Annotated in this window: 80 protein-coding genes and 3 tRNA genes (1 of these 83 only partly in view); 47 read left to right on the plus strand and 36 right to left on the minus strand. The window is 41.1% G+C overall.

The genetic code is table 11. The features are described from left to right. The 6 genes from dedD to IEY03_RS14070 all read left to right on the plus strand — a co-directional run. A protein-coding gene (gene dedD, locus IEY03_RS14045) for a cell division protein DedD (RefSeq protein WP_188842801.1) crosses the window boundary here: on the plus strand, positions 1-281 show its 3' end. 376 nt of this gene lie to the left of the window's left edge; the window shows 281 of its 657 coding nt (coding positions 377-657); its start codon lies beyond the left edge, outside the window; the stop codon is at positions 279-281. A gap of 192 nt (positions 282-473) precedes the next feature. After that, entirely contained in the window at positions 474-962 is a 489-nt protein-coding gene (locus tag IEY03_RS14050) for a CvpA family protein (protein ID WP_188842803.1), read from the plus strand. Positions 963-997: 35 nt separating this feature from the next. Further along, positions 998-2,512 carry an amidophosphoribosyltransferase gene (gene purF / locus IEY03_RS14055; RefSeq protein WP_188842805.1) on the plus strand — a complete coding sequence of 505 codons (1,515 nt, stop codon included), beginning with the start codon at positions 998-1,000 and terminating at the stop codon, positions 2,510-2,512. 532 nt (positions 2,513-3,044) lie between these two features. Then, entirely contained in the window at positions 3,045-3,650 is a 606-nt protein-coding gene (locus IEY03_RS14060) for a DUF998 domain-containing protein (protein ID WP_188842807.1), read from the plus strand. Positions 3,651-4,049: 399 nt separating this feature from the next. Beyond that, positions 4,050-4,502, plus strand: a complete 453-nt coding sequence (locus tag IEY03_RS14065; protein ID WP_229778341.1) for a hypothetical protein — start codon at positions 4,050-4,052, stop codon at positions 4,500-4,502. 72 nt (positions 4,503-4,574) lie between these two features. After that, positions 4,575-5,255: a hypothetical protein gene (locus IEY03_RS14070; RefSeq protein WP_188842808.1), complete on the plus strand. Its 681-nt coding sequence runs from the start codon at positions 4,575-4,577 to the stop codon at positions 5,253-5,255. Between the two features lie 412 nt (positions 5,256-5,667). Here the strand turns inward: IEY03_RS14070 and mnmC1 are convergent, their stop codons facing one another. Beyond that, entirely contained in the window at positions 5,668-7,659 is a 1,992-nt protein-coding gene (gene mnmC1, locus IEY03_RS14075) for an FAD-dependent 5-carboxymethylaminomethyl-2-thiouridine(34) oxidoreductase MnmC1 (RefSeq protein WP_188842810.1), read from the minus strand. Positions 7,660-7,790: 131 nt separating this feature from the next. Between mnmC1 and fabB the strand changes: the two genes are divergently transcribed. Then, positions 7,791-9,002, plus strand: coding sequence for a beta-ketoacyl-ACP synthase I (fabB, locus tag IEY03_RS14080; protein WP_188842812.1), 1,212 nt, complete (start codon positions 7,791-7,793; stop codon positions 9,000-9,002). A 113-nt stretch (positions 9,003-9,115) separates the two neighbouring features. On the opposite strand, the gene IEY03_RS14085 is transcribed toward fabB, so the two are convergent. Beyond that, positions 9,116-9,712 (minus strand): Yip1 family protein, encoded by a 597-nt coding sequence (locus IEY03_RS14085; RefSeq protein WP_188842814.1) that lies wholly within the window; start codon positions 9,710-9,712, stop codon positions 9,116-9,118. Positions 9,713-10,044: 332 nt separating this feature from the next. Between IEY03_RS14085 and miaE the strand changes: the two genes are divergently transcribed. After that, the gene (miaE, locus tag IEY03_RS14090; protein WP_188842816.1) at positions 10,045-10,839 is read left to right on the plus strand and encodes a tRNA isopentenyl-2-thiomethyl-A-37 hydroxylase MiaE; all 795 of its coding nucleotides are present in this window, start codon (positions 10,045-10,047) and stop codon (positions 10,837-10,839) included. 191 nt (positions 10,840-11,030) lie between these two features. Here the strand turns inward: miaE and IEY03_RS14095 are convergent, their stop codons facing one another. After that, on the minus strand, positions 11,031-11,750 hold the full coding sequence (locus IEY03_RS14095; protein WP_188842818.1) for a UDP-2,3-diacylglucosamine diphosphatase: 720 nt from the start codon (positions 11,748-11,750) through the stop codon (positions 11,031-11,033). After that, complete coding sequence (locus tag IEY03_RS14100; RefSeq protein ID WP_188842820.1) at positions 11,750-12,241, minus strand: peptidylprolyl isomerase; 492 nt, start codon at positions 12,239-12,241, stop codon at positions 11,750-11,752. The genes IEY03_RS14095 and IEY03_RS14100 overlap by 1 nt, the downstream gene beginning before the upstream one ends. A 142-nt stretch (positions 12,242-12,383) precedes the next feature. Between IEY03_RS14100 and cysS the strand changes: the two genes are divergently transcribed. Further along, on the plus strand, positions 12,384-13,763 hold the full coding sequence (gene cysS / locus IEY03_RS14105; protein WP_188842822.1) for a cysteine--tRNA ligase: 1,380 nt from the start codon (positions 12,384-12,386) through the stop codon (positions 13,761-13,763). Positions 13,764-13,791: 28 nt separating this feature from the next. On the opposite strand, the gene IEY03_RS14110 is transcribed toward cysS, so the two are convergent. The 10 genes from IEY03_RS14110 to IEY03_RS14155 form a co-directional block, all read right to left on the minus strand. Continuing rightward, the gene (locus tag IEY03_RS14110; RefSeq protein ID WP_188842824.1) at positions 13,792-15,036 is read right to left on the minus strand and encodes a CDP-glycerol glycerophosphotransferase family protein; all 1,245 of its coding nucleotides are present in this window, start codon (positions 15,034-15,036) and stop codon (positions 13,792-13,794) included. Positions 15,037-15,070: 34 nt separating this feature from the next. Beyond that, on the minus strand, positions 15,071-15,490 hold the full coding sequence (locus IEY03_RS14115) for an FAD synthase family protein (protein WP_188842826.1): 420 nt from the start codon (positions 15,488-15,490) through the stop codon (positions 15,071-15,073). Positions 15,491-15,533: 43 nt separating this feature from the next. Further along, positions 15,534-16,883, minus strand: coding sequence for a sugar phosphate nucleotidyltransferase (locus IEY03_RS14120; RefSeq protein WP_188842828.1), 1,350 nt, complete (start codon positions 16,881-16,883; stop codon positions 15,534-15,536). Positions 16,884-16,892: 9 nt separating this feature from the next. Next, positions 16,893-18,875: a WecB/TagA/CpsF family glycosyltransferase gene (locus IEY03_RS14125; RefSeq protein WP_188842830.1), complete on the minus strand. Its 1,983-nt coding sequence runs from the start codon at positions 18,873-18,875 to the stop codon at positions 16,893-16,895. 209 nt (positions 18,876-19,084) lie between these two features. After that, on the minus strand, positions 19,085-20,125 hold the full coding sequence (locus IEY03_RS14130) for a glycosyltransferase family 2 protein (RefSeq protein ID WP_188842831.1): 1,041 nt from the start codon (positions 20,123-20,125) through the stop codon (positions 19,085-19,087). After that, positions 20,122-21,441: an oligosaccharide flippase family protein gene (locus IEY03_RS14135; RefSeq protein ID WP_188842833.1), complete on the minus strand. Its 1,320-nt coding sequence runs from the start codon at positions 21,439-21,441 to the stop codon at positions 20,122-20,124. Before IEY03_RS14135 ends, IEY03_RS14130 begins: the two co-directional genes overlap by 4 nt. A gap of 522 nt (positions 21,442-21,963) precedes the next feature. Further along, complete coding sequence (locus IEY03_RS14140) at positions 21,964-23,247, minus strand: O-antigen ligase domain-containing protein (protein ID WP_188842835.1); 1,284 nt, start codon at positions 23,245-23,247, stop codon at positions 21,964-21,966. Then, entirely contained in the window at positions 23,187-24,752 is a 1,566-nt protein-coding gene (locus IEY03_RS14145) for a GumC domain-containing protein (RefSeq protein ID WP_229778342.1), read from the minus strand. The genes IEY03_RS14140 and IEY03_RS14145 overlap by 61 nt, the downstream gene beginning before the upstream one ends. An 11-nt stretch (positions 24,753-24,763) precedes the next feature. Next, positions 24,764-26,035 (minus strand): polysaccharide biosynthesis/export family protein, encoded by a 1,272-nt coding sequence (locus IEY03_RS14150; RefSeq protein WP_188842837.1) that lies wholly within the window; start codon positions 26,033-26,035, stop codon positions 24,764-24,766. A 41-nt stretch (positions 26,036-26,076) separates the two neighbouring features. Next, positions 26,077-26,442 (minus strand): STAS domain-containing protein, encoded by a 366-nt coding sequence (locus tag IEY03_RS14155; protein ID WP_188842839.1) that lies wholly within the window; start codon positions 26,440-26,442, stop codon positions 26,077-26,079. Between the two features lie 713 nt (positions 26,443-27,155). Between IEY03_RS14155 and IEY03_RS14160 the strand changes: the two genes are divergently transcribed. Next, positions 27,156-27,302: a hypothetical protein gene (locus IEY03_RS14160; RefSeq protein ID WP_188842841.1), complete on the plus strand. Its 147-nt coding sequence runs from the start codon at positions 27,156-27,158 to the stop codon at positions 27,300-27,302. 184 nt (positions 27,303-27,486) lie between these two features. Here the strand turns inward: IEY03_RS14160 and IEY03_RS14165 are convergent, their stop codons facing one another. After that, on the minus strand, positions 27,487-27,879 hold the full coding sequence (locus IEY03_RS14165; protein ID WP_188842843.1) for an ATP-binding protein: 393 nt from the start codon (positions 27,877-27,879) through the stop codon (positions 27,487-27,489). Positions 27,880-27,889: 10 nt separating this feature from the next. Further along, positions 27,890-29,203 (minus strand): SpoIIE family protein phosphatase, encoded by a 1,314-nt coding sequence (locus tag IEY03_RS14170; RefSeq protein WP_188842845.1) that lies wholly within the window; start codon positions 29,201-29,203, stop codon positions 27,890-27,892. 270 nt (positions 29,204-29,473) lie between these two features. On the opposite strand from IEY03_RS14170, the gene IEY03_RS14175 reads away from it, so the two are divergent. Further along, positions 29,474-32,971 (plus strand): PAS domain S-box protein, encoded by a 3,498-nt coding sequence (locus IEY03_RS14175; RefSeq protein ID WP_188842847.1) that lies wholly within the window; start codon positions 29,474-29,476, stop codon positions 32,969-32,971. 31 nt (positions 32,972-33,002) lie between these two features. Then, positions 33,003-34,457, plus strand: coding sequence for a sigma-54-dependent transcriptional regulator (locus IEY03_RS14180; protein WP_188842849.1), 1,455 nt, complete (start codon positions 33,003-33,005; stop codon positions 34,455-34,457). A gap of 83 nt (positions 34,458-34,540) precedes the next feature. On the opposite strand, the gene folD is transcribed toward IEY03_RS14180, so the two are convergent. After that, positions 34,541-35,395, minus strand: a complete 855-nt coding sequence (gene folD / locus IEY03_RS14185) for a bifunctional methylenetetrahydrofolate dehydrogenase/methenyltetrahydrofolate cyclohydrolase FolD (RefSeq protein ID WP_188842851.1) — start codon at positions 35,393-35,395, stop codon at positions 34,541-34,543. Between the two features lie 255 nt (positions 35,396-35,650). Between folD and IEY03_RS14190 the strand changes: the two genes are divergently transcribed. From IEY03_RS14190 to IEY03_RS14235, 10 genes are all read left to right on the plus strand, one after another. Then, positions 35,651-35,727, plus strand: a tRNA-Pro gene (locus IEY03_RS14190). Positions 35,728-35,821: 94 nt separating this feature from the next. Next, positions 35,822-35,898, plus strand: a tRNA-Arg gene (locus IEY03_RS14195). A gap of 8 nt (positions 35,899-35,906) precedes the next feature. After that, a tRNA-His gene (locus IEY03_RS14200) sits at positions 35,907-35,982 on the plus strand. Positions 35,983-36,326: 344 nt separating this feature from the next. Then, on the plus strand, positions 36,327-37,631 hold the full coding sequence (gene tig / locus IEY03_RS14205; protein WP_188842853.1) for a trigger factor: 1,305 nt from the start codon (positions 36,327-36,329) through the stop codon (positions 37,629-37,631). A 90-nt stretch (positions 37,632-37,721) separates the two neighbouring features. After that, complete coding sequence (gene clpP / locus IEY03_RS14210) at positions 37,722-38,333, plus strand: ATP-dependent Clp endopeptidase proteolytic subunit ClpP (protein ID WP_188842855.1); 612 nt, start codon at positions 37,722-37,724, stop codon at positions 38,331-38,333. A 134-nt stretch (positions 38,334-38,467) separates the two neighbouring features. Continuing rightward, positions 38,468-39,748, plus strand: a complete 1,281-nt coding sequence (gene clpX / locus IEY03_RS14215; protein WP_188842856.1) for an ATP-dependent protease ATP-binding subunit ClpX — start codon at positions 38,468-38,470, stop codon at positions 39,746-39,748. Positions 39,749-39,878: 130 nt separating this feature from the next. Continuing rightward, positions 39,879-42,230 carry an endopeptidase La gene (gene lon / locus IEY03_RS14220; RefSeq protein WP_188842957.1) on the plus strand — a complete coding sequence of 784 codons (2,352 nt, stop codon included), beginning with the start codon at positions 39,879-39,881 and terminating at the stop codon, positions 42,228-42,230. A gap of 262 nt (positions 42,231-42,492) precedes the next feature. Continuing rightward, a complete protein-coding gene (gene hupB, locus IEY03_RS14225) occupies positions 42,493-42,765 on the plus strand; it encodes a nucleoid-associated protein HU-beta (protein WP_188842858.1) in 273 nt (90 codons plus the stop codon). Between the two features lie 212 nt (positions 42,766-42,977). Further along, positions 42,978-44,852 (plus strand): SurA N-terminal domain-containing protein, encoded by a 1,875-nt coding sequence (locus IEY03_RS14230; RefSeq protein ID WP_188842860.1) that lies wholly within the window; start codon positions 42,978-42,980, stop codon positions 44,850-44,852. A gap of 161 nt (positions 44,853-45,013) precedes the next feature. Then, positions 45,014-45,892 (plus strand): AraC family transcriptional regulator, encoded by an 879-nt coding sequence (locus IEY03_RS14235; RefSeq protein WP_188842862.1) that lies wholly within the window; start codon positions 45,014-45,016, stop codon positions 45,890-45,892. An 89-nt stretch (positions 45,893-45,981) separates the two neighbouring features. Here IEY03_RS14235 and fabV read toward each other — a convergent pair whose 3' ends face one another. From fabV to pspF, 7 genes are all read right to left on the minus strand, one after another. Then, positions 45,982-47,184, minus strand: a complete 1,203-nt coding sequence (gene fabV, locus IEY03_RS14240) for an enoyl-ACP reductase FabV (protein WP_188842864.1) — start codon at positions 47,182-47,184, stop codon at positions 45,982-45,984. A 105-nt stretch (positions 47,185-47,289) separates the two neighbouring features. Next, entirely contained in the window at positions 47,290-48,075 is a 786-nt protein-coding gene (locus tag IEY03_RS14245) for a peptide ABC transporter ATP-binding protein (protein WP_188842866.1), read from the minus strand. After that, positions 48,056-49,066 (minus strand): oligopeptide/dipeptide ABC transporter ATP-binding protein, encoded by a 1,011-nt coding sequence (locus tag IEY03_RS14250; protein WP_188842868.1) that lies wholly within the window; start codon positions 49,064-49,066, stop codon positions 48,056-48,058. The genes IEY03_RS14245 and IEY03_RS14250 overlap by 20 nt, the downstream gene beginning before the upstream one ends. A 3-nt stretch (positions 49,067-49,069) precedes the next feature. Next, positions 49,070-49,960 (minus strand): ABC transporter permease subunit, encoded by an 891-nt coding sequence (locus IEY03_RS14255; RefSeq protein WP_188842869.1) that lies wholly within the window; start codon positions 49,958-49,960, stop codon positions 49,070-49,072. Continuing rightward, positions 49,947-50,978 (minus strand): ABC transporter permease, encoded by a 1,032-nt coding sequence (locus IEY03_RS14260; RefSeq protein ID WP_188842871.1) that lies wholly within the window; start codon positions 50,976-50,978, stop codon positions 49,947-49,949. Before IEY03_RS14260 ends, IEY03_RS14255 begins: the two co-directional genes overlap by 14 nt. A 2-nt stretch (positions 50,979-50,980) precedes the next feature. Then, positions 50,981-52,573 (minus strand): ABC transporter substrate-binding protein, encoded by a 1,593-nt coding sequence (locus IEY03_RS14265; RefSeq protein WP_229778343.1) that lies wholly within the window; start codon positions 52,571-52,573, stop codon positions 50,981-50,983. A 181-nt stretch (positions 52,574-52,754) separates the two neighbouring features. Beyond that, positions 52,755-53,858 (minus strand): phage shock protein operon transcriptional activator, encoded by a 1,104-nt coding sequence (pspF, locus tag IEY03_RS14270; protein WP_188842875.1) that lies wholly within the window; start codon positions 53,856-53,858, stop codon positions 52,755-52,757. A gap of 179 nt (positions 53,859-54,037) precedes the next feature. Between pspF and pspA the strand changes: the two genes are divergently transcribed. From pspA to IEY03_RS14300, 6 genes are all read left to right on the plus strand, one after another. Then, entirely contained in the window at positions 54,038-54,721 is a 684-nt protein-coding gene (gene pspA / locus IEY03_RS14275; RefSeq protein WP_188842877.1) for a phage shock protein PspA, read from the plus strand. Positions 54,722-54,741: 20 nt separating this feature from the next. Beyond that, positions 54,742-54,981, plus strand: a complete 240-nt coding sequence (gene pspB, locus IEY03_RS14280) for an envelope stress response membrane protein PspB (protein ID WP_188842879.1) — start codon at positions 54,742-54,744, stop codon at positions 54,979-54,981. Beyond that, entirely contained in the window at positions 54,968-55,363 is a 396-nt protein-coding gene (pspC, locus tag IEY03_RS14285) for an envelope stress response membrane protein PspC (protein WP_188842881.1), read from the plus strand. The genes pspB and pspC overlap by 14 nt, the downstream gene beginning before the upstream one ends. A 46-nt stretch (positions 55,364-55,409) precedes the next feature. Further along, positions 55,410-56,867 (plus strand): YcjX family GTP-binding protein, encoded by a 1,458-nt coding sequence (locus tag IEY03_RS14290; protein WP_188842883.1) that lies wholly within the window; start codon positions 55,410-55,412, stop codon positions 56,865-56,867. A 15-nt stretch (positions 56,868-56,882) separates the two neighbouring features. Further along, positions 56,883-58,010: a TIGR01620 family protein gene (locus tag IEY03_RS14295; protein WP_188842885.1), complete on the plus strand. Its 1,128-nt coding sequence runs from the start codon at positions 56,883-56,885 to the stop codon at positions 58,008-58,010. Between the two features lie 138 nt (positions 58,011-58,148). Further along, complete coding sequence (locus IEY03_RS14300) at positions 58,149-58,481, plus strand: ComEA family DNA-binding protein (RefSeq protein ID WP_188842887.1); 333 nt, start codon at positions 58,149-58,151, stop codon at positions 58,479-58,481. Between the two features lie 242 nt (positions 58,482-58,723). On the opposite strand, the gene IEY03_RS14305 is transcribed toward IEY03_RS14300, so the two are convergent. After that, positions 58,724-59,461 (minus strand): YciK family oxidoreductase, encoded by a 738-nt coding sequence (locus IEY03_RS14305; protein ID WP_188842889.1) that lies wholly within the window; start codon positions 59,459-59,461, stop codon positions 58,724-58,726. Positions 59,462-59,718: 257 nt separating this feature from the next. On the opposite strand from IEY03_RS14305, the gene IEY03_RS14310 reads away from it, so the two are divergent. The 3 genes from IEY03_RS14310 (at position 59,719) to IEY03_RS14320 (ending at position 64,392) form a co-directional block, all read left to right on the plus strand. After that, on the plus strand, positions 59,719-62,217 hold the full coding sequence (locus tag IEY03_RS14310; protein ID WP_188842891.1) for a VolA/Pla-1 family phospholipase: 2,499 nt from the start codon (positions 59,719-59,721) through the stop codon (positions 62,215-62,217). Positions 62,218-62,332: 115 nt separating this feature from the next. After that, the gene (sohB, locus tag IEY03_RS14315; RefSeq protein WP_188842893.1) at positions 62,333-63,343 is read left to right on the plus strand and encodes a protease SohB; all 1,011 of its coding nucleotides are present in this window, start codon (positions 62,333-62,335) and stop codon (positions 63,341-63,343) included. A gap of 8 nt (positions 63,344-63,351) precedes the next feature. After that, positions 63,352-64,392, plus strand: coding sequence for a helix-turn-helix domain-containing protein (locus IEY03_RS14320; RefSeq protein ID WP_188842895.1), 1,041 nt, complete (start codon positions 63,352-63,354; stop codon positions 64,390-64,392). 190 nt (positions 64,393-64,582) lie between these two features. Here the strand turns inward: IEY03_RS14320 and IEY03_RS14325 are convergent, their stop codons facing one another. The 4 genes from IEY03_RS14325 to IEY03_RS14340 all read right to left on the minus strand — a co-directional run bounded on the left by IEY03_RS14325 (position 64,583) and on the right by IEY03_RS14340 (position 70,521). Next, positions 64,583-65,806, minus strand: a complete 1,224-nt coding sequence (locus IEY03_RS14325) for an SO2930 family diheme c-type cytochrome (RefSeq protein WP_188842897.1) — start codon at positions 65,804-65,806, stop codon at positions 64,583-64,585. 62 nt (positions 65,807-65,868) lie between these two features. Next, complete coding sequence (locus tag IEY03_RS14330) at positions 65,869-68,514, minus strand: parallel beta-helix domain-containing protein (protein WP_188842899.1); 2,646 nt, start codon at positions 68,512-68,514, stop codon at positions 65,869-65,871. Positions 68,515-68,730: 216 nt separating this feature from the next. After that, positions 68,731-69,798 carry a DUF3083 family protein gene (locus IEY03_RS14335; protein WP_188842901.1) on the minus strand — a complete coding sequence of 356 codons (1,068 nt, stop codon included), beginning with the start codon at positions 69,796-69,798 and terminating at the stop codon, positions 68,731-68,733. 165 nt (positions 69,799-69,963) lie between these two features. Beyond that, positions 69,964-70,521, minus strand: a complete 558-nt coding sequence (locus tag IEY03_RS14340) for an arylesterase (protein ID WP_229778348.1) — start codon at positions 70,519-70,521, stop codon at positions 69,964-69,966. A gap of 61 nt (positions 70,522-70,582) precedes the next feature. Between IEY03_RS14340 and IEY03_RS14345 the strand changes: the two genes are divergently transcribed. The 9 genes from IEY03_RS14345 to IEY03_RS14385 all read left to right on the plus strand — a co-directional run bounded on the left by IEY03_RS14345 (position 70,583) and on the right by IEY03_RS14385 (position 82,729). Next, positions 70,583-71,326: an ABC transporter ATP-binding protein gene (locus tag IEY03_RS14345; protein WP_188842906.1), complete on the plus strand. Its 744-nt coding sequence runs from the start codon at positions 70,583-70,585 to the stop codon at positions 71,324-71,326. Next, positions 71,326-73,809 carry an ABC transporter permease gene (locus IEY03_RS14350; protein ID WP_188842908.1) on the plus strand — a complete coding sequence of 828 codons (2,484 nt, stop codon included), beginning with the start codon at positions 71,326-71,328 and terminating at the stop codon, positions 73,807-73,809. Before IEY03_RS14345 ends, IEY03_RS14350 begins: the two co-directional genes overlap by 1 nt. 337 nt (positions 73,810-74,146) lie before the next feature. Further along, positions 74,147-74,746 (plus strand): recombination mediator RecR, encoded by a 600-nt coding sequence (recR, locus tag IEY03_RS14355; RefSeq protein ID WP_188842910.1) that lies wholly within the window; start codon positions 74,147-74,149, stop codon positions 74,744-74,746. 207 nt (positions 74,747-74,953) lie between these two features. Further along, positions 74,954-76,867, plus strand: coding sequence for a molecular chaperone HtpG (htpG, locus tag IEY03_RS14360; protein ID WP_188842912.1), 1,914 nt, complete (start codon positions 74,954-74,956; stop codon positions 76,865-76,867). A gap of 58 nt (positions 76,868-76,925) precedes the next feature. Beyond that, positions 76,926-77,792 carry a tetratricopeptide repeat protein gene (locus IEY03_RS14365; RefSeq protein WP_188842914.1) on the plus strand — a complete coding sequence of 289 codons (867 nt, stop codon included), beginning with the start codon at positions 76,926-76,928 and terminating at the stop codon, positions 77,790-77,792. Between the two features lie 135 nt (positions 77,793-77,927). Continuing rightward, a complete protein-coding gene (adk, locus tag IEY03_RS14370; RefSeq protein ID WP_188842916.1) occupies positions 77,928-78,572 on the plus strand; it encodes an adenylate kinase in 645 nt (214 codons plus the stop codon). A gap of 543 nt (positions 78,573-79,115) precedes the next feature. Further along, entirely contained in the window at positions 79,116-80,420 is a 1,305-nt protein-coding gene (locus tag IEY03_RS14375; RefSeq protein ID WP_188842917.1) for an inosine/guanosine kinase, read from the plus strand. A 323-nt stretch (positions 80,421-80,743) separates the two neighbouring features. Continuing rightward, a complete protein-coding gene (nadE, locus tag IEY03_RS14380) occupies positions 80,744-81,574 on the plus strand; it encodes an NAD(+) synthase (protein WP_188842919.1) in 831 nt (276 codons plus the stop codon). A gap of 153 nt (positions 81,575-81,727) precedes the next feature. Further along, a complete protein-coding gene (locus IEY03_RS14385) occupies positions 81,728-82,729 on the plus strand; it encodes a WD40 repeat domain-containing protein (protein ID WP_229778344.1) in 1,002 nt (333 codons plus the stop codon). A gap of 39 nt (positions 82,730-82,768) precedes the next feature. Here IEY03_RS14385 and IEY03_RS14390 read toward each other — a convergent pair whose 3' ends face one another. Next, positions 82,769-83,326 (minus strand): DUF6942 family protein, encoded by a 558-nt coding sequence (locus IEY03_RS14390; RefSeq protein ID WP_188842921.1) that lies wholly within the window; start codon positions 83,324-83,326, stop codon positions 82,769-82,771. A gap of 107 nt (positions 83,327-83,433) precedes the next feature. Here IEY03_RS14390 and IEY03_RS14395 point away from each other — a divergent pair, with 107 nt between their 5' ends. After that, a complete protein-coding gene (locus IEY03_RS14395; protein WP_188842923.1) occupies positions 83,434-84,888 on the plus strand; it encodes an alpha/beta hydrolase in 1,455 nt (484 codons plus the stop codon). Here IEY03_RS14395 and IEY03_RS14400 read toward each other — a convergent pair. Then, entirely contained in the window at positions 84,866-87,043 is a 2,178-nt protein-coding gene (locus IEY03_RS14400) for a diguanylate cyclase (protein ID WP_229778345.1), read from the minus strand. The two genes, IEY03_RS14395 and IEY03_RS14400, sit on opposite strands and share 23 nt — an antisense overlap. A gap of 355 nt (positions 87,044-87,398) precedes the next feature. On the opposite strand from IEY03_RS14400, the gene IEY03_RS14405 reads away from it, so the two are divergent. The 4 genes from IEY03_RS14405 to IEY03_RS14420 all read left to right on the plus strand — a co-directional run bounded on the left by IEY03_RS14405 (position 87,399) and on the right by IEY03_RS14420 (position 92,076). Next, positions 87,399-87,665 carry a DUF4212 domain-containing protein gene (locus IEY03_RS14405; protein ID WP_188842927.1) on the plus strand — a complete coding sequence of 89 codons (267 nt, stop codon included), beginning with the start codon at positions 87,399-87,401 and terminating at the stop codon, positions 87,663-87,665. An 11-nt stretch (positions 87,666-87,676) separates the two neighbouring features. Further along, positions 87,677-89,395: a sodium:solute symporter family protein gene (locus IEY03_RS14410; RefSeq protein ID WP_188842929.1), complete on the plus strand. Its 1,719-nt coding sequence runs from the start codon at positions 87,677-87,679 to the stop codon at positions 89,393-89,395. Positions 89,396-89,527: 132 nt separating this feature from the next. Then, positions 89,528-91,375, plus strand: coding sequence for a DUF294 nucleotidyltransferase-like domain-containing protein (locus IEY03_RS14415; RefSeq protein WP_188842931.1), 1,848 nt, complete (start codon positions 89,528-89,530; stop codon positions 91,373-91,375). Beyond that, complete coding sequence (locus tag IEY03_RS14420) at positions 91,375-92,076, plus strand: exonuclease domain-containing protein (RefSeq protein WP_229778346.1); 702 nt, start codon at positions 91,375-91,377, stop codon at positions 92,074-92,076. Before IEY03_RS14415 ends, IEY03_RS14420 begins: the two co-directional genes overlap by 1 nt. A 107-nt stretch (positions 92,077-92,183) precedes the next feature. Here IEY03_RS14420 and IEY03_RS14425 read toward each other — a convergent pair whose 3' ends face one another. From IEY03_RS14425 to dapA, 5 genes are all read right to left on the minus strand, one after another. Beyond that, positions 92,184-93,269: a ketoacyl-ACP synthase III gene (locus IEY03_RS14425; RefSeq protein WP_188842932.1), complete on the minus strand. Its 1,086-nt coding sequence runs from the start codon at positions 93,267-93,269 to the stop codon at positions 92,184-92,186. A gap of 148 nt (positions 93,270-93,417) precedes the next feature. Then, entirely contained in the window at positions 93,418-94,110 is a 693-nt protein-coding gene (locus tag IEY03_RS14430; RefSeq protein ID WP_188842935.1) for a GntR family transcriptional regulator, read from the minus strand. Between the two features lie 107 nt (positions 94,111-94,217). Next, positions 94,218-95,786, minus strand: coding sequence for an aldehyde dehydrogenase (NADP(+)) (locus IEY03_RS14435; protein ID WP_229778347.1), 1,569 nt, complete (start codon positions 95,784-95,786; stop codon positions 94,218-94,220). A gap of 10 nt (positions 95,787-95,796) precedes the next feature. After that, the gene (locus tag IEY03_RS14440) at positions 95,797-96,798 is read right to left on the minus strand and encodes a 4-hydroxyproline epimerase (protein WP_188842939.1); all 1,002 of its coding nucleotides are present in this window, start codon (positions 96,796-96,798) and stop codon (positions 95,797-95,799) included. Between the two features lie 57 nt (positions 96,799-96,855). Next, the gene (gene dapA / locus IEY03_RS14445) at positions 96,856-97,764 is read right to left on the minus strand and encodes a 4-hydroxy-tetrahydrodipicolinate synthase (RefSeq protein ID WP_188842941.1); all 909 of its coding nucleotides are present in this window, start codon (positions 97,762-97,764) and stop codon (positions 96,856-96,858) included. Positions 97,765-98,165: 401 nt separating this feature from the next. Between dapA and IEY03_RS14450 the strand changes: the two genes are divergently transcribed. Beyond that, positions 98,166-99,437: an NAD(P)/FAD-dependent oxidoreductase gene (locus IEY03_RS14450; protein WP_188842943.1), complete on the plus strand. Its 1,272-nt coding sequence runs from the start codon at positions 98,166-98,168 to the stop codon at positions 99,435-99,437. Between the two features lie 134 nt (positions 99,438-99,571). Next, on the plus strand, positions 99,572-100,126 hold the full coding sequence (gene gmhB / locus IEY03_RS14455) for a D-glycero-beta-D-manno-heptose 1,7-bisphosphate 7-phosphatase (protein ID WP_188842945.1): 555 nt from the start codon (positions 99,572-99,574) through the stop codon (positions 100,124-100,126). Positions 100,127-100,745: the final 619 nt, after the last annotated feature.

Genomic DNA, 100,745 nt, shown 5'->3' on the forward strand with positions numbered 1-100,745 from the left:
AACCTCAAACTCAAACGCAAAAAAGCATCATTAAATCTGGCTATACACTGCAACTAGGTGGCTTTAATAACGCCAAAAATGTTGAAGCGTTAATCGCCCAATTACGGTTATCGGGTTATACCGCCTATACGCTGCCAACCAAACCGGTTGAAGGCAAATTGACCCGAGTGTTTGTAGGGCCAGAGGTATCCAAACAAAAACTTGAATCCCGCCAAGCGGCAATCACAAAATTAACTGGGTTAAAAGGCAAGATAGTTATTTACGATCCTATGGATAAATAGTGGTTGATGATTCTAGGTTGTGATTTTTATTGTCTGATTCGGTAGGATTTTATTCGTCCTACCGCCAATTTGTTTATAGTGCAAATTGATTGTTCTTATTCATGTATGATTAATTTGGTCGATAGGGGTGAGAAAAGTCTTCACCTCTGTTAGAATCGCGCCGTCTTAATGGTTACCCGGATCCCCATCTCAATGGTTTGGATTGATTACGCAATTATTATTGTTATTAGCTTATCTACCCTCATTAGTTTAGTGCGTGGGTTTGCTAAAGAAGCCATGTCATTAGTGGTATGGTTTGCGGCTTTTTTTATCGCCAGTCAGTTTTATCTCGACCTCGCCGTTCATTTATCGCAAATGCAAGATGAAATGGTGCGCAACGGCGTTGCTATCGCTATTCTTTTTATCGCAACGCTTATTATTGGTGCCTTAGTTAATTACCTTCTTGGTCAACTCGTTGCTAAAACCGGTTTATCAGGTACAGATAGAGTACTTGGTGTGTGTTTTGGTGCTATTCGCGGGGCGTTAATCGTCAGCGCGTTACTATTTTTCATGGATGCATTTACCGGTTTCCCTTCAACCAGTTGGTGGAAGGAATCAGTACTCGTACCCGAATTTGGTGTGGTTATTCAGTGGTTTTTTGACTACTTGGAAAACACATCAAGCTTTGTACCCAAAATCTAAAACTATAAAACACCTTACAGTGAGGAACCTTACCCATGTGTGGTATCGTCGGAATAGTAGGCAAGTCTTCAGTTAATCAAACCATTTATGATGCATTGACCGTACTGCAACATCGTGGTCAAGATGCTGCTGGTATCGTAACCGTTGATGTAAATGCGTTTCGCTTACGTAAAGCAAATGGTTTGGTGAAAGATGTATTTGAACCAAAGCATATGCAACGTTTGCAAGGTAATGCCGGTATAGGTCACGTTCGTTACCCTACAGCGGGCAGCTCTAGTGCATCGGAGGCTCAACCGTTTTACGTTAACTCACCGTTTGGTATTTCATTGGCTCACAATGGCAATTTAACCAATACTACTGAATTAGCTGCAAGCTTGTTAAGCAAGCGTCGCCATATCAATACCACTTCAGATTCTGAAATTTTATTGAACCTATTGGCCGATGAGTTACAAGAAACTCGTAGCTTAACGTTATCAGCAGACGAAGTGTTTGATGCCGTGAGTAAAGTACACGCACAAACGCGGGGTGCTTATGCCGTTACAGCCATGATCATAGGTCAAGGCTTAGTGGCATTTCGCGATCCTTTTGGTATTCGTCCATTAGTATTGGGTAAGCACGAAACGGCATCAGGCACTGAATACATGGTGGCCTCTGAAAGTGTTGCTTTAGATGCGGTCGGATTTGAAGTCATGCGTGATGTGGCACCAGGTGAAGCGATTTACGTGACACTTGATGGCCAGTTATTTACTCGCCAATGTGCTGTTGACCCAAGTTACTCGCCTTGTATTTTTGAATTTGTTTACTTCGCTCGTCCTGATTCAACTATCGATAATATTTCGGTATATGGCAGCCGCGTAAACATGGGTACTAAGTTAGGTGAAAAAATTAAGAAAGAATGGGATGAACACGATATTGACGTGGTTATTCCTATTCCAGAAACTTCTTGTGACGTTGCGCTTGAGATTGCTCGCTCTATGGATTTACCATATCGCCAAGGTTTTGTTAAAAACCGTTATATTGGCCGTACGTTCATTATGCCTGGACAACAAGAGCGTAAGAAGTCTGTGCGTCGTAAACTGAATGCAATTAGTGCCGAGTTCAAAGGCAAGAATGTATTACTGGTTGATGATTCTATTGTACGTGGTACAACGTCGGAACAGATTATCGAAATGGCACGTGATGCCGGCGCTAAGAAAGTGTATTTTGCTTCAGCAGCACCAGAAATTCGCTTCCCGAATGTGTATGGCATTGATATGCCAACAACTAACGAGCTTATTGCCCATGGTCGTGATGCTGATGAAATTGCAAAAATCATTGGTGCTGACGGGATTATCTTCCAGGATTTAACAGACTTAGTTGATGCTGTGAGAATGGAAAACCCTGAAATTAAGCGTTTTGAAACATCGGTATTTGATGGTCACTACATCACAAACGATGTAGACCAAGCGTATTTAGACCACATTATGCAATTACGTAATGACGATGCGAAAGCTAATCGTAATAAAGATATCGGCACTAACTTAGAAATGCACAATGAGTGTCATCCATAAGGACAATCGTTAACCGATTGAGTGCTAAAAGCCTGCAGAAATGCAGGCTTTTTTGTTTCCATGTCCTGACAAATATAGGTTTATCTATCATTGTTGAATAAAAACGAGTTATTTTGTCAGTCGTTTTTTTCCCAAGGTTCGTTTGGAAAATGGCACTTCGTTCTTAGCAAAGAATGTATCTAGAGGTGTACTTTATAAGTTCAGCATGGCATTGACTCACCGACTCGCAGCACTCTTTTGAAATAAAAAAGTCCTTGTGCCTCAACCGACCCATCCCTGGGTCGGATGATCGGCTCGCAAATCACCATAATGAACTGTGCCACTCTTTCTCAACCAGCAGGTTTTAAAGATTGAGTCGAATAAGATTATTTTAAAATACTGACTTGGTTTTGCCCCATGACGTGATAGCCACCTTAAAAGGTGTAATCAGAACAAACAATTAGCCGAAAGGTTTACAAAATACCACTACCGTTAAAAAGAAAATTCCTATAGCATAAATACTAAACGTTAGTTTACAAAAAGGATTTTGGTAGTGCTTGAAAGTATTGCGATCTATTCAGGGTTAATTGCAACAATCTGGATCTTCATCGGTGTTTATGTAGCAAGTCGATTTTATGCTGGCTACAGCCATTCTAAGCAATTTTGTAGTGAGTTAGGTGCAACTGGTAGCCCAACTGAAAAATTGTCTCCTTTGATTAATAATTATCCTCTTGGTTTTCTATTTTGCTTTTTCGGTTGGTATCTGGCACAACTCTCAAATGTTTCAACTTTAGTGAATGTTGCGGGTTGGTTGGTTATAGCTCATGGTGTTGGTACTTGGGTCGCAGGTTATTTCCCAATGGACGCAGATCCATTTACTAAGAATCCAACTTTTAATTGTAAGGTGCATTCTTGGGCTGGTTTTATCATGTTGCTTTCGTTAGTTGTTGCACCAATATTAATTGCCATAAGTCCAACAACTGAAATTATCCCATTATATTTCCGTATTTTTTCACTGGTTTCTGTTGTCGCTGCTGTTTATTCTCTTTTTGCTATGGCTAAAGCAGTAAAATCCCAAAGCAACCCTGGCATCCATCAGCGTATTTCATATGGTTTTCAGCTAATTTGGCTAAGTGCTTTTTCACTAGTGTTGGTGTAATTGTAAGTATCAAGCTGTTAAACAAGGACAAAAAACAGTTGGTTTTGCTCCTTCGTCGCTAATTTTAACCAACTATTTTTCCTATTAGCAGTGCGTTGAGGCTGTAGAATTACTCTTTGTTAAGAAAATACAGCCTATTTTATGGGTTCCAAATGCATTACCAAGTGTCTTAAAAGCGCTTAGAATTGATTTCAGGAGCTCGTTTTCTAATTGAATTTGGCTGTTAGAGTTATTCTACAGTCTCGTAATGCATTTAGGTAGATTGAGCAATGGAAGCTAGACCTAATAAATCCGAAGAGTTATTCCTCAGTCTTGGGTACAACCGATTTTACGACTTGTACGATGAGATCATGATAGATTGTTTCTGGGAAAAAAGAGGACTGCTATAGGTTTGGCAAAGTGTCGAGCATCTTTGCGGTTTATGCCGAGCTTTTGGCTTATGAGCCATTCAAGCATGTACTTGAAGCGCTAAAGACGCAGCGTCCTCCGATGGAATCTGAGATTGGAGGCCCTCTGTTTAAGTTCGTGCGTAACATACTCGATCATTTTCCCGTATTTGAAACATGGGATGAGGTGTGGGTGAGTAAAGAGCTAGTTAATTGGCAGAGAGAACGTCTGACGCTTGACCGCTTTCTAAAGAAGTATGCAGGCCACGATGAAGTGAAGTATCGCTTCTGGGAAGCAGATAAAAAACGCATGACTTATATGAGTATTCGTTTTCCCGAAAAATACGACGACAACAAGATATATCTTAAGGATATGATCGAAGAAAAAGACGGAGTGAAATTTTCACTCATAATGATGCGCCAGATACTTAATACACAAGTAGAGTCAGTTGGTGAAAATGCATAACAAACAAAGGCAGTGGACGCCAAAAAGCGGCGCTCGCTGCTTTGGGCGTTATATTTCCTAGGAGTCTTCAAGTTGAAAATATTACTTTCACTATTCGGATTTACACTTTTTGGTTTTAGTGTTTTCTTTGGTTGGGATTTATTAGATGCAGAAAAAATATCTGGTGGTGAATTTGTTACGGTTGTTATCGCATTTGCGGTCTTAGGTCTAATTATTTCTTTCGCATCTGAAGTACAAGAGTTCTCCGTTGCCGGAAATATTGTAAAGTTAAAAGAAGTAAGAAAAGAAGCAGATAAATCTATTGAAGACCTTAAAAAAGCAAGAGTTGGAAATTTTATATTTCTCCTAAAGTTAGCTGCCCGTTTTCCAGGCGGGTTTGGTAGTGGCGGTACAGTAGATGAGCGATTAGATGATTTTTGGCTTTTATATAAACAAATTAAAGAATCCAACAACGAGCATGAACTTAAATTAAATATAAAAGAAGTTACAAGAGTCTTACTTTCTGGGCAGCTAGATAGTATCCGTAAAAATAGTGATTTAGTTGAAGAAAAATACTCTAGAGAAGCATTACCTGAGCCTGACGAATTACTTTTGGTTGCTCTTGAGTCTGAATCTATCAATAAAGCAGCAAGCAGAAACGTCTGTGGTGGTGATGTAGATAGAATTAAGAAAGCTATAGTTGTTGGTCTAGATGAATACAAAAAACTTTATAAATTGCATGCCAAATGTAGTGAAACTCACGAATTAGAATGAATGTTTTAACTCGGAAATGTCCAGTTCCGAGTTAGCTCTTGTGTTACTACACCATCAATGAAGCTTAATCGAAGAGACAAAAATTCAGGTGCTGATGAGCCAGCGAGTATCCAAAACATGGATGTTTTGGTTAAGCCCACACGGACGTGCTTGCGGCGTCTCGCTGGAGCATTTGCACTTGAAGCCAATTGTAATCAATTTGACGTCTTTGAATATTTAATTGGGTCTGCTTACACTTTGATAAAAAGACACATTCTGAGCCAATTTTGTCTAGTTCCGAGTTAACTCTTGTGTTGCCCAGCCATCAGTGACGCTGCTAGCGGCGTCTCACGGGATCATTTGTACATGGTGTCATCTTCCAACCAAATTTTGTCCAAATAAGCATCAGCTTTTTAAGCCTATAGCATTCAATTTATATCGCTTTGCCTTTGAGTAACTTTCGCATCCACATTCGATTAGGGCTTAGCAGTGTTTGTGTTTCAAGATTGATAGGCATAACCTCGCCACACAAGTTTGCAGCAAGACATTCAGCGACTAGGGGCGCTGAGCTTAATCCTCTCGACCCAAAACCACCTAATACAAGCAGTCCATCATGGATTGGTGCTGATGTATTTTGCCAGTATCGCTGCCATAAACTGGGTTTATCATTACTGGTTAATTGGACTTGATAACGTTGGTTTAATGTTTCCATGTCGGTGGCAAAGCCCATTACTGGGAAATGATCACGACTGACCATTCTCACACCCACTCTGGCATCATTTTCACTGATATCAATGTCTTGTGGCCAGTCGGCATTAGCGAAGCTTTGGCGCATTTTTTGGCCGTTTTCATATTGCTCTTTTGGACAAAATGCTAGATTTTCTGACGTTTTAACATAGCTTGCGCCAACACAGTGCAGCTGTTCGTGGGCTGGTGTGAGGTAACCATTGGCACAAATGACCGTTTTGAGCTGTGCTAATTGACCTTGAGAGGGCACATGACTTACTTGCCCTCTGAATCCGCTTAATGGGATTTGGTCTGTTTGGGTAAACTGGGTTAAGGTTTCACCATTAGCCAGTACCAATTGTTTGTGCTGGGCAATGGCGTTGGCATTTTGCTGGGTATATAACTCCCAGCCTTGTTCACCCTTGATAATCTGCTTAATTTTACAATTCAATTTAAGGGTAATATTACTCAGAGTTGCTGCGAGTTCAAGCGATGCCTTAGCGAACTCATGGGGGCAAATCCAGCCACCTAATGGATAGAATAAGCCGTTTTGATTAATATCAACCCCAGCAATTTGGCTTGCCTGCGCCTGTGAGACGGGCTGGGCGATGTCGCAAGGCCATGATTGACCATCGATAATTTTGGTTAATCTGGCTTTAGTGCGGTCATCAAAGCCTGTGTGTAATACACCACAAAAATCGTGGCTTGTGGTGAACCCTTGACTAATGAGGCGTTGAACGCGTTGGCGACTATACAAAAAAGCATGCTGGTAAAACTGGCTGAGGGCATTATTTTCTGGGGTTAATAACGGGTAAATTGCTCCTTGGCGATTTCCTGAAGCCCCCTGTGCCAGCATGTCATCTTGGCAATACAATACGACATCTCTACCTCTTAGCGCTAACGATAGTGCAAGTGATGCACTGGCTATTCCGCCGCCGATGATGCCAATTGTGTCAGCAATCAATGGTGGCGTTAATAAGCCTTGATAAGCATAATTTGCTTGCTGCTGATTTCTTAGCGTTTGGCGTTCCTGGCATGCAATGACATCAACCACATTCGAATGAGTCTGGTGTTGCTCTAATAACTGAAATCCACTGTGCTTGATGATAGCTTTTAACTCGTTGGCTAAAGGCTGCACGGCTTGTTGGTCAATGTCATAAATACTCAGGGCCGCATTATCGCTGCTGAGTCGTCCAAGTTGCCACATTGCTGCGGATGAGTAAAAGTGATCCCTGAGTATTGGCTGCAGCGTACTACTGGCAACAAACCAATGTTGAACAGTATGACGGTGGTTTGCAATAGCCTTTAGCTGTTCAATCGGCGAGCCAAAGTAGCAGTCGATGGTGATGTTGTTTTGTAGGTCAAGTCGCTGGCAACCCTCTATAGGCGCAACAGCGATACCTTTAACGAACTGGGTAAGCGTTTGTATTAGCTTGGCCACAAAATGCGTAAATTCACTCTGTTGTGCTTGAGTGTGTCCGGTGAATAAACTGATATGAAAACGTGTGGCGCTAGGTGCAGATAAATTCTGCTGCTGAGTCAATGCACAGATTAAATCATTAAGGTGTTCAGGTTGCATTAATCCTATGTGGCCAATATGGACTAGGTTATTGGTTGCAACCATTTTTTCTGTCAGCAGAAGCTGCTGGAGGTATTGTTTATAATGATTTACGATGAATAAATTGGTGCTTTTACTCAAAATAATTTACTCAAACAGGAATAATTGGCATTATTTTACCTGTGTTTATGGAAAGCTGACCACTTAAAAGCACTAAAACAGATATTATTGCCGCAATTAAGTGCCGACATCTACCAAATGGATATCAAATAATGAAAAGAGTCGTGATCACCGGTCTAGGTGTAGTTTCAAGTATCGGTAACAACAAGCAAGAAGTTCTAGATTCACTTAAAGCTGGGCGTAGTGGTATTACTCACTCAGATCAGTTTGAAGAAATGAAGTTACGTAGCCACGTTTGGGGGGATATTAAAATCAACCCTGCGGATCACATTGACCGTAAAGCATTACGCTTTATGGGCGATGCAGCGGCTTATGCTTATATCGCAATGGAAGAAGCGATTGCCGATGCTAACTTAACCGAAGAACAATACTCAGACTTCCGTGTTGGTTTGGTTGTGGGTACTGGTGGGGCGTCATCTTCTAATCAAGTAGTGGCTGCTGATACATTACGTGAAAAAGGCGTAAAACGTGTTGGCCCCTATATTGTGCCACGTATTATGGCGAGTACAGCCAGTGCATGTTTAGCCACGCCTTTTAAAATCAAAGGTGTTAACTACTCAATTAGTTCAGCCTGCGCTACTTCAGCGCATTGTATTGGACATGCTGTTGAGCTTATTCAAATGGGTAAGCAAGATATGGTATTTGCGGGTGGTGCAGAAGAAGTTGATTGGACGTTAACCATGGGCTTTGATGCTATGGGCGCGTTATCAACTAAGTATAATGACAATCCAACCAAAGCATCGCGTACCTACGATGCAGACCGTGATGGTTTTGTTATCTCTGGCGGCGGCGGGATCGTTGTTGTTGAAGAGTTAGAGCACGCTTTGGCGCGTGGTGCAAAGATTTATGCTGAAGTGGTTGGCTATGGTGCATCTTCTGATGGATACGACATGGTCGCACCATCAGGTGAAGGTGCTGTTCGTTGTATGCAAATGGCATTAGCAGATGTAGATACACCGATTGACTACGTTAACTCACACGGTACCTCAACACCTGTTGGTGACGTGCGTGAACTAGAAGCATTACGTACTGTCTTTAAAGACAAGATTCCGCCTGTAGCATCAACTAAGTCGCTGACAGGACATGCTTTAGGTGCTGCAGGTGTTCATGAAGCGATTTACAGTATGTTAATGATGGAAAATAGCTTTATCGCTCCAAGCATCAACATAGATAATCTTGATGAACAAGCTAAAGACATTCCTGTTGTTCGTGAGCTTCGCCAAACAGAGTTAACCACCATTATGAGCAACAGCTTTGGTTTTGGTGGAACAAACGCAACATTAATTCTTCGTAAATATAAGTAATTAATGATTTAGTTTGTTGCTAATGAGCTAATAAAAAAACCAGTCTGATGACTGGTTTTTTATTGGGATTAATCTAACAAAACAATTTCAAAATCTATTATGTCAGTTGATGGCTATTGCATCATAGGCCCAAAGCCTAAGCTCCATAAAATGACACTCGATGCCATTAAGGCAACTAATAACACTAAACCTGCGGTGACCACAGAGCTAGCATAAATGAAGCCTTTTTCTTCTGGAATATTCATGATGATAGGTACGCCAGCATAAAGTAAATAGACTGAGTAAGCTAAGCCGACGAGTCCGACGACCATGATAAACCACAAAACTGGATACAGTGCAGCTAAACCCACCATAAATAATGGTGTTGCTGTATATGCAGCTAATTCTACGGCTTGAGTATAAGTTGGGCTGGCATCAAATGTCTTACCCATCCAATAAGCTAAATAAGCTAATGCCATCACTCCAGCAATTAAACCGAAGTACATGCCAACCGACATAAACATCGCACTTTCACTGGTTAAAAACAGTGGCTCACCGGCTCCTGGATTCCAACCAATATGCGCTGTCGCAAAATATGAACAAATAGCAGGTATGAGGGCAATTAGCAGTACATGACTTAAGCTACTTTTTAATGCCTCATGGTTTTTTTCAATCGTTTGCCACTCTTGTTTAGGATGAGTGTAAAGCCCCATTAAGTGATTTAGTATCATTATAGTTATCCTTGTTCAGCACATTACTACAAGTTCGCCAAACTACAGACGAACTGACTACAGCTCTTTACAATCGCCTTAATCAGTCCAACACATACTTAGCGCTACAAAATTGAGTAGTAAAGTTGCTAAGTAATGACCTCATTCCCAATTTGAAGTCTATCCACTTAAGGTGATTGATGCGCATGTTAATGTTTAGTTAAATTTAACAGCGCCTAGACTATTTATTGAACATAAAAAGCGTTTCGTCAAGCGGTATTGTGTTTTTGTCTTCAGAAAAAAACACTTGCTAGGTAATATGTCCATATAGATTGAAAAGGATAATGTTACTCATGCAGCAATTACTTGCCCCCATTAATGCATTTTTAGGCTGTGAAACGCCAGAGTCTTGGATACAAGCGGCTAAAAAACCAGAGCAACTACACGTATTGCTCATCGATCATTGCAATTGTGAGTTAAAAGCTGCACAAACTGCGATGATGATGATCCGTAAATACGCGATTGAGAAAAGTAGTGCGGATATTTTAAAGTTATGGGCAAAACCCTATGAAGATTTTGTTTATAGTCAGACCCGAGATGCAAAGGCGTTTTTAAATCGGGATGTTAAGAAAAACGATATTACTGCAGACCTTGTTGCCAGTCAGCATTTAGCGGTAAGTGCAGATTTACTCTCCAAAATGATACGCCTGATCAAAGAAGAGTTTCATCATTTTGAACAGGTTTTGCAGATTATGGCCAGTAGAGGTATTGCCTATACCAATATGCGCGCAGGGCAATATGCCAAGCAGTTGATTAGCCATGTGCGCACCCATGAACCATTAACCATTATTGATAAATTGATTGTCGGGGCATTTATTGAAGCCCGATCATGTGAGCGATTTGCCAAGCTGGCACCGCATTTAGATGATGAGTTAGCTAAGTTTTATACGTCTTTATTACGTTCAGAAGCGCGTCATTATCAAGACTATCTGTCTTTGGCTGAAGAGGTGGCTGGGGGGAATATCACTGAACGGGTCGAATTTTTTAGAATTAAAGAAGCCGAGTTAATCCTAGCTGAAGATAATGATTTTCGATTTCACAGTGGCATGCCAACCGTAGAGGTGTTGCTGCATAAAACCACTAAGTAACCGCAGCTCTATATAATAAATGCACATCAAGCAATTTTTTACATGCTAACTGCGTCAAATTTACTTGCAATAGACTCGCTATTGACGCGTAAATTGGCTTTCTGGAGTGTATTTTATTTGTCGAATAGATTATCGATTAACGTGTTTAAGAGGTTTGCATGAATGGTAATGAAGGCCGATTTAAGTAGGGGTTAATTTGCGTCAAAGGGTAATTGCAGTAAATTACAACCCTCAGGACTGACCATTAGCACGCTACCTTGAGTATACCAATCACCGACAACCACTCTTTTTAAACCATAGGGCAATTGGTGAATAGCCGGACGATGCGTGTGACCGTGGATCATTAACGAACATCCTGTCTGCGTCAACAGGCTATCAACGGCACTTGGCTCGACATCCATTATCTCGTATTGTTTTTGTTTGTTACCAAGCTGACTTTTCTGTCTGATCTTGGCGGCAATGTTTAAACGAGTTTGTTTAGGTAAATGTGAATAAACCCAACGAACCAAAGCAATACTTCGAAAACGTCTAAATTTTTGGTAACCCACATCTAGAGTACATAAGCTATCGCCATGTAATATGACTGTTGATTCACCATATAGTTGAGTGACAAAGATGTCAGGTAACAATGTCATACCTGCTTGCTTGCAGTAAGCTTTCCCTAACATGAAATCACGATTTCCCTGTGTAAAAAACACCGGGATCTGTTCAGCCACGCGGGCTAATGCGCTAGCAATCTCTAGGGTAAAAGGCTCGGCAATATCATCACCCATCCAGACTTCAAACAAGTCGCCAATAATGTAAAGGGTTTCTACATTATCTAAGCCTTGCTGTAAAAACTGTAAGAATGCTTGGGTGATGTCGGGGCGATCAGCACTTAAGTGCAAATCACCCACAAAAGCAGTCAGCATTACTTAACTGATACGCTTTGAATAATAACGGCTTCTAATGGTACATCTTGATGCATACCACGGTTGCCAGTGGCTACGCCTTTGATTTTCTCTACCACGTCCATGCCTTCTACCACTTCGCCAAATACACAGTAACCCCAGCCTTGGCTAGTTTCTGATTTGAAATCTAAGAAAGTATTATCATTTACGTTAATGAAAAACTGCGCGGTTGCAGAATGCGGATCAGAAGTACGTGCCATAGCAACAGTACCTTTGCGGTTAGATAAACCGTTGTTTGCTTCATTTTTGATCGCTTCATTACAACGCTTTTGACCCATATCTTCAGTAAAACCACCGCCTTGAAGCATGAAACCATCAATAACACGGTGAAAAATCGTGCCATCGAAAAATCCATCTTCAACGTACTTCATAAAGTTAGCTGCTGTGATAGGTGCTTTTTCAGCATCTAATTGCAAAGTAATGTCACCGAAATTGGTATGTAAAGTAATCATGTTTTCTCACCTAGATAAAATAATTTGCGCGATTCTAACTTATCTTGATTGACTCATAAAGTGCAGTGTTCAAAACCGTGTGCAACATGGTAGACTCGGTGCAAGCAATATTCCCACTAAACTTGTATACAAGAGAACTTCGATGTTAAAGATCTACAACAGTATAAGCCGTGAAAAACAAGAGTTTAAACCGATTAACCCAGGTAAAATTGGGATGTATGTGTGTGGCGTAACGATTTATGATTTATGCCATATCGGTCATGGCCGTACTTTCGTATCTTTTGACATGATAGTGCGCTATCTACGTTACATTGGTTATGAGGTTAATTTTCAACGTAATATTACTGACGTTGACGACAAAATTATTAAACGTGCCAATGAAAATAACGAGTCTTGCGATGCGTTAACAGAGCGTTTAACCGCTGAAATGCATAAAGATTTTGATGCACTAAACATGGTTCGCCCTGACTTTGAACCCAAAGCAACTCTGCACATGCCAGAAATTATTGATATGGTGCAGCGTTTATTAGACCGCGGACATGCTTATGTTGCGCCAGACGGTGATGTGCTGTTCAGTGTGGCTTCTTATAAAGATTATGGCCGACTATCAGGGCAAAACCTTGACCAACTTCAAGCTGGTGCCCGCGTAGAAGTGGATCAAGGCAAGCAAAATCCGATGGACTTTGTGTTGTGGAAAATGTCTAAACCGGGTGAGCCTACTTGGGAATCACCTTGGGGCCCAGGTCGTCCTGGTTGGCACATTGAATGTTCTGCAATGAATAGCAAGCATTTAGGGACCCATTTTGATATTCATGGTGGTGGCAGCGATTTACAATTCCCGCACCATGAAAACGAGATCGCTCAGTCTTGTTGTGCCCATGACACGCCTTATGTGAACTATTGGATGCACTCAGGCATGGTGATGGTTGACCGTGAAAAGATGTCTAAGTCGTTAGGTAACTTCTTCACTATTCGTGATGTGCTTGAGCATTATGATCCAGAAACCGTGCGTTATTTCTTATTGTCAGGCCATTATCGTAGTCAGCTAAATTATTCTGAAGATAATTTAAAACAAGCTCGTGCGGCATTAGAGCGTTTATATACCGCGCTAAAGGATTTAGACTTAACCGTTGAGGCAGCACCTGCCACCGAGTACATCGCTAAGTTTAAATCAGCTATGGATGATGACTTTAATACCCCTGAAGCCTACTCAGTGCTGTTTGACATGGTGCGTGAAATTAATCGTCTTAAGTTAACGGAAATGTCCGCCGCTTCGGCATTGGGTGTTAGCCTTCAACAGTTAACCTCAGTATTAGGCATTGTAAGTCAAACTCCGGACGCTTTTTTCAAAGGTGAAGGTAGTGATGATGAAGTGGCTGAAATTGAAGCCTTGATTGTTGAGCGTAACCGCGCCCGTACTGAAAAAGATTGGCCAGCAGCGGACGTTGCACGTGATCGCTTAAACGAATTAGGTGTTGTGTTAGAAGATGGCCCAAGTGGCACAACCTGGCGTAAAAAATAATTAATTGCTGCAAAACAAGCCTGCTCATTTATGCGGGCTTTTTTGTGGCTTCAATTTGTTTATCTTGAACAAATGCATCTAAGCAATCGAAAGCACAGCGGCTTTTATATTGCCAAAAGGTATTCATCAAACGATTTCTTGTTGACCCTCGCAGCCAATTTATTGCTTCACGTTGCGTTAAGTCTTCTTGCTTATCTGCAAATTCATTCAAATAATCTTGTAAATCCTTAAAGGTGATTAAATCTATTCCCGCTTTTGGTAATTTAGCCACATAGGGATATTCACTGCGGCATTCTGCTTGATAGTGGGCTTTATCAAATAAGAAAAAAGCGATTTCACATGAATATTGCAGGGCATCAATATAGAGAGATGAATAGTCTGTAATTAACAAATCAATTTTTTCAAGGATACCGTAAATATCATCCCAAAAAGTGACATTAATAATATTCGGATATTGGCTCAGCTCAGTCGCAAGATGGGCTTCATTGGGATGTAATCTTAACAACAAACATTGGTTCGACTTTTGTAATTGTACTGACAAACGTTCAAAGTCGATAGCTTGAGTATAAATGTTGGTTGCGGTATTTAAATGGCTGTCGCGCCAAGACGGCGCATACAGGATCACTTGCCGTGTATTGGGTGGTAGCTTAAGTTGCAACCAATCTTTGCTCTTGTAACGCTGATAATAGTCAGTGCGGGGATTACCACAGGTTAAAAACTGCTCATCGCTAATTCTAAAACCACTGCTAAACAGTTTTTTAACCTTATCACTGGGGGCGAGCATTAAATTTGGGCGGACATGTTGTTGATGGTACAGAACTTTAGCCATTAACTTTTGGCTAAGGCTTTCGGGGTGATAAACCTGAAATAGCGGGCCATTGCTGATATCAAATTCGATTTGTTTTAATGGTGAACCGTGCCATAGATTAATTTTAACTGCGCCTTTAGCAAGATATTGATTAACATCACCAATATAGCTGTTATACACATAAAATTTAGCGGTTGCAGCATGCCAAACACCTAACAGCGACCATCTTAAATAAGCTTCAAGCCCTTGGGTTTGTAAACGCTTTACTACCTGTTTATCAGCGGATATCCAAATGGCGCGTAGAGTTTGTTGCTGCTGCCAGTGTAAAAATAAGTATTTACTGTTATCGGCAAATTTATCTTTATAACAGCCCATCACCGCTTTGTGGCTTCTAGGAGTAAAGCCAGAAAGGGTATAAATAAGCTGTGTGATAGCAAAGCGAATGAACAGTAAAATTGCATTCATGGCGGTTATCCTAGTTAGATGAGTAAACCGTGAATTAAGCCGTTTGCGGGCTTATTATCGTGGCAGTAGGAGTAGCTAAATTATTTTTGATATCAGTGGTCGATATTTGTTGGGTTCGCTCTAAATATAAGACGCTACAAATATCATTTAACTCATCAAACTTGCCGGCCCAATCGTCGCCAATGGCAAATACATCGGCATTGAGGCGAATAATATCGCTACGCTTTTGTCGCCAATCTGTTTCAGCAATCACCATATCAACGTATTTACAGGCTTCAACAATTTCGATTCTCTGCTGATAATTAAAAAATGCGGCTTTGCCTTTTAAGGCATTAAACTCATCGGTTGATACACCCACAATTAATCTATCACCTAAATTTTTCAAGCGTTTGAACAATCTCACATGGCCGAAATGAAATAAATCGAATGTACCGTAGGTTATGATGGTTTTCATATCTGTATCCTCAAGTTTATAGCTTGTATGGGGCGTTAACTCGTTAAATTAATTGCCATAATCGTTTGACGTATCCGAGTTGACTTAACAGCTGAAACTCCATTTCAACCAATTCGACTTCTTCTTCTGGGGCATCTTTATCAAGTAACAGTTGTACTGGGCCAAATACCCCGTATTGAGCATGTTGATTATGTGTTGAGCTTGCGCCAAACAAGAGGAGTTCTCCCTTAATGACATTCCACAACTGGGGCAGTTTGGCTAGTAAGGGTGCATTTATGGCTATTTCGTAAAGCTCAATGTTTGATTGTTGATTGCTATATGCGTTAAAACGTTTAATAGGGTGTTTAGGCTGCAATATGAAAGCAGCAATTAACGATAATAAAACCAAGGGTAGGCAAACTAAAAGTAGCAACATAGCCGTGATTTGAGTTGATAGTGATGTTTTAGTCATGGTTTTAGCAACAGTGGCTGAAACCAAGTTTTGATCTTGTACCTGAACCCAAGTGCTTTTGGTTATATCAATAATATAATCTTGAGAAACAATTTTATTTACCAGGGATAAATTCTTTCCAATAAAGGTATTGGGTAAAATAATACTGTTACTTAATTCGCTGTTTTCAATATAACAATGTTGACCAATAATAATTGAACCACTACATGTGACTTGTTTATCGACAAAGCAATTTGAACCAATCATACCGCGAAGGTTTTGTTTAAAGAATGTTGGGGTTTTGGAATTGGGTTCAATAAGTACGTCTAATGTATTGATATCATTAATTATACGTCGACCCTTTAAAGAGAACTCTTCTGCTCTATTCGATATATATCGATTAGCAAACACATAACTTTCAAGGGTATCTAAATAAAAGGTTTTACCATGTAATACCTGATATATAGGTATTTTTCGTTCAATTTTTGACGAAGCTAAAGGCCAATTAAGATTTTGACAGTAGGATTTACCCGCCGGAAGCATAATTAATCCAGGGTTTTTATCTTCCATTGATGCTGAAACGAATGTTTGTGGAAATTGAGATGCAAATTCAATAAATTCTGCGATACAAGGGCTTCGAATGATATCGCCACGGACAATTAGTTGTGGTTGATTAATATCTAACTGCATACGTTGCAGCACGGTATCGACATCTTCTTCTGGTTTACTTAAAAAATAATCTACTGTTAAGTTCCATTTAGCTCCACTGCGAATGTGAGCTTCAATTTCACTCGCCTTATTGGCAATGACAATCTTCGCATGGGTAATACCAGCACAAGATAAGTCTTCTAAGGTGTATTCAATTAACGCCTTATTCGCCACCGGTAGCAGTGCTGCACAGTACTGACGATTCAGTGGTGCTAACTCTGTGGCTGAGCGATTAGCAAAAATAATAGCTTGCATGGTCTTCTCCTAATACGCACCACGGGCAAATAACACCGCTGGTATGGTTTTAAACAACAATTGAATATCTTTAGCCAGTGATTGTTGGTAGATATAATCAACATCCAATTCAACTTGTTCATCAAATGGAATATTTGATCTTCCAGTGACTTGCCAAATACATGTGATGCCGGGCTTCACCATTAATCTACGTCTATCTGACAATTGATACAGATTCACTTCACTAGGTAATGCAGGACGCGGGCCAACTAATGACATATCGCCTTTTAACACGTTCCAAAGTTGTGGTAATTCATCAATAGAGAGCGTGCGGATCCACTTGCCAACGTAGGTAATTCGCGGATCTTGTTTCATTTTAAACAGCACACCACCGCGCATTTCATTTTCACTTTGCAGCTGGGCTAGACGGGCTTCGGCATCCTTAAACATCGAGCGAAATTTCCACATAGTAAAAGGTTGATTGTCTTGCCCAGCACGGGTTTGGCTGAATAACACCGCACCTTTGGATTCGAAACGAATTGCCAATGCTGTGAGTAAAAATAGTGGTGAAAGTAATATCAGCAGGACACTTGAACCAAAGATATCAAGTAGTCTTTTGGCGATTTGATTCAGTTTGATTTTAAGGAAAAACCATTGATATTTTTTGTGATTAACCTGTGGTGCGTGTTTTCCTAACATTGAGAAGTTTTGCTCAACTGCCGCGGCAAAATTTGCATTTTGAAACTTGGCAGATGCATTTTGCAATTGATCTGATTTAGCCGTCGGTTCAGGTTTGCGATTGAACATTGTTTGCTTGGCTAACGCGATAAAAACGCGCATGACAAACAAAGGATTACCCACAACGTATCTGCGCCACATTCTTTTGGGCTCTTGCATTAATCGCCAGATCCATTCCATTCCCATTTGACGAACCGCAACAGGGGCTCTGCTTACCGCATCTGCATAAAAATCAAATAAGCCCCCGACACCAATAGCCGCACCAACGCTGAGTTTTGAACTATGCTCGGCTATCCAAAGCTCTTGTGTTGGTGCGCCCATAGCAAGTAGTAAAATCTTTGCCCCAGAAGCGTTAATTTTGTTGATAACGTCATCGGTTTGCTGTGCAGAAAAATAACCATCATGAATGCCACAAATACGTAATAGTGGGAAGCGTTGCTGCATTTTTGCAGCAGCCTTATTAGCGATACCCGGTTTTGCTCCCAACATAAATATGCCCACACCTTGTTCGGCAGCTTGTTGGCATAAAAGGGGAAACATATCAGTCCCGTTTACGTTGTCTTTTAAAGCAATGTGGTGAATTTTACAGGCCAAACGTAAACCGCTACCGTCAGCAAATACGTGGGTGTTGCGGTTGAGTATTTGTCGATATTGTTCATTTTTATAAGCGATATTCATGCAGTCAGCATTCACAAATGCATAGCTGTCGCACTGAGGCGTTTTAGCACTGTTAATGACACTGCTGATAGCATCACCCATGGTAATATTACTAATGGTGACGTTGAACAATCTAAACTGCTTTTGAGTTGAGCAAATAACCGTTGAAGATAAGCTATACCCTAACAGACAGCGCAGTGTTGCTAGCAGGTAACACACTGCTGAAGAGTTAAGTTTTGGGTTAATAACATATTGATCGTAGCTGATGCCCATTCTGGTGTGCATTTGCTTAAAGGACATTAAACCAGGACGAACCAAGTAGTCATGATAGGGTAAAACCGCATACTGACATTGGCCTCCTACTAATCCTAGTTCACCTTTGATGACATTGAGCAATCCCAGTAGATTCGAAAATTTTGAATCGGAAAACTGTAACAATGCAATGGGTTCACTTTCACCGCTATGAACATAGATAGTCTCGAAAGCTTGTCCTGTGGTGGCTTTTAGGTAAATCGCTTTAAGCACCAATATTGGACTGATACATAGCAGTATCATCAAGCTCAGTAGGGTTTCGATAATTCTTACTGATGCTGACACTTGTTTGATGTGAGTTCGCATAAGCCACCTCGATATATTGTTGAATTTCCATTAGGAAAATATTTGTTACATCTAGGTTTGCTTAAATCGTGCCATGTTTTAAGTTGCTGAAATGTATTGAGTATTTGTGTGGTTTTTTGTTGTTTTAGTCAAGGGTAAGAACCTGTTTGCAGTTTGCAAGGCAGTATGCAAACAGGTTTAACATAGAGGCGAGTATTGAATGAGCTCATTTATAAAAACATAGATGACACACCATCACGGCTAATTTTATGTTTTTGGATACTGCCAATGACTTTTTGACCTAAACTTTCTAGCCAATGATAGGCAAAAGTGGGTAATAGCAATTGCATATAGGCTGCACTGACAGTGCTAATGGTTCTACCCATTTCATCTTTTAAGATTTTAGGCGAGGTTTTTAAGGCTTCTGTTGCTAATTTCGCGGCCATTTTGCCATCTTTCATTCTAATCGCTTGGCGTGCCAAATATCGTAGTTGATAAGCTCTGGCATCATTTTCATGACGCTTTAACAGCTTAGGAGCAAAATATCGTGCTTTACTGATCATTTGTTCCCATGATGCTAATTGTTTCAATAAGTTAGCAGACAACCCACCATGATTTAAGCGATAGTAAGTCAATGGTTGTGGTAAGCCTTCCATTTTCCATTTGGTGGTGGCTACAATACGTAACCAACATTCAATATCTTCAGATTGACGAAATTTCTCATCAAAGTAGCAAGAATATAGCTGGTGACGATGTACGCTTTGAAAGCGGATGTCATTGAGTGTTTCACGGCGGATCACTGGCGCAGAACCGTTACCGACTGGATTACGGCATAACAAATGTGCGGCATCAATATTGCTCAGTTGTGGCATCTGATAAAAGTCTAATAATTTGCCATCGTAGCTCATAAAACTAGAACGAGAAAAGCTGATCCCGACGTGGGGATTGGCATCAAGATGCGCGCAGTGACGTTGCAGTTTTTCTGCATGCCACATATCATCAGAATCTAAAAACGCCACGTATTTACCCAGTGCATGGCGGATCCCCGTATTACGGGCTGCAGCCAATCCTTTATTTTCTACATGGTTAATAATCTTTACGCGGCGATCATCAAATTGTTGGCAGATTTTCAAACTGTTATCGGTTGCACAATCATTGACAATAATCAGCTCAAAATCAGTAAAGGTTTGTGCTAACACAGATTCAATGGCTTTTTTTACAAACTTTTGCACGTTATATACGGGCATAACTACAGTAATTTTAGGGGTCATAGTGATTCTCCTACAGAGGTAAATTGTTGATTGTTTTTAAATACTTTTTGGTAGCTGTAGACACAAATGAGTGGCAAGGTGATGAGGTAACTCACCATTACGGTTTGTGCCACTGTGATTAAACTGAATTGACAAGCGATGCCGATAACCACCGCTAGGCAAATTGTGAGTAATAGATTAATTTTGAGGTTGGTTTGGCTTAAACCATTTGCAAGTAGCAATTGGCTTGCAGCTTCGCCTAGCGGCCTGACTAAGCCACTAAGACATAAAAATTGGAATACATCTATGGCATCGGTTGATAACCATTTATCACCGTAAACCAAAGGAACATACCAATCAGAAAGTGCGCTTTGCAGTAAAATAACCGGTACAGTGATTGCCATAATAGCGGCTACACTGCTGAGGTATTTTGCAGATAATTCATCTTCAACGGCATTACGCTGACAAAGGTGGCTATAAAATGCAGTGCCAAAGCTTTGAATTAACCCTAGGCTGATCCCTAAGCTAATGTTGTAAGCAAAAAAGTATACGCCTAATGCTTCCACACCCATGAAGTAACCAACTAATAAATAATCAATATTTTGTCTTAGGGTATTGGTCAAGTCGCTTAAGCTAACAGGAACACCAAAGTGTAAAAGTGTCATGACCTGAGCATATTGAATGCCCGTCGCAGATTGCATTTTAGGTAAAGGGTTTTGGTAACGATGAATCGCAATCCACACAATAATGACCAATACTTTGGGTAAAATAATTGCCCAAATTTCAAAACCAGCCAATGCTAGAATCGCAGTAAGTGCAGCATCAATGAGGGTTTGCCAAAGATTCGCTCTACCGACTATACGCATTTTGTTGTTGCGTAAGTTTAAGGTGGCATGTTGCATGCCTATTGGTAGTAATAAAAAGCTAGTTGCCATTACCGCAATGGGTAAAATGAGCGAAGTGTCATGGTAGTACTGCGCAATGGGATAACTGCTCAAAAGCATCGTCAAGCAGGCTAATAAACACACTCCCCAGTTAACCCAGTTAGCACTGCTTAAATGGCGAGTGAATTGTTGATCATCCATGCGGATTAATGCCGCAGAGCTAATTCTGCGAGTAGCGGTACAAATCAATTCGAACAGCGTGAGTACAATTGCTGCTTGACCAAACATTTCTGGCATCAGTAATCTGGCCAGTACGATACTTGAAAGCAAACGAATAATTCGTCCGCTCAACTGGGCAGAACCTAACCACATCATGCTTTTACCTAACCCTGTAAATCCGGTGCTAATTAACATGATGGGTTTTTCGAATAATATTTTATGTTGGTTTTTCATATTCATCCTAGCGTAAGTCATCCGCTTTATATGCTAGGGGTTACATGAATCGTGCCATGTTTTAAGTGTATGTTTTTATGTGGTTTATTTTGTTTTCGCTATATTCTGTTAGCTGGGTTTGCAGAATGCAAAGGCATAATGCAATGCTGATAAAAGCTAAATTGCGTGACTCAAAGGTCAATGCCGCATTAATTGCGTGGATCGGATACTAATGTGTTTGGATGATGCCAGCAGGGCTGTATATGTGCTGACACGAGTACCTCACCGTTGAGGCCCCATCCTATTCTTATCGCTCAAACTTATACTGTATGCAGTGAATCTAAGTACCCAATTGGCTCGCTGTTTTAAATCAAGCTGTGTTGATAAATTAAACGGGCTATTCGTTTTTTATCCAGAACGGCTAATAAAGCCTCAATAAAAATGGTGTCCTGAATATTCTTTATTGGTGGGTGAGCTTCCATGCCATAGGCGATTTAGACTAAAAACAGGGTTGGCATTACCAAAAGTCACTCGCTTGTATTATCAAGTTGATATGTGTTCTTTGCCTTTTTCTGTTGGCATGGTGTCATTATCTGCAATCAAGGCTTTACCCAAAATAATCAATCCAGGCCAAAATAGGTAAGCTAAGATTTCGAGGTTTTCGCCGAAGGTATACAACATCAGTAGCATTAATATCGCCATGCCGACTTTAGCTAAAGGGCGGGTGAATATATTGATCATCAATACAATAAAAGTCACTAGCATAGGTACCGCCAATGCAATGGCCCCAACTAAGCCTTTGACAAATAACAATCCATACCAAGTGTGGTGCGATCCTATCGGCATATATTCGACCATATGTGGGCCTCGCTCTACAATGCCATGGCCAAATAATACCGCCTCATTCCACCAACGCTCTACGGCTATGTCTGCTAGGGCCTGCCTTACTCTAGTCGAGTCCGCCCTAGCTGATTTTACCGCGGCGATGCTCATGGATATTTTGTTCAGAATCGACTCACCGACAAATCCGGTGGCAAGGATCACTGGGCAAAGAACGAAATAAAGTATTGGCGAACGGACAAATTTAAGCATTGAAAAATAGCCAAATAAGGCGAGATAACAAATTAATGCTAAGCGTGATTGCGACATCAATACCATTAACAGACTGCCAATCACTCCCCAACGTTTCCATTGTGAGGAAGACTCTTGTAAAGCAAAAATGAAATATAAGTTACCCAACATGCCAAGTGCTGGCGCCCAAGGAGTGAATAGTCGCCAACGCGGGATACCGCTGCCAGGGTCAATTTCATACAAGCTTAATGAGAAAAACTCTGGGCCTGGTCCACCAATAATACTTAAAGGTGAAACATAAAGAGTACTGGGTAAACGGATTATCCATGCGAGTAGAAATATTGGTAATAATAAAACCGTGTGTTTACACACTTGGCAGCAGGCCCGATAAATAATTTGTGGCCTGATATCAAGGCAAGCTACAGCCGGAAAAATCGCTAAAAGTGCCCAGCCTTTTGCCCAACCGATAGAAGATTTAATTAATTTTGCGATGCCTAAACTTTGCTCTAAATGGCCCACAATCAATGCCATTAACATTACCCACATACCAAACAGCCATACATAGTGGGTCAGGCTGATAGCATGTGCTGGCTGGTAAGATATTTTCTTAACTAATAAGCGACAAAATAATATCCAGGCAATCACCGGAGCAACAATATATAACCCGCCGATTAGCCAAAAAAGATAGCTATAAACTATTGCTTTATAGACGATTCTTTCGTCAGCATTTTGCGCAGTAATGGTTTGCGGATCCATAAAATACTCAGTCCTATTAGTGCCATAAATGACGCGCCAAAAGCCGCTACCAGTAATAACATTGTCGCTAAATTATCTGCTTTTGCAGGCAAAGAAGGCGGTGACAACAATTGCAATAGGGGATAGGCAGTAAAAATATCGGCCTTACCTACATCCATTTTGGCTACGGCAGAGGTCATTACCGCAGTAGCTAATTGATGAGCGCGGTGTAAATCTTCTAATTTAGCGGCATCATCGTTTGAAAGCTCTAAGCGAGTTTCCCACTGCAAAATTTGACCATCAAGGGTACTTAACTCTTCATTAAGGCCTGTATAGGTGGCTCTTAACTGAATGAGTTGCTCCATTAAATCGGCACGACCATCAATGTCATCTAATAATAGCTTGTTAATCAATGCGCGGTCAGTTTTGCCTTTTTGATGTGCGATTAAAGTGGCAATGCGATCCGATAGGGCATTTTGCAACTTTAACTCTTCGGCATTTAAACTGGTTATTTGGGGATGATTACTGCCAAAGTGCGCTGAAAGCTCGTGTAACTTACCTAAGATCTCATTATGAGCTGTGAGTAATTGCTGAAATAATTTATCGTTATGCAGTTTCAATAAATCGGCGGCCTCATCGGCAGTGGTGCCTATGTGCAACATTAACGATTTTTCTTCAGCTTCAATGCCTTTCAATTTTGAAATCATATTGACGCGGTTATGACGAAGACGTTCAATGGTAAGCGCGAGCTCTTTAAACTGATCAAGCGAGACTAAGCCGCGTTCAGATTGAAACGCTAAAATAGCGTCTTGGGATAGCTTCACTTTTTGATTGTATCCCGCTAAACCTTGGATAATACCGCTTTCTCTTAAGTTGACTTCATCAGCCCGTAAGTCGTTGAGCAAATTTTGCAAAGAATGGTAAAGCGCCCAGGCTTTGTCTTGGGCTTCTTTTGCTGAGCCACCTTTGATACTAAACTCCATCAAGCCAGTTTGACTGGGGAGTTTGAGCTTTGGTTTGCCAAGCTGGCCTACTGGCATTTCTAAACTTGTTGCTGCAGAGGTCAGTAATAAATCGCTGTCTGATATGGCTTTATAGTTTTCTCTAGGGTCAATCGCAGAGCTTAAATAAGGAGAGCTTGATGAGCTGGTGGCTTGGCCTAGGCTGTCCAAGCTAACCAATGCGCCAGCGCCATTACCGGGTAAAATTAAGGTCCATTTAGATACATAAGAAGTGGGTTTTATCGCCATTAATAAAAAAGCACTTGCCCAGATAATCAGTAAACTGATGAGTGCGGTTTTAAAATATAACTTTTTGCGCGCATTAGGCGTCAGTTTGCTCCCTTCTAAGGCAGCACGTTTAATCCAAAACAAATAAGCTAATTCACTTAGGCTATTATCTTTGGCATCATTTATCTGATAATCAACTTCATGGGAAGATTTTTTTGAGACATTTTTAACCGGTTCAGTAAAAGGAACACTGATTTTTTCATATTCCAAAATGTCTTTTTCAATGACGTTATCCATGTGAGGCTCCTTTATAACCAGCCGATAAGGCTAGAAGGAATAAGCACTTCAGTTACGCTGCGTGCCATTTCACGCAAGTTAGTCATGCGAGAGTCATAGCAAGCAAGCCCGTCTCCTGGCAGCAATACTGGGTTCATATCATTCGACCATGATTGCTGGATAAGACCATCAATAGAGCGCTCAACTACATCCACTTGATTAGAAAGTGGATTTTTGGTGATAAGCAAAATATAACGTCCTGCATTGGTTGATTGTGCGCCACCGACACAGTTAGCGGCGATAGCACCATTCAAAAGCCGCGTGCCATAAGGAAAACGTGTGGCTTCACGGTCAACTGCCGATTGGCTGTTTGAGCTTGCGGGTTGAGTGAGGTTTGAAATGTACACTCGAATACCAGGAGCGGTAATCGGTGAGGGTCTTGCTAGCTCATCATCAAACTGATGACTACTAGGGACATGGATTTTATCGCCACTCATTAAGGTAAATTCTTGAATGGCCTCACCAGTTAATGTTCCACTCAAATCCAGACTAAAAATTTGATTGTCGCGGATCACATTGACTGCGGTTAAGTCGGCGTCTGGGCGAATACCGCCGGATGAGCGCAGGGCAGCCTCAATGCTGCGTTCAGTTGCTTGATCGCCGGCAAAGTTACTACCATCATCTTTCACTTCAATAGGCAGCTTCTTATTGATCATGTGTTGACCAGGTTCAAATACGGCACCTGAAGTCATAATATTGATGGGTGCCCAACTGATTGGCACAATGCTAATGCGAATAGCATGTGGCTTCATAAGGTTTTCATTAATCAGTTGATTCTTAATTGCTTGGTTAAGTTGCGCTAAAGTGAGGTTTTTGGCTACAACAGCCTGCATGTAAGGCAAGTAGATATTACCATCAGCATCAATTTCAACGGCTTTGCTAAAATCCCCTCCGTTTAAGATACTGATGTCCAGTTTATCGCCAACAGACAGCTTAAGTTGGGCATTTTTCCATTGAGTTGTTTGTAGACTCGGGTCTAAATGGCCGACCTTAAAACTGTCTTTGTTAATCACTGTGTTGTTGGCATCGTTCATGGTCACATGTTCTGCAAGAGTAAATGCAGGGTTACTGGGTTTTTGAGCACTGATTTGGCGGTCATAGGGCATAGTTTGACCAAAGTAATGGCATTCTGTCAGAGTGTCCATTTGACAAATATCTTTGCTAGCAGGCGCATTCGGAGTCACACAGCCAGTTAAGCTGGTGCTGAAAATACCGATAAGTACCGCGAGTTTTGTGTTTGTCATTATGTGGCTCCTTAGAATGAATCAATTAAGATAAATGCGAGTTAACTGGCAATATCTTCAATATTTGAGCTGTAATTTAAGCCGTCTAACGCTTGCTCCTCTGATTCATAAATATCCATAATATGGTGAAGACGGGTAAGTTCGATTAATGCCCTGACACTGGATTTAGGGTTAAGTAATACAATATCGCCTTGGTAACTTATTGCCTGTTTACGGGCAGAAATTAACACTGATAAACCACTTGAATCGATATACTCTAAGTTACTCATGTCAATGACTAATCGACTATGACCTTGATTTATATAATCTAAAATTGCAGCGCGATAGGTGGGTGTTTGTGCCATCACCATTTTTCCAGGTAAACGAACAACACTGGCATATTTGTCTGTTATTAATTCGAAGTTCATAATGTCACCTCATTTATTGTTGAATTGCCGAGTAAGATATATTTGCTGTTTTACGTTTAGTTGTAGGGGACGAAAACAAGCTATCTTGTACGTCTAAGATTTTGCAGTAAGCATGCCAACATTTAATTTGTTGTTTTTTATCAATTAATTTAAATTTTTGATATGGGGTTCGCAAATTGAATATAAGAATTAGCAATATGCAACAGATTGCATATACCTAATTTTAGGGATTAAAAACGGAAATAAACCAAGAGTAAAAAGATAGAACACCGCCCAAATTCACCGCTAGTCTGCATCTAACATTTAAAACTTATCACTGTAATTTGTGTTTTTATTGAACAGAAAAATATAATTAAGTCATAAATTCGTCATTGGCGGATGCAACCGGTTGCTGAAAAATGGGTAGATATTATTGGGTTTGATAAAGTGTAATGTGCTCTGCAATAAAATAAGCAGCTCCTTTAATAAAGCTTACGAAATGGTGACAGTATTGCTGTTTTATGGGGGGGGGGCTGCGGTGATTTTGTTGGTGCATAACCTGCCTATTTAATATGTTGCCATTAAGTGTATATTACTGATGTTAATGTCATAGTCAGGTATTGATCTCTACTAAGGCTAATTGCTGTAACAACAAGATTAACATTAATAAAGGATATGCAATGTTGCTTAAACTACTGTTCGGCTGCTGTGTTTTATTGGCGTTGAGCGCTTGTGTGACTTCTTCCTCTGAAAGCCATGATGAGAGGGACATCTTATTAGAGCCACAAGTGCCCGCAGAACAAATCGATCCAATGATGGAAAATAATGAACGTCTTATCAGAGAAAGTTTAGAGGACGAGATGCAAAGAAGGTTTAAGTAATCAAGCTGTAAAAATGGTTGAGTATTGACGGTATAAACCATAATCAGTTTATCGTGGAGTCATTTGTTTGATATGCGCTTATTATCCTCAGCTGAGGTTAACTAAATTGCGCTAGGTTATGTTGTTAACTTGACTAACTCATTTCAATAGTCAAGCTAACAACGGATACGACGACTAACATTTATCAATGCCTCAACAAACTCATTCTTAAATGATTACCTAATACCGTTGGTTGATTCAAAACTTGATCCATCCAGTTATACATAATCCATAAACCTCTGCCATTCTCGGTATTAATATCAGGGCAGTCCGTTGGTGTTGGCAATGAGTGATATTCTGCCGTATCCAGTAAGTCGACGATAATTCGGTCGGCATTGCAATGCATCAATAAGGTAATATTTGCAGCCTTGCACTGGGTATGTTGCAAGATATTGTTAACCCCCTCTAAAGTGCAAGTGATGACCTTAAATCTTTGTCGGTCATTTATTGCGTTATTCAGCATAAATTGATCTAACTCAACACAAAATTGTTGTTGCTCAATAACTTGATGATTTAAATTTAGTTGTAAGCTATTCATGTTTTGCTCCTTATGCCACAGTTAATGGCGAGGGTATTAATTGAGCTAATAGTTCATTGCTCAACTTTTTCGGTGTATTTTGAAATTGCTCGCTATTATCCGCTTGATCCAAACTGCTAGTCAGCGTGTGATTCGAAAACAGCATGATTGACATATCATCTTGTCCATCTCCTTGCTTCCAATCGGATAATGCATGGCGGATGTGGTGCATCATGGCATCACCGCTAATAACTTGTTTTAATGTACAAAGTGCTTTTAATCTTTGTAATCCAAACATTCCGTGAGTTGGATTATTCATTTCATATATTCCGTCGGAAAAAATCATTAACTGTTGATCTGCTTTTAAGGTGCCTTGCCAATTAACATATTGGGTATTGGCGGCTATCCCAACAGGCAGACTGGACTGCATATTGATTGAGTCACAATTATTTTGATTGATTAATAGTGGCTGAGGGTGCCCGGCATTACACAGTTCATATTCACCTGTACAGCAATTCATTTTACCAATGATCATGGTGGCAAATTGACCTTGATCACTGGGATCAAAAAATACTCGGTTAATGTATTCCATCAATATATCTGGGCTAGTGTGCCAATCTGCTCTGTTGGGATTGAGTGCTTGGGCCAAAGTAAAACTTTGCATTGCGGCGCCAGCACCGTGACCTGAAACATCAATCAGAAAAAATCCCATCCACTGTTGATCAATTTTAAAACATTGAAACACGTCACCCGCTAATTCAGTCGCCGCCTGAAAGTAATGGTTAACCTGCCATTGTTGCTGGATAAAACGCTTAGCCGGTAACAAAGAGTGCTGAAGTTGTGCTGCTTGCTTAAGCTCGGCTTTTTTCTCAGCGAGTAACTTGGTTGTTTGCGTGAGTGCGTCATTAAGTGCTTGATGCTGTTTGTGCAGTATTTTTTGGGATTTAATTAATCTCAGCGCAGCGATGACACGAGTGGTTAATACTCTGGGATCAAAAGGTTTTGCTAAATAATCATCAGCACCTGATTGCAACGCATACACCAGATCTTCGGTTTCATTATTGCCAGTAAGCAGCAAGATATAAGGGGTGTAGACCTCGGCTTTAAGGTGTTTACACAGCGCTATGCCACTAAGATTTGGCATACGCCAATCACTGACCACTAAATCGATTGCTTGAGTTTGACAAATCGCCAGAGCTTCTTGGCCATCCGTTGCCTGATGAAAGGTCATGCTGCAACCCTCAAGTGTGACTTGTTGCAAAATACTGGCAATAAACAAGCGTTCGCTTGGCGTATCTTCAACAAGCAGAATACTAATATTGTGGGTTGCTTCAGTTAAGTTCATGGGTGACTCCAGTTTTCAGTTATGCCTGCATCATTGATGGTGCAACAGCAAATAAACCATTCCGTGTTTATACCTAATTGGTATAGCAATAGTTGTTCCATAATTAAATGTATCTACTAAACAAGTAGTTATGCGTTGCGACATTAAGCTGTGAGCTATTCATTCTCAAATTGCATTCTGCTCATTGCAAAATGCAACTGCGTCATCCATAGTGATTATGTGACGTAAAATCAAATGCTTTAGTGAACAACTAATAAAGGGAGCAAGAATTTGTCTTTTAGATTAAAAACAATTTTAGGCATTGCATTGATTGAAGGCGTGCTGCTGCTTTTATTGGTTTATACCAGTGTCAGTTATCTTAAAGAATCAAATCAGACTGAAATTGAGAAACGAGCTCAGCTTACAGTGAGCTTATTTTCAGTGGCGGCCAAAGAGGCATTAATCGCGTTAGATAAAACTAAACTTACCGCATTAGCCAAAGAACTCAGCCGCCAGCAAGAAATTGATTATGTATACATACATAAAGGCAATGCATTAATTGTTGCTATGCATAAAGAAGAAAACACCGCGGTGTGGGGCGGTGATAATGCGCCTATTTCAAATGATCAAGGTCAGATATTTAATATTGAGATGAAAATAACTGACCTCGGCAAAGACATAGGTAGCGTGCAAATTGGTTTTGACCGCTCAGGCTTTGACGAGTTATTGCTACAAGCTTCAACTCGGTTCTTTTCTATTGCAGCCCTTGAAATGTTGCTAGTGGCTTTATTTTCTTGGCTTTTAGGTGTTTATTTAACCCGAAATTTATCTCAGTTACAAAAGGCCTCTAAATTAATTTTAAATGGTCAAAAAGGCGTGCAAATACCTGTGTCGGGGCATGATGAAATTGCCCAAACCACAGTCGCTTTTAACCAAATGGTGCTGAATGTTGACGCCCGAACCAGCGCCTTGACCGGCGCGAATATCCGACTTAATACGATTTTAGAGTCGGCGGCAGATGGCTTTGTTATTATCGATGTTAATGGCGTGATAACTGAAGTAAACCAGTCTGTGATCCGGCTATTTGGTTACAGTAAGGATGAGTTGATTGGTCAAAACGTTGCTAAGTTAATGCCGATGCATGAGCGCCATATGCATGATGGTTATATGAAACGTTATTTAGACGGCGGTAAACCGAGAATTATTGGCACAGGACGAGAGCTCAAAGCACAACACAAAGAGGGGCATCAATTTCCGGTCGAATTATCGATTTCTAAAATGGAGATTGATGATGAGATATTCTTTCTCGGTTTATTAAAAGATCTGACCGCCATCAAGCAAAATCAGGAAGCCGCAGCAAGAACCCAGTCGATATTACTTGCTACCTTAGAAGCTAGCCAGGATGCCCTTATCACCATAGATATTACAGGCAGTGTTCAAGAGTTTAATACTGCAGCGGTCAAGTTATTTGGTTTTACTCGTGATGAAGTTATGGGCAAGCATTTAGAGGATTTGATTATTCCGCAAGCCTTCCAACAAGCACATAAAAAAGGCATGGATCATTACCGCAAAACAGCGCAAGGCGCTGTGTTGCATAAGCGTGTAGAAGTTCCTGCGCATAATAAGGCGGGTGAAGAGTTTCCCATTGAGCTAAGGGTGATTCCTATCCAGTTAGGTGATGATATTTTATTCACCGCATTTGTGCGTAATATTTCAGAACAAAAGTCTAAAGAAGAGGAATTACGATTAGCCAAAGAGCAAGCTGAAGCAGGCAGTAAAGCTAAATCACGCTTTTTGGCAACCATGAGTCATGAAATCCGTTCGCCATTAAATGCTGTGCTTGGTAGTGTTGAGCTGTTACTTGATTCTGCTTTGCAAAAAGAGCAGCGCCTATACGCAACCACAGCTAAAGAAGCTGGCGATGCGTTACTAAATACCATTAACGATATTCTCGACTTTTCTAAAATTGAAGCTGGACAAATGGTATTGGAGTCACGTGAGTTTGAACCCGACAAATTAGTGGCTCAAGTGTTACAAATTCTAGCAAGCAAAGCACTTGAAAAAGGCGTTCACCTAGCCAGTTTTATCAATCGAAATGTGCCGCAAACATTGGTTGGTGACCCACAACGCTTGCGTCAGGTTATCCATAACTTAGTGGATAATGCGATCAAGTTTTCGAGTTCAGGTTGTATTTCTGTTGAAATGTGGATACCGAATAGCCACAAAGAACGGATTGAATTATGTTGCGCCATCACAGATCAAGGTATAGGGATCAGTAAAGAAGCCCAAGCCAAGCTATTTGCCGAGTTTTCACAGGTTCATGATACCCATACTACCAACTATAAAGGCACAGGTTTAGGCTTAGCGATTTGCGCCGAGTTAGTCCGAATGATGGACGGCTCTATATCGGTTGAAAGTGAATTAGGCATAGGAAGCCGCTTTAATGTTTTAGTCACGTTAGATGAAAGCACCGAAAGTAATAATCATTACGTGCGATTACCAGAACATTCTAGAGTATTAATCATTCATCCAGATAAGCAGCTGTGTAAGTTAGTTAAAAAGCAGTATGTTCAATACGGTGTTCAAACGGTTTACATCCACGATGCGACTGAAATTTATAAGCTTTCAAATGTCCGAGGTCGATTCGACCTTATTTTACTTGATGATTCTTGCATGATGTCAGTCGAAGAAAAATTACTTAAGGTATTAAATCAGGACTTTTTATTCCCCCATGGCATATTGGCAGCTTTGAGTACTGGGGTTAATACTCAAGTTTCACAATTTTTAAGCGACATGGGCATTGAGCAAGTTGTCAATAAACCTTTAAGCCGAGCAATGCTGTTGAATTTAATCAGTGGTGCCACTCAAGAAAGTCATATTGAAATTGAACAAGAAGAAAACCCGGTTTTTCCGCCCAATAGCAAAATTTTATTAGCCGAGGACAGTCCTGCAAATCAGATGGTTGCGGGTACTATGCTGGCGAAATATGGCGCATTTTTAGACTATGCAAATAACGGTGTTGAAGCGGTTCAAATGGCACTAGCGAATGATTATGACATTATTTTAATGGATATTCGCATGCCTGAAATGGACGGATTAGAAGCTACCAGTAAAATTTTACAGTGCAAACCGCAACAAATTATTTTAGCTATGACGGCTAACGTCTTTAAAGAAGAGCTAGAGGCCTGTACTCAAGCAGGGATGCGGGATTTTATTGGTAAACCTGTGAATGGCAAAATGCTTATTCAGACCGTGGCCCAGTGGTTAAATCAAGCAAAGTTACATCAAGATACTGATAAAACATCCCCAAATGTAAACCATTCAATGGGTCTAGAGTTGACGCTTGATAACCTGAGTCATATTGCAGAAGCAGAAGCAGAAGCAACCCAAACACTAGCAAGCAGTCGTGCTGTTGTTCAACCGGGGACAGCGCCCTTTGATAATACTCCTTTAATTGATATTAATGTGATTGGCAGCTTACTTGATGTGATTGGCGAGCCAAGTTTACATAAAATGTTGGCTGTTTTTTGCCAAGAAACCCAAATGCGTATTGATACCTTGCGCCATATCAATTTAGCGGTTGAATTAAATAAAGTAGAAGATGAAGCACATACCTTAAAAAGCAGTTCGGGCAGTTTTGGTGCAGCAAGATTGTTTGAGGTCGCCAAAGTATTAGAAGCCGCCGCCAGAAATAAACAGCAGCAGATAGCACCACTTATTGCCGATACATTGAATGTTGCTGAGCAAAGCATTAGTGCAATTAAACAAGCTTATTTGTCGAACAAATAAAAATAAACCGTAAATATATTCAAGGAATATTATGGGATTTCGAGTCATTTTAGTTGAAGACAGCATGTCATTGGGTGCGCTATATACTGAATATTTGTGCAGTGAAGGTGCCGATGTCACTTTAGTACAGTTCGGTGCCGATGCAATAAAAGAAATTGACCGTCAACCACCTGATTTACTCATTTTGGATATCAAATTGCCTGATATGTCGGGTATGGATATTCTGCTGCAAGTTCAGCAAAGCCATCCTGAGATGACGGTGATCATGATAACGGCCCATGGCACGATTGATATTGCCGTAGATGCGATGCGTTCTGGCGCGTTTGATTTTCTGGTGAAGCCTTTTGACAGTAAGCGTTTAGCGATTACTGTGCGTAATGCGATGAAACAGCGTCAGTTGGTTAAGTTAGTCTCGCAATACGAGAACAGTTTACCCAAGGCTAATTATCAAGGGTTTATTGGCGAGTCATTGGCAATGCAAACCGTTTATAAAACCATTGACTGTGTGGCCAGCAGTAAAGCATCTGTATTTATATTCGGTGAAAGCGGCACGGGTAAAGAGGTTTGTGCACAGGCCATACATAATGCGGGTAATCGTAAAACGAACCCGTTCATTGCTTTAAACTGTGCTTCTATTCCAAAAGATTTGATCGAAAGCCAAATCTTTGGTCATACCAAAGGGGCATTTACTGGCGCTGTGAGTCAACGCGATGGTGCCGCCACTCAGGCTGATGGTGGAACATTGTTTTTAGATGAAATTTGCGAAATGGATTTAGAGCTGCAAAGTAAATTGTTGCGCTTTATTCAAACCGGTGAGTTTCGTCGTGTGGGTGGATCTAAAGATGAAAAGGTGGATGTAAGGTTTGTTAGCGCCACGAATAAAGATCCTTGGCAGCAAGTGCAAGATGGCTTATTTAGAGAGGATTTATATTATCGTTTGCATGTTATTCCTATTGAATTACCGCCTTTAAATCAACGCGGTAAAGATATTCTGTTAATTGCCAATAAACTGCTTGGACAATATGCTAAAGAAGAAGGTAAGCCGTTTAAAGGCTTTAACTACGCTGCACAAAAAGTGTTGAGTGAATATCACTGGCCTGGCAATGTGAGGCAACTTCAAAATGTGATCCGGCAAATCGTGGTGCTCAATGATGCTGCTGAAGTGGATGTGAGTATGTTGCCAGCACGTATTGTTAATAATGGCAAAGTTAGCGCGGCGGCGCCAATCTCCACTCATCCGAAGCTGGTTGAACAAGTTAATCAAACGACAATTACAGCCCATGATAATGCGGCTGTTATTCTGCATGAAACCGATACGACAATAGAGCAGGTTATTGAACCATTGTGGAAAACTGAAAAGCGCACAATAGAGAGTGCTATTGATTTATGTGAAGGTAATATTCCTAAAGCCGCAGCAATGTTAGATATCAGTCCATCGACGATTTATCGTAAAAAACAATCTTGGGATGAAATGGAGCAGGTATAACGAACCTTATTTGTTCAACGATTTTCTGTAATAAAAAAGCCTGCAATACTTAGCAGGCTTTTTCATTGGTGACTGTTAGAGGCTTAGCTGTGGTATTGCTCACAGGCATAAAGGGTGTTTTCAAGTAAACTGGCTATCGTCATAGGTCCAACGCCACCAGGAACAGGCGTGATATGAGCCGCATTTTGTGCAGCAACGTCATATTGTACATCACCGACTAAACTGCCGTTGTCTAAACGGTTTATGCCAACATCAATCACAATCGCACCCGGTTTTATCCATTCTCCAGGAATAAATCCGGGCTTACCTACGGCGACAACCACAAGATCGGCTTGTCTGACCTTTTGCTCAAGGTTTTTTGTAAAACGATGACAAGTGGTCGTGGTACATCCTGCTAATAACAATTCTAAGGTCATCGGGCGACCAACAATATTAGATGCTCCTACAACAGTGGCATCTAAACCATAGGTATCAATACCAGTGGATTTGATCAGTGTCATTATCCCCATCGGGGTGCAAGAACGTAATACCGGAATGCGTTGTGCTAGGCGACCCACGTTATAAGGGTGAAATCCATCAACATCTTTATCTGGTCGAATATGCTCAATGACTTTAGAGTCATCAATATGAGCAGGTAAAGGCAACTGCACTAAAATCCCGTCAATGGCAGGATCAGCGTTACATTTATCGATTAATGCTAATAGCTCAGCTTCTGTTGTTGATACATCAAGATCAAAAGATTGCGATTGAAAACCGACTTCTTCGCAGGCTTTACGCTTGCTGCCAACATAGACTTGAGACGCTGCATCACAGCCGACTAGAATCACCGCCAGTCCGGGTACACGAAGTCCTGCTTCTTTTCGAGCGTTAACTTTTTGTTTAAGGGTACTGCGAATAGATTGTGCAATGGCTTTACCGTCAATAATTTGAGCAGTCATGGCTGTAGAGGTTCCTTAGAGTGACGCGGGTATAGATTGATGAAGTTAATCGGACGCTATTCTAACAGGCGTATGAAAGTGTGTCATTTGCTACACTAGGAAAATACAGTGAATAAACTATTCGCGCTATGATGCTAATCACCTTTTTGCTGCTTAAAACAACACACAGATAATTAGCTAAAAAAAATCGTTGACGATCGCAAGGTGACTCGTTAAGATGCGCTCCGTTCTTGAGACTATATAGAACGTTTACATCGGTGATTAGCGCAGCCCGGTAGCGCATCTCGTTTGGGACGAGAGGGTCAGAGGTTCGAATCCTCTATCACCGACCAAATATCATTATTTGCTTAAATAATATTTATGCGGATAATATAACAAGCAAGATAGCTTGTTAAGCCAGACAGGATACAGCAAATGCTGTGCCATGCGCCCGTAGCTCAGTTGGATAGAGCACCCGCCTTCTAAGCGGGTGGTCGCAGGTTCGAATCCTGCCGGGCGTACCATTTCAATGGTGATTGTAGCTCAGTTGGTAGAGTCCCGGATTGTGATTCCGGTTGTCGTGGGTTCGAGCCCCATCAGTCACCCCATTATTCCAAAGCGATTTTGAATCAGTCAAAATCACTTTGATGAAATAATCGCACATTATTCGTGCGATTGTACTAAAAGCGACCTCTGGTCGCTTTTTTTATGTCTTAAAACCCACTATTGATGCTCGACTATGCAAAAAACGCTCGCTATAATGTCGCGTCTTGATAAATACCAATTATGAGCTACTAGTGCCAACAGCGTCTTCAGCATCACTAAATCGCTGTGCTGGGTCTTCTAGTCAAAATCCATGGTCAAGAAACGAATACTTATTCAAGAAACGAATGCTTAATAGTTGAGGTATCGACTATTACAAAGGACGTTAGACATATTTCGAGGTAAAACAATGCAAGTTTCTGTTGAAACAACTCAAGGCCTAGAGCGTCGCCTAACCATTTCTGTTCCTGCTGAACAAATTGAAAAAGTGGTAAAAGACAATTTATTACGTGAAGCTAAACGTGCACGTATTCCAGGTTTTCGTCCTGGTAAAGTACCCGCTTCAGTAATTGAAAAACGTTATGGCGCAGCAATTCGTCAAGACGTGACTGGCGAAATCATGCAACGCAACTTCATTGAAGCTATTGTTGCTGAAAAATTAAACCCAGCGGGTGCGCCAGTATTTGCTCCAGGTAAAGTAGAAGGCGAGAACTTTGAGTTCGTAGCAACTTTCGAAATCTACCCAGAAGTGACACTAACAGGCTTAGATGCAATCACTGTTGAACAACCTAAAGCTGAAGTTAATGACGCTGATGTTGATGCAATGATTGAAACTTTACGTAAGCAACACGCTACTTATGCGCCAGTTGAGCGTGAAGCGGCTGATGGCGACAAAGTGAAAATGAACTTTGTTGGCAGCGTTGATGGTGAAGAGTTTGATGGCGGCAAAGCTGATGACTTCGAACTTCAATTAGGCAGCAACCGTATGATCCCAGGTTTTGAAGCTGGTATCCTAGGTCACAAAACGGGTGAAGAATTCTCAATCGAAGTTTCATTCCCTGAAGATTACCATGCTGAAAACTTAAAAGGTAAAGCGGCTAAGTTCGTTATTACTTTAACTGAAGTTCAAGCGGCTAACCTTCCAGAAGTTAACGATGAATTCGCTTCATTATTCGGTATTGCTGATGGTGGCTTAGATGCACTTAAAGCTGAAATCCGTAAAAATATGACTCGTGAACTTGATCAAGCGTTAAAAGCTAACGTTAAAGAGCAAGTCATCACTGGCTTATTAGCCGCTAACGATATCACTATTCCATCAGCATTAGTTGATGGCGAAGTGAACGTTCTTCGTCAGCAAGCTATGCAACGTTTTGGCGGCGACGCTAAGAACATGCCTGAGTTACCAGCTGACTTGTTCACCGAGCAAGCAGAGCGTCGTGTTAAGATTGGTTTGCTATTAGGTGAAGTTATCAAAACTAACGAGCTAAAAGCTGAAGACACTCGCGTTAATGCATTAATCGAATCAATGGCTTCTGCTTATGAAGATCCATCTGAAGTTGTTGCTTACTACAATGGCAACAAAGAACTTATGCAAAACATGCGTAACGTTGCTTTAGAAGAACAAGCGGTTGAAGCTTTACTTAAAACTGCAAAAGTAACCGTTAAAGACGTCGCTTTTGAAGAATTTATGAACAAGGCTACTGGTCGCGCATAACCTTAGCTTGACTTAACAAGCGGTTCGCCATTTATAATGGCTCGTATGAGGTTCTCATACGAGCCATTTTTTATTTTAGGGAAATGAATAATGTTTAAAGCGCCAGAATCTGTACTTAATGCTCTTGTACCTATGGTTGTTGAACAAACCGCTAAAGGTGAACGTTCATACGATATCTACTCTCGTTTATTAAAAGAGCGCGTGATCTTTTTAGTAGGCCAAGTTGAAGAGCACATGGCTAATCTGATTGTGGCTCAATTATTGTTCTTAGAATCAGAAAGCCCAGACAAAGATATTTACTTATATATCAACTCACCAGGTGGTTCAGTGACCGCAGGTATGGCGATTTATGACACCATGCAATTTATCAAGCCAAATGTCAGTACTGTTTGTATGGGACAGGCTTGCAGCATGGGTGCATTCCTACTTGCTGGTGGAGCTAAGGGCAAACGTCATTGTTTACCTAATTCACGCGTCATGATCCACCAACCATTAGGCGGTTTCCAGGGACAAGCATCTGATATCGCTATTCATGCTCAGGAAATCTTAGGCATTAAAAATAAACTTAATGAAATTCTAGCTGAACACACAGGTCAACCTATGGAAGTGATTGAGCGTGATACTGATCGTGATAACTTCATGAGTGCTCAGCAAGCAACTGACTATGGCTTAGTTGATTCAGTAATGACATCGCGTAACTAATTACCAGCTGATTTTTTGTTGTGACTAGGTTATTCTTACTTTAATTGTGAGAATAACTTGGGTATGCAGCATTTAAAGCATATCGACAAGCAGAGCTCAGACGCCAGGTCTAGGCTGCAACCAGAGGTAGAATAATGGGCGATAACAAAAATAACGGTGACAGCACAAAGCTGCTGTACTGCTCTTTTTGCGGAAAAAGCCAACATGAAGTCAGAAAGCTGATTGCTGGCCCATCGGTATATGTATGCGATGAGTGTGTGGAATTGTGTAATGATATTATCCGTGAAGAAATCAAAGAGATTTCTCCTAAGCGTGATGAGGATAAATTACCTACGCCGCATGAACTACGTAATCACTTAGATGACTATGTTATTGGCCAAGATAAAGCTAAAAAAGTCTTAGCTGTGGCGGTTTATAATCACTACAAACGCCTGAAAAATGCATCGCCAAAAGACGGTGTTGAATTAGGTAAGAGTAATATTTTGCTCATAGGCCCAACGGGTAGTGGTAAAACATTATTAGCAGAAACGTTAGCGCGTTCGTTAAATGTGCCATTTACCATGGCAGATGCCACCACTTTAACCGAAGCGGGTTATGTGGGTGAAGACGTTGAAAATATTATTCAAAAGTTACTGCAAAAGTGCGACTACGATGTAGAAAAAGCACAGCGCGGCATCGTTTATATCGACGAGATTGATAAAATCAGCCGTAAGTCTGACAACCCATCAATTACGCGTGATGTATCAGGTGAGGGCGTGCAGCAGGCGTTACTGAAACTCATTGAAGGTACCGTTGCATCAGTGCCTCCACAAGGTGGGCGTAAGCATCCTCAGCAGGAGTTTTTACAGGTTGATACCTCTAAAATCCTATTCATCTGTGGTGGAGCGTTTGCGGGCCTTGAGAAAGTGATTGAACAACGAGCTCATACAGGTACTGGGATTGGCTTTGGTGCTGAGGTTAAGGGGGAGGCGGATAAAGCCACCATTTCTGAAACGTTAGGGCAAGTTGAACCGGGCGATTTAGTTAAATTCGGTTTAATCCCAGAATTCATCGGACGTTTACCTGTGGTAGCAACCCTGACTGAATTAGATGAAGACGCGTTAATTCAAATTTTATCTCAACCTAAAAATGCGCTAACTAAACAGTATGCAGCATTATTTGAGATGGAAAATGTTGAACTTGAGTTCCGTGACGATGCCTTGAAAGCTATTGCTAACAAAGCCATGAACCGGAAAACGGGTGCACGTGGTTTACGTTCAATTGTTGAAAGTATTTTACTTGATACTATGTACGATATCCCTTCGCAACACGGTGTTGTTAAAGCGGTTGTGGATGAATCTGTTGTAAAAGGTGAATCTGCCCCGATTCTGATTTATGAAAATAATGAGTCACAGGCGGCATCTGGCGAACAATAAATGTACAGCTAGGTAATAAGTTGAAAAATAAGGAGTCCATTGGGCTCCTTTTTTCGTATTGACCATTGAAACTGAGTGCATCACCCCAATATACTCAGTAATAAGTCTTTTCATGAAACGGAATCGAGCCATGACCCAAGAGCGTGAAGCGCATATCGAACTCCCCGTATTACCCCTACGTGATGTAGTGGTATATCCCCATATGGTTATTCCGCTATTCGTCGGACGGGAAAAATCCATCCGTTGCTTAGAGTCAGCAATGGAACAAGACAAACAAATTTTATTAGTGGCGCAACGAGATGCTGATCTTGATGAGCCAACAAAAGACGATATCTTTGATATTGGCACTGTAGCATCCATTTTGCAGCTGTTAAAACTGCCTGACGGGACTGTGAAAGTGCTCGTCGAAGGCGGTCAACGCGCTAAAATTACCCGTTATACTCAGGATGATGCCTTTTTTGTGGCAACAGCTGAATACCTAGAATCTGAATCACTGGCAGAAAAGGAAGAAGAAGTCCTCGTTCGCAGTGCAATTGGCCAGTTTGAAGGTTACATCAAGTTAAACAAAAAAATCCCGCCTGAAGTGCTCACGTCGTTAACAGGCATAGATGAAGCTGCTCGTTTAGCTGACACTATGGCTGCTCACATGCCACTTAAGCTTGAAGACAAACAGTCTGTGCTTGAGATGATCAATGTGGGTGAACGTTTAGAATATCTTATGGCGATGATGGAAGCGGAAATTGACTTATTACAAGTTGAAAAACGCATTCGTACCCGTGTTAAAAAACAAATGGAAAAAAGCCAGCGTGAGTATTATTTGAATGAGCAAATGAAAGCCATTCAAAAAGAACTTGGCGACATTGATGAAAGTCATGATGAATTCGAAGTTTTAGGTAAAAAGATCGAAGAGTCAGGCATGCCAAAAGATGCCAAAGACAAAGCCAGTGCTGAATTGAATAAGTTAAAGATGATGTCACCTATGTCTGCAGAAGCGACGGTTGTACGTAGCTATGTTGATTGGATGACCTCAGTACCTTGGAAGAAGCGTTCTAAAATAAAACGTGATTTAGCCAAGGCGCAAGAGGTATTAGACACAGATCATCACGGTCTTGAAAAAGTTAAAGAACGTATTTTGGAGTATTTAGCCGTTCAAAGCCGAGTTAAGCAATTAAAAGGTCCAATTCTTTGTTTAGTTGGACCACCTGGTGTAGGTAAAACCTCACTCGGTCAGTCTATCGCTAAAGCTACAGGGCGTGAATATGTGCGCGTAGCATTAGGTGGCGTCCGTGATGAAGCTGAAATTCGTGGACATCGTCGAACTTACATTGGTTCGATGCCAGGTAAAATTATCCAAAAAATGGCTAAAGTGGGCGTTAAAAACCCATTATTCCTGTTAGATGAAATCGATAAAATGAGCTCTGATATGCGTGGCGATCCATCGTCGGCACTGCTTGAGGTATTAGATCCAGAGCAAAACGCGACTTTCAACGATCACTACTTAGAAGTGGATTATGATTTGTCGGATGTGATGTTTGTTGCTACATCCAACTCAATGGACATTCCAGGACCATTACTCGATCGTATGGAAGTTATTCGTTTATCGGGCTACACCGAAGACGAAAAACTCAATATTGCCAAGCAACACTTGCTGACAAAGCAGATCGAACGCAATGGCTTAAAAGCAAAAGAAATCAAAGTCGATGACAGTGCTATTTTAGGCATTATCCGATACTACACTCGCGAGGCGGGTGTGCGTTCACTAGAACGAGAACTCTCTAAAATTTGTCGTAAAGTGGTTAAGCAAATTTTATTAGATAAATCGGTTAAAACAGTTGAAGTTAATCAAGATAACCTGAAATCATTTTTAGGTGTGCAGCGATTTGATTACGGCAAAGCAGAATCAAGCAACCAAATTGGCCAGGTAACAGGATTAGCATGGACCCAAGTTGGTGGTGATTTATTGACCATAGAAGCAACATCTGTTGCCGGTAAAGGTAAACTGACCTATACCGGTTCATTAGGTGATGTTATGCAAGAGTCGATTAAAGCGGCTATGACAGTTGTACGTGCCCGAGCTGAGCAGTTAGGTATCAATGCTGATTTTTATGAGAAGCGTGATATCCATGTTCACGTACCAGAAGGTGCAACACCAAAAGATGGCCCTTCAGCAGGGGCTGCAATGTGTACCGCTTTAGTGTCTAGTTTAACCGGCAATCCAGTGCGCAGTGATGTGGCAATGACGGGTGAAATCACTCTTCGTGGTGAGGTTTTACCCATTGGTGGTTTAAAAGAAAAACTACTTGCAGCACACCGTGGTGGCATTAAACACGTATTGATACCAAAGGAAAATGAGCGTGATTTGGAAGAAATTCCACAAAATGTCATTGCTGATTTGAAAATTCATCCTGTACGTTGGGTTGATGAAGTACTGAAATTAGCCCTAGAACGCCCAGTTGAAGGCTTTGAAGTGGTTAAAAAATAGCTATTTAGTTAAAAAATTGCTCTAGAGCATAAAAAAAGTGAAAAAAGGGGCTTAACAAAACCCTTAGCTGTGGTAGCCTAGGTTTGTGGAGAGTCAAGCACACCAAGCCCTTGGCGCACTTGACTTTGAGCTGTATCCAATTTTTTATTTTTTGGTTTTCTATTAAATTTGACATAGTGTCGAATTTTAAACAAAAAGCCTCCGCAGACCGCTCTGAACATGGATTTGGTTGCGGCGCGACAATAACATTCAAGGGGATGACATGAACAAATCTGAACTAATCGAGAAAATTGCTTCTGGTGCTGATATTTCTAAAGCTGCTGCTGGTCGTGCACTAGATTCATTTATTGCTGCTGTAACTGAAGGCTTAAAAGATGGCGATAAAATTTCTCTAGTTGGTTTTGGTACTTTTGAAGTACGTCAACGTGCTGAGCGTACTGGCCGTAACCCACAAACGGGTAAAGAAATTAAAATTGCTGCTGCGAAGATTCCTGCATTCAAAGCTGGCAAAGCGCTTAAAGACGCTGTTAACTAATAAATAGTTATCAACGTTGCCTTTAATTAAGGCATTCGTAACCTAAGCACTGCTCTGGCGGTGCTTTTTACGAAATGAAATATCAATTGTTAAGTCATTGATATTCGGAGTATTGGGTTATACCCTGGGTAGCGTCTGATAACTCCATGTAAACAAGGCGCATCGACTACAGATGCGCCTTTTTATTTTAGTCGCAACAAGCGAGAATTCAGATGTTAGAAAAAATCCGCGAAGGGTCACAGGGAGTTGTTGCTAAAACAATTCTAATTCTTGTGATACTTTCATTTGCTTTTGCTGGTGTCAGTAGCTATTTAGGCTCTAATACTGGTGTTCCTGCTGCCATTGTTAATGGCATTGAAATTCCTGAAACTGAACTAGAACAAGCTTTCCAAAATGAGCGTGCCAGTTTAAAGCAGCAATACGGCGAAATGTTTGATGCCCTATCTGCTGATGACAATTACATGCAAAGTATTAAAGCCAGTGTGTTAGATCGTTTAGTGGCTAATACTTTGGTTGATCAAGCTGCAAGTGAGCTAGGTTTACGCGTATCAGACGAACAAATAAAACAGGCTATTTTCAGTGAACCCGCTTTCCAAACTGATGGTCAGTTTGATAACGATCGTTATCAAGCCGTTTTACGCCAACTAAATTATCAGCCTATTACTTTCCGTAACATGATGCATGTTGATATGACTCGTCGTCAGTTATTAAACGCATTATTAGGCAGCGACTTTGTTCTTGATGGCGAAGCTAAGCAATTGGCTGAAGTTCAGAATCAAACTCGTGATATCCGTTATATCGCAGTAGATGCTATGCCTTTCCTTGCAACCGCAAACGTCACAACGGAAGATGCTAAAGCATATTACGACAGTAACTTAACTCAATTTAATAGTCCTGAGCAGGTTAGCTTAGAATATGTTGAGCTAAACGTTAATGATATTGCAAAAGATGTGTTAGTTGACGATGCTGAAATCAGCCAGAATTATGAAGAAAATCAGGCACAATACCAAACGCCTGAAAAACGTCTAGCGAGTCATATTTACGCGGCAAGTGGCGATGACGCTGCAGACAAAGCTAAGTTAGAAGCCATTGCTGCACGTATCGCAGCAGGTGAAGATTTTGCTGAATTGGCTAAAACAGAATCAGAAGATCAATTCAGTGCTGAACAAGGTGGTCAAATTGACTGGTTTGAACAGGGCGTAATGGATCCTGCATTTGATGAAGCGTTGTTTGGTCTTGAAAAAGGGCAAGTATCAGGTGTTGTTAAAGGTGAATTTGGATTCCATATCATCAAGTTAGTTGATATTCAGCTAGGTGCGGTAGCTGCTTTTGATGATGTTAAAGATAAAATCATTGCTCAAGTTAAAGAAAAGAAAGCATTAGATATCTTTTATGGTTTACAAACTAAGCTTGCAGATACCAGCTATGAAATTCCTGATACTCTTTTAGATACCGCTAATGCTGTTAAAAAAGAAGTACAAACAACAGGTTTATTTACCCGTGATAATCCACCGGCTAATTTGAACAAACCTGCTCTTGTTAAAGCCGCGTTTTCTGATCAAGTACTGACAAGTGGTATGAACAGCGACGTTATTGAACTAGAGCCTAATCATGTTGTGGTTATTCGTGTTAAGCAGCATCTTGATGCTGGCACGTTAAGTTTCGACAAGGTTGAAATGAACATAGTGCAACGTCTTAAACAAGATAAAGCCAATGAAACTGCCCGCGAAAAAGCGGCTGGTTATATGACTCAACTGAAAGCGGGTGATTTTGCTCTTGCTGATGCGCAATTAATCACTGTGTCTAAATTAGGCCGTTTTAATCAAGATATTGATGCTGCAATTGCTAATAAAGCCTTCAAGATGCCAGCACCTGAAGCTGGGGCCGTGTCAATTGACACTGCTGCATTAGGTTCAGGTTATGCTGTCGTTGTGCTTGATAAAGTGAATGCCGCTGAAACGATTGATGTAAGCGCATTACAGTCAGTGAAGGAAGGTCTTGCTCGTCAATACGGTCAAGCGGATTATCGTGCAGTGATTGATTCTCTTAAAGCGAAAGCGAAAATTGAATATCCTGTAGCTGAATAATATTTAGCGTTAAGAAAAAGCCAAGGTGGTATTCATCTTGGCTTTTTTGTTTCTAAAAAACAGACTTTGGATTTATGATTAGGTTTGAATGCGTTAACCTTACGGCTTCTAAACTTGAAGAATGGTTAAGCTTTAAACTTTTATATAAATAAGGCGCTAATGTGGCTTTAGAACAACAATTTGAGCATGTTTTACAATTTATTGATGAACATTTAAGTGAAAATCTGTCAATCGAGATTTTAGCGGACAAAGCTGGAGTTCCGGTTAATCATTTTGAATTTATCTTTTTTAGCTTGTATCACACTCAATTTAAAGACTATTTGTCATTAATCCGCAATATTGAAGCTGCGCAAACCTTAGGCTTTGATAAATCAGTGCCGATTGAACAGGTTGCTAAAGCAGCAGGCTATGCTTCAACCACAGCATTTACTGATGGGTTTACATTAAGTATTGGCCAAAGTCCCGAAGCGTTTAGACAAGCACCAGACTGGGGAAATTTCTTTGCTAAGCAGCAGCCCTTAAAAACGTTCTCAGAGGGGCATGAGCAATTAGATCATCTTGATGCTAGCATTTGCATTGAAACGCTAACAGAGCTTGAACTGGTGATGATAGAACATCGAGGCCCTGCGTTATATGTTTCACAGTCTATTCAGGCATTGATTGCGTTTACAAAAGCACATTGTTTACCACCATCTCAACACCGTACTTTTAATTTTATCTATTCTCAGCCCCAGAATAACAACCACGATTATTCAATCGATATCGGCGTGAATGTATCTCAAGCGCAGTTAAGCAAGTTAAAAGAGCTATTATTTGGCTCAGCTCACTTTAAGGCAAAAACATTGCCTAAAGGACGCTATGCAGTGCTAAGCCATAACGGCTCTCAAGCTGAGTTAGCCAGTAAAATAAAATATTTGTATGGCACTTGGCTGGCAAAGATGAAATATCAACTTGGAGAGCAGCCATTAACATTTGAACGCTTTGATATGGGGAATGATGATGAGAATGTTAATCTTAAAATCTATTTAGCAATTACATAAACTTGCAGTGCAGGGGCTGTAATACATGGCTAATAAAATAACAAAAAACCAGCCTAGGTGGCTGGTTTTTAATGGCATGACAATATTGATTATAGGCTAATCACGTCAAACTCTACATTTGGATCGACATCTGCTTCGTAATCGATACCTTCAATACCAAAGCCAAATAGCTTCAAAAATTCTTCTTTGTATTCGCGGTAGTCGGTTAGTTCAGATAAATTTTCAGTGGTCACTTGTGGCCACAAATCACGGCAATGCTTCTGAATTTCTTCACGTAATTCCCAGTCATCTAAGCGTAAACGATTTGATTCATCTACCGCAGGCGCTTGACCGTCAGCGCGGTATAAACGCTCGCTGAACATACGATAAATTTGGTCCATACAGCCTTCATGAAGACCTTCTTCACGCATCTTCTTAAATACCATAGCGATATACAAAGGCATTACCGGAATGGCAGAACTTGCTTGGGTTACTACACTTTTAAGAACCGCAACATTGGCACTGCCGCCTTTAACAGACAACTTGGCATTCAATTCATGCGCAGCACGATCCAAATCCATTTTGGCTTTACCTAGGGCGCCATGCCAGTATATTGGCCAAGTGATCTCGGTACCAATATAGCTATAAGCTACGGTTTTACAGCCATCAGCTAATACGCCAGCCTGTGAAAGGGCATCCATCCACAGTTCCCAATCTTGACCGCCCATTACCGTAACTGTGTCGGCAATTTCTTGTTCAGTAGCAGGTTCAACTGAGGTTTCAATAATAGTGTCTTTGTTAGTATCAACAGCCGTAGCACTATAGGTTTCACCCATTGGCTTAAGGCTTGAACGGATCACTTCACCGGTATCAGGCAATTTACGTACTGGAGATGCCAGCGAATAAACCACCATATCAATTTGACCTAAGTCGGCTTTAATCAGCTCTATGACTTGCTGTTTAGCTTCATGGCTGAATGCATCGCAGTTAATGCTTTTTGAATATAAACCTTCAGCTTTAGCAAATTTGTCAAACGCGGCTGAGTTATACCAACCTGCAGTACCGGGTTTGGTCTCGGAACTTGGTTTTTCGAAAAATACACCTATGGTGGCGGCATCACAACCAAATGCTGAAGCGATACGTGAAGATAAACCATAACCACTTGATGAACCGACCACTAATACTTTCTTAGGGCCGTTTGAGATTTTACCTTTGGCTTTTGTGAGTTCGATTTGTTCTTTGACGTTTGCCTCACAACCAACAGGGTGAGTCGTGGTACAAATAAAGCCACGAATTTTTGGTTTAATAATCATAAGTCAGTTTCTTCCTTTTTAGTTGGCACTAGGATAATAAGTTCATCGATGAAATGGCACTGATTTTTGTTGAAAGCGTCTAATTTTGCCAGTGGTTGGAGCAGTTTAACGCTTTTGCATAAATTGACTTTGCTCTTGAATAAGCCTTTGGGTGTATTCATGTTGTGGTGAAGTGAATAAGTCTTCTGTTTTGGCTTTCTCAACTAGACAGCCATTTTGCAGTACCATAACTTTATCACTGATATGTCGGATGATATTTAAATTATGTGATACAAAAATATAGGATAAACCTAGCTCTCTTTGGAGCTTCAAGAGTAAGTTGATAATCTGTGAGCGTACTGATAAATCTAATGCTGTTAAGGCTTCATCGGCAATGATAATCTTCGGGTTTAGCATTAATGCTCTGGCTACTGCCACACGTTGTTTCTGTCCTTCAGAAACCATATGCGGGTAAAAATTAACATGCTCAGGCAATAAACCGACTTTTCTTAATGTTTCGATGACCTGGACACGACGCTCTTCTGCGGATAAGTCTGTGCTAAATCGCAATGGCTCATTTAATAGGTCGCCAATAGTTAACCTCGGATTCAGCGATGTGTTTGGATCCTGAAATATCATTCGGATAAGACGACAACGTTGTTTTAAATTGCGTGACTCTAATGCTTCGCCTTCAAAAAAGATATCGCCACTGCTGCGCTGCTCTGCACCGACAAGAATACGAGCCAAGGTCGATTTTCCTGAGCCGACTTCACCAACAATCGCTAAGGTTTCACCTCGTTCAAGCTCAAATGATACTGGCATTAGGGCATCATAATATTGTGGCGTAAACCCTTTGTAACCTGTTAAGTATTGCTTACTTAGGTTTGTTACTTTAAGCAAAGGTGTTGTCATCGGCTTCTTGCTCATTTTTGTATGGGAAGTGGCATGCATAAGCACGATCTTTTAATTGCTCTAAATTAGGCTGTTTAACGCATTGGCGTTTGGCTTCTGGGCATCTTGGACCAAGGCGACATCCGGCTGGAAGATTTTGAACCGATGGTGAAGAGCCCTGTAACGTTGGTAAATTTGATTTGTGGCGCATTTTTCCTGTGTAGTCAGGTAAATTTTTTAACAGGGCTCGGGTGTATGGATGGAAAGGGCTCGCGACTAATTCAGATGTCAGGCCAGACTCCATCATTTGCCCACCATATAGCACAGTTAGATGGTCACAATACTGTACTAAGGTTTCAAGTTCATGGCTGACTAATAAAATAGACACATTTTGTAGCTGATTTAATTGTGATAAGAGCCTGAAAATTTGCGCTTGGGTGTTTAACTCCATTGAATTGGTTGGTTCGTCAGCGATGAGTAATTTAGGATGGTTGGCGACAGCCATCGCAATCATCACTTTTTGACATTCACCTTCTGACAATTCCCAAGGAAAACATTTCATTAAGGTTTTTGGACTTTTAATACCGACTTTATGCAGCCATTTTTGGGCGCTAAGGTAGGTATCTTTTGATCTGCGCCAAAAAGGCACTGTCTTATTGGGGATAATAGCCTCAATTAATTGACTACCAACCGTTTTCACCGGGTCAAGACTACCTGAGGGATCTTGAAACACCATTGATATGTCACAACCCATAATACAGCGACGTTCTTTTGCCGTTAATTCTAATAAGTTTTGCCCATCAAACATCATTCTGTCAGCAATCACATGCCAGTTAGGCCCCAGAATACCCAGTATGGCTTTGGCCAAAAGGCTGCGGCCAGAGCCTGATTCTCCAACCAGTCCGTGGATCTCGCCAGGGTTCATGGTTAAACTCACTTTCTCAAGTACAGCGACTCTACCTGTGTCAGTTTCCAGTTCAATGGTGAGATTTCGAATATCGAGTAATGGCATAAGTTAGTTTCTTATTGGGGCTATCGCGGAACGTAATCCATCACCCACGAGGTTAACGGCGAGAACGCTAAATAATATTGCCACACCCGGAATGGTGACTGTCCAAGGCGCTAGCAAAAGGTTATCAAGTCCTTGTGCTATCATTGCACCCCATTCTGGGCTTGGTGCTTGGGCACCTAAGTTGAGAAATCCAAGTGCTGCAATATCTAATATCGCCGCTGAAATAGCCATAGTGACTTGAATAATTAGAGCTTCCCAAATATTTGGCATGATAACGTACCAAAAAATTTGTAGGTCATTGGCTCCGTCGAGTTTTGCGGCAGTGACATATTCTTTTTGAAGCTCTTCATGTACAGCTTGATGTATGGTGCGAATAAATTGCGGCACCATTGCAATACCAACAGCCCAAAATACATTACTTAGGCCAGGTCCGATAACGGCGACCACCAAGATAGCCATTAACAACGATGGTATAGATAACAATCCATCGAGTAAATGGCCTAAAATACTCGATTTCAAGCCGCGCATCATGCCGGAAATTGCACCAATGATGAAGCCGAAAAATAATGCGCAAGTCACTATAATTAATGACATGCCGAAGGTTAATTGCACGCCATGTAATATGCGACTAAAAATATCTCGGCCTAGATCATCAGTACCAAGAAAGTACTCAACATGTCCTAAAGGGTCCCAAGATGGCGGCAGTAGCAGTATTTGTTGATTTTGCTCATTCACAGAATAGGGGGCAATAAACGGTGCAAGCAGGGTTAACACTAATAAAAAACCGACACCCCACAAGCCGATTAAGGCGAATGGGTTGTGGGAAAATGCTTTCCATACACGTCCCGCAGGTGACGCTATGTAATCCTGCTTATATATCTTAATAGGTGGCATACAGTTCCTTTTTGCTCATTGGATTAATTGCTGTATGAACAAACTCAATTAATATGCTCAGGAAGATAATCAACAATGAAACCGATAATATTCCCGCCTGTATAACAGTATAATCACGCTGATATATCCCTGAAACCAGCCAACTTCCTACACCAGGCCAAGAAAAAATAACTTCTACAACAATACCATAGCTTGCAAATGAGCCTAACATAATGCCGATACTTTTCAGAACAGGGATCATTGCATTAGGCAAAGCATGGCGGATGATAATTTTTAAGGTATGTAATCCTCGGGCTTCTGCTGCTCGAATATAGGTTTGGTTCATCACTTGTAACATCGCTTGGCGGGTAATACGTACGATCAAAGTGAAAGGTAAAACCGCTAGGGTAATCGCTGGCAAAATTAAATGCATCAATGCATCAATAAAAGCCTGTTGACTATAGGTTGAATTCGATAACAAGGTATCAATTAACATGAATCCACTGACGGGCTCGATTTGATAAAGAAGATTAATTTGCCCAGAAATGGGTAACCAGCCTAAATTAACCCCAAACCACAGCGACAGACTTAGCCCTAACCAAAATACTGGGATTGAGTACCCCGTGAGTGTAAGACCTAAAATGCTGCGTTGAACGAGTTTGTTTTTACTCAGAGCCGCGATGACCCCAATAGGCACGCCAAAAATTAACGCGATAAAGCCCGAAAACAATGATAGCTCGAATGATGCGGGTAATACGGTTTTTAATTCTTCATAAACCTGTTGTTGGGAGTTATTCGAAACCCCCATGTTGCCACTCAAGCGTTGTTGAACGTAAGCAAGAAATTGGCTAAAACGATTACTCTCTAAATTAAAATCGTTATTGATTTGCTCGATTTGTTCTGCCGTAGGTTGTTGAACCCCACTTAGAGCATAGTGTTCATCAACAGGGAATAGGTGAGTTGTATAAAACAGCACTGCCATCATAATTAGAGTAGTGGCTAAAAATAAACTGACTCGTCTAAAAAAGTATCGCCACATGGTTAATTACTCTCTTGCGGATTTTGGACTATTTTTGCAAATGCAATGCCACCGTAAGGCCTTACTTGCATTGACGTAATCGTGTCTTTTTTCAAGATAACTTTTTGTGCATGGGCAATCGGTATTAAAGGGACTCGATCACTTAAAATGGCTTCAGCAGCTTGATAAAATGCTTTACGTTCTTCTCTCACCGTGGTCTTTTGCGCTTGGGTTAATAAATGGTCAAAATCTGCCTGACACCATTTTGAGCGATTATTATTCGAGGCTAAGGCGGCACAACTTAAAAGTGGGGTGAAAAAGTTATCAGGATCACTGTTGTCAGCATTCCAACCTATCAGCACAGAGTCGTAATCATCACTGGCCAGTTTTTGGGTGAAAACACTCCAGTCGTATGAAACAATATTGATTTTAACGCCTACTTTAGCTAAATCCCCCTGGATAAGTTCCGCAGTTTTAAGGGCGTTAGGATTATAAATTCGCGCAACAGGCATTGCCCAAATATCAATATCTAAGTTTTTGACCCCAGCCTGCTCTAGAAGTAATTTGGCTTTAGCAGGATTAAATTCATTGCTGGTTAAATTCTTTGAATATGCCCATGACGCAGGTGGCAGAATACCACTCGCCTCAACTGCAATATCATTGTAAACCACGTCTAAAATATTTTGTTTATCAATAGCGTGGGCAAGCGCTCTTCTTACTCTAATATCATTTAAGGGCGGTTTTTGGGTGTTTAATGCCCAAAAAGCGACATTTAGACCAGGTTTGGCATCGACCTTTATGTGTTGATGCTGATCAATGACAGCCAATTCACCTGCTTTAGGCAATGCTGAAACACTGCAATCGCCAGTGATGAGTTTTGCTATTCTCGCTGTACTCTTGGGGGTGATATCAAAAACTAAATGTTCTATATCGGGCTTGGCTCCCCAGTAATTGGGGTGTCGAATATAGCGAATATACTCATTTTTAATATATTGTGTTAACTGGAAAGGCCCTGTGCCAATCGGTTGCAAATCGATTTGTTCCGGCAAGCCATCCTTGAGTAATTTTTCGGCGTATTCTGCTGAAAGAACAACGGCGAAATCAGTGGCAAGGTTAGATAAGAAAGAAGCATCCTCGCGGTTTAGATGGAAAATAACTTGGTAGTCATTAACCTTCTCAATTGATGAAATAAGCTGTTCAAAACTGATACTTTGAAAAAATGGATAGCCTGTGCGACTAACCGAATGGTAGGGATGTTGAGAGTCGATAATACGATTGAAAGAAAATAACACATCGTCAGCATTAAATACTCGCTGGGGCTTAAAACGTTGGGTTTGATGAAACAACACATTTTGACGTAGATTAAAAGTGTAACTTAAACCATCTTCGCTAATCTGCCAGTCGGTAGCGAGTCCCGGGACAATATCACCTAAATCTGGGTTGTAATTTACCAGTCTGCTGTATAGCTGATGTGATGTTGCATCTATGGTTGTGCCTGAGGTAACCAGCTGTGGATTGAAGCTTTCAGGGTTGCCTTCACTGCAATATACCAAGCCTGGAGGAAGAGTTGCTTGACTACACGCACTGAGCAAAAGTCCAGAAAGACAGACAAACATTAGATGAAACCGTTGTTTCAAGAACACAGTCATAGCGAAATCGAATTTTTGTGGATCTGAGTAGTCATTTTAGCAGTGTAAATATCTTGGTAGCAAACAAGTTATTAAATTGTTTTTTGTGACTTTTTATCATCGCCCGTTAAAGTGGCATTCGATTAAAGGGCGATGTGATCATTTGTGACTAAAGTAAATTGTATTTTTTTAAAATTCCGCGTAACTGATGGTAACTTAGGCCAAGGATTTCTGCGGTTTTCTTTTGATTAAACTGACTTTCCGCTAAGGCCATTTGCAACAATTCAATTTCTTGTGTTTCGGTATACTCTTTGAAATCAAGAGGGAACTTAACTTGTGCTGTTGTATGGGCATTGCTGTTTGTCGAGCTAGCTAATTCAGGTTCAACAGCTGCTGTGTCAGTGGTTGCTTGTTGATTAGGTTCATTCGAGGATTGAGCGCTTGTAGCAACTTGCTGCCGCTCTTTGGTTTTTACTCGCGTTTGTGGACGATAAGGTGAAGCAAATGGATCCAAAATAATATGATCAATTTCCTGACCTTCGCTGCCCTCACGATAAACACTGCGTTCAACCACGTTTTTCAGCTCACGAATATTGCCAGGCCAAGTGTGGCTCATCAGTTGCTCAACCGCTAATGGGCTAAATCCGCCGAAATACTCTAATTTAAGTTGCCTTGCCATACTGATAGCGAAGTATTCGGCTAAATCCATGATGTCTTCTGTGCGGCAGCGCAGTGGTGGCAATGTGATCACATCAAATGCAAGTCGGTCGAGTAAATCTGCTCGAAATTCGCCTAAATCAGCCAGTGATGGTAAGTCTTCATTTGCTGCACAAATTAAACGTACGTCAGTTTGTACTGTTTTACTGCCACCGACACGTTCAAATTCGCCATACTCGATAACGCGTAATAGTTTTTCTTGGATAAGGCCGGATGTGTTTGCTAGCTCATCCAAAAATAATGTGCCGCCATTAGCGCGCTCAAAACGGCCTTCATGTTTGCCTTTTGCGCCAGTAAATGCTCCAGATTCATGGCCAAACAACTCTGATTCTAGTAAGGTCTCACTTAATGATGAACAATTAAGTTTAATAAAACTCTGATCCCATCTACCTGATAAATAATGTAAACGTTCGGCGATAAGTTCTTTACCTGTACCTCGTTCACCAATAATGAGCACAGGCTTTGACAAAGCCGCTACTTTCGAGACATGCTCTAATACTTCAAGCAGTGCATTGGATTGCCCGATGAGGTTATCTTGTTGAAATTGCTTATTCACAGTATTTGTTAGTCTTTTACGCTAATTATTGGTGAAAATAATAATAAGTGGCTCAGTAGATAAAAGAAAGAAAAACATGAGAATTTAGTTAAAGCATTGATATTAAATGATTTATAAAAGTTGGCACGCATAATGTATTAGTTATGACGTCATCCACATAGAAAACTGAGGTACATATTATGGGTATTTTTTCACGCTTCGCTGATATCGTTAATTCAAACATCAGCGCAATCCTTGATAAAGCAGAAGATCCAGAAAAAATGGTTCGTCTGATTATACAAGAAATGGAAGATACAGTCGTCGAGGTTCGTTCTACTTCAGCTAAAGTTCTTGCTGAGAAAAAAGAACTGCTACGTCGTATCGGTCGAGTACAAGAGCAGGTTCACGATTGGGAAGAAAAAGCAGAGTTAGCTATTTCTAAAGACCGTGAAGATTTAGCGAAAGCAGCCTTAGTTGAAAAGCAAAAAACGGCGACCTTATTAGCAACGCTTGAAGCTGAATTAAAAGTCGTTGAAGAGCATATTGCCCGTTTAAAAGATGAAGTTAGCCAGTTACAAGAAAAGTTAACTGATGCTCGAGCTCGTCAAAAAACGATCATCATGCGTAAGCAAACTGCCACTTCACGTTTAGAAGTAAAAAAGCAGCTTGATTCAAGTAAAATTGATGATGCGATGATGAAGTTTGAGCAATATGAGCGTCGTGTCGAAGGACTTGAAGCACAGGTTGATGCTTATGATTTAGGTAAAAAGTCAAGTTTAGACGATGAGTTTGCTGCGCTAGCTGCTGAAGATTCTGTTAACGATGAGTTGGCAGCATTAAAAGCAAAAGTAAAAGCAAAAAATCAACCTAAATCAAAAGCGTAATAATTTTTCAGAGGTGAGTTATGGATATGGATCTTCTTATTGCACCAATTATCATTTTTATGATTGTTGTGGCTCCTATCTGGTTGGTGCTTCATTATCGCAGTAAGCGACAAGTGAGCCAAGGGCTCACTGATGAGGAATTTAATCAGCTAAATGATTTAATTGCGAAGGCGGATAAAATGAATGGGCGTATTCATACCTTAGAAGCCATCCTTGATGCAGAATCTCCAGAGTGGAGGACGAAACATGAGCGAGTCTAACGGACGTACCTTATATAGAAATCCGCAGTCAGGCAAAATTGCTGGAGTGTGTGCGGGAATCGCAGAATATTTTAACTTTGAAGTGTGGTTAGTGAGGGTGGTTGCTGCATCAATTTTATTACTCGGCGGCAGCGGTTTTATCGTGGTTATTTACATTGCAATGTGGATGATTTTAGATGTAAAACCACGTAGCCAGTCACACTTAGATGCACACAAAGATATTGAAGTTAAAAAGAAAGTTTGGCAGGCCGGAGAGCCAGCGAAACAGGCTCTATTTGATGTGAATCGTCAATTTGCATCGTTAGAGTCTAGATTACAAAAATTGGAAAAACATGTTACTTCAGATACCTTTGACTTGAAACGTCAAATCAATAGTCTGTAATCAAATCTAGGGCGGTTATCCGCCCTTGTTTTATTTGGAATTAACAATGAGTCTACTGGAACGCTCGTTCAATAAAATCTCTCAATCTGCTCAATCACTGGTTCATCGCAGCACAGACAGGCATGTGCGTTTAGCGGTAACAGGTCTGTCTGGCGCAGGGAAAACCGCTTTTATCACTGGGCTAGTGAATCAGTTATTACACGCCGGGCTCAACTTCGATAAGAACCCACTGCCTTTATGGCAAGTGGCAAGAGATGGTCGTTTATTGGGAGTCAAACGGACTTTACAGCCAGACCTCAACATTGCCCGTTTTGATTATCAAAGTGCCATGCAAGCTTTGGGTGGGCAACCGCCAATTTGGCCGCCATCGACACGAAACATTACCGAATTGAGACTTGCAATTAAGTATCGCCCAGAACATGGGGTATTGGCTAAATTAACTGATTCCGCCACTTTATACGTTGATATTGTTGATTATCCCGGTGAGTGGTTGTTAGATCTTCCAATGTTAAAACAGGACTTCGCAACTTGGTGCTTGAGCCAGCAGGATGCAGTAACACGCTTACAAAGTAGTTCGTTGTATGCTGTTTTTAATAACCTTATTGCAGATGTTGATTTATCCGCCGCCGCTGACGAACAATTACTAAAAAAGATTGCTGATACTTATCAACATTTACTCAATGAAATGGTACATCAGCACGGGTTTTATTTCGCTCAACCCGGAAGAATGCTGTTACCCGGTGAATTTGAACATACGCCATTACTGACTTTTTTCCCGTTATTGAGTTTATCTCCGCTGCAACATGCCCAATTTAATGATGCAGATACCAATAGCTATTACCAGGTGCTAAAAGCGCGTTATCAAGAATATGTTGCTAAAGTGGTCAAGCCTTTTTATAAGGATCACTTTGCTAAGTTTGATCGTCAAGTGGTGTTAGTGGACTGTTTAAATGGACTCAATCATGGGCAAGCGCAGTTTAATGATATGGGGCAAGCGTTAAACAGTATTATGGAAAGTTTTCAATTTGGTCAGTCCAGCCTACTTAAACGCCTTTTTTCACCGAAAATAGATAAAGTGCTATTTGCCGCTAGCCAGGTAGACAGGGTCACTCGAAGCCAACAGAGTCATATTTTAAAGCTTTTAACTGAAATGTTACAACAGAGCCAACACTTTGCTCGCTTTGAAGGTTGTGAGGTAGAAACCATGGCCATAAGTGCGATCAAGGCTACCCAACATGGCATGATTAATTCGGCAAACGGTCAACAAGAAGTCATTAAGGGAACCGATAAAACGGGTAAATTAGTCACGCTTTATCCTGGCGATGTGCCAAGTCAGTTACCAGAGACTGATTTTTGGCAGCAACAAGGTTTTGGCTTTTGTGCATTTTCGCCGCCGTCATTAACCTTATTGCCCGATGCAAATGTTGATCCCCTGCAGCGCCTTTATCCACACATTCGCTTAGATCATTTACTAGAGTTTTTATTGGGCGATAAGCTTGCCTAAAAATTGAGTAACATTATGCAAAATCACAATATTAAGCCGGCGCAAGTTTTTTCTGAAGCACAAGGTGCCGATGATAAAACAGTCGCCCCAGAGTGTCCTTTGCCACAGCAGTTAAAACCAGCGCAATCTTTCAATGAAGCTGACTTTATTGATGAGTTGGCACAAGCAACGGTAACATCTGCTGATGATCTTCAATCACAGCTGCCACATAGCGTACTCGATGAAGTGCTAAAAGAATCTAAGCAACCCAAGAGATGGTCATTACTGGCGAAATTATCATTTATTTCAGTGGGACTGTTAATTATTGTTCAGACAGTGACAGGTTTATTGAGTGCTTTTGAGCAAAGCCCGTATTTGTTTGGTTTTTATGCACTTGTGCTAGGTGTATTGACCACTTGGCTAAGCGTTATTGCTATAAAAGAGTGGCGAAAACTTGCAGCACTTAAGCAGGTAACTGCAGATCAAGATACCGCCAACCGTTTAGCTGACAGTATGCAAATTGGTGAAGCTGGACCATTTATTCAGTCATTACTTGAGCATTATCCTGATAGCCAGGCTAAGCGTACATATTTGTCTCAAGTTAGTGCTGAACATAACGATGCTGAAAAAGTGATGCTATTTGATGAGCTGGTATTATCTGAACGAGATGAACTCGCTAAAAAATACGTTAGTCGATTTTCCGCAGAGTCGGCGTTATTGTTAGCCGCTAGCCCATTAGCAGCATTAGATATGGCGTTAATTTTATGGCGAAATCAAGCCATGATTTCAAAAATTGCCAAGGTTTACGGTATCGAGTTGGGTTACTGGAGCCGTATAAAGCTCATTCGTTCAATTATTGTCAATATTATTTATGCAGGTACAGCTGAGGTTGCCACTGATTTAGGCACTCAACTCTTGTCTGTTGAAATGGCAGGCAAGTTATCCGCCAGAGTCGCACAAGGTTTGGGCGGGGGATTACTGACTGCTAGATTAGGTTACCAAGCCATGGCTTTATGTCGGCCAATTAAGTTTAATCAAAAGAATAAACCCAAATTAAGTCAGATCCATCAACACTTGTTGTCTGAGATAAAAGGATTAACTGCAGACGTCATCAATCAGTCCAAAGTGTTAAAATCAGATGGTGAAAAGCAAAAAGTGCGATAAATTAAGGTGATTTTTTTGTAGTTTTTTTAATCAAAGTCTAGTCTTAATATCTATCTCAATGACGAGATAGATTAATGAGCCCCGCCAGGGAATAGGGAAGTCGGCAATTGGCTCTGATTAGGATATAGGAGAATTAAGATGAAATTATCACCTTTTAGTATATGTGCAGTGATGGCGATAGGATTAATGTCATTTGTTCACACCAACTTATATGCAGCGCAAGAAACACAGGTAAAACAAGTTAGTCCCAAAGCGATGGAAACGACATCTGATATCACATCTAAAGTGAATATTAACAAAGCTGATTTAGCTGAATTACAATCATTAAAAGGGATCGGTGAAGCTAAAGCGAAATCTATCATCGAATATCGAAATAAAAATGGTCAATTTAAAGATGTAAAACAGCTAATGGAAGTCAGTGGCATTGGTGAGAAGTTATTAGAGCAAAATGCAGATAGATTGGAAATTTAACCTTGGTTTACCTCAACTAGGGTGAAAAGATGAATAAACGACTTTTCAATAAGGAGTGCTCAAGTTCTGACTGCAAAAAAATGTGGGTTACGCAGTTAGCAAAAGCTAACTTGTTGCAAGTCAGTTTATTCGTGTTTGTCTTATTAAGATCTGTTTCAAATAAATTAATTATCCTCAAAAGAGGTTACTCGTTAGATTAAAAAAGGAAGCATCTGCTTCCTTTTTCATTAAACGTTTTTGAGTTATTGCGCGTTTAAAGCCTGGCCGTTGGTACTGATAGAGTCATCACCCATTAAAAACAAGTAGGTTGGCATAATATCAGCAGGCGACTTTAATGATTGCGGATCTTCAGCTGGATAAGCTTTTGCGCGCATTTCGGTTTGTGTCGCGCCAGGGTTAATACTGTTTACCCGAACATTTGTGTTATCGCACTCATCAGCAAGTACTTGCATCATGCCTTCGGTGGCAAATTTAGAAAATGCATAAGGACCCCAATAAGCACGACCTTTTCTACCTACGCCACTAGAGGTGAAGATGATTGAAGCGTTTGCCGCTTTACGCATAACCGGTAATAAGGCTTTTGTTAAAATAGCCTGTGATGTGACATTCACTTTCATAATTTCTTCAAGCGAAGCCAAATCAATGTGCTCAAAAGGACCCAGAGCACCTAATTGTGAAGCATTGTGTAATAACCCATCTAGTTGCCCAAATTGCTCAGCAATGGTTTCAGCCATATCGACATAGTTTTGTTCTGTCGCACCTTTTAGATCTAATGGCACAATAGCGGGTTTCGGCGCACCTAAAGCCACGATATCATCATAGACTTTTTCAAGTTTTTTAACGGTTTTTCCCAATAAAATAACAGTCGCACCATGCTGCGCGTAAGCTAACGCTGCAGCGCGACCAATGCCATCACCTGCGCCAGTGACTAATATTGTTTTATTATTAAGCAAATCTTTTCTAGCTTGATATTCCAACATGATTCATTAATTCCTTGGGACACAACTGCCCGTCAAATCTACAATCGAACAAAAGGTAAACGACTGTTTTAAACAAATGACTGATATTTGTATGCTAAACAGTCAACAGGGTGTAATAAACTTGTAGCTAACTCTATAATTTTACGTTAACTTGAAACTAGCTAAGGGCTAAAATAAGTCCTTATGGTCATGATTGGACTATTGTGACCAATTTTTGGGGAAAACAAAATTATTACAACAAGATTTGGGGAAAAAAGATGAAAAGACTCATTTTGGGTGTTGCTATTGCATCTGCTCTAGGGCTAACAGGTTGTTCGGAAGAAAGCTTTAATGAAGCTAAAGAAAGTGCCACTCCTTTAGTGCCTGTGTCTCATATGCAGTTTGATCCTGCCAATGGCAAACTTCCATTACCAAACGATTTACTCTTTAGCGGTACCACTGATGGTACGTTAAATATTCCTGGTGAAAATGGTATTGATTATGTTAATCCTCAATTAGCCTTGGGGGCACTTGATGGTTGGTCAACCACTTCGCCTATTACTGTTACCGTAGAATTAGCCAAAGATACCGACGGTACTATGCTTACTCTTGATGCTGCATCAGTGTTTCAACCTGGCGCAGTGAGAGTCTTTGAAGCTACTGTCGGCGGCGCATTATCCAGTGACCCTGAATGTAAGGCTGCAGCATCTGTCTCAGCATGTAAGGTCGGCAACGAGCTTACCTTCGGCGTCGACTTTGTTTCTAAAGCTTCAGGTAATAAAGTGGCTATTGTGCCACTTAAACCCCTTAAAGCGGGTCAATCATATCTTTATGCAACAACTGATCTTATTCAGGACTCATTGGGTCGTGGTATTGCACCATCAACCACTTATGGTTTGTTAAAGTTAGATATTGACGTAAACCCTCTAGAAACGGCTGCGCAGTTACAGCTTCAAGGATTAGTGAATAGCTATGAAAAAGGCATGGCGGCAGAACATGGTGTTGACCCTGCATCAATCAGTTTCTCTGGCTTGTTTACGACTCAATCAGTAAAAGATGTATATGAAACAACTAAATTACTGATGGCGGGTAAAGATCCTTACAAGCCATCATTTGTGCAAACTCCGACGCCAATGCCAAATGGTGCTGGTGGTGTTGTTACTGTTGCCCAAGCGGCCGGATTAACGCCAGCAGACGGCGCTGCATATGTGGTGTCAAGTTTAGCCGATGTCTATACCGCAGCAATTAAAGTTCCAATTTATGGTAGCTGTTCATCAACGGGTTGCTTAAGTCCTGAGTTTGAGCCATTAATCAATGGTCGCTGGTTTGCTCAAGGTGATAGCCCAGTATCAGTGTTATTGGCGCTTCAGTCAGGCAAGTTAGGCCAAGCAAACTTTGCTCAACAAGCTATTGGTTTTGGCATTGACCCAAGTGCCGCGCTTGCTAATCCAGCGTTACTAGCCGGTTATCCTTGGAAGTTAGATGACGGCACAAGTGCTGATCCGACTAAACATTTAACTAAGTTTAACCCGATTCCAAAAATCATGAGTTATGAAACGGTTCCTGTATTGATTGCTATGCCTAATGCTCAAAAAGTAGCAGCATTCCAAGCAACTCAAGGTTTGAACTTTATTCCGCCAACCAATGGCTGGCCAACCAACATTGCTTTGCATGGTCTAGGTGGTGGTAAAGAGATGGCGTTAGCTTATGCTGGCTCTTATGCTGCGATGGGGATTGCAACGATTGCGATTGATATGCCATTGCATGGCGCACGTTCATTTGGCAACGATGGTACTGGAGCATATATTATTTCAGCTACTGATCCAGCTTATGGTGCGGTAGTAGGTGATACCAATAAATTTAAAAATGGTAATCCATTAGTATTTGTCAACATTGCAAGCACATTATCGGTGCGTGATAACTTCCGCCAGGCGACAATGGACCATTTAGCCTTGCGTTTGTTATTAACGGGTATGTACTCGCAAATTGCACAAGCGGGCGGTCAGCAAGTATTTGACATCAGTAAAATCAGTGCTCAGGGATTAAGCTTAGGCGGTATTGTTGGAACAACATTCTCTACCTATGCCAGTTCAGGTTTAGTTGACCCTGCATCAGGTACTCAATTACCTAATGCTTATGGTTTAACGGCTTCATCGTTAGTGGCTCCAGCGGGTGGTTTAGCGGGTGCCTTTGCTGGTTCAGCAACTTTTGGTCCAGTATTGTTTGATAACATAAGTAAGTCAGACACTTTCATGGCTTTGGTTAATGCTGCTAATAAGGTTCCTGGTTATGAAGAGGGAACCCCTGAGTACGACGCGCTGGTGCAAGCTGTTTATGCTGAGTTTTTACCGACTTTCGCCTTTGCGGTGCAAACGGCAGTTGATAGTGCAGATCCTGTGAACCACGGTGCTAAGTTAGCGGCAACAGGCTTACCTGTTCACTTAATCGAAGTGGTTGGTGATGGCGCGGGTAACTTACCAGACCAAACATTACCTAATTCGGTGGAAGGTTTCCCACTATCAGGTACTGAGCCATTGATCTCATCATTAAAATTAGCCTGTGTTGACTCAACTGCAGCGGGTTCTGGTGCAGTAAGATTCTCTAAAGGACATCACAGTTCGATTGTTAGCCCAAGAGAAACTTCGGCAACTGATGGCATGGCTGCACAAGCGACTGCTGAAATGCAATCGCAGGTGGCAATGTTTGCTCGCTCTGCGGCTTTAGGTAGTGCGACAGTTGTGGTATCCGATAGCGATGTGATCCAAAGTTGTAACTAATCATAACAATTTAATGTTCTAATTGTTTAAGAACCCAGCATAAGCTGGGTTTTTTATTGTTTGCTTATCAATGGATATTGGTAAACTAAGTTATTATTTTTTTGCGGAGTGAATTTTGGACTTTTTAATTGAATACGGTATGTTTCTCGCTAAAGCGGTAACCATAGTTATTGCGATTGTGGCAGTGGTGATTGTGGTTGTAGCCAGTGGCATGAAAAATAAAACAGATAAAGGCGAGCTTAAGCTTACTGATTTAACGGATGAGCTAAAGCAATTAAAGCATGATTTAAAGCATGAGATTTTGTCTAAAAAGCAGCTGAAAGCTTATGAAAAGGAAGTCAAAGCAGCAGAAAAAATCGCAGAGAAAGAAGACAAATCACCTAGTAAAGTGTATGTCATCGATTTTAAAGGCAGTATTGATGCTGGTGAAGTGGCATCTTTACGTGAAGAAATTACCGCTATTTTAACGATTGCAGAAAAAGGCGATCAAGTGTTGATCAATGTAGAAAGTGGTGGTGGAATGGTGCATGGCTATGGTCTCGCGTCAAGCCAACTAGATCGTCTGCGTCAAGCCGATATTCCTTTTACTGTATGTATTGACAAAGTTGCCGCCAGTGGTGGCTACATGATGGCCTGTGTTGCTAATAAGATTATTGCCGCGCCCTTTGCCATTGTTGGCTCTATTGGTGTGGTTGCCCAATTGCCCAACTTTAGCCGTTTACTGAAAAAGCATGAAATCGATTATGAACAACATACTGCAGGTAATTTCAAGCGCACCTTAACCGTGTTTGGTGAAAACACCGATGAGGGGCGTGAAAAGTTCCAACAAGAGTTAGAAGAAACCCACGTGCTATTTAAGCAATTTGTTAGTCATTATCGCCCTGAGCTAGATTTAGAAAAAGTGGCAACCGGTGAACACTGGTATGGTAAACAGGCTCTTGATTTGGGCTTGGTAGATGAAATTGCCACCAGTGATGATGTGGTGCTTTCATTGGCCAAAGAGCATCAAGTTTTTAAATTGAAATACCAAATGAGAAAAAAACTGGCTGATAAAATAGCCCATGGAGCATCACTTTCGGTATCGAGTGTCGTTAACAAACTGGCTGAGTTTAATCGGGTGCTCTAAGGTCAAATATGCTTAAACAAGGCGGCTATAACCCAAACCTCATGGTCGGAGATCAATGTTACCCGGCCTTTGAATTACGCAATTTGTTACTGTTCATCCAGCAAGAGCTAGGTGATGGCTTGGTGCAAACCATTTGCCAACAAATTGGGGTAGGAATGGTTGAATTAGCCGCTAGTCAATTTGTTTATGTATGGCAGGTCGATTTTGCGTTAGAGTCACTTCGCATGCATAGCTCCCATGACATGGGGGCTAAGTTAGGTGCAAGTTATCAAGTCGAAAGCTTAGATGTGTTAATACCGTATCTAGATCAATTTGACACCTTGGGTGATTGCTTACAGTTTGTCGTTAAGAATCCTGAGTTAGTCGGCAGTTTTACTGATAGTCTTATTCGAGCCGATGGTAATAAATTATGGGTTCGTTGGCTAAATACGGGCAAAGCAGACATTACAAAGTATTCATTTCAGTTTCAGCATAGCATTTGTTCATTAATTGGTTTAGCACGGCAATTAGCGGGCAAGCACATTGTGGTAAGTGATATACATTTAGCTGAGTTTCAGCAAGATAGTGGTGTTGATAACAAACATTTTTTGGCTGATTTTACCGGTGCAAATGTGTGCTATGAACAAAATTATTTTGAATGGAGCATTGAAATTGATTGGTTATCACTGCCGATAAACTATGCGTTTAACCCGCAAAATTCGACTAATCAACGTCCGCATACACCTTCTTTGATTGAAGCGGTTTTACAACAATTACGTCGTTCCATGCCTGAGGTGCCAACCTTGCTGGAAATGGCAGAAATGATGCACATGAGTGATCGAAGCTTACGCCGAAAGCTAGCTTCTGCAGGCAGTAGTTATCAAAAATTAGTCGATCAGGTGCGATGCCAATTAGCAATAAAAATGATTTTGTCAGATAAAATGCATGCTGAGGATATTGCTGACATCATGGGATACAGTGATGTTAGCCATTTTAGGCAAAGCTTTAAACATTGGTTAGGTTACCCTCCAGGATATTTTTTACGTCAAAACGTATCCGATAAGTCTTAATTTCAGTTGTATCATAGATAATGGATGCATTTATATCCCGTGCTGAGGTTCATTACCGTGTAAAACTCATATTAAAATTGCGCAGTAAGTTTGCGTCAGCTTTCTCCTAATGACTTAAATTCGTAGACACAAACAAACCCTCACAAGGGTCAGATTTGTTCATATCCATCTGGATTTTCAGTTTTAATGCTTATTGGCAATTTCCTAAGCTAGGGGGCAATGAGTCAATCCAGCGCTTAATCAACGCAGCACCTTCTTCATGAATTACCTCGCGGCCAATAGGCGGCATTCTATCTTTGGGCGAAGATAATACCTGCCTTTCATGAATTATCGAACGCTCACCATTGCCGGGCACTATGTCGTAAGCTAGGCCATTGGGGCCACCATCCCATCCTGGTGGCTGTTTGCAAATACCATATTCAAAGGTGGTGTGGTCAACATCAAAGCTTAATCTCAGGCCTGAAATACTGGCAAAACCTTGTGGGTTATGGCAATGGGCACAGTTGATGTCTAAATAGCCTTTTGCGCGTGCGGTTAAATCTTTGCTATTTTCGTTAAGCGCAAATGATTGCGGTGCGTCAGTTAAGTTTAGTTGTTGTAGCCATCCTTTATTTTCAAATAGTTGTAGTTGATTAACCTCTTGGCCGCTAGCAAGCTTAATATTTCTATTTAGCGCATATGCTTTCAGGCCTATGGGCTTTATTTGACTGGTTTGGGGTGATGTCACTTGATGGCATATTTTGCATTCAGCCTTACTTGGGATGTGATATTCAAATTGAATGACCTCACCCTGATTATTCATTTGGTGTTCAATATTGGCACCTGCAATCAGTAATGTGGCTTGTTGATTTTTCCACTGATATGTCAATGCCGTCCAGCCGGTTTCTCTGTGGATTAGTAGCCGTGTTTCTATCAATATCTCGTTTTCACTGCCACTTAGACTTGTGTCGTACGGAAGGGCAAAGGTTTTCACTAACACAGAGCCTACAGGTGGTGTCATACGTTCATTGGCTTGGTAATTGAATGACAGTCCCTGTGGAATAAACAAAAATCGGTATTTACTGGCATAGTTAGAAAAAAGTTCAGTAGATAACTGATATAAATGTCCCGGTGTTCTTGGGGATGCTGTTGGCACGCTGGGGTCGATAAACAGACTGTAGTCGGCTAAATCATCACAATCTTTATTCATTAATGCTTGCCAATTTACTTCAGTGGTTTGACTTTTACACACATCATCTGTGGTGGGTGGATTGATAATGGGAGGCGAAACCACTGGCGGAATATCTGTTACGGGTGGTGAATTAGTGTCACTGTTTCCACCACAACCACTAAAACAGCTTAAAAATATCAACACAAGTATCCAAAGATAATGGCCAGTGTTTAAAGATGCGCAGGGTGAGTTAGGTATTGCCATATGATCCTCCACATAACAAAGCCGGGTTTCCCCGGCTTTGTGTCAGTCATAAAATGTGTTATTTAAGAACAGCTTGCGGCAGGTAAGCGTTTAATCCACTCGCTGATCAATGCAACCCCTTCTTGATGGGACAAGCTTCGACCAATTTCAGGCATACGATCACCTGGATTGTTGCTTTCCATGCGGAAGTGAAGAATAGATTCCGCAGGCTTGCCTGGAACCACATCAAAACCTAAATTGCCACCACCATAAGCTACAGGTGATTTACAAGTACCATGCGAGAATCCCGCATCGTCAGTATAGGCTCGCCAGTATTCAAGCTTTAAGCCTGTGTTTGACGCATTGCCTTCAGGACGATGACAGTGGGCACAGTTAATATCTAAATAGCCTTTTGCGGCTTGCATTAATTGTGTATCTGTCATGTTGGTAATACTGCTTTCATCACCATCTTGATATTGAGGCACACTGTCAACCTGAGTTAAATCAGGGACGCCTTGTAAAATACCGGCGGCTTGCCATTTAGATAATTGGTTCATTGTGCCATCAGCGTAAGCGTAATCACGATTTAAATGACGTGCTTTAGGGCCGATAGGAACAAACACTGCGTTACTGTCAGAATCGGCTTTAAATTGGTGACATTGTTTACACTGGTTCATGCTAGGCACAACATAATCAAAGTTTAAATCTTCTCCTTTATGGGTGATTTTTTTACCTTGAATAGCACCAGCTTTAGCAAGAACTGCATCAGACTTGTCTGATTTCCACACATAAGGTAAGGCACTCCAACCTGTTGCACGATGAATTAATAATCGTGTTTCGACTAAATCTTCATTGGCAAAACCACGATTATTGGTATTATCAGGTAATGCGAAGGTCTTAGTAATGACGCTACCTACGGGGAAGTCGAATGACTCATTTGCGCTGTAATCAGCTTTGGTTCCCTCTGGCACATAGACAAAGCGATACTTGCTGGCATGATCAGTAAATAACGGAGTATTTAAATCATAGGGTAAGCCACCTGAGTTAGCTGCCGCCGTTGGATTTTTCATGTCCGCAAATAAGTTGTAATCAGATAGGTTAGGGCAGTTTGCTTTAAGCAGCGCATCCCAATTAACGTTACTTCCCTTAGCTTCACAAAGGCTTAAATCACCATCACCCACTAAACCGCCTTCACCTTCGCCAATCGTTCCCCCTCCGCCAACTAAGGTACCGCCATCACAACCCGCAGTATCATCATCGACACCACAACCAAAGATCTCATCACCAAAGGTCACCGTATGAACCGGTAAGCTAACCTGCGAACAGGCTAATAAATCAGTTTGTGGCGCTTGATAAAGGGTGTCCGGAATGTTCATGTCACTGTTGGAGTTTGCAAATAAGCGGCCTACACTGACATCGCCATTATTAGTGATACACACGTTATCGCTGCCATCCGTTGCAAAGGGTAACTCTTGTAAACCAAGGTAAGCCGCGGTGCCATTATTTGATAGTGCTTCTCCTAAGCCATCATACAAAATGCCTGGTAATTTTCCGTGGGTGAGTACATAGGCTTTGATAATATCATCTATCAGATAACCTTTTGGTTTTGAGCCGTAATCAGTAATGAGGTTATCGTGAATGTGAATATTACGTGGGGTTGGGCGCCAGCCATCACTAATGGCTTGTCCTGGTTGACCGTAGTTACCGACAAAACTACTAATATCAGGTTCAGCAATGAAGAAACTGGTGACAGTTAGCCCCAGTGTATCGTGATTAGTGATTTCATTATTAAACACTTCAACATTGTCAGTGGATAAAATAATCACCCCAGTACCCGGCGGAACAATATGTACACCTGCAGGATTAGATGAAGCATTAGCAAAGTTTAAGGTGTTGTTATCATGTACTTTGTTATTAAATACACGCACGCTAGATCCGTATCTGTGATTGTTGATCGGTAAGTCGAACACTAAAATACCGCCCGTATTACCTACAGCTTCATTGTCATAGACATCAGCGTATTTAGAGTTTTCAATTTCGATACCGGCTACGTTCTCTTTGGCAATGTTACGACGTACCACAATGTATTCAGACTGGCCGACATAAATACCGGCATCGGCGCTGCCACGCACATAGGTATCTTCAATGAGAATGTTCTCACACTCAACCGGATATAACCCATAAGCGCCATTATCCTGGTCCAGTTCGCCTTCCCAAATAGTGGCTAAGCGACGCAAAATAATTCCATTGGTATTTTTAAGTTTTATGCCATTATTTTTAGCTTCGTTAACCGACAAATCTTGGATGATAATGTTCACTGCATTTTGAACGAATATACCGTCACCTGAGTTAGCTTCTGAGAAGTCTAAGATGGTTTCATTCATGCCATAACCCATGATGGTGACATTTTTAGCAAAGGTGCCATCACCATCAACGTCGCCATCAAATAGTAATGTGGATTGGATTTTAAAGTTACCTTTGGGCAGTACGATGACGTCACCCGATTGCGCATTAATTAACGCTTCTTGAATACTAATACTCAGGTTGTCACCCGCCTCAACCATAATGGCACCTTCAGGGAAGGTTGGCCCGGTTTCTGTTGGCGGTTGAACGACTGGTGGGGTGATATTTACTGTTGTATCGTCATCAGAACCACAACCGGTAAGCCCAATACCTACGGCTGTAGCGACTAATGTTGGCATCAGCCAAGGCAATTTCTTGTTGAACATAGCATCTCCTGCTTTTTATTATTTATATTGGTTTGATTGAGCAAACCACTACGGTTTTCCGTATGCTGTTCAACATGCCTTGTTTGTGGATTGTTAATCAATGTGAAATCTGGCCACAATTTTGTAACATGTTCTTTTTTAGCTTTAAAAATAAAAACGGTAGCCTAAGCTACCGTTTGAAACGCATGTCTAACGTTTTGATAAAAATATTGTTATTTAAGCCTTGTAACTTAAATGCTGATGGAAACGTAAAATTACATCAATGTGTTCTTTGTCGATATCAAATTCATTGGTGAAGCTGCGAATGGCATCTTCAACTTGGTTCATGAAACGACCAAAGCCTTCATCATTCGAGTCATTTTTACCAGCAACGATAACAAAGCGTAAAGCTTCAACTAACTTATCATCTTCCCAATGTAGAATTGGCGCTGGGGCCTGTGCATTTGGATCAAAACCGACCATTTGGAATTCAGCAGTGCTGTTTAAACGTTCAAATTTACTGTTACGCACTAAAGGCACCTTGCCGTTAGCCACCATGGCCACGCGTAAAAGTTGACGTTCTTTGGTTGCGGCAATAAATTTGTCGGCAACATTTTGATAGCTAGGACCAAAGTTAGTGGTGTTTTCAGACAATAATTGCTTTTTGATACGACGACCAACAGGGATGCTTACCGTAACATAATTCAGCGTGCTGACATCTTCTGGCAGGTTACATTCACGACGTTTATAGCGGTTATCAACTGCACGTAATTTATAGCCATAGGTTTCTTTAATGCCTTTGTTTTTGGCGAAGAAATCATATGAAATGTGTTGATGATCGCGTACTTTCATTTGGATATCAGCAATAGGCAATAAAGGCTTAATTTCAGCCATGAATTTTTGCACATTTGCGTGGAAAGTGGCGGAGTTACTGCGTAATTCACTGCCTGTCGCTAGGAATACAATCTTGAGTTTTTTCGCTCGATAGCCACTGATGCTGTGTAAACGGTTTGCTTCATGGTGGGCAGGATTATAGAAAAAACGCAGTTGTTCTTCGGTAGATAAGCAATAGGCTTCACTATGGAAACGTACCATAGGTAGTTTATCTGTTGCGATAACGTGGACATTGAATAAGTCATGTTTCTCAGCTACTTGATATACAAGTTTGCTAAATTCATAATAGCAATTTTCGAGATCTGTATAGCTAGCTAAAAAGGCATCTGTAAGTGGGAATCCTACCGAGATGTATTGGTTTTTACGTGTTGCTGTAGGTAGGTATACTTTTTTTTGACGACTGACGGACATAATTTTTCCTTTTAGTCTTACATTAAGTCTTGTTATAAGTTGTGTTTTTAATCTTTAGTTTATTGGTTAAACGTGTCTACTATTCCTTGTCATCATATTCTAAAGGTTAAAGCTTAAAATAAAATGACTTTTTTACGGTTTTATGCTGAATAAATTTTACCTAGATCACTTTTTTAACCCATCAATGATCCAGGGTTTCATCCATTGCGTAATGATTGGCTGAGCCTCAACATTAGGGTGAATTCCGTCACTTTGCATTAACGATGGTTTTGGCGCTATGTCTTGCATGAAAAATGGGATCAGTGGAATGTTGTAACTGTCGGCTAATTCATAAAAGACGTCATTAAACATCTTGCTATAACGAGGTCCATAATTAGGGGGGACCATCACTTCGGTGAGCAACACTTTTGCATCAGTTTGCTGTGAGGCTTCAATGATTTTTGTAAGATTTGATTTCAATTGAGCGGGGGGGAAACCTCGTAGCCCATCATTACCTCCGAGCTCAATGACGACTAAATCAAATTGGCTAGATGCGAGTAAATCCGCGATACGTCTAGCTCCGCCAGCCGATGTTTCACCACTAACCGAGCCATTTATTATGGTGTGCTGAGGGAGCTCATTGCGTAACAATTGTACCCAACCTTGTTCTTCTTCCATACCATATCCTGCACTTAAGCTATCACCTAGTATCAAAATCGTGGCAGCATAGCTGGAAGAAGAAATTGATAAAACAACAATTAACGTAGCAAGACTGCGCTTAATCGCTAATGTTAAGAAGGATCCTATGTCAAATTTTGCTAAAGACTCTAGTGCCATTACAGTAACTAACCTCATAAAAACAGTGGTAACTCAAGAAGGTGAGCTTACTATCCTCAAGGGCATCAACATGGATGTCAAGCAAGGAGACAGTGTTGCAATTTTAGGACCGTCAGGATCTGGCAAGTCAACGTTACTCGGGCTGCTTGCCGCACTTGATACGCCTACATCGGGTGAAATTTTATTAGCTGGCTCGGCGTTGTCTGGTCTCAATGAAGAGCAAAAAGCAGCGCTGCGAAAAAAGAAAGTCAGCTTCATTTTTCAATCATTTATGTTAGTTGATACTTTAACAGCCCTCGAGAATGTCATGTTGCCTGCTGAATTAGCGGGTGTGAAAGATGCCAAGCTAAAAGCACAAAATATGCTTGAACGTGTTGGGTTAAGTCATAGATTAACCCATTTACCTAAGCAATTATCTGGTGGTGAGCAACAAAGAGTGGCCATTGCGCGCGCCTTTATTTGTGAGCCTAAGGTACTTTTTGCCGACGAGCCAACAGGTAATTTAGACAGTGTAAATGGCGATAAAATTGCCGATATGCTGTTTGCGTTAAACCAAGAAAGCGACACCACACTCATTTTAGTTACCCATGACTTACAATTGGCAAAACGTTGCAAACGCCAGTTCGTGATGGACAGTGGTCAACTTACCGAAGCCAAAAATAGCCAAGCGCATAGCGTTAAGCAACCCTTATTGGCAGAGGAGATGAGTTAATGGAGTGGCAATTAGCATGGCGCCTTTTTAAACGAGAATTAGCTCAGGGCCAGTTACTGCTCATTGTATTAGCTATTACCCTTGCCGTGTTATCGGTTAGCGGGTTAGCGCGAGTCAGTGAGCGCTTACAAGTTGCGATTAACGGAGAGGCAGCAACCTTTATTGCAGCAGATCGTATCATCAATTCCCCTGTGGTGGTTGATCCTAAAGTATTGACCATTGCCGATGAGTTAAGCCTTAAACATGTTACTAATATGCAATTTAACTCTATGGTTTATGCCGGAGATAAGTTTCAATTAGTGACCATTAAAGCGGTTGGAGAGGCTTACCCGTTAAAAGGGAAAATTGAATTATCGAGCGGGGAGGCGTCTGCATTACCTTCCCAAGGCGAAGCTTGGTATGAAAATCGTTTGGGCGGGTTGTTAGGTTATCCAGAGTCATTAGAATTAGGTAATAGCATTTTAACCTTATCGGCTGAAATTAGCCGATTACCTGACGGCGGTTTTAATCCCTTTGCATCGGCGCCTGTGTTACTCATGCGCCTTGATGATGTTAACGCAACCGGCATTATTCAACCTGGTAGCCGGGTCAGTTATATTTATCAATTCACTGGTGATGTAGATGCGCTAGCCGCGTTTGAACAACAAGTTAAGCCTTTGCTCAATAATAGTCAGCGATGGGTAGATGTTCAGTCAGGTGATTCGCCGATTGCATCCGCGGTAAAACGCGCGGAACGCTTTTTATTATTAGCCAGTCTACTGGGTATCGCTTTAGCCTGCGCCGCAATTGGTATTGCTGCCCAGCGTTATTGCCAGCGCCATTATGATGTGGTGGCCATGCTAAAAACCTTTGGCGCATCAGCTAAGCAAATTCGTTTACTGTTTGGTTTGCATTTGATGCTGGTGACCTTACTTGGCATTGTGCTGGGATTATTAGGTGGTTTAGTACTTGATTTAACCATAACCCAATTTTTACCGCCCGAAATCGCGGCTTATTCGCCACCGTATTTACGCCCCTTTTTACTGGGAATGTCGACCGGGTTAATCAGTGCCTTTATGTTTTCGGCATATCCACTCATGCGCTTATTAGCGATTCCACCTTTACGGGTATTGCAGCGTCAACTGGAAGGTTTACAGCTGGGTATGTGGCTGCATTTGATGCTCAGTTTGGCTGCTATGGCATTGTTGGGCTATCTATATTCAAGAAGCATAGCGTTAACCATGACAGTGGTACTTACCGTATTATTGCTGGGGTTATTACTGAGTATTCTTGGGTTTGTGATGATCCGTATGGGTCACAGTGTTGGCATGAAAACCACCAATCCATTGCAGTTAGCCTTAGCTGGGCTTCGCCGTAGAGCAAGACAAAATGCGGTTCAGTTAGTTGGCTTTAGTAGCGCACTGGTATTACTGTTAACCATATTGGCTTTGCGCCAAGATTTACTCAATGAGTGGCAAAAACAGTTACCCGAAGATGCACCTAACTACTTTTTGGTTAATATTGCCCCTGAAGATACCCAACCTTTGCAGCAATTTTTGGACCTACACCAAATTGCAGCAACCGAAATATATCCGGTTATCCGTGGACGCTTAACCCACATCAATGGCGAGGAGTTAATCTCAGGTGAGCAGCAAGATGCGGGCATGGCTGGTCGGGTAGGGATTTCTCGCGAGTTAAACTTAACCTATCGTGATACTTTGCCGCCAAATAATCCGGTTGTAGAGGGGACATTTAATCAGGCTGATGATGAAGTCTCGGTTGAGTCAGGTGTCGCTGAGCGGCTTGGGTTAGCGTTAAATGACACCATGACCTTCAATATAGATAATCAGTCATTTACGGTTAAAGCTACCAGTATCAGAAATGTGCAATGGGAAACGTTACAGCCTAACTTTTTCATGATTTTTAGACCTAACGCCCTTGAGAAGTTTAATTACACTTCCATGGCCAGTTTTCATTTAGATGATGACAAGCTTAAAGCGGCGGGTAGCCCATTGAGTGCAAATGCGGTAGTACTGCAATTAATTCAACAATTTCCGACTATTTCAGTAATTGATGTGGGGGCTATGGTTGAGCAATTAAGACAAATTATTGATCAAGTGTCTTTATCGCTCAGTTTAGTTTTGGCGCTTGTGCTTCTGGCCAGTGCGTTGGTGTTAATTGCCCAAACTGAAGCGGGTATGGCAACAAGGCAACGCGAGCTGGCGGTGCTACGAACCTTCGGCGCATCCGGTTGGTTGTTACGTTCTGCAACTGGATTAGAGTTTGCATTACTTGGCGCCATTGCTGGGTTATTAGCGGTCATCGTGGCAGAGTTTGCACTTTATATGCTTAAAACTCAGGTGTTTGAATTAGTTGTTTATATGCACTGGCCTTGGTGGATAATCGCGCCATTATCAGGCGCTGCAGTGGTGTCAATATTAGGCATGTGGCGTTGCCGACAATTATTAAATCAGTCTTGCAGTGATTTGTTAAAAGCAGGATAAAGCAATATCAGGGAGATACTTTTATCTTCCTGATTTTTAATGATCATGTGGTTTGGTTAGCGTTAAGGCTATTGAGTATTTGGTGGTTATATGTTGTTGGAGTTAAACCATTTGCCTGTTTAGTTAGCCATTTGCCTAAAGAGTTAAATGTCCCTTGTCTATGTCAGTGAACGCTGCACTAGGCTGTGGTGAACTAGCTACAAAAATGCCTCACCCGCTATGTTATCGCGACTTTAACAAGTTTGTTTTAACAATCTGCTTTGCAATCTGAGATGACAAAGTGAATAATCATCCCCTTTATATTTATGCTATTTAGATTTGAAGGTTTGTTATACATATGAAATTCAGCCCCTTGGTCGATGAGCTTATTCAATCGTTGCGAATTTTACCCGGTGTAGGGCCAAAATCGGCACAACGCATGGCTTTTCAATTATTAGAGCGCGAACGAAAAGCCGGTCTCAAACTTGCCGAATCATTACAAAAAGCCATGTCTGAGGTTGGACATTGTCAAGGGTGCCGCACCTTTACCGAACAGGATTTGTGTCCTATTTGTGCTAGCCATAAACGTGGTAATGCTGACGTTATTTGTGTGGTTGAAACTCCGGCAGATGTGTTAGCTATTGAGGCTGGTGGCCACTTTAATGGTCGTTATTTCGTATTACTTGGCCATTTATCGCCACTTGATGGCATTGGGCCTGAAGAGTTAGGACTGGCTTTGTTAGAGCAACAATTATCTTCCGCTGATGTGCAGGAGCTTATCCTAGCCACAAATCCAACGGTTGAAGGTGATGCGACCGCACATTTCATTGCAGATATGGCTCGCCGTCATAATGTCGTCATTAGCCGTATCGCCCATGGCGTGCCTGTGGGTGGCGAATTAGAATATGTTGATAGTACAACATTGGCGTTATCGTTTAATGGCCGCATAAAGTTATAATCATGTTGCTGATGTTTAAGCCATCATCCATCAGTGGAGATGGCTTAAAAAATCACCAAAAAAACATTGCCCCCTTGAATTGTATTCTCTAAGCCCCATCTCTTGTATATCAGAGCATTTTAGAGTGGTCGCTTTGGCGGTGTTATCAAGTTCCCCGCATAAAGTGACTGTTATGTAATACCTCAAGTACTATCAAGGGAATTATTCATGTCACAACAAGAAACACATGGTTTTCAAACCGAAGTTAAACAATTACTGCATTTGATGATCCACTCTCTGTATTCAAACAAAGAGATTTTCTTACGTGAATTAGTTTCAAATGCGGCCGATGCGGCCGACAAATTACGTTACTTAGCGTTAACTGATGATGCCTTATATGAAGGTGACGGTGATTTGCGCGTTCGTATCAGCACCGACACAGAAAAAGGCACAGTGACTATTTCTGATAATGGTATCGGTATGACCCGCGACGGTGTGATTGAGCATTTAGGTACGATTGCTAAATCAGGTACTAAAGAATTTTTCAGCCACTTATCTGGTGAAGCATCTAAAGACTCACAATTAATTGGCCAATTTGGTGTAGGTTTTTACTCAGCATTTATCGTTGCTAAAAAAGTAACTGTGCGCACTCGTGCTGCAGGCAAACCTGCAAATGAAGGCGTATTGTGGGAGTCAGAAGGTGAAGGTTCATTTAGCGTAGATAACATCACTAAAAATACCCGTGGCACCGAAATCACCTTGCATTTGCGTGATGAAGAAAAAGAATTTGCTGACGATTACCGCTTACGTTCAATCATTACTAAGTATTCAGATCATATTTCAGTTCCTGTGCAAATGTTTGAAGAAGGGACTCCAGAGTCAGACGGCCCAGATGGTGAGAAAATCCCCGCGACTGAGGGCTTTTGGAAACCGATGAACAAAGCGACAGCGCTTTGGACCCGTAATAAATCAGATATCTCTGATGATGAATATCAAGAGTTTTATAAGCATATCTCTCACGACTATAGCGATGCTTTAAAGTGGTCACATAACCGTGTTGAAGGTAAGCAGGAATACACTAGCTTATTGTATATTCCATCTAAAGCGCCGTTTGACCTGTTTAACCGTGATCACAAACACGGACTAAAATTGTTTGTTCAGCGCGTGTTTGTTATGGATGATGCTGAGCAATTTATGCCGACTTATTTACGCTTCGTAAAAGGCTTAATTGACTCAAAAGATTTACCACTAAACGTATCGCGTGAAATTTTACAAGATAACCAAGTCACCAAGTCTTTGCGTACAGCATTAACTAAACGTGTACTGGGTATGCTTGAAAAGTTAGCCAAAGATGATGCTGAAAAGTATCAGGCTTTCTGGGCTGAGTTTGGTCAGGTATTAAAAGAGGGCCCAGCTGAAGACTTCGCTAACCGTGAACGTATTGCCAGTCTTCTTCGTTTTGCTTCGACGCAAGACAATACCGCGGCAACGACTGTGTCGTTAGATGCCTACATTGAACGCATGAAAGAAGGTCAGGAAAAGATTTATTACATAGTGGCAGATAGCCATGACGCTGCGGTAAATAGTCCACACCTTGAATTATTACGTAAAAAAGGCATTGAAGTGTTGTTAATGTCAGAACGTATCGATGAATGGTTAATCAACCATTTAACCGAGTACAAAGACAAAAAGCTGCACTCAGTGACAAAAGGCGATTTAGAGTTAGGTTCATTAGAAGATGAAGCTGACAAACAAGCCCAAGAGAAAGTGGCGGAAGAGTCTAAAGGCTTAGTTGAGCGCATTAAAGCAGCACTTGATGGTAAAGTCTCTGATGTGAAAGTGACTTCGCGCTTAACAGACACCCCAGCCTGTGTGGTTACAGGCGAGGGCGAAATGTCGACCCAAATGATTAAATTAATGCAAGCAGCGGGTCAGCCAGTTCCTGACTCTAAGCCAACATTTGAAATCAATCCAACGCATCCTTTAGTTGAGCGTTTGAACAGCGAACAAGACGAGCAACTGTTTGCTGATTGGTCTAACTTGTTGTTACAACAAGCGCAACTTTCAGAGAAAGGCAGTTTGGCTGATCCATCGGCATTCATTAAATTAATGAACCAAATGTTGATGTCGAGCTTTAAGTAACACTTGAGCGGATATGAAAGCGGACTAAATGTCCGCTTTTTGCACTTTAAGGGGACCTATGGAACATATCATTTCGTTAACTAAAGAAAACATCCAGCAAGTTGTTGATACCTCGATGGAAAAAATGGTTGTGCTAACCTTTTTTGCCCTGCAACAGCCAGAAAGCATGCAAATGCTGCAGACTCTTACCCAGTTAGCCACCGCACAAAAAGGGCGGTTTATTTTGGCATCGGTAGACTGTGAAGTGGAAATGGAGATTGCGCAATATTTTCAAATTCAAAGTTTACCCACCACGCTTGTATTAGATAAAGGTCGTCCAATTGATGGCTTTGCAGGCGTGCAAGACACCACAAGTGTTACAGCTTTACTTGATAAGCATTTGCCACCTATGTGGTTACAAGCATTTGAAGACGTTAAAGCACAGCTGGCACAAAGTGAATTGTTAACCACAGAAACACTGACTCAGCTGAGTGCAGATCTTAAAGATATCCTGCTACAAGCGGATAATCTTGCCCAGGTACAATTAGTACTCGTGGATGTGTATTTACAATTAAATCTACTGGGTGATGCAAAAACCTTATTGTCTGCAATTGGACTGGCAGATCAAGACAGCTATTATCAAAATTTAAAAGCTAAACTCGCATTAGCTGAAGATGCTGCAGATACTCCTGAAATTCGTGAACTTCAACAACAACTTGAAAGTAATCCTGCGGATATTTCATTATCAATTGATTTAGCTAAAGCGCTCAATAAAGCCCAGCGTAACGACGAAGCATTAGAAACACTTTTTGGTTTTTTACAAAAAGATTTGCATGCAGCCGATGGCAAAGTTAAACAAGTGTTCTTGGAAATATTAACCGCAATGGGGCAAGGCAATGCCTTAGCCAATCAATATCGCCGTAAATTATATACCTTGTTGTATTAAACAGACTTGCCTGCAAATGGGCTGCGCTTATTAGATATAGGTCTAATGGAGTGCGTTTGCCACTATGAATAGTGCGGCAGATATGCGAAAATCGCCGCCCTAAAAAGAATATAATCTTAAAAGAGGACTTTAGAGATGCGCATTATTTTATTAGGTGCCCCAGGTGCCGGTAAAGGTACCCAAGCTCAATTTATTATGGAGCAATATGGTATCCCACAAATCTCTACTGGTGATATGTTACGTGCTGCGGTTAAAGCGGGAACACCACTTGGTTTAGAAGCCAAGAAGGTTATGGATGCTGGCCAACTAGTTTCAGATGACTTAATCATTGGTTTAGTGAAAGAACGCATCGCACAAGATGACTGTGCTAAAGGCTTCTTACTTGATGGTTTCCCTCGTACAATTCCGCAGGCAGATGCAATGGCAGCCAATGGCATTGTAATTGATCACGTGATTGAGATTGACGTGCCAGACGAAGAAATTGTTAAGCGCATGAGCGGTCGTCGTGTGCATTCTGGTTCAGGTCGTGTTTACCATGTTGTATTTAATCCACCAAAAGTGGAAGGTAAAGATGATGTTACCGGTGAAGAATTAGCTATTCGTCCTGATGATGAAGAATCAACGGTACGTAAGCGTTTAGGTATCTATCATGAGCAAACTAAGCCATTAGTAGACTACTATGGTAAAGTGGCTGCAGAAGGCCGTACTGAATACAACAAATTTGATGGTACTCAAAGTGTTGCCGCCGTAAGTAAACAATTGGCAGCGGTACTTAAGTAATCACTTTGTCAGTGAATAAAAAACCAGCTTAGTTTGGGCTGATAATAAAAAGGGATCTGTTTATACAGATCCCTTTTTATTTGTTAATTCACTTGTACCAGATCTGTTCTTGATGCGTCAGTTCTTCTTGTTATCAGATATTACCTATCTGTTACTCGCAGTGCATTGACCTAAATAGTGAACAATAGTCTTTATGGGTTTTGTTGATGATCTGGCTTAACGGCTAAGTATCTTCTTAGCGAAATCAAATACGTTTTCAAAATGGTCAATAACTCTTTAAAAATTCGACTTATAACGACAAGTTGCTATTTTGCTGTTTGAGTGATTAGTAACAGTCAGATTGATGTTGATTGAACACGGAACAGAACAAGCCGGTTATGGCTAGTCGTTATGGTAAAAGTCATTTAATCTCATAAGGTTAATATGTTATTATTCGCCGCCTTTTTTCTATGGCAGCTGCATGTTTAAGCAATATTGCATTAAATATAAACTAAACTAATATTTTTATTCCGCTGCATGGATGCAAACTCATGAGAATCGATTATGAAGTTTCCAGGTCAACGTAAGTCGAAGCATTATTTTCCTGTAAGTAACCGTGATCCGCTGTTGGCGCAATTTACTCAACAGCCGCAAACATTTCCTACTTACATATGTGGTATCGACCAAACCTTAGTCGACATCGAAGCTAAAGTAGCTGAAGAGTTGCTTGAGCGCTATGGATTACCTAAAGGGAATTCAACGTTAATCGATGATGAAAGGGCGCACACCCTTTATAACGAGTTAAAATCAAATGACATGATCAGTGATGAGTTTGCTGGTGGTACCATTGGTAATACCGTTCATAACTACTCGATACTTGCTGATGACCGTTCAGTTTTGTTTGGTGTTATGAGTCAGAACATTATGGTGGGTAGCTATGCTTACCGTTACCTGTGCAATACCTCTTCAAAAGTAGATTTGAATTATTTACAACCCGTTGATGGCCCTATTGGTCGCTGCTTTACGCTAATTTCAGCTGATGGCGAGCGTACTTTTGCGATCAGCAAAGGCTCAATGGATAAATTGACGCCACATTATATTAATCAGCAAGTGGTTCAAGAAAGCTCTGCATTGGTGATCACCGCCTACTTAATGCGAGCCAGTGATGGTGACGGCATGACATCGGCTGCTATGCAAGCGATTGAATATGCTAAAGCTGCTGAGGTACCTGTGGTGTTAACGCTTGGTACACGCTTTTTAATTCAAGAAGACCCTATTTGGTGGCAAAACTTTATTAAAGAACATGTCACTATTTTGGCGATGAACGAAGATGAAGGTGAGGCGTTAACAGGCTTTAAAGACCCTCTATTGGCCAGTGAAGCGGCGCTTGAATGGTGCGATATGGTGTTAACTACCGCTGGGCCAATTGGGTTATACACCGCAGGTTATGCTGAAGATAGCGCTAAACGCGAAACCAGCCACATATTGTTACCTGGCGCTATTCCTGAGTTCAACCGTTATGAATTCTCTCGACCCATGTTAAAGGCTGACTGTGAACAGCCGATCAAAGTGTATGCCCATATTGCACCTTACATGGGGGGCCCTGATTATATTCGTAATACCAACGGTGCTGGTGATGGTGCTTTATCGGCTTTGCTACATGATTTATCGGCTAACAATTACCATAAAACCAATGTGCCTGGCTCAAGTAAGCACAAGCGAGATGGATTATGTTACTCGTCATTTTCTCAAGTATGTAAGTACGCTAACCGAGTCGCCTATGAAGTGTTAGCTCAGCACAGTCCAAGATTATCTAGAGGCCTACCTGAGCGTGAAGACAGCCTCGAAGAGTCATATTGGGAACGGTAATCAATGCTTTAACTGGCTAAGTGACCTAGACTTTGATTAACAAATCTATCTACAGTGGCAATTTGCAACGCTAACAGCGTTGCATTTAGTTACAATAGAGCAGCGATTGCAAGTCAATTTGCCTTGATTATCCCTGTAATTTTCAGGTTGCAGGATAGCAATGTATATTTGTCATAATATTAATGTATTAGTAAATATCTTATCCAGAGTGCAGCTTAAATAAAAAGCACTTTAAAAATAAACGATAATGTTTTGTCATTATCGTTTTTTTTTGCTGAATTTTTAATAGAATAGAGCTAGATAAATTATTAAAGGGGCTTAAGGTGAAGGGACAAATATTACGGGAAATGCATGTACTCAAAGCAATCGAACCTGATTTTGAAGTACAAAGACGCGTTGCATTTATCAAATCTAAGCTCAAAGATGCCCATTGTTTTTCGCTTGTATTAGGGATCAGCGGGGGAGTGGACTCATCATTAACCGGTCGTTTATGTCAACTTGCTGTTGATAGCCTCAACGAAGGACTCAATAATAAGCCTTATCAATTTATTGCTGTCCGATTACCTTATCAAGTGCAAAAAGATGAAGATGAAGCCCAGTTAGCTTGTCAGTTTATTCAACCCAGTAAGCAAGTGACAGTCAATATTGCGCAGGGAGTAATTGGAGCGCATGAGGCTACATTAGCAGGACTTGCTGAAGCAGGTATTACTTTGCCAGCAGCCGATAAGGTTGATTTTGTAAAAGGGAATGTTAAAGCAAGAATGCGCATGATCGCGCAATATGAAATTGCGGGTATGGTGGGGGGCTTAGTTGTCGGTACTGATCACAGCGCTGAAAACATTACCGGTTTTTATACAAAATTTGGCGATGGAGCATGTGATTTAGCGCCTTTGTTTGGCTTAAATAAACGCCAAGTACGCCAATTGGCAGCTTATTTAGGTGCCCCCGATATTTTGGTGAATAAAGCGCCAACGGCAGATCTTGAAGATGATAAACCACAATTAGAAGATGAGGTGGCTTTAGGGCTAACCTATGAGCAAATTGATGATTTTCTCGAAGCAAAACAGGTGGATGTGTCTGTTGAATCGAAATTAATTGCGATTTATCAACGTACGCAGCATAAACGCAAACCAATCCCAACCATTTACGATTAACATTGCTGGCAATTCTCAGAAATATGACACACGGCATCTTGTATAAGTTATCTGTGTGTCATTCATTTATGTTGTTCAAATCAGTGAACTTTAGCGTTAAATAGGCTAATTCCTATGCTTGGGTATTCACGGCTACATGTTTAAGGAATTCATTTGCTTGCTAATACTGGATCGAGATTATTGCGGATGCGCTTTATGCTTATCCCCTTGGTATTGGCTATGCTTATTGGTTGTCATCAAATCGTGGATAGTAAAAAGCCTGATGAAATTCATCGTTTGGTCGAAGAAAGTCTTGTTGATGGTGTCTTGTCTGCCGATGCCAGTATTGCGGTGACCTTGGGGCGAAGCCGCACATTATCTGTGTGGGATATCGCTACTCAAACCTTATTACATCAATGGATTGGCGATGATTTTGAACAAGCGAATTATCATTTGGCGCTGTCAGAAAATAAGCAACACTTGATAACAGCAGGAAAAAACAACATTACCATTTTTAATCTTGTAACTGGCAAGTTAGATCTTCGTTGGACTGCTCAAGGTTTTAACCCTGATGCGAGTGTAACAAGTCTTTTTTTAAGTCAAACGGGGGGCACGATTATCGTTGGTATGAGTGATGGTTCTATCACTGTTATCAAGCGCAGCAGCATGACAATGTCATTGTTTAAACAACACAGTGCAGCCGTTAATCATGTTGAACTCTCTGATGTTGAACAGCAGGTTTTATCTTCGGGACTTGACGGCCAAGTACAGGTTTGGGCTAGCCATAGTGGTGAAGTGATAAATAGCTTTTCACGTCCTCAAAGGATCACCAGCGTGAGCTTTGATGAAGCGACTGGGCGTTTATTTATTGCGGACGCATTAGATAATAATGCCATTTTTGATTCGAAAACCACCTTGTCTGTTGGCAAGCTCGATTACCTTGAACGTTATCGTTACTTTCGAGTGGCGCTACTTATCAATAATGCTAATAACTTAATTACGGCAACCACAAAACAAACCGTTATTTACTGGGATGCGGTATCTGGGAAAGAGCTTTTTAATTGGAATATCACCGCCTTTAGTGCTGGAACAACTGTTTTGTCGATGAAGATCCAACCAAATGGTAAATTATTGACTTTAAGTTCAGATGGAGCACTAGAAAGCTGGGTTTTGTAAAATAGACTTCAAGTCGATATTGTTTAACAGTTGAACATCCTACATTTTAAACCCTGGAGTATTATGGTGCAGCATAGGTCTTAATAATGCTATTAATGCATTGGGAAATTGGCGATAGTCTAAGTATGGCGTAAGAAATACCGGGTGATGATATTGAATAGCCTGCTTGTCATTCAATGAAAGGTTTTGATCAAGTACGATATTTTCAAATGAGAAACGTGAAAAGGTATTTTTGCCGCAAATGATGTGCAGGATATTAGGATCTAGTGCTAAATCATCAGCTTGTTCAAATGACTCATTCACAATGACAATCGCAAGGGGGATATGAGCCGCACTGCTTTGCTGAAACAAGCTTGGTTGTACTTTGCGCCAATCAGAAAACTCTTTGCAGACAAGCTTACTTATAATCACCATAATTTTACGCCAGTGATTACCATTAGCATGGATTAATTGTTCTATTGCTTGTTCATTTGCGGGGTGCCAATTTTTTGGAATGGTTGGCGCTGAAGGTAAATAAAAGATAATTTTGGCGGTAGTTGCCCCAAAATAGTGGCGAATTGATTCTGGTGCGGACGAATTATCATTAAGCATTTTCATTTTATTATCGTTTACTATTACGGTTAGTATAATAGCTTATCATCCTAAACGCTTTTACAGGTTTAGATTTTATGTATTCATTGTTGGTTTAGATTTGAAGGTTCCCCATGCGTGCGATTGTTATTGGCTCCACTAAGCATCTTTTGTTTGCATTATTTTATAGCATCATTGGAACATTTATCGCGTTGATTATGTTGGCTGTATGGTTGTTAAATGAAAAGCCCGAACTTTCAATATGGCATACAACCCATTTAAAAAATGAATATCATCAACAGTCGGGGTTAAATAATTTTACTGAGTATCTCACCCTAGAAGATAAGCTGTTTAAGGAAGTTGATAAAAAGATTTATCAGAAATATCAGCCAGCAATAGCCTCACCAGTTAATCGTTACGAGAAAGGCAGTTTATCGGATCCTTCCTTATGGCACTCAGATTGGAATCGATCTTTTGAATGGGAAAATGACGATGCTGAATTTGGTTTATTACTTATTCATGGCATGTCAGATTCGCCATATTCGATGTCTCACATTGCGGAGCATTATCGCCACCAAGCCCATATTGTCGGATTGAGGCTACCAGGACACGGTACAATTCCGTCTGGCTTGACAGATATTACTTGGCCTGATTTAGCTGGCGTAGTGTCATTGGCGACCACTCATCTGTCACAAAAATTAAAAGGCAAACCGCTTTATGTAATCGGTTTTTCAACCGGAGCTGCGCTTGCCTTAAACCATGAGCTTGAAGCCATTACGTTGAACAAACCGTTAAGTTATAACAAAATGATTTTTATGTCTCCAGCAATTGGCCTTACTCCTATTGCTCAGGGAGCATACTGGCAGGCCATGCTAGGTGAGTTACTTGGACAAGAGAAGTTATATTGGAATAGTGTAGAAACCGAATACGATCCATTTAAATATATGTCTTTTGCCGTGAATGCCGGTGATGTTGTTTATCAGTTAACATTACGTAACCAACAGCTTTTGAAACAATTAAACGCCGAGCAGCTGCAAGCCATTGCGCCTATTCAAACGTTTCAATCCATTATTGATGATACTGTGTCCTCAGTACATGTTGTTGATGAACTGTATCAATATTTACCTGAAAATGATCACGAACTGGTTATGTTTGACTATAATCGCAGCTCAAATTTTCGGTTATTAATGAATCAAGACCCAATGCTACCTTTCGAACCGTATTGGACTAATCAGCCGATTGATTATCGATTAACCTTTATTGAAAGTTACCAACAAGATGGACGCGCAGTGCGTGCTAGAGAAGTCGGCTTGTTAGCTGACCAAGCTCCACAAGAGTTATTGTTGAGCTGGCCTAAAGGGGTGTTTTCGCTTTCACATATTGCTTTACCGTTTCCAATCGAGGATTCACTTTATGGACCGATAGTGGTTGAAAACAGTGAAACGGTTCAAATTGGTTTGGCGATATTTCAAGCCGAAAGAGGTTTGTTCTCTATGTCGGCGGCGAATATGTTGCGCCAAAAATGGAATCCATTCTACCCTTATATGCTAGGAAGAATGGATGCTTTTATGGCTCAGACTGAGGATTAATAATACTGACGTGTACTCTGTTACGACCTTGGGCTTTAGCCTGGTACAGATTATCATCAGCAATTTTAATCCATTTATCTAATTGGGCATGATAATTGGCATTTGCCGTTATCGCCCCTATGCTGACAGTGACATTAAACTGTTTTGCTGCATTGGGTGAGTTGATTTTGGTTGAGGCTAACTTAACTCTAAATTCATTTAAATGATGCTCGATATTAAGCGCATTTGTCATAGGTAAAATCAGAATAAACTCTTCACCACCGTAGCGTGCCAAAATATCAATATCACGTTTAAAATGCTGTGAAAGTAACTCTGATACTTGGCGAAGACATTCATCTCCCGCTAAGTGTCCATAGCTGTCATTAATGGCTTTAAAAAAGTCTAGGTCTAAAATGGCTACTGTAATAGCCTGCTCACTGCGTAAACAAAACTCTCTAATCTCATTAAATTTATGTTCAGCAAAGCGTCGGTTATACAAATTAGTCAATGGGTCTTTATCAACCAATTCCTGAAGTTTTGTATTGGCTTTTTCCAATTCTAAAGTACGTAAAGCAACGGTTTCTTCTAGTGCTAGTTGATGCAATATAAGTTCTTGTTTACTGGTTACTAACCTTTGATAAAGGCTATAAACCTCCTTAGGTGAATTGTCATCAAATACTTGAGTGTTTAAATCATGTTGGTTTAATTTCTCAAAATGATTGGCAACCATTTCCAATGTAACTGTAAGCAACTGGCTAATTCGATTGGATATAAAAAAACTTATCAATAAGGCTGAGAGTAAAATAATAAAGCTACTCAGCATTTGTCTTTCAGCTAACTTTAACAGTGGGGAAAAAGGCTCAATAACATATATTTTCCAGCCGTTATTTAACTCTCTAGTAGCATAAATATATTCAGGAATGTTTGACTGGGTACTCTGTAGATTCATCAACTGTAAATCTGTTACATAATAGCCGTTGTGAATACTGTATTTAAACGGTGACATCACCTTTAAATTCAATTCATCTGACGCATAAATGATGTTATTAGCTTCATCCGTTAATATCACCGATTGGTTATTGTGCTTGTTAAAATCGTAATCAATAGCAGAGAAATACTTTAAATCAAGAGAGCCCTCAATGACTCCCGCCGGTTGTAATGGTGTATCTTTATTAAAGTAAGGTGCGCTGATCGCTATGATGGCATCATTACCAAAGCCTCTTCCAACAAAGACTGAAGAGATAAATGTTTTCTGGTTATAGAATGCTTCGATAAAATAATCCCGGTCTTTAACGCTTAAATGATTACTTGAATTAATGTCTTTGAATCGGGTTATCGGCGATGCCGCAATCATTTTTGCCTTATCATCAGTGATGAGCATGCTGATAAAGCCAGGGTAATTGTTATGTAAATTACTCAGTAAAGGTTGTTGATCAGCACTGGTATTATTTACTAAGGTAAAGAATTGTGCAGCATTCTTAATTACCTTTGTATGCATGTTGATGTACTGCTCACCAGCAGAGCTTAGATGAAAAACGGTTTCTTGTTGGTTCTTTTTTATTAATGATTGCTGTTTGTTTAATGAGATAAAGTTAAAGTATAAAGCTGAAAATAACAGAGATAACGTAATCATTAAGGTAATGAAATACGCCATCTGCTTACTCAGCGTTCTTCGTTGCTTATCTTTAATCTTAGTTTCAAAAAACCATAACTTAGGAAGCATCAATATTAGCAAAGACGCTAAGCTAGTATAAATCAGGCTATTGATAGCCTGCTTTAAGGTTACAAAAGACAAGTGTTCTGCAGGTAAATCAAAGAATATATTTGCCATCAGGTAAAATAACGGCATGCCTATAATAGCCCAAAAAATGAAACTGCCATAAAGAGCATAAATATCACGACGTCGGCAGAAACCTAAAAATACCGCCTCTAAGGAAAATATTACAAATACATGGTAACTGTCCCAAATTAACATCAAACCAGTAGAAGCAAGTAGAGATGTAATTAAGGCGTACCAAGGACCGCATAATATGGCCACAATGACGGTTAAACTATTACCGAGAATAAATTGAACGTTGGCAAAAAAAGGAACGGGGTAAAGATTTATTACCAGTGCGATGACACCTAACACAAATGAAAGTAAGAGGTTTTGGTGATTAAACTGCAGGTTTTTCAATGAAATATCCTTTCTCATTATTATGTTAAAATTTTAGCGCTCAAACCGTTTAATCTCAAGTTATTCACTCCTGTATTTGAATTTTATCCCTTAGGTATACACTTGTCTTACCGATTTTGCGGGCGATTGCAACAGCATCCTTGTTCGACCTTGGTCTAGATTAGTCGCGTAGTCACCCGTTACCTACATCGTTATTTTTTTATTAATGCTTTGTTATTTATAGTGTATTTTTGTTTTCGCGAGTTTTTTTAATATTTAATTAGACTAAGGTCTTGATTGTCGAACCCCCTAGAGTTGCTAGATTAACAATGACTTTACAACTCGACTTTATAAAAACTAGCACAGGGGAGTCGCAATGGCTTTTGAAAATAACGATAAAGCAGCAGGGTATTGGCGTGAAAATTTACGTTTAGTACTTGGACTGCTAGCAATTTGGGCTGCAGTGTCATTTGGCTGCGGTATTTTATTTGTAGACGCGCTTAATGAAATTACCTTTATGGGATTTAAATTAGGCTTTTGGTTTGCGCAGCAGGGTGCAATGTATGTATTCGTGGCGCTGATTTTTGTTTATGTGGCAAAAGCAAATGCCCTAGACAAAAAATATGATGTTCATGAAGATTAAGGGGCACTGAAATGGATGTTCAAACACTAACATATATTATTGTCGGCGCGACGTTTGCGCTGTATATCGGTATCGCGATTTGGGCGCGTGCTGGTTCAACTAAAGAGTTTTACGTTGCTGGTGGCGGTGTTCCACCAGTAATGAATGGTATGGCTACCGCAGCAGATTGGATGTCAGCGGCATCATTTATCTCGTTAGCAGGTATCGTCTCATTTACCGGTTATGATGGTTCTGTGTATTTAATGGGTTGGACTGGGGGCTACGTATTATTAGCCTTATGTATGGCGCCTTATTTACGTAAGTTTGGTAAGTTTACTGTACCTGACTTTATTGGTGACCGTTACTATTCACAAACTGCACGTACTGTTGCAGTTATCTGTGCCATCTTTATCTGTTTTACTTACATAGCAGGTCAAATGCGCGGTGTGGGTGTGGTGTTCTCTCGCTTCCTAGAAGTTGAAGTTGAAACCGGTGTATATATTGGTATGGCGGTGGTGTTTTTCTATGCTGTTCTTGGTGGCATGAAAGGGATTACTTATACTCAAGTGGCTCAATACTGTGTGCTTATCTTTGCTTTCATGGTTCCAGCTATCTTTATTTCAGTCATGATGACAGGTCACATCTTACCTCAAGTGGGTTTTGGTGCTGAACTCGTTGATGCTGCAGGTAATGGTACTGGGGTGTACTTGCTTGATAAGCTCGACGGTTTATCCGCGGAACTAGGATTTTCACAATATACTGAAGGCTCGAAAGCCATGGTTGATGTGTTCTTTATCACAGGCGCATTAATGTTTGGTACCGCTGGTTTACCACATGTAATCGTTCGTTTCTTTACTGTTCCAAAAGTGAAAGATGCGCGTTTATCTGCTGGTTGGGCATTAGTATTCATTGCAATCATGTATACCACAATTCCAGCATTAGCAGCGTTCTCTCGTGTTAATATGATCGAAACCATTAATGGTCCAGATGCAACAGGTGTTGCTTATGAAACTGCACCACAGTGGATTAAAAACTGGGAAAAAACCGGTTTAATCGCTTGGGATGATAAAAACAGCGATGGTAAAATTTCATATGCAAATGGTGCAACGAATGAAATGACCATTGACCGCGATATTATGGTACTTGCAACGCCTGAAATTGCTAGCTTACCAGCTTGGGTTATTGCCCTTGTTGCAGCCGGTGGTTTAGCCGCGGCACTATCAACTTCTGCAGGGTTATTATTGGTAATTTCGACATCAGTATCCCATGATTTACTCAAGAAAAATCTGATGCCAGATATTTCAGATAAAAAAGAACTGATGTATGCCAGAATAGCAGCGGCCTTGGGTGTGGTTATGGCGGGGTACTTTGGTATTAACCCTCCAGGATTTGTCGCCGCGGTGGTTGCGATAGCCTTCGGTTTGGCTGCGGCATCATTATTCCCAGCTATTATTATGGGTATTTTCTCAAAAACCATTAATAAAGAAGGCGCAATATCAGGTATGTTAGTTGGATTATTATTCACTGCTGGCTACATTGTTTACTTCAAATTCGTCAACGTAGGTGCTAACACCCCTGAAAACTGGTTATTTGGCATTTCGCCAGAAGGTATCGGTATGATGGGTATGTTCATTAACTTTATTGTAGCCTTTGCTGTAAGTAAAGTGATCGGCAAAGTACCACAGGATGTTGTTGATATGGTTGAGTCAATTCGTTTCCCTAAGGGCGCGGGTGAAGCTCACGACCATTAGAATTTATTCTTTTAATTAAGAGCGCTTCGGCGCTCTTTTTTTATGGGAGTTTTAAAATCTTGGGCTTAAGTCTTATAGCCACTATTAAGTGGCTAACGGTATATTAAATTAAAGGGTCAATGAGAAAATAATATGAATGCCAGCGAATTACAGCCCATTGAACAATTTTTGCAATCGCATGCGCCGTTTGACGTGCTTTCACCTGCACTAATTGCACGCTGCGCCCGTGAAATTAATATTGGTTATTATCCCAAAGCATCGGCATTTGTTGAGTTTGACCCGATTAATCCCAAACTGTATCTAGTGAGGAGTGGTGCATTTGAGGTTAGAGATCCACAGGGGGTGCTTGTCGATCGAGTTGCTGAAGGTGAGTGTTTCGGTTTTTCTACCTTATTGTCAGGCGAAAAAGTGGTGAATAAAGTCGCTATTCTAGAAGATGGCTTGGTGTATCACATTCCTCAGCCTTTGTTCACAGAGCTTCGTACCCAAAACCGACCATTTGATACTTTTTTCACTCGAGCGTTTGCACAGCGTTTACGCAATGAGCATAAGTTTAAGGCCAAAGACCTCACCACAACCAGCCGTATAACCAATCTGATGTCGCATAAGCCAATCAGTATTGAAGTCAACGCCAGTATTCAGCAAGCCGCGAGATTAATGAGAGATAATCGAGTTTCTTCGGTACTGGTTTTACATCAGCAGCAATTGGTTGGTATTTTAACCGATAGGGATTTACGTAACCGTGTATTAGCAGAAGGACTTGATGGAGATGTGTGCGTCGAAAAAGTCATGACAAAACAGCCTCAAACTGTTGCTTCAAATGCTTTAGTATTTGAGGCGATGTTATTGATGAGCGAGCACAATATTCATCATTTACCGGTTGTGGATAATCAGCAAGCTAAAGGAATGGTAACCAGTACCGATATTTTGCGATCCCAAAGCTCGCAACCATTATTGCTAATTGGCGAAATAGACCGCCAAGCTTCAATTGAAAAATTAATCCATGTTAGTAAACAAATACCGGTGTTATTACAAAATTTAATTAGCGCCGATGCCAGGGCTGAAGAAATCGGTCGGGTATTAACGTCGGTTACCGATGCGCTTACTCGTCGGTTAATTGTTCTTAATCAACAGTTATTAGGTAAAGCCCCAATGGCATTTTGTTGGTTAGCTTTTGGGTCCCAAGGGCGTCAAGATCAGGTCGCTTGTTCTGATCAAGACAATGGTTTGTTGCTAGCCCATGAGGCAGATGAATTTGCCGCAGCGTATTTTGATAAATTAACCCATGCTGTATGCAAAGGGTTGGATCAGTGCGGGTATATATACTGTCCTGGCGATATTATGGCGCAAAATCCACTATGGCGCTTATCGCTGCAGCACTGGCAGCAAAAGTTTAAAAAATGGGTGCTGTCTCCAGAGCCAAAGGCACTGATGCATGCCAGCATATTTTTTGACATGCGCGCGGTTTACGGACCGCAAACTTTGTTTGATGAGCTGCAAGATTCAGTAATGTCACACACTAAAGATAATGATATCTTTTTGGCCGGTATGGCAGGCAATTCATTACAACAAACTCCTCCTTTGGGCTTTTTCAGAAAATTCGTGCTGGAACGTGATGGCAGTGAAGTGAAGGGCATGGATTTAAAACATAAAGGCAGTGCCTTAATTAATGATATCGCTCGGGTTTATGCTTTAAGTGCAGGCATAAAAGAGGTCAACACCGCCAAGCGCATTCGCGCATTAATGGATGCCAATATTATGAATCGTAAAGATGCACTAAATCTTGCCGATGCCCATGAATTTATTGCCCATATGCGCTTAGCTAATCAAGGATATCAAGCCACTAATAATCTAATTGTGAGTAATTATCTAAAACCTCAGGATTTATCATCATTGCTTCGCCATCAATTAAGGGATGCCTTTAAAGTGGTTCATGATGCTCAATCAGGTTTAAAGCTTAAATTTACTCGGAGTTTCTAGTGGTTAATCATCTATGGCTGAAAAGCCGATTTTGGTTTGATTCTCTGTCAAAATCTCAAGGTTTGAATAATCGTCATTTAATTGAATATCAACAGACATTAACCCAACAGTTTATGCGTAATATTTATGATGCCGATTTGATGGCAATAGATCTGGAGATGACTGGGCTTGACCCGCTAAAGGATCAGATAATCAGTATTGGCTTAGTGCCAATTAATCATGGCTCAATACCGCTAGCAAAAGCCAAGCATTTGATGATTTCAATTGATGGTAGTGTGGGGCAAAGTGCCGCTGTGCACGGTATTGTTGATCATCAACTGCAGAATGCTCTCCCCATTGAGGCCGCAATGGCATGGTTACTAGAACAAACAAAGGGTCGCATTTTAGTCGCGCATCATGCTCCAATGGACATGGCTTTTATTCAGAAAAGCTTAGATAACGTATTTGGTCAGCGATTATTACTGCCTTTTATTGATACTTTAATGATTGAGAAAACCCGCTACCTGCGCCAGCACGGCCAGTTAATTGAAGGGTGTGTTCGCTTAGGTCAAAGTCGAGAACGGTATCATCTGCCAATCTACGCAGGTCATAATGCACTTATAGATGCGATTGCCTGTGCCGAGCTATTTTTAGCGCAAGTGTCAGCATTAGGTGGATTAAAGCAGATAAAGTGTCATGAACTGGTGGGCTTATCAAAATAATAATGCCCATCATTGACGGGCACTATTAAGGTCACTAGCTGTCTCTATGAAGGTTAATCACAATCATTAATAAGCGATGTAGTCACTAAGCTTATTATTTAATTAGCCTATCTGTTTTCTTCAGCTGCTTTTTTGAAAAAATAATCCACAGCAGGCTTAATTAGCTCTAGGGCTGTTTGTTCACAATCTGGCACTTTGGCATCGCTGGTATTGATAGGTGTCACGCGGTCAGTCCATTTGAAGAGTAATGCTGCCGATGTTAAACCTGCGCCAAAAGCACATGACAAAATGGTTTGCCCCGGTTTGATTAAACCTTTATCCAATGCATCACATATTGCAATTGGAATGGTCGCCGCTGAAGTGTTGCCATAGTTAGCAATATTCACAATGGCACGTTCTTTTGGAATTTTCATCCGACTTACCAAGGTATCTATGATACGTTCGTTAGCTTGATGTGGAATAACCCAATCAACATCATCTTTATCTACATTGCACTTTTCAAGCACCTTAGCGCTCAACGAGCCCATCCCTTGAATAGCGCGTTTAAAGATTTCCTGACCATTAAATTGAATGTAAAAATCTAATGAGCTTGCGTCTAATCTATCAATTTGACTACCAAAGCTGGATTTCAATATTTCACGTCCATCAGGGTCGTTATTAAGCTCATAGCCTAATACTCCACCTTCCTCTTCACGTGCCTCTAAAACCACGGCACCCGCGCCGTCACCAAACAATACGGCGGTTTCTCTGCGTGACCAATCTAAATAAAAAGATAAGCGCTCAGCACCTATGACTAACACCTTTTTATTTTGACCACTTTTAATTAATGAGCTTGCTAAACCTATCCCGTATAAAAAGCCACTACAAGCAGCATTGATATCAAAAGCACCACATGTTGCGCCCACATTTGCTTGGACAGTAGATGCAATGTTCGGGATCAATGTATCAGGGCTTGCAGAAGCTAGGATGATTAAATCTAATTCACTACCATCAATACCTGCGGCAGCTAAAGCGTGCTTTGCGGCAACGCTTGCAAGCACCGAAGTGTTAACGTGGCTAATATGGCGCTTACTGATCCCTGTGCGAGATTTAATCCACTCGTCAGAGGTTTCCATGAAAGTAGCAAGATCATCATTAGTTAATGATGATGGTGGGACGGCTTTGCCCCATCCTGTAATATGAGCGTACTGCATCGTGTGTTCTCTCAAAACAAATTTAATTGGTCATAGGGTGCTGTTGAACGTGACAATCTGTATGAATGTTGCGGTGCGAATTAATGTCACTTCAAATGCTATAGGGTAGAAAAGTGTAGGTTACTTACTTGCTACACTATCCTTAATGTTAGGCTTTTTTAAGGGTTTGTCCGCTGGTTGAGCTTGGAACTAATGCCCTGATTGCCACTAATACATCCATAATGTGGCGATTTAACAATGCGGTTGCAGCCTCAATATCTTTACTTTTACATAGTTCGAGTAATTTTCTATGCTCTTGTTCTGCTTTTGGGATCCCAGCTGTACGCAGCAGTTGCAATCGAATATAACGGTCACAATTGGTATTGATACCATGAATAACATCAAGGGTATGTGGACGATTTGCAGGTTTGTACAGAATCGTGTGAAACTGGGTATTAAGCTCGTTCCAGCTTGCCACAGTGTTTTCATGTTTGAAGGCTGATTCTAATTGATCGAGAACTTTCTCTGCTTCAGCAATATCTCGTGATTGTAGGTTCGGTATAGCCTTAGCGAGTAAATCTGTTTCGATCATCGCTCTTAATTCAAATAGTTCCGTGGCTTGTTCTGCTGATAAAAGTGTTGCAGTTGCACCCTTGTGCGCTTCAAATTTAACTAAGCCTTCAGCCTCAAGTTGCAATAAAGCTTCACGAACAGGAATTCTGCTTACGTTGAGTTCTTCGGCAAGGGCGCTTTGGCGTAGTGCTTCACCAGCAACTATGACACCAGAGAGAATTTGTTCTCTGAGCACCTCTACTACAATTTGAGTACGTGTTTTATGGACTATCGGTGTTGTTAGACTCATAGTTTCCGTCTATTTAATCATTACTACATCTTATCCACCCAAGGTTACCGTTAAAAAAACTATTAATAAAGGGAAAATACTCGTTTCCCTTTATTAATTTTCACGATTTAAAAAGTCATTAATTGCGGATTTTCGGGGCGCAAATCTCTTGGTAGTTGAGACAACGGCATATTCTGATAGCAAATGGGTCGAACAAAGCGTTTCATTGCCTCTATACCCACTGATGTTGAGCGCACATCTGTGCTGGCTGGATAGGGACCACCATGATTCATGGAGTAACAAACCTCCACTCCTGTTGGCATCTGATTGAATATGAGTCTGCCAACTTTATAGCTCAAATTATCAATAAGTTGGCTATAGTCTTTAAGATCTTTTTCAAGGCCGTGAATACTGGCTGTTAGTTGACCGTCTAACATATGCACAAGGTAATCAATTTCTTCAATTGTTTCGCACTGTACCAAAATAGCAAAAGGGCCAAATACTTCAGTTTGTAACGCTTGATTCGCTAAATAGTCACTGACTGATACCGTCAGTGCTAGTGGACGTGTGTGATGGCTTGCCGTTGCGGCTTTGCCTTGCGCAAGTACATTGACACCTTTTATTGCCATTAAAGCTTGCGTCATTTTCTGATAGGTAGCAGCGATACCGGGCGTTAGCATAGGCGCGGCATCTTGAGCAGCCATTTCATCAGAAAAACTAGCCAAATATCTTTTCAGAGCAGCGTCTTTGAGTACCACAATTAATCCCGGGCTGGTGCAGAATTGACCATGTCCCATCATCATTGATAGCACCTGTGAGCGGGCAAGTGATTCTGCACTTTCTACCATCAATGTAGGTAAAATAAATTGTGGATTAATTGAACCAAGTTCCCCATAGAATGGTATAGGCAATGGGCGAGTTGCACAGATATCCGCTAATATCCGGCCTACTTTTAACGAACCGGTAAATCCGACTGCTTTGATATCAGGATGGCGAACAAGTGCTATAGCACCAGTGGCTTGACTGGCCTGAACAAGATTAAAAACCCCTGTTGGCATGTTGCAAGCATTAATAGCACGGGCAATCGCTTTGGTGACTAACTCGCTGGTAGCCGGGTGAGCAGGATGTCCCTTAACAACAACGGGACAACCAGCAGCAAGGGCTGATGCGGTATCGCCGCCAGCAGTAGAAAAGGCCAGTGGAAAGTTTGAAGCACCAAATACAGCAACGGCACCTAGTGGCAAATAACCAAGTCGCGAATCAGCTTTGGGCAATGGCATTCTGTCTGGATCGGCTTTATCAGCATAACGAGCATCAGTAGGTGCTCGTAAGTAGCTCGCAAACATTTTTAGTTGATTGCAGGTTCGGGCTGTTTCGCCTTGAAGACGTGCGAAAGGAAGCCCTGTTTCTTGATGTGCAATGGCGATAATACTATCGACATCGGCCATGATTTGTTTGGCAATTTCATCAAGAAACTCAGATTTTTGCATCGCAGTGGTTTGACGATAAGCTGAAAATGCACTTTGGGCAGCGTTAACCGCTTGGTTCACTTCTTGTTCTGCCGCTTCGGCAAACAGCCAAGGCAATGGGGTGTTTTCTACGGGGTTAAAACTTGTAAAACCATCTGCTTTGCCTATCCATTGACCGCCAATAAAGTGCTGGCCGCATAGGCTTGTTGTATTGTCTTGCTGTGTCATTGTCATTCCTTTAAACCACCTGGAAGCCAAGTGCGTATGGATCGCTATCGTCAACTGTGATGGCGTTTTGAGCAAAAATTCGCGCCCAACCTTGAATACTTGGACGAATAGCCTCGTAATGACCCACTTTGGTTGCAGATTCTACTTTACCGATAAATTGGCTACCGATAATGCTTTCGTGAGTATAGGTGTCGCCGACATTGAGGACGCCGCGAGCAAAAAGCTGGGCAAGTCTTGCGCTAGTTCCTGTACCACAAGGAGAACGGTCAATGGCTTTGTCACCATAAAAGACTGCGTTAGCTCCGTCTGAACCTTCAGAAATGGTTTCTCCGGTCCAAAGCACATGGGATACCCCTTGAACAGTAGGGTCATCAGGGTGCACGCAAACAAGTTGCTGGCGTGCCGCATCACGCACTATTGGGCTCCAACGTAGGATGTCTGCAGCCGACCAATGGCGAAGGCCTGGGAAGTTTTCTTGTGGATCAACAATGACATAATAATTACCGCCATAGGACACATCGACCTTTAACACACCAAGACCTGGGACGTCCAAAATGGCATCCTTATGTGCCAAGTAGGCAGGAACATTATAAATTTTTACCCAATCAACTTTACTACCAGTTTGTTGGTAGTCGATATTAATCTGGCCAGCAGGCACGTCTAACGTGAGTTTGCCAGCAACCTTGGGTATTAATAAACCCGTTTCAATTGCTGCCGTGACTGTGCCTATGGTGCCGTGGCCACACATTGGCAAACATCCACTCGTTTCGATAAACAGAATCGAGGCGTCACTGTTGTCTGAACAAGGCGGGTAAAGAAAAGACCCTGACATCATATCGTGGCCTCGTGGTTCAAACATCAGCGCTTTACGGATCCAATCATAATTAGCCAAAAAATCTTGGCGCTTTTCGCTCATAGTGCGACCGATAAGGTTTGGATGGCCACTGGTGACCAACCGAACCGGATTACCGCATGTATGAGCATCGACGCAAAAGAATGTGCCTTTTATCATCGTTGCCTACTCCATCTTTTTATTGTTTTTAGGGTAAAAGTCATTTCGATAGCAAAATTAGATGTATTTGTTCAAATCTAAACGAGAGGCTAAAGCTTCCTTGACGACTTTGTAGACATAATCGCGTTCTTCACCAATTAACGTCATACGTGGCATACGAACATTTTCGTTACCTCTGCCTACGATTTGCTCCGCTAATTTGATGCATTGAACCAATGTAGGGATGGTGTCTAGGCGAAGTAGCGGCATAAACCAGCGATAGATTTCACGAGCCTCTTCGATACGGCCTTCTCGGGCGAGTCTAAATAAGGTGACAGATTCGCGCGGAAACACATTGGTTAAACCGGAAATCCAGCCAGTGGCACCTAATAAAATGCTTTCTAGTGCAATATCATCTACGCCACATAAAATTTCGAAACGATCCCCAAAACGACTTTGCAACTCTGTCAAACGACGGGTATCTGTTGTTGATTCTTTAATGGCGACGATGTTTTTTTCTTGCGCTAGAGTAGCTGTCATTTCAAGGTTGATATCAACGCCATAACTGACAGGGTTGTTGTAAATCATGATGGGTAATTTGGTTGACCGTGCAACCGTTTGGTAATGGGCAACCACTTCACGATCGGTTCCACGATAAACCATAGCAGGCAATAGCATTAAACCGTCAACACCTAGTGCGTCAACATCTTGGGCATATTGCGCCGCAAGTTGCGCGGTATTTTCAGTGCAACCAGAAATAACGATGATACGGCCATTGACGGTATCAACAGTGTGCTTGATAAAGTCTCGTTTTTCTTGAGGGCTTAAAGAAGCATTTTCACCAATAGTGCCAAGAGCAATAATACCATCGATGCCATCATTAATCAGCTCCTCAAGCATTCGGGCGTTCGAATCATAATTAATGGTGCCGTCATTATTAAATTGTGTAGAGATAGCGGGGAATACGCCTTGCCAGTTTCTTTTCATTTCGTGCCCTTATTTTTACGTTAAGCTAGTATTAAATAGTTATGAATGTCACGTTTATCAGGAATAAATAGTCAGCATCTATGATTATGTGGGTGCTTCTTATTGGGCTTCCTGACTTTTACAAACCGCCATTTAATTCAGGCAGCTTGGTCATCTATATCGCTTTCAGTCTAAATGATAGTCACTACTTTACTATAATTGAATATTGTATACAATATTCAATTATAGGTTATTAAGAATCTTTTTAAGTTAGAATTAACTGATTATTGGTTATGTTCTTGAAAAAACAATGTTGAATTTATTGTCATGTGAAGTGAGCATAAGCCTACATGTGCCTGAATCATTCAATGAGGCTGAGTTTTAAAACTTAAGCAATCATTAACTAAAATAAGAGATTAAAAATGAATGCAGCTAATAATTGTGGCGTCAATTTAGGGGAGATGACTGTCATAGGATCGGGCATTGTCGGTTTAGCATCTGCGCTTAATTTACAACGGGCAGGATTTAAGGTCAGCTTGCTTGACAAAGAAGGTATAGCCGCAGGCGCATCACAGGGCAATGCAGGGCACTTCGCCACTGAGCAAGTCTTCCCTTTAGCTAATCCTAGTTTACTTCACCAATTGCCATGGATGTTAATTGACCCGTTAGGGCCATTTAGGATCCGACCAAAATATTTTTATCGTGCTTTTCCTTGGTTCATGCGATTTTTACTGAATATGCTGCCTGAACGTCGAGCGCAGAATAGTCTGGCTATAAAAGCGCTTAATGAGCACTCCATAAAAGAGATGAAAGATTTATTGGCATTTTGTGGCTGCAAAGAATTATTACACTTAAACGGTAGCTTATTGGTTTTTGAAGGCAACTCAATTAAAGAGGTTGAGCGAGAATGGCGTATGTACTCAAATGCTGGCGTAGATGTTGAATTATTAACCGGTCAACAAGTGCGTGAGCTAGAACCCAGTTTGAGTGAACATATATCTCATGGACTATTTTTTACTCAAGTGGGTCATACTCCAGATCCTTATCAGATGTGTGTCGCGATTGCCGATAAGTTCAAGGCTTTGGGGGGGGAATTTAAAGTGGCGAAAGTAGATGCCATTATAGAAGAGAGTCAGCGAGTAACTATCTTGATTGATGGCGAACAGAAAATATCAACCACGAAGCTTTTATTAACTGCTGGGGCTTGGTCTAAACCTTTAGCAAAACAACTTGGTCACAATGTCCCCCTTGAGGCTGAGCGCGGTTATCATCTTATGATGCCTCAAGATGCTAAGCTATCGCGCCCAGTGGCATCTTATAATCGTAAGTTTATTATCACTCCTATGGCTAAAGGCACCCGTTTGGCCGGTACTGTTGAATTTGGCGGACTTGATGCGCCTATGTCTCCAGCCAGAGCCGACTGTTTTCTCCCCCATGCTAAAGCCTTGCTCCCGACAGTGTTTACAAATGCTAATGCAAATGATGGAACAAGATGGATGGGATTTAGACCTTCTTTACCCGATAGTTTGCCTGTTATAGGCAAAACCAAGCTCAACAATATATACGTATCTTTTGGTCATCAACACTTGGGGTTAACTTGGTCAGCAATTAGTGCCAAATTGGTTACCGAAACGATCCTAGAAAAAGAAACAACTTTAAATATGCTGCCATATAGCATAGATAGGTTTAGTTAACCCATCTACTTATTAGTATTAAGTAGTGGATGTCAAAATTGAAAGGCTGACATCATTTACGCGGTGCAATTTTTCACGATGAATGGGATAATAGTAACAAATGAAATTTGAGATTGTCTTATGGAGTTGCGCCTGTGAACCGAGCTGTATTTTTAGATAGAGATGGTGTCATCAATAAAGATACAGGGTATGTTCACCTTGTTGATGATTTTGAATACATAGATGGTGTGTTTGATGCTTGCCTTGCGCTGAAGAAGATGGGTTATCTATTAGTAGTCGTGACCAATCAGTCGGGAATTGCTCGTGGTATGTACAGTGAGGACGATTTTCATTCATTAACGGAATGGATGGATTGGAACTTTGCTGATAAAGGTGTGGATTTAGACGGCATCTATTACTGCCCACACCATCCCGAAAAAGGCATTGGTGAATACAAGCAAGATTGCGATTGCCGAAAACCAAAACCAGGAATGCTACTTGATGCAGCAAAGTTTTTAAAAATAGATCTAGCAAACTCAATTATGGTTGGTGATAAGGCTGATGACATGCGTGCCGCCAAAGCAGCAGGGATAGGTAAGTCGATACTGGTACGTAGTGGTAAAGTAGTTGACCAAGCCGGTATTATTGAAGCAACAATAGTAGTTGATAGTATTGCAGATGTTCCTGATGCAATTAAACAAGGCATTTAGCGTAGGAAATGACTTCAAAAACGCCTTTTTTGATTGCTAAAACATCATTTGGTTTAAAAAGTATTCACTTAAACCATGAATTGCTAAAAAAGACAAAACAGGGGTTGCACAAAATCTTAAGCTGCCTATAATGCGCATCCACTGACACGGCACAGAGCGAAAGCGGAATGCAGAGTCAGCTTGGTTTACAGCGGTAAAACGCCACAAACCAAACGCGAAAAGAAAGTTTGAAAAAACGCTTGACGCAAACAACAGGGTCTGTAAAATACGCAGCCCAAGCCAACGACCTAGCGTCTAACGGCGATGTTTGAAAAATTAACATCAACGCTCTTTAACAATTTATCAAGTAATCTGTGTGTACATTCACAGGTATTGAGTTATTCGAAATTGCTTCTTCTTAGGAAGAGCAATCAAAAAATTTAAACTCAATGCAACGATGAATGTTCATAGAAATATGAAACTACAGCAATGTAGTTGATAACTCGTTAGCTCTTATGAGCGAAGCGAATTATAACAGTAGAATTCATTGAGTCGTTCGACGTAGTCGAATAGAAAAAACTTTAATTGAAGAGTTTGATCATGGCTCAGATTGAACGCTGGCGGCAGGCCTAACACATGC

Source organism: Shewanella aestuarii (assembly GCF_014647215.1).
Taxonomy (GTDB): domain Bacteria; phylum Pseudomonadota; class Gammaproteobacteria; order Enterobacterales; family Shewanellaceae; genus Shewanella; species Shewanella aestuarii.

Bases quoted from the DNA above. Each gene is read 5' to 3' on its own strand.
- IEY03_RS14050 (WP_188842803.1), top strand. From the start codon at position 474: ATGGTTTGGATTGATTACGCAATTATTATTGTTATTAGCTTATCTACC.
- purF (WP_188842805.1), top strand. From the start codon at position 998: ATGTGTGGTATCGTCGGAATAGTAGGCAAGTCTTCAGTTAATCAAACC.
- fabB (WP_188842812.1), top strand. From the start codon at position 7,791: ATGAAAAGAGTCGTGATCACCGGTCTAGGTGTAGTTTCAAGTATCGGT.
- IEY03_RS14085 (WP_188842814.1), bottom strand. From the start codon at position 9,712: ATGATACTAAATCACTTAATGGGGCTTTACACTCATCCTAAACAAGAG.
- miaE (WP_188842816.1), top strand. From the start codon at position 10,045: ATGCAGCAATTACTTGCCCCCATTAATGCATTTTTAGGCTGTGAAACG.
- IEY03_RS14095 (WP_188842818.1), bottom strand. From the start codon at position 11,750: ATGCTGACTGCTTTTGTGGGTGATTTGCACTTAAGTGCTGATCGCCCC.
- IEY03_RS14100 (WP_188842820.1), bottom strand. From the start codon at position 12,241: ATGATTACTTTACATACCAATTTCGGTGACATTACTTTGCAATTAGAT.
- cysS (WP_188842822.1), top strand. From the start codon at position 12,384: ATGTTAAAGATCTACAACAGTATAAGCCGTGAAAAACAAGAGTTTAAA.
- IEY03_RS14110 (WP_188842824.1), bottom strand. From the start codon at position 15,036: ATGAATGCAATTTTACTGTTCATTCGCTTTGCTATCACACAGCTTATT.
- IEY03_RS14115 (WP_188842826.1), bottom strand. From the start codon at position 15,490: ATGAAAACCATCATAACCTACGGTACATTCGATTTATTTCATTTCGGC.
- IEY03_RS14120 (WP_188842828.1), bottom strand. From the start codon at position 16,883: ATGCAAGCTATTATTTTTGCTAATCGCTCAGCCACAGAGTTAGCACCA.
- IEY03_RS14125 (WP_188842830.1), bottom strand. From the start codon at position 18,875: ATGCGAACTCACATCAAACAAGTGTCAGCATCAGTAAGAATTATCGAA.
- IEY03_RS14130 (WP_188842831.1), bottom strand. From the start codon at position 20,125: ATGACCCCTAAAATTACTGTAGTTATGCCCGTATATAACGTGCAAAAG.
- IEY03_RS14135 (WP_188842833.1), bottom strand. From the start codon at position 21,441: ATGAAAAACCAACATAAAATATTATTCGAAAAACCCATCATGTTAATT.
- IEY03_RS14140 (WP_188842835.1), bottom strand. From the start codon at position 23,247: ATGGATCCGCAAACCATTACTGCGCAAAATGCTGACGAAAGAATCGTC.
- IEY03_RS14145 (WP_229778342.1), bottom strand. From the start codon at position 24,752: ATGGATAACGTCATTGAAAAAGACATTTTGGAATATGAAAAAATCAGT.
- IEY03_RS14150 (WP_188842837.1), bottom strand. From the start codon at position 26,035: ATGACAAACACAAAACTCGCGGTACTTATCGGTATTTTCAGCACCAGC.
- IEY03_RS14155 (WP_188842839.1), bottom strand. From the start codon at position 26,442: ATGAACTTCGAATTAATAACAGACAAATATGCCAGTGTTGTTCGTTTA.
- IEY03_RS14165 (WP_188842843.1), bottom strand. From the start codon at position 27,879: ATGAATAGCTTACAACTAAATTTAAATCATCAAGTTATTGAGCAACAA.
- IEY03_RS14170 (WP_188842845.1), bottom strand. From the start codon at position 29,203: ATGAACTTAACTGAAGCAACCCACAATATTAGTATTCTGCTTGTTGAA.
- IEY03_RS14180 (WP_188842849.1), top strand. From the start codon at position 33,003: ATGGGATTTCGAGTCATTTTAGTTGAAGACAGCATGTCATTGGGTGCG.
- folD (WP_188842851.1), bottom strand. From the start codon at position 35,395: ATGACTGCTCAAATTATTGACGGTAAAGCCATTGCACAATCTATTCGC.
- tig (WP_188842853.1), top strand. From the start codon at position 36,327: ATGCAAGTTTCTGTTGAAACAACTCAAGGCCTAGAGCGTCGCCTAACC.
- clpP (WP_188842855.1), top strand. From the start codon at position 37,722: ATGTTTAAAGCGCCAGAATCTGTACTTAATGCTCTTGTACCTATGGTT.
- clpX (WP_188842856.1), top strand. From the start codon at position 38,468: ATGGGCGATAACAAAAATAACGGTGACAGCACAAAGCTGCTGTACTGC.
- lon (WP_188842957.1), top strand. From the start codon at position 39,879: ATGACCCAAGAGCGTGAAGCGCATATCGAACTCCCCGTATTACCCCTA.
- hupB (WP_188842858.1), top strand. From the start codon at position 42,493: ATGAACAAATCTGAACTAATCGAGAAAATTGCTTCTGGTGCTGATATT.
- IEY03_RS14230 (WP_188842860.1), top strand. From the start codon at position 42,978: ATGTTAGAAAAAATCCGCGAAGGGTCACAGGGAGTTGTTGCTAAAACA.
- fabV (WP_188842864.1), bottom strand. From the start codon at position 47,184: ATGATTATTAAACCAAAAATTCGTGGCTTTATTTGTACCACGACTCAC.
- IEY03_RS14245 (WP_188842866.1), bottom strand. From the start codon at position 48,075: ATGACAACACCTTTGCTTAAAGTAACAAACCTAAGTAAGCAATACTTA.
- IEY03_RS14250 (WP_188842868.1), bottom strand. From the start codon at position 49,066: ATGCCATTACTCGATATTCGAAATCTCACCATTGAACTGGAAACTGAC.
- IEY03_RS14255 (WP_188842869.1), bottom strand. From the start codon at position 49,960: ATGCCACCTATTAAGATATATAAGCAGGATTACATAGCGTCACCTGCG.
- IEY03_RS14260 (WP_188842871.1), bottom strand. From the start codon at position 50,978: ATGTGGCGATACTTTTTTAGACGAGTCAGTTTATTTTTAGCCACTACT.
- IEY03_RS14265 (WP_229778343.1), bottom strand. From the start codon at position 52,573: ATGTTTGTCTGTCTTTCTGGACTTTTGCTCAGTGCGTGTAGTCAAGCA.
- pspA (WP_188842877.1), top strand. From the start codon at position 54,038: ATGGGTATTTTTTCACGCTTCGCTGATATCGTTAATTCAAACATCAGC.
- pspB (WP_188842879.1), top strand. From the start codon at position 54,742: ATGGATATGGATCTTCTTATTGCACCAATTATCATTTTTATGATTGTT.
- pspC (WP_188842881.1), top strand. From the start codon at position 54,968: ATGAGCGAGTCTAACGGACGTACCTTATATAGAAATCCGCAGTCAGGC.
- IEY03_RS14290 (WP_188842883.1), top strand. From the start codon at position 55,410: ATGAGTCTACTGGAACGCTCGTTCAATAAAATCTCTCAATCTGCTCAA.
- IEY03_RS14295 (WP_188842885.1), top strand. From the start codon at position 56,883: ATGCAAAATCACAATATTAAGCCGGCGCAAGTTTTTTCTGAAGCACAA.
- IEY03_RS14300 (WP_188842887.1), top strand. From the start codon at position 58,149: ATGAAATTATCACCTTTTAGTATATGTGCAGTGATGGCGATAGGATTA.
- IEY03_RS14305 (WP_188842889.1), bottom strand. From the start codon at position 59,461: ATGTTGGAATATCAAGCTAGAAAAGATTTGCTTAATAATAAAACAATA.
- IEY03_RS14310 (WP_188842891.1), top strand. From the start codon at position 59,719: ATGAAAAGACTCATTTTGGGTGTTGCTATTGCATCTGCTCTAGGGCTA.
- IEY03_RS14320 (WP_188842895.1), top strand. From the start codon at position 63,352: ATGCTTAAACAAGGCGGCTATAACCCAAACCTCATGGTCGGAGATCAA.
- IEY03_RS14325 (WP_188842897.1), bottom strand. From the start codon at position 65,806: ATGGCAATACCTAACTCACCCTGCGCATCTTTAAACACTGGCCATTAT.
- IEY03_RS14330 (WP_188842899.1), bottom strand. From the start codon at position 68,514: ATGTTCAACAAGAAATTGCCTTGGCTGATGCCAACATTAGTCGCTACA.
- IEY03_RS14335 (WP_188842901.1), bottom strand. From the start codon at position 69,798: ATGTCCGTCAGTCGTCAAAAAAAAGTATACCTACCTACAGCAACACGT.
- IEY03_RS14345 (WP_188842906.1), top strand. From the start codon at position 70,583: ATGTCAAATTTTGCTAAAGACTCTAGTGCCATTACAGTAACTAACCTC.
- IEY03_RS14350 (WP_188842908.1), top strand. From the start codon at position 71,326: ATGGAGTGGCAATTAGCATGGCGCCTTTTTAAACGAGAATTAGCTCAG.
- recR (WP_188842910.1), top strand. From the start codon at position 74,147: ATGAAATTCAGCCCCTTGGTCGATGAGCTTATTCAATCGTTGCGAATT.
- htpG (WP_188842912.1), top strand. From the start codon at position 74,954: ATGTCACAACAAGAAACACATGGTTTTCAAACCGAAGTTAAACAATTA.
- IEY03_RS14365 (WP_188842914.1), top strand. From the start codon at position 76,926: ATGGAACATATCATTTCGTTAACTAAAGAAAACATCCAGCAAGTTGTT.
- adk (WP_188842916.1), top strand. From the start codon at position 77,928: ATGCGCATTATTTTATTAGGTGCCCCAGGTGCCGGTAAAGGTACCCAA.
- IEY03_RS14375 (WP_188842917.1), top strand. From the start codon at position 79,116: ATGAAGTTTCCAGGTCAACGTAAGTCGAAGCATTATTTTCCTGTAAGT.
- IEY03_RS14390 (WP_188842921.1), bottom strand. From the start codon at position 83,326: ATGAAAATGCTTAATGATAATTCGTCCGCACCAGAATCAATTCGCCAC.
- IEY03_RS14395 (WP_188842923.1), top strand. From the start codon at position 83,434: ATGCGTGCGATTGTTATTGGCTCCACTAAGCATCTTTTGTTTGCATTA.
- IEY03_RS14405 (WP_188842927.1), top strand. From the start codon at position 87,399: ATGGCTTTTGAAAATAACGATAAAGCAGCAGGGTATTGGCGTGAAAAT.
- IEY03_RS14410 (WP_188842929.1), top strand. From the start codon at position 87,677: ATGGATGTTCAAACACTAACATATATTATTGTCGGCGCGACGTTTGCG.
- IEY03_RS14415 (WP_188842931.1), top strand. From the start codon at position 89,528: ATGAATGCCAGCGAATTACAGCCCATTGAACAATTTTTGCAATCGCAT.
- IEY03_RS14425 (WP_188842932.1), bottom strand. From the start codon at position 93,269: ATGCAGTACGCTCATATTACAGGATGGGGCAAAGCCGTCCCACCATCA.
- IEY03_RS14430 (WP_188842935.1), bottom strand. From the start codon at position 94,110: ATGAGTCTAACAACACCGATAGTCCATAAAACACGTACTCAAATTGTA.
- IEY03_RS14435 (WP_229778347.1), bottom strand. From the start codon at position 95,786: ATGACACAGCAAGACAATACAACAAGCCTATGCGGCCAGCACTTTATT.
- IEY03_RS14440 (WP_188842939.1), bottom strand. From the start codon at position 96,798: ATGATAAAAGGCACATTCTTTTGCGTCGATGCTCATACATGCGGTAAT.
- dapA (WP_188842941.1), bottom strand. From the start codon at position 97,764: ATGAAAAGAAACTGGCAAGGCGTATTCCCCGCTATCTCTACACAATTT.
- IEY03_RS14450 (WP_188842943.1), top strand. From the start codon at position 98,166: ATGAATGCAGCTAATAATTGTGGCGTCAATTTAGGGGAGATGACTGTC.